Origin of the sequence: Burkholderia sp. BCC1644 (assembly GCF_902833225.1) — a bacterium.
Classification (GTDB): domain Bacteria; phylum Pseudomonadota; class Gammaproteobacteria; order Burkholderiales; family Burkholderiaceae; genus Burkholderia.
Map to the genome: position 1 here is coordinate 173,015 of NZ_CADFEI010000002.1, position 114,614 is coordinate 287,628.

Annotated in this window: 100 protein-coding genes and 1 tRNA gene (2 of these 101 running past the window's edge); 33 read left to right on the forward strand and 68 right to left on the reverse strand. The window is 66.6% G+C overall.

The window, feature by feature from the left end:
* The 11 genes from purF to HWX87_RS04140 all read right to left on the reverse strand — a co-directional run.
* Positions 1-203 carry the 5' end (the start) of an amidophosphoribosyltransferase gene (gene purF / locus HWX87_RS04090; protein WP_166953638.1) on the reverse strand. The gene continues 1,330 nt to the left of window position 1, outside the view, so only the first 203 of its 1,533 coding nucleotides appear in the window; the start codon lies at positions 201-203; its stop codon lies beyond the left edge, outside the window.
* Positions 204-254: 51 nt separating this feature from the next.
* Complete coding sequence (locus tag HWX87_RS04095; protein ID WP_027782633.1) at positions 255-749, reverse strand: CvpA family protein; 495 nt, start codon at positions 747-749, stop codon at positions 255-257.
* 6 nt (positions 750-755) lie between these two features.
* Positions 756-1,583, reverse strand: a complete 828-nt coding sequence (locus HWX87_RS04100; RefSeq protein WP_176045914.1) for an SPOR domain-containing protein — start codon at positions 1,581-1,583, stop codon at positions 756-758.
* 29 nt (positions 1,584-1,612) lie between these two features.
* The gene (gene folC, locus HWX87_RS04105) at positions 1,613-2,923 is read right to left on the reverse strand and encodes a bifunctional tetrahydrofolate synthase/dihydrofolate synthase (RefSeq protein ID WP_176045915.1); all 1,311 of its coding nucleotides are present in this window, start codon (positions 2,921-2,923) and stop codon (positions 1,613-1,615) included.
* 100 nt (positions 2,924-3,023) lie between these two features.
* Positions 3,024-3,896: an acetyl-CoA carboxylase, carboxyltransferase subunit beta gene (gene accD / locus HWX87_RS04110; RefSeq protein ID WP_176045916.1), complete on the reverse strand. Its 873-nt coding sequence runs from the start codon at positions 3,894-3,896 to the stop codon at positions 3,024-3,026.
* Between the two features lie 64 nt (positions 3,897-3,960).
* Positions 3,961-4,770, reverse strand: a complete 810-nt coding sequence (trpA, locus tag HWX87_RS04115; protein WP_176045917.1) for a tryptophan synthase subunit alpha — start codon at positions 4,768-4,770, stop codon at positions 3,961-3,963.
* Between the two features lie 40 nt (positions 4,771-4,810).
* Positions 4,811-5,662: a site-specific DNA-methyltransferase gene (locus HWX87_RS04120; RefSeq protein ID WP_176045918.1), complete on the reverse strand. Its 852-nt coding sequence runs from the start codon at positions 5,660-5,662 to the stop codon at positions 4,811-4,813.
* A 9-nt stretch (positions 5,663-5,671) separates the two neighbouring features.
* Entirely contained in the window at positions 5,672-6,865 is a 1,194-nt protein-coding gene (trpB, locus tag HWX87_RS04125) for a tryptophan synthase subunit beta (protein WP_176045919.1), read from the reverse strand.
* Positions 6,866-6,919: 54 nt separating this feature from the next.
* The gene (locus HWX87_RS04130; RefSeq protein WP_176045920.1) at positions 6,920-7,621 is read right to left on the reverse strand and encodes a phosphoribosylanthranilate isomerase; all 702 of its coding nucleotides are present in this window, start codon (positions 7,619-7,621) and stop codon (positions 6,920-6,922) included.
* Positions 7,618-8,430, reverse strand: coding sequence for a tRNA pseudouridine(38-40) synthase TruA (gene truA, locus HWX87_RS04135; protein ID WP_176045921.1), 813 nt, complete (start codon positions 8,428-8,430; stop codon positions 7,618-7,620). The genes HWX87_RS04130 and truA overlap by 4 nt, the downstream gene beginning before the upstream one ends.
* Entirely contained in the window at positions 8,430-10,511 is a 2,082-nt protein-coding gene (locus HWX87_RS04140) for a FimV/HubP family polar landmark protein (protein ID WP_176046336.1), read from the reverse strand. The genes truA and HWX87_RS04140 overlap by 1 nt, the downstream gene beginning before the upstream one ends.
* 276 nt (positions 10,512-10,787) lie before the next feature.
* Between HWX87_RS04140 and HWX87_RS04145 the strand changes: the two genes are divergently transcribed.
* On the forward strand, positions 10,788-11,012 hold the full coding sequence (locus tag HWX87_RS04145; RefSeq protein ID WP_176045922.1) for a hypothetical protein: 225 nt from the start codon (positions 10,788-10,790) through the stop codon (positions 11,010-11,012).
* 337 nt (positions 11,013-11,349) lie between these two features.
* Entirely contained in the window at positions 11,350-12,594 is a 1,245-nt protein-coding gene (flgE, locus tag HWX87_RS04150) for a flagellar hook protein FlgE (protein ID WP_176045923.1), read from the forward strand.
* A gap of 99 nt (positions 12,595-12,693) precedes the next feature.
* Here flgE and asd read toward each other — a convergent pair whose 3' ends face one another.
* The 8 genes from asd to HWX87_RS04190 all read right to left on the reverse strand — a co-directional run bounded on the left by asd (position 12,694) and on the right by HWX87_RS04190 (position 19,390).
* Entirely contained in the window at positions 12,694-13,815 is a 1,122-nt protein-coding gene (asd, locus tag HWX87_RS04155; protein WP_176045924.1) for an aspartate-semialdehyde dehydrogenase, read from the reverse strand.
* An 85-nt stretch (positions 13,816-13,900) separates the two neighbouring features.
* Positions 13,901-14,020 carry a hypothetical protein gene (locus HWX87_RS04160; RefSeq protein ID WP_006756675.1) on the reverse strand — a complete coding sequence of 40 codons (120 nt, stop codon included), beginning with the start codon at positions 14,018-14,020 and terminating at the stop codon, positions 13,901-13,903.
* A 110-nt stretch (positions 14,021-14,130) separates the two neighbouring features.
* Positions 14,131-15,198, reverse strand: a complete 1,068-nt coding sequence (gene leuB / locus HWX87_RS04165; RefSeq protein WP_176045925.1) for a 3-isopropylmalate dehydrogenase — start codon at positions 15,196-15,198, stop codon at positions 14,131-14,133.
* A 78-nt stretch (positions 15,199-15,276) separates the two neighbouring features.
* The gene (gene leuD / locus HWX87_RS04170; protein WP_176045926.1) at positions 15,277-15,927 is read right to left on the reverse strand and encodes a 3-isopropylmalate dehydratase small subunit; all 651 of its coding nucleotides are present in this window, start codon (positions 15,925-15,927) and stop codon (positions 15,277-15,279) included.
* 68 nt (positions 15,928-15,995) lie between these two features.
* Complete coding sequence (locus tag HWX87_RS04175) at positions 15,996-16,142, reverse strand: entericidin A/B family lipoprotein (RefSeq protein ID WP_166953681.1); 147 nt, start codon at positions 16,140-16,142, stop codon at positions 15,996-15,998.
* A gap of 3 nt (positions 16,143-16,145) precedes the next feature.
* On the reverse strand, positions 16,146-17,555 hold the full coding sequence (gene leuC / locus HWX87_RS04180) for a 3-isopropylmalate dehydratase large subunit (RefSeq protein ID WP_176045927.1): 1,410 nt from the start codon (positions 17,553-17,555) through the stop codon (positions 16,146-16,148).
* A 222-nt stretch (positions 17,556-17,777) separates the two neighbouring features.
* Positions 17,778-18,536 (reverse strand): Tat pathway signal protein, encoded by a 759-nt coding sequence (locus tag HWX87_RS04185; protein ID WP_176045928.1) that lies wholly within the window; start codon positions 18,534-18,536, stop codon positions 17,778-17,780.
* Between the two features lie 32 nt (positions 18,537-18,568).
* Entirely contained in the window at positions 18,569-19,390 is an 822-nt protein-coding gene (locus HWX87_RS04190; RefSeq protein ID WP_176045929.1) for a hypothetical protein, read from the reverse strand.
* A gap of 365 nt (positions 19,391-19,755) precedes the next feature.
* Between HWX87_RS04190 and HWX87_RS04195 the strand changes: the two genes are divergently transcribed.
* On the forward strand, positions 19,756-20,076 hold the full coding sequence (locus HWX87_RS04195) for a cupin domain-containing protein (RefSeq protein ID WP_176045930.1): 321 nt from the start codon (positions 19,756-19,758) through the stop codon (positions 20,074-20,076).
* 128 nt (positions 20,077-20,204) lie between these two features.
* Entirely contained in the window at positions 20,205-20,945 is a 741-nt protein-coding gene (locus HWX87_RS04200; RefSeq protein WP_176045931.1) for a glutathione S-transferase, read from the forward strand.
* Here the strand turns inward: HWX87_RS04200 and HWX87_RS04205 are convergent, their stop codons facing one another.
* Both HWX87_RS04205 and HWX87_RS04210 read right to left on the reverse strand, forming a co-directional pair.
* Complete coding sequence (locus HWX87_RS04205; RefSeq protein WP_176045932.1) at positions 20,946-21,350, reverse strand: DUF4440 domain-containing protein; 405 nt, start codon at positions 21,348-21,350, stop codon at positions 20,946-20,948.
* A 15-nt stretch (positions 21,351-21,365) separates the two neighbouring features.
* Complete coding sequence (locus HWX87_RS04210) at positions 21,366-22,751, reverse strand: MFS transporter (RefSeq protein WP_176045933.1); 1,386 nt, start codon at positions 22,749-22,751, stop codon at positions 21,366-21,368.
* A gap of 214 nt (positions 22,752-22,965) precedes the next feature.
* On the opposite strand from HWX87_RS04210, the gene HWX87_RS04215 reads away from it, so the two are divergent.
* A complete protein-coding gene (locus HWX87_RS04215; protein ID WP_176045934.1) occupies positions 22,966-23,880 on the forward strand; it encodes a LysR family transcriptional regulator in 915 nt (304 codons plus the stop codon).
* 96 nt (positions 23,881-23,976) lie between these two features.
* On the opposite strand, the gene HWX87_RS04220 is transcribed toward HWX87_RS04215, so the two are convergent.
* The 5 genes from HWX87_RS04220 to HWX87_RS04240 all read right to left on the reverse strand — a co-directional run bounded on the left by HWX87_RS04220 (position 23,977) and on the right by HWX87_RS04240 (position 28,893).
* Positions 23,977-25,509, reverse strand: a complete 1,533-nt coding sequence (locus HWX87_RS04220) for an amino acid permease (protein WP_176045935.1) — start codon at positions 25,507-25,509, stop codon at positions 23,977-23,979.
* A gap of 102 nt (positions 25,510-25,611) precedes the next feature.
* Positions 25,612-26,076 carry an Lrp/AsnC family transcriptional regulator gene (locus tag HWX87_RS04225; protein WP_021158710.1) on the reverse strand — a complete coding sequence of 155 codons (465 nt, stop codon included), beginning with the start codon at positions 26,074-26,076 and terminating at the stop codon, positions 25,612-25,614.
* 98 nt (positions 26,077-26,174) lie between these two features.
* Positions 26,175-26,933 carry an arginine deiminase family protein gene (locus HWX87_RS04230; RefSeq protein ID WP_176045936.1) on the reverse strand — a complete coding sequence of 253 codons (759 nt, stop codon included), beginning with the start codon at positions 26,931-26,933 and terminating at the stop codon, positions 26,175-26,177.
* 209 nt (positions 26,934-27,142) lie between these two features.
* On the reverse strand, positions 27,143-28,393 hold the full coding sequence (locus HWX87_RS04235; RefSeq protein ID WP_176045937.1) for a DUF1479 domain-containing protein: 1,251 nt from the start codon (positions 28,391-28,393) through the stop codon (positions 27,143-27,145).
* A gap of 110 nt (positions 28,394-28,503) precedes the next feature.
* Positions 28,504-28,893, reverse strand: coding sequence for a VOC family protein (locus HWX87_RS04240; RefSeq protein ID WP_176045938.1), 390 nt, complete (start codon positions 28,891-28,893; stop codon positions 28,504-28,506).
* 72 nt (positions 28,894-28,965) lie between these two features.
* Between HWX87_RS04240 and HWX87_RS04245 the strand changes: the two genes are divergently transcribed.
* Complete coding sequence (locus HWX87_RS04245; RefSeq protein WP_176045939.1) at positions 28,966-29,931, forward strand: AraC family transcriptional regulator; 966 nt, start codon at positions 28,966-28,968, stop codon at positions 29,929-29,931.
* A gap of 91 nt (positions 29,932-30,022) precedes the next feature.
* Here the strand turns inward: HWX87_RS04245 and gltA are convergent, their stop codons facing one another.
* The 7 genes from gltA to HWX87_RS04280 all read right to left on the reverse strand — a co-directional run bounded on the left by gltA (position 30,023) and on the right by HWX87_RS04280 (position 35,955).
* A complete protein-coding gene (gene gltA / locus HWX87_RS04250) occupies positions 30,023-31,324 on the reverse strand; it encodes a citrate synthase (RefSeq protein ID WP_176045940.1) in 1,302 nt (433 codons plus the stop codon).
* A 66-nt stretch (positions 31,325-31,390) separates the two neighbouring features.
* Complete coding sequence (locus tag HWX87_RS04255; protein ID WP_011355742.1) at positions 31,391-31,663, reverse strand: succinate dehydrogenase assembly factor 2; 273 nt, start codon at positions 31,661-31,663, stop codon at positions 31,391-31,393.
* Positions 31,664-31,670: 7 nt separating this feature from the next.
* On the reverse strand, positions 31,671-32,372 hold the full coding sequence (locus HWX87_RS04260) for a succinate dehydrogenase iron-sulfur subunit (RefSeq protein WP_006479352.1): 702 nt from the start codon (positions 32,370-32,372) through the stop codon (positions 31,671-31,673).
* Between the two features lie 21 nt (positions 32,373-32,393).
* Positions 32,394-34,169 carry a succinate dehydrogenase flavoprotein subunit gene (sdhA, locus tag HWX87_RS04265; protein ID WP_176045941.1) on the reverse strand — a complete coding sequence of 592 codons (1,776 nt, stop codon included), beginning with the start codon at positions 34,167-34,169 and terminating at the stop codon, positions 32,394-32,396.
* Positions 34,170-34,172: 3 nt separating this feature from the next.
* Positions 34,173-34,541 carry a succinate dehydrogenase, hydrophobic membrane anchor protein gene (gene sdhD / locus HWX87_RS04270; RefSeq protein WP_174911332.1) on the reverse strand — a complete coding sequence of 123 codons (369 nt, stop codon included), beginning with the start codon at positions 34,539-34,541 and terminating at the stop codon, positions 34,173-34,175.
* A 4-nt stretch (positions 34,542-34,545) separates the two neighbouring features.
* Entirely contained in the window at positions 34,546-34,962 is a 417-nt protein-coding gene (gene sdhC, locus HWX87_RS04275; RefSeq protein WP_034185792.1) for a succinate dehydrogenase, cytochrome b556 subunit, read from the reverse strand.
* A gap of 168 nt (positions 34,963-35,130) precedes the next feature.
* Positions 35,131-35,955, reverse strand: a complete 825-nt coding sequence (locus HWX87_RS04280; RefSeq protein ID WP_176046337.1) for a GntR family transcriptional regulator — start codon at positions 35,953-35,955, stop codon at positions 35,131-35,133.
* A 288-nt stretch (positions 35,956-36,243) separates the two neighbouring features.
* Between HWX87_RS04280 and HWX87_RS04285 the strand changes: the two genes are divergently transcribed.
* From HWX87_RS04285 to acnA, 5 genes are all read left to right on the forward strand, one after another.
* Complete coding sequence (locus HWX87_RS04285) at positions 36,244-37,230, forward strand: malate dehydrogenase (protein ID WP_175841728.1); 987 nt, start codon at positions 36,244-36,246, stop codon at positions 37,228-37,230.
* Between the two features lie 187 nt (positions 37,231-37,417).
* Complete coding sequence (locus HWX87_RS04290) at positions 37,418-38,425, forward strand: aldolase/citrate lyase family protein (protein ID WP_176046338.1); 1,008 nt, start codon at positions 37,418-37,420, stop codon at positions 38,423-38,425.
* A 239-nt stretch (positions 38,426-38,664) separates the two neighbouring features.
* On the forward strand, positions 38,665-39,180 hold the full coding sequence (locus tag HWX87_RS04295; protein WP_059237259.1) for a hypothetical protein: 516 nt from the start codon (positions 38,665-38,667) through the stop codon (positions 39,178-39,180).
* Between the two features lie 23 nt (positions 39,181-39,203).
* A complete protein-coding gene (locus HWX87_RS04300; protein WP_176045942.1) occupies positions 39,204-40,655 on the forward strand; it encodes a bifunctional 2-methylcitrate dehydratase/aconitate hydratase in 1,452 nt (483 codons plus the stop codon).
* Between the two features lie 52 nt (positions 40,656-40,707).
* Positions 40,708-43,425, forward strand: a complete 2,718-nt coding sequence (gene acnA, locus HWX87_RS04305) for an aconitate hydratase AcnA (RefSeq protein ID WP_176045943.1) — start codon at positions 40,708-40,710, stop codon at positions 43,423-43,425.
* Positions 43,426-43,529: 104 nt separating this feature from the next.
* Here acnA and HWX87_RS04310 read toward each other — a convergent pair whose 3' ends face one another.
* From HWX87_RS04310 to HWX87_RS04320, 3 genes are read right to left on the reverse strand one after another with little or no spacing between them, the layout of a single operon-like run.
* Positions 43,530-43,958, reverse strand: a complete 429-nt coding sequence (locus HWX87_RS04310) for a DUF1801 domain-containing protein (RefSeq protein ID WP_176045944.1) — start codon at positions 43,956-43,958, stop codon at positions 43,530-43,532.
* Complete coding sequence (locus tag HWX87_RS04315; protein ID WP_176045945.1) at positions 43,955-44,386, reverse strand: SRPBCC domain-containing protein; 432 nt, start codon at positions 44,384-44,386, stop codon at positions 43,955-43,957. The genes HWX87_RS04310 and HWX87_RS04315 overlap by 4 nt, the downstream gene beginning before the upstream one ends.
* Entirely contained in the window at positions 44,386-44,709 is a 324-nt protein-coding gene (locus tag HWX87_RS04320; protein WP_176046339.1) for a metalloregulator ArsR/SmtB family transcription factor, read from the reverse strand. Before HWX87_RS04320 ends, HWX87_RS04315 begins: the two co-directional genes overlap by 1 nt.
* A gap of 648 nt (positions 44,710-45,357) precedes the next feature.
* Between HWX87_RS04320 and HWX87_RS04325 the strand changes: the two genes are divergently transcribed.
* Positions 45,358-47,091: a S53 family peptidase gene (locus tag HWX87_RS04325; RefSeq protein ID WP_176045946.1), complete on the forward strand. Its 1,734-nt coding sequence runs from the start codon at positions 45,358-45,360 to the stop codon at positions 47,089-47,091.
* A 55-nt stretch (positions 47,092-47,146) separates the two neighbouring features.
* On the opposite strand, the gene HWX87_RS04330 is transcribed toward HWX87_RS04325, so the two are convergent.
* From HWX87_RS04330 to HWX87_RS04350, 5 genes are all read right to left on the reverse strand, one after another.
* Positions 47,147-48,565, reverse strand: a complete 1,419-nt coding sequence (locus HWX87_RS04330) for an MFS transporter (RefSeq protein WP_176045947.1) — start codon at positions 48,563-48,565, stop codon at positions 47,147-47,149.
* A gap of 215 nt (positions 48,566-48,780) precedes the next feature.
* The gene (locus HWX87_RS04335; RefSeq protein ID WP_176045948.1) at positions 48,781-49,617 is read right to left on the reverse strand and encodes an ABC transporter permease; all 837 of its coding nucleotides are present in this window, start codon (positions 49,615-49,617) and stop codon (positions 48,781-48,783) included.
* 46 nt (positions 49,618-49,663) lie between these two features.
* A complete protein-coding gene (locus HWX87_RS04340) occupies positions 49,664-50,920 on the reverse strand; it encodes an ABC transporter permease (RefSeq protein ID WP_176046340.1) in 1,257 nt (418 codons plus the stop codon).
* A gap of 110 nt (positions 50,921-51,030) precedes the next feature.
* Entirely contained in the window at positions 51,031-52,077 is a 1,047-nt protein-coding gene (locus HWX87_RS04345; protein WP_176045949.1) for an ABC transporter substrate-binding protein, read from the reverse strand.
* A gap of 76 nt (positions 52,078-52,153) precedes the next feature.
* Entirely contained in the window at positions 52,154-53,251 is a 1,098-nt protein-coding gene (locus tag HWX87_RS04350; protein ID WP_176045950.1) for an ABC transporter ATP-binding protein, read from the reverse strand.
* A 108-nt stretch (positions 53,252-53,359) separates the two neighbouring features.
* Here HWX87_RS04350 and HWX87_RS04355 point away from each other — a divergent pair, with 108 nt between their 5' ends.
* Positions 53,360-54,883: a PLP-dependent aminotransferase family protein gene (locus tag HWX87_RS04355; RefSeq protein WP_176045951.1), complete on the forward strand. Its 1,524-nt coding sequence runs from the start codon at positions 53,360-53,362 to the stop codon at positions 54,881-54,883.
* Between the two features lie 37 nt (positions 54,884-54,920).
* Here the strand turns inward: HWX87_RS04355 and HWX87_RS04360 are convergent, their stop codons facing one another.
* The 5 genes from HWX87_RS04360 to HWX87_RS04380 all read right to left on the reverse strand — a co-directional run bounded on the left by HWX87_RS04360 (position 54,921) and on the right by HWX87_RS04380 (position 60,550).
* Positions 54,921-55,955, reverse strand: a complete 1,035-nt coding sequence (locus HWX87_RS04360; protein ID WP_176045952.1) for a lipase secretion chaperone — start codon at positions 55,953-55,955, stop codon at positions 54,921-54,923.
* A gap of 3 nt (positions 55,956-55,958) precedes the next feature.
* Positions 55,959-57,053 (reverse strand): triacylglycerol lipase, encoded by a 1,095-nt coding sequence (locus HWX87_RS04365; protein WP_176045953.1) that lies wholly within the window; start codon positions 57,051-57,053, stop codon positions 55,959-55,961.
* 219 nt (positions 57,054-57,272) lie between these two features.
* A complete protein-coding gene (locus HWX87_RS04370; RefSeq protein WP_176045954.1) occupies positions 57,273-59,405 on the reverse strand; it encodes a TonB-dependent copper receptor in 2,133 nt (710 codons plus the stop codon).
* Between the two features lie 83 nt (positions 59,406-59,488).
* A complete protein-coding gene (locus tag HWX87_RS04375; protein WP_176045955.1) occupies positions 59,489-59,857 on the reverse strand; it encodes a DUF2946 domain-containing protein in 369 nt (122 codons plus the stop codon).
* A 156-nt stretch (positions 59,858-60,013) separates the two neighbouring features.
* On the reverse strand, positions 60,014-60,550 hold the full coding sequence (locus HWX87_RS04380) for a cytochrome b (RefSeq protein WP_176045956.1): 537 nt from the start codon (positions 60,548-60,550) through the stop codon (positions 60,014-60,016).
* 227 nt (positions 60,551-60,777) lie between these two features.
* On the opposite strand from HWX87_RS04380, the gene HWX87_RS04385 reads away from it, so the two are divergent.
* A complete protein-coding gene (locus HWX87_RS04385; RefSeq protein WP_176045957.1) occupies positions 60,778-61,416 on the forward strand; it encodes a Pr6Pr family membrane protein in 639 nt (212 codons plus the stop codon).
* A 48-nt stretch (positions 61,417-61,464) separates the two neighbouring features.
* On the opposite strand, the gene HWX87_RS04390 is transcribed toward HWX87_RS04385, so the two are convergent.
* Complete coding sequence (locus tag HWX87_RS04390) at positions 61,465-62,196, reverse strand: peptidoglycan DD-metalloendopeptidase family protein (protein WP_176045958.1); 732 nt, start codon at positions 62,194-62,196, stop codon at positions 61,465-61,467.
* Positions 62,197-62,631: 435 nt separating this feature from the next.
* Between HWX87_RS04390 and HWX87_RS04395 the strand changes: the two genes are divergently transcribed.
* Positions 62,632-62,952 carry a hypothetical protein gene (locus HWX87_RS04395; RefSeq protein WP_176045959.1) on the forward strand — a complete coding sequence of 107 codons (321 nt, stop codon included), beginning with the start codon at positions 62,632-62,634 and terminating at the stop codon, positions 62,950-62,952.
* Between the two features lie 112 nt (positions 62,953-63,064).
* Here the strand turns inward: HWX87_RS04395 and HWX87_RS04400 are convergent, their stop codons facing one another.
* From HWX87_RS04400 to HWX87_RS04415, 4 genes are all read right to left on the reverse strand, one after another.
* The gene (locus HWX87_RS04400; protein ID WP_176045960.1) at positions 63,065-63,409 is read right to left on the reverse strand and encodes a DUF4148 domain-containing protein; all 345 of its coding nucleotides are present in this window, start codon (positions 63,407-63,409) and stop codon (positions 63,065-63,067) included.
* Positions 63,410-63,609: 200 nt separating this feature from the next.
* On the reverse strand, positions 63,610-65,022 hold the full coding sequence (gene gndA, locus HWX87_RS04405; protein WP_176045961.1) for an NADP-dependent phosphogluconate dehydrogenase: 1,413 nt from the start codon (positions 65,020-65,022) through the stop codon (positions 63,610-63,612).
* A gap of 97 nt (positions 65,023-65,119) precedes the next feature.
* Positions 65,120-65,761, reverse strand: coding sequence for a DUF938 domain-containing protein (locus HWX87_RS04410; RefSeq protein WP_176045962.1), 642 nt, complete (start codon positions 65,759-65,761; stop codon positions 65,120-65,122).
* Entirely contained in the window at positions 65,758-66,654 is an 897-nt protein-coding gene (locus tag HWX87_RS04415; protein WP_244137593.1) for an NAD-dependent protein deacetylase, read from the reverse strand. Before HWX87_RS04415 ends, HWX87_RS04410 begins: the two co-directional genes overlap by 4 nt.
* A gap of 1,219 nt (positions 66,655-67,873) precedes the next feature.
* Between HWX87_RS04415 and HWX87_RS04420 the strand changes: the two genes are divergently transcribed.
* Both HWX87_RS04420 and HWX87_RS04425 read left to right on the forward strand, forming a co-directional pair.
* Entirely contained in the window at positions 67,874-68,833 is a 960-nt protein-coding gene (locus HWX87_RS04420) for an LLM class oxidoreductase (RefSeq protein ID WP_176045964.1), read from the forward strand.
* 327 nt (positions 68,834-69,160) lie between these two features.
* Positions 69,161-71,617, forward strand: a complete 2,457-nt coding sequence (locus tag HWX87_RS04425; RefSeq protein ID WP_176045965.1) for a mechanosensitive ion channel domain-containing protein — start codon at positions 69,161-69,163, stop codon at positions 71,615-71,617.
* A gap of 26 nt (positions 71,618-71,643) precedes the next feature.
* Here the strand turns inward: HWX87_RS04425 and HWX87_RS04430 are convergent, their stop codons facing one another.
* Positions 71,644-72,477 (reverse strand): CerR family C-terminal domain-containing protein, encoded by an 834-nt coding sequence (locus HWX87_RS04430; RefSeq protein ID WP_176045966.1) that lies wholly within the window; start codon positions 72,475-72,477, stop codon positions 71,644-71,646.
* 92 nt (positions 72,478-72,569) lie between these two features.
* On the opposite strand from HWX87_RS04430, the gene HWX87_RS04435 reads away from it, so the two are divergent.
* The 5 genes from HWX87_RS04435 to HWX87_RS04455 all read left to right on the forward strand — a co-directional run bounded on the left by HWX87_RS04435 (position 72,570) and on the right by HWX87_RS04455 (position 79,224).
* Positions 72,570-73,694, forward strand: a complete 1,125-nt coding sequence (locus HWX87_RS04435) for an HlyD family secretion protein (protein ID WP_176045967.1) — start codon at positions 72,570-72,572, stop codon at positions 73,692-73,694.
* On the forward strand, positions 73,687-75,273 hold the full coding sequence (locus HWX87_RS04440; protein ID WP_176045968.1) for an MDR family MFS transporter: 1,587 nt from the start codon (positions 73,687-73,689) through the stop codon (positions 75,271-75,273). The genes HWX87_RS04435 and HWX87_RS04440 overlap by 8 nt, the downstream gene beginning before the upstream one ends.
* Before the next feature lie 13 nt (positions 75,274-75,286).
* Positions 75,287-76,774: an efflux transporter outer membrane subunit gene (locus tag HWX87_RS04445; RefSeq protein WP_176045969.1), complete on the forward strand. Its 1,488-nt coding sequence runs from the start codon at positions 75,287-75,289 to the stop codon at positions 76,772-76,774.
* A gap of 225 nt (positions 76,775-76,999) precedes the next feature.
* Positions 77,000-78,535 (forward strand): catalase, encoded by a 1,536-nt coding sequence (locus HWX87_RS04450; RefSeq protein WP_176045970.1) that lies wholly within the window; start codon positions 77,000-77,002, stop codon positions 78,533-78,535.
* A 77-nt stretch (positions 78,536-78,612) separates the two neighbouring features.
* Positions 78,613-79,224: an ankyrin repeat domain-containing protein gene (locus HWX87_RS04455; protein ID WP_176045971.1), complete on the forward strand. Its 612-nt coding sequence runs from the start codon at positions 78,613-78,615 to the stop codon at positions 79,222-79,224.
* Between the two features lie 113 nt (positions 79,225-79,337).
* On the opposite strand, the gene HWX87_RS04460 is transcribed toward HWX87_RS04455, so the two are convergent.
* On the reverse strand, positions 79,338-80,132 hold the full coding sequence (locus tag HWX87_RS04460) for an APH(3')-II family aminoglycoside O-phosphotransferase (RefSeq protein WP_176045972.1): 795 nt from the start codon (positions 80,130-80,132) through the stop codon (positions 79,338-79,340).
* Between the two features lie 237 nt (positions 80,133-80,369).
* On the opposite strand from HWX87_RS04460, the gene HWX87_RS04465 reads away from it, so the two are divergent.
* The 7 genes from HWX87_RS04465 to HWX87_RS04495 all read left to right on the forward strand — a co-directional run bounded on the left by HWX87_RS04465 (position 80,370) and on the right by HWX87_RS04495 (position 92,552).
* Positions 80,370-81,530, forward strand: a complete 1,161-nt coding sequence (locus HWX87_RS04465; protein WP_176045973.1) for an efflux RND transporter periplasmic adaptor subunit — start codon at positions 80,370-80,372, stop codon at positions 81,528-81,530.
* Between the two features lie 20 nt (positions 81,531-81,550).
* Complete coding sequence (locus HWX87_RS04470) at positions 81,551-84,694, forward strand: multidrug efflux RND transporter permease subunit (RefSeq protein ID WP_176045974.1); 3,144 nt, start codon at positions 81,551-81,553, stop codon at positions 84,692-84,694.
* A gap of 4 nt (positions 84,695-84,698) precedes the next feature.
* Positions 84,699-86,129 carry an efflux transporter outer membrane subunit gene (locus HWX87_RS04475; protein ID WP_176045975.1) on the forward strand — a complete coding sequence of 477 codons (1,431 nt, stop codon included), beginning with the start codon at positions 84,699-84,701 and terminating at the stop codon, positions 86,127-86,129.
* A gap of 101 nt (positions 86,130-86,230) precedes the next feature.
* Positions 86,231-86,923: a response regulator gene (locus tag HWX87_RS04480; protein WP_176045976.1), complete on the forward strand. Its 693-nt coding sequence runs from the start codon at positions 86,231-86,233 to the stop codon at positions 86,921-86,923.
* A 173-nt stretch (positions 86,924-87,096) separates the two neighbouring features.
* Positions 87,097-87,942 carry a HAMP domain-containing sensor histidine kinase gene (locus tag HWX87_RS37925; protein WP_244137594.1) on the forward strand — a complete coding sequence of 282 codons (846 nt, stop codon included), beginning with the start codon at positions 87,097-87,099 and terminating at the stop codon, positions 87,940-87,942.
* Between the two features lie 626 nt (positions 87,943-88,568).
* The gene (locus tag HWX87_RS04490; RefSeq protein WP_176045977.1) at positions 88,569-90,401 is read left to right on the forward strand and encodes a S53 family peptidase; all 1,833 of its coding nucleotides are present in this window, start codon (positions 88,569-88,571) and stop codon (positions 90,399-90,401) included.
* A gap of 450 nt (positions 90,402-90,851) precedes the next feature.
* The gene (locus tag HWX87_RS04495; RefSeq protein ID WP_176045978.1) at positions 90,852-92,552 is read left to right on the forward strand and encodes a DUF3300 domain-containing protein; all 1,701 of its coding nucleotides are present in this window, start codon (positions 90,852-90,854) and stop codon (positions 92,550-92,552) included.
* Between the two features lie 57 nt (positions 92,553-92,609).
* Here HWX87_RS04495 and HWX87_RS04500 read toward each other — a convergent pair whose 3' ends face one another.
* Complete coding sequence (locus tag HWX87_RS04500) at positions 92,610-93,260, reverse strand: pyridoxamine 5'-phosphate oxidase family protein (RefSeq protein ID WP_176045979.1); 651 nt, start codon at positions 93,258-93,260, stop codon at positions 92,610-92,612.
* A 235-nt stretch (positions 93,261-93,495) separates the two neighbouring features.
* Between HWX87_RS04500 and HWX87_RS04505 the strand changes: the two genes are divergently transcribed.
* Positions 93,496-94,962, forward strand: coding sequence for a PLP-dependent aminotransferase family protein (locus tag HWX87_RS04505; protein WP_176045980.1), 1,467 nt, complete (start codon positions 93,496-93,498; stop codon positions 94,960-94,962).
* A gap of 7 nt (positions 94,963-94,969) precedes the next feature.
* Here the strand turns inward: HWX87_RS04505 and HWX87_RS04510 are convergent, their stop codons facing one another.
* The 7 genes from HWX87_RS04510 to HWX87_RS04540 all read right to left on the reverse strand — a co-directional run bounded on the left by HWX87_RS04510 (position 94,970) and on the right by HWX87_RS04540 (position 103,698).
* Complete coding sequence (locus HWX87_RS04510; protein WP_176045981.1) at positions 94,970-96,520, reverse strand: phospholipase D family protein; 1,551 nt, start codon at positions 96,518-96,520, stop codon at positions 94,970-94,972.
* 345 nt (positions 96,521-96,865) lie between these two features.
* Positions 96,866-96,941 (reverse strand) — tRNA-Ile (locus tag HWX87_RS04515).
* A 129-nt stretch (positions 96,942-97,070) separates the two neighbouring features.
* Positions 97,071-99,488, reverse strand: coding sequence for an RNA polymerase sigma factor RpoD (rpoD, locus tag HWX87_RS04520; RefSeq protein WP_176045982.1), 2,418 nt, complete (start codon positions 99,486-99,488; stop codon positions 97,071-97,073).
* Between the two features lie 88 nt (positions 99,489-99,576).
* On the reverse strand, positions 99,577-101,448 hold the full coding sequence (dnaG, locus tag HWX87_RS04525) for a DNA primase (protein WP_176045983.1): 1,872 nt from the start codon (positions 101,446-101,448) through the stop codon (positions 99,577-99,579).
* 70 nt (positions 101,449-101,518) lie between these two features.
* Entirely contained in the window at positions 101,519-101,965 is a 447-nt protein-coding gene (locus HWX87_RS04530) for a GatB/YqeY domain-containing protein (RefSeq protein WP_176045984.1), read from the reverse strand.
* A gap of 194 nt (positions 101,966-102,159) precedes the next feature.
* Positions 102,160-102,372, reverse strand: coding sequence for a 30S ribosomal protein S21 (rpsU, locus tag HWX87_RS04535; protein ID WP_006751743.1), 213 nt, complete (start codon positions 102,370-102,372; stop codon positions 102,160-102,162).
* A 105-nt stretch (positions 102,373-102,477) separates the two neighbouring features.
* The gene (locus HWX87_RS04540) at positions 102,478-103,698 is read right to left on the reverse strand and encodes an NAD(P)/FAD-dependent oxidoreductase (RefSeq protein WP_176045985.1); all 1,221 of its coding nucleotides are present in this window, start codon (positions 103,696-103,698) and stop codon (positions 102,478-102,480) included.
* Positions 103,699-103,828: 130 nt separating this feature from the next.
* Between HWX87_RS04540 and tsaD the strand changes: the two genes are divergently transcribed.
* Positions 103,829-104,869, forward strand: coding sequence for a tRNA (adenosine(37)-N6)-threonylcarbamoyltransferase complex transferase subunit TsaD (tsaD, locus tag HWX87_RS04545; protein ID WP_176045986.1), 1,041 nt, complete (start codon positions 103,829-103,831; stop codon positions 104,867-104,869).
* Positions 104,870-104,941: 72 nt separating this feature from the next.
* Here tsaD and folE2 read toward each other — a convergent pair whose 3' ends face one another.
* The 4 genes from folE2 to HWX87_RS04565 form a co-directional block, all read right to left on the reverse strand.
* Positions 104,942-105,751, reverse strand: coding sequence for a GTP cyclohydrolase FolE2 (gene folE2 / locus HWX87_RS04550; protein ID WP_176045987.1), 810 nt, complete (start codon positions 105,749-105,751; stop codon positions 104,942-104,944).
* 154 nt (positions 105,752-105,905) lie between these two features.
* Positions 105,906-107,810 carry a 1-deoxy-D-xylulose-5-phosphate synthase gene (dxs, locus tag HWX87_RS04555; protein WP_176045988.1) on the reverse strand — a complete coding sequence of 635 codons (1,905 nt, stop codon included), beginning with the start codon at positions 107,808-107,810 and terminating at the stop codon, positions 105,906-105,908.
* An 81-nt stretch (positions 107,811-107,891) separates the two neighbouring features.
* A complete protein-coding gene (locus HWX87_RS04560) occupies positions 107,892-108,776 on the reverse strand; it encodes a polyprenyl synthetase family protein (protein ID WP_176045989.1) in 885 nt (294 codons plus the stop codon).
* Complete coding sequence (locus tag HWX87_RS04565; RefSeq protein WP_011355806.1) at positions 108,773-109,066, reverse strand: exodeoxyribonuclease VII small subunit; 294 nt, start codon at positions 109,064-109,066, stop codon at positions 108,773-108,775. Before HWX87_RS04565 ends, HWX87_RS04560 begins: the two co-directional genes overlap by 4 nt.
* 271 nt (positions 109,067-109,337) lie before the next feature.
* Between HWX87_RS04565 and HWX87_RS04570 the strand changes: the two genes are divergently transcribed.
* Together HWX87_RS04570 and HWX87_RS04575 are read left to right on the forward strand one after the other, a co-directional pair.
* The gene (locus HWX87_RS04570) at positions 109,338-110,444 is read left to right on the forward strand and encodes an aromatic ring-hydroxylating dioxygenase subunit alpha (protein WP_176045990.1); all 1,107 of its coding nucleotides are present in this window, start codon (positions 109,338-109,340) and stop codon (positions 110,442-110,444) included.
* Between the two features lie 117 nt (positions 110,445-110,561).
* A complete protein-coding gene (locus tag HWX87_RS04575) occupies positions 110,562-111,431 on the forward strand; it encodes a sulfurtransferase (protein ID WP_176045991.1) in 870 nt (289 codons plus the stop codon).
* 54 nt (positions 111,432-111,485) lie between these two features.
* Here HWX87_RS04575 and HWX87_RS04580 read toward each other — a convergent pair whose 3' ends face one another.
* From HWX87_RS04580 to polA, 3 genes are all read right to left on the reverse strand, one after another.
* The gene (locus tag HWX87_RS04580) at positions 111,486-112,361 is read right to left on the reverse strand and encodes a dienelactone hydrolase family protein (RefSeq protein ID WP_176045992.1); all 876 of its coding nucleotides are present in this window, start codon (positions 112,359-112,361) and stop codon (positions 111,486-111,488) included.
* Between the two features lie 423 nt (positions 112,362-112,784).
* A complete protein-coding gene (locus tag HWX87_RS04585) occupies positions 112,785-114,119 on the reverse strand; it encodes an NAD(P)/FAD-dependent oxidoreductase (protein ID WP_176045993.1) in 1,335 nt (444 codons plus the stop codon).
* Between the two features lie 279 nt (positions 114,120-114,398).
* Positions 114,399-114,614 carry the final stretch of a DNA polymerase I gene (gene polA / locus HWX87_RS04590; RefSeq protein ID WP_176045994.1) on the reverse strand. 2,538 nt of this gene lie beyond the right edge of the window, so 216 of the gene's 2,754 nt are visible here — the last part of the coding sequence; its start codon lies beyond the right edge, outside the window; it ends in the stop codon at positions 114,399-114,401.

Below are 114,614 nucleotides of genomic sequence, written 5' to 3' on the forward strand. Positions count from 1 at the left end.
CCGTAGGTGCCGGGCAGGCTGCGCATGTTGCGCGTGCGGAACACGTCGCGCACCATGCCGTTCGCCTTGTACATGTGGAAATTGCTGCCGTCCACCGTCGCGATGCCCGCCGCGTCCTGACCGCGATGCTGCAGCAGCAGCAGGCTGTCATAGATCAGCTGATTGACCGGGGATTGGGAGATAACGCCTACGATGCCGCACATGGCATGTCCTTCAGAATGACAAAATCGGTTCCGTCCTGCCCGGCCGCGTCGTCACACGCGTACGTACTGGGCCATGCCGTCGGGCAGGAGCTGCTTCAGCTCGTGCACGCCCTGTTCGGCGAAAGGACGCAATAGCGCATTGCGCCAGAAATCCTGTTTGGGCAGTTCGGTCAGCCCGGCCGCCGCGACCAGCAGCACCACCAGCACACAGCCGCGGACGAGCCCGAACATCATGCCCAGCGAGCGGTCGACGCCGCCCAGGCCACTTGCCTGCGCGATCCGCGACAGCAGCGCGTTGGCGACACCGGCGACCAGCACGACGCCGATCACGAGCAGCGCGAAGGCGATCACCCATTGCGTCAGCGCGCCACCCGGCCAGTTCGCCGGAATGTACGGCACGACCAGCCCGACGTAGCGGCCCGCGATCACGATCGCCGCAATCCAGCCGATCAGCCCGAATATCTCCGACACGAAGCCGCGCCACGCACCGCGCAGCGCCGACAACACGATCACCGCCAATACAGCGTAGTCGAAAGCCGTCAGCATCGTGCGTTATTGCGTCAGACCGGCTTCGCGCACCTTCGCGATCGCGGCGGAGGCCGCCGAGCGATCCGCGAACGGGCCCGCACGCAACAGTGTAGCCGTGCTGCCATCCGACTGCTTGCGATGCTCGACATATGCGGGCACGCCCGCCGATTTCAACTTGGTGGCCCACGAACGGGCCGTCGCGTCGTCCTTGAACGAACCGAGCTGCACCGCGAAGCGCGCACCGGCCGGCGATGCCGGCGACGATGCGTCACCGCTGTCCGGGCTCGCGGCGTCGGCATTCGCGACGGTCGCGGGCGCAGGCTTCGGCGCAGCCGGTTTCGCCACGGGGGCGGCCGGCTTCGGCGGCGTCACGCTCGCCGTGGCCGTCGTATCGGGTTTCGCGGCCGGCTTGGGTGCGGGCGCAGGCACAGGCGCCGGTGCGGCCACAACGGCCGTGTCGGAGGCCGGCGGTTCGTCATGCGCGACGCCTGCCTGCACGTCGGACGCATCGTCATCACGCGGCGCGACCGCCTGGTGCGCGGGCCGGTTCGGGATGTCGATCGCGATGTCGTCCGTGACAGGCTTCGGGTGCGAATCGAGCACCATCGGCAGCACGATCACGGCGGCCACGACGAGCGCGATCGCACCGACGAGGCGACGGCGTGCGCGTTGCTTTTCTGGAAGGGTCGGATCGAGGAGCAGCGCGTCCGATTCCGGACGCTCGGTGCGGCGCGAGCGGCGCTCGACGCGTTCAGTGGTGCGCTCCGTGCGCACGTTCCGGGAGGTCCCGGTGCGACCGCCGCGCCGCGGGGGCGCGTCGTCGTCTTTTTTGCCGAAGGAGAAAATTCCCATGAATGGCTGAGTCCGAAACTGCCCGTCAGTCAGTGTTGCTGCGATTTACGGTAGGCCAGCACGCCGGCAACCGTATGGAAACTGCCGAAAACCACGATTCTATCATTCTCGGATGCTCTTTTTAGTGCATCGCGAAACGCTTCTGCAGGCGACGCGTAGCGCGTCACGCTGGAATCGGGCCCCTCCTCCACGCCGGCCTTGCGCAGCGCGGCTTCGAGCTGCTCCGCGGAGGCCGCGCGCGGCAGCGGCAGGTCGGTCACGCACCAGTGGTCGATCTCGCCCTTCAGGTGCTGCAGCACACCGTCGATGTCCTTGTCGTGCATCGCGCCGAACACCGCATACGTGTACGGGAAGAAGCCCATGTTGCCGAGGTTCTGCTCGAGCACGGCCGACGCATGCGGGTTGTGCGCGACGTCGAGCACGATCGCCGGCTTGCCGGGCAGCACCTGGAAACGCCCCGGCAGCTCGACGTTCGCGAGCCCGAGCCGGATGTCCTGCGCGGACACCGGCAGCACCGGGCGCAGCGCTTCGAGTGCCGCGAGCGCGGCCGATGCATTGATCAGCTGATTCGCACCGCGCAGCGCCGGATACGCGAGCGCCGGATAGCGCTTCTCGCGGCCGAGGTAGCTCCACTGCTGGCGCTCCGAGCCTGCCTGCGCTTCGTAGCGGAAATCGCGGCCGACGAGCCAGAGGTCGGCGCCGATCGCTTCGGCGTGGTCGATCAGCGTTTGCGGCGCGGCCGGATCGCCGCAGATCGCCGGCGTGCCCGCGCGGAAGATCCCGGCCTTCTCGAACGCGATCTTCTCGCGCGTGTCGCCGAGGTATTCGGTGTGGTCGATGTCGATGCTCGTGACGATCGCGCAATCGGTATCGATGATGTTGACCGCATCGAGCCGGCCGCCGAGGCCGACTTCGAGGATCACCGCGTCGAGCCCGCGCGACGCGAACAGGTGCAGGATCGCGAGCGTCGTGAATTCGAAATACGTGAGCGACACGGGCTCGGGCAGCGACGTGCGCGCGGCTTCGACGGCCTCGAAGTGCGGCAGCAGTTCGGCGTCAGTGACGTTCTGCCCGTTCACGCGCGCGCGCTCGTTGAATTCGAGCAGGTGCGGCGACGTGTGGCAGCCGACCTTGTAGCCCGCGCGCACGAGGATCGTCTCGAGGAACGCGCAGGTCGAGCCCTTGCCGTTCGTGCCGCCGACGGTGATGACGGGGCAGGCGAATTCGAGCTGCAGCGCCGCCTTGACCTGCCCGATGCGGGTCAGGCCCATGTCGATGCCGACCGGGTGCGCGCGTTCGAGGTGCGAAAGCCACGCGTCGAGAGTGGGAAAAGTGCTCATCGGATCAAATCTGGATCGGTACCGCCACTACGCCAAAAAACGAAGCGCGCCGCCTGACGCTGAAGCCAGGCGACGCGCAGAGTTCACAACTTTGCGCCGGTCAAGCCAGCGCGTCGGCCGGCTGTCGCTGCAGCAGCGCGAGCAATTGCGCAATCTCGTCGCGCAGCTTGCGACGGTCGACGATCATGTCGATCGCGCCCGTCTTCAGCAGGAATTCGGCGCGCTGGAAGCCTTCCGGCAGCTTCTCGCGGACGGTCTGCTCGATCACCCGCGGGCCGGCGAAGCCGATCAGCGCCTTCGGCTCGGCGATCACGACGTCGCCGAGGAACGCGAAGCTCGCCGACACGCCGCCCATCGTCGGGTCGGTCAGCACCGAAATGAACGGCAGCTTGGCTTCGGCCAGCTTGGTCAGCATCGCGGTGGTTTTCGCCATCTGCATCAGCGACAGCAGGCTTTCCTGCATCCGTGCGCCACCCGACGCCGTGAAGCAGATGAACGGCACGTGTTGTTCCAGCGCGTTCTGCGCGCCGCGCGCGAAGCGCTCGCCGACGACCGACCCCATCGAGCCGCCCATGAACGAGAACTCGAAGCAGGCCGCGACGACGGGCAGCGTGTGGATCGCCCCGCCCATCACGACCATCGCGTCGGTCTCGCCCGTCTCGTCCATCGCTTCCTTCAGACGATCGGGGTACTTGCGGCTGTCCTTGAACTTCAGCGTGTCGACCGGCACGATTTCCTGGCCGATTTCATAGCGGCCTTCCGGATCGAGCAGCCCGTCGAGGCGTTCACGCGCGCCGATGCGCATGTGGTGATCGCACTTCGGGCACACGTGCAGGTTCGCGTCCACGTCGTTGCGGTACAGCACGGCCTCGCAGGACGGGCACTTGACCCACAGGCCTTCCGGAATGCCCTTGCGGCTTTTCGGGTCGGTCTGCTTGATCTTCGGCGGCAACAGTTTGTCGAGCCAGCTCATCGTATGGTTTCCTGTTCCGTGGCGGGCCGGGCCGCATGGCCCGTTCCCGCTTCCTGTGTTGTGTTTATCGCGTGCCCGCACCGTCCAGGGCGGCGCGCAGCTCGGCAATGAAAGTCTTCAGCGCGGCGGCGGCACCCTCCGGCGCAGCGCTTTCGAGCAGCTGCACGAGGCGGCTGCCGATCACGACGGCGTCCGACACTTCGGCCACCGCGCGCGCCGTTTCGGCGTCGCGGATACCGAAGCCGACGCCCACCGGAACCGGCACACGCGACTTGATGGCCGGGATTTTACCCGCAATGCTCGAAACATCCAGATTTCCTGCGCCGGTCACGCCCTTGAGCGACACGTAATACACGTAGCCGCTCGCGATCTTGCCGACGTCGGCGATACGTTCGTCGGTCGACGTGGGCGCGAGCAGGAAGATCGGATCGATCTGCGCGGCGCGCATCTTTTCGGCGAACACACCCGCCTCTTCCGGCGGATAGTCGACGACCAGCACGCCGTCGACACCGGCCGCGTGCGCCTCGGCCGCGAATGCGTCGACGCCCATCCGCTCGATCGGGTTCGCATAGCCCATCAGCACGACGGGCGTTTTGGGGTCGGTTTCGCGAAAACGCTTCACGTCGGCGAGCACGCTCTTCAACGTGACGCCGCGCGCGAGCGCGCGTTCCGACGAGCGCTGGATCACCGGGCCGTCGGCCATCGGGTCCGAGAACGGCACGCCGAGTTCGATCACGTCCGCGCCGCCTGCGGCGAGCGCGTGCATGAATTCGACGGTTTTCGCGGGATCGGGGTCGCCGGCCGTGATGAACGGGATCAGGCCCTTACGGCCTTGTTCGGCGAGTGCGGCGAAGGTTTGCTGAATACGGGACATGGCAATTTTCCTCAATGCTTCGGCGACGCGGCTGCGCGATTCACGCGCACGCCGGCACAGCGAGCGCGTTCACGCGCTCGTGCGCGATCGCACAATAGCTTTCGTTGATCTCGTAGCCGACGAAGTCGCGCCCCTGCCGTGCGCAGGCCACCGCGGTCGTGCCGCTGCCCATGAACGGATCGAGCACGCGGCCGCCCGGCGGGCAGCTTGCGAGCACCATCCGCTCGATGATTTCCAGCGGCTTCTGGGTCGGATGATCGACGCGCTCCGCGTGCTGCCGGTGCAGGCGCGAGACCGACCAGACGTCCTTCGGGTTGTAGCCCATCTCCAGCCACTTGCTGCCTTCGAACAGCTTGCGCGAGCGGGCCTTCTTCGTATCGGCGTCGTACGGGATGCGGACCGGATCGAGATCGAAGTAATACGCCTTGGAAACCGCGAAAAAGCCGATGTTGTCGTGCACCGACGTGAAACGGCGCGTCGTGCCGCCCATGCTCGGCACGCGCCGGTCCCAGATGATCTCGTTGACCATCGTGAGCTTCGTCTTCAGGAAACTGAAGATTTCCGGCGCGTACTGCCACGTGCAGAAGATGTACATCGACCCGCTCGGCTTCAGCTTGGGAATCGCGAGCTCGAGCCACTCGCGCGTCCACGCGAGGAAATCGTCGCCCGAACGCTTGTCCGAGTCGTTGCCGTAGTCCTTGCCGAGCCCGTACGGCGGATCGGCGACGATCAGGTCGATCGACGCATCCGGCAGGTGCGCGGCATCGGTCAGGAAATCGCGGTTATGCAGTTCGATACCGGACGGCAGCGCGCGCGGCACCGCGGCGGCGGGCTGAACCGCCTCCGCCTCGCTCGCGGCACCGCCGCCCGGCTCTTCGATCAGGTCACGCATCGGTCGGGGTCAGAGGTCGATGCCCGATCGCTCGGCGACCGTGTGCATGTCCTTGTCGCCGCGGCCCGACAGGTTGACGAGCAGGATCTTGTCCTTCGGCAACGTCGGCGCGAGCTTCACGCCATACGCGATCGCGTGGCTCGACTCGAGCGCGGGAATGATCCCCTCGATCCGGCAGCAATCGTGGAAGGCCTTCAGCGCCTCGTCGTCGGTGATCGGCACGTACTGCGCGCGGCCGCTGTCCTTCAGCCATGCGTGCTCGGGGCCGACGCCCGGATAGTCGAGGCCGGCCGATACCGAATGCGTCTCGATGATCTGGCCGTCGTCGTCCTGCAGCAGGTACGTGCGGTTGCCGTGCAGCACGCCCGGGCTGCCGGCGATCAGCGACGCCGCGTGATGGCCGGTGTCGAGGCCGTCGCCGGCCGCTTCGACGCCGATCAGCTGCACCGATTTGTCGTCGATGTACGGATAGAAGATGCCCATCGCGTTCGAACCACCGCCGACGCAGGCGATCACCGCGTCGGGCTGGCGGCCCGCGAGTTCGGGCATCTGCACCTTGCACTCGTCGCCGATCACGCGCTGGAAGTCACGCACCATCATCGGGTACGGGTGCGGCCCCGCGACCGTGCCGATGATGTAGAACGTGCTCTCGATGTTCGTGACCCAGTCGCGCATCGCTTCGTTCAGCGCGTCCTTCAGCGTGCGCGAGCCCGATTCGACCGGCACGACCGTAGCTCCTAGCAGCTTCATCCGGTACACGTTCGCGGCCTGCCGGCGCACGTCCTCGGCGCCCATGTAGACGATGCACTCCATCCCGAAGCGCGCGCAGATCGTCGCGGTCGCCACGCCGTGCTGGCCGGCGCCGGTTTCCGCGATCACGCGCTTCTTGCCCATGCGCTTCGCGAGCAGCGCCTGGCCGATCACGTTGTTGATCTTGTGCGCGCCCGTGTGGTTCAGGTCCTCGCGCTTCAGGTAGATCTGCGCGCCGCCGAGCATCTCGCTCCAGCGCTGCGCGTGGTAGATCGGCGACGGGCGGCCGACGAAATACTTCAGTTCGCGCTCGTATTCGGCGACGAAATCGGGATCGGTACGGAATTTTTCATACGCTGCGCGCAGTTCGTCCAGCGCGTGAATCAGCGTCTCGGCGACGAACACGCCGCCATACGGGCCGAAGTGGCCGCGATCATCAGGAAGGTTGTACATGGTGTCTCTCTCGATCGGTCGGCGCGCCCCGCTTTCGGGGCCGCACCGCTTGCATCACCGGGCGTCCGCTTCGCGCACCGCGCGTACGAACGCCGCCATCCGGGCGTGATCCTTCACACCCTTCGCGCCCTCCACTTCGATGCCACTCGAGACATCGACAGCAAACGGACGCAACTGGCGGATCGCATCACCGACGTTTTGCGCGCTCAAGCCACCACTCAAAACGGCCCGATGCGCGAGCTCTGCGGGAATAAGAGACCAATCGAAGACCTTGCCGCTACCGCCATAATCCGGCACCAGGGTGTCGAACAGGAGGCCGCGCGCTTTCGAATAATGAAGGTCCGATTCTACCAAATCGGACGGCTGCGTCGAGGGGCCGACGCGCACCGCGCGCAGCCACGGCAGGCGTGCCGCGCGGCCGAGCGCGTCGCACTGCTCGGGCGTCTCGTCGCCATGGAACTGCAGCACCGTCAGTGGCACGTCGCGCACGACGGCCTCGATCTCTGCTTCGGTCGCATTCACGAACAGCCCGACCACCGACACGAACGGCGGCGCGAGGCTCGCCAGCTCGGCCGCCTGCGCGATGGTCACCGCGCGCGGGCTCTTCGGGTAGAACACGAGGCCGATCGCATCGGCGCCGAGCGCCGCCGCGTGCAGCACGTCCTCGGGGCGCGACAGCCCGCACAGCTTGATGCGCGTGCGCGGCGCCAGGCCGGTGGCGGCGGAAGTCGAGGAAGACACGGCGTGATCCGTCATGATTGAGGGTCCAGATCGGCCCAGACGCTGCTCCACGGCACGCTGCCGAGCTGCGCGGGCGGGACGGCGAATTCCGCCGGGTAGCCGACATGGGCGAGGTACAGCCCGTCGGCCATGAACGTGGGCGCCGCGAGATTGCGGTCGCGCCCGGCCAGCACGTCGGCGAGCCAGTCGGCCGGATAGCGGCCGCGCCCGACCGCGACGAGGCAGCCCATCAGGTTGCGCACCATGTGATGCAGGAACGCGTTCGCACGGAAGCGGAAATGGATGAAATGCCCCGCGCGCCGCACGTCGATCTGATACAGGTGTTTGACCGGCGTCTTCGACTGGCATTCCGACGACCGGAACGACGAGAAATCGTGCTCGCCGATCAGGTGCGCGGCGGCGGCGCGCATCGCGTCGTCGTCGAGCGGCGTGTGGATCCAGCCCGCGCGCCCGGCCAGCATCGGCGACCGCACGGGATGCACGTACAGCGCGTAGTAATAGGTGCGCTCGAACGCCGAGAAGCGCGCGTGGAACGTGTCCGGCATCGGCTTGGCCCATTGCACCGACACGGTCGACGGCAGGAACGCGTTGGTGCCGCGCACCCACGAGAACACCTCGCGATCGAGGTCGGTGTCGAAGTGCACGACCTGCCCGAGCCCATGCACGCCGGTGTCGGTCCGGCCGGCGACCGTCGTATGCAGCGGCGCCCGCGCGAACTCGGCCAGTGCATGCTCGAGCCGGTCCTGCACGGTCTTGCCGTGCGGCTGCGCCTGCCAGCCGCAGAACGCCGCGCCGTCGTACTGGACGCCCAGTGCGATCCGCATCACGCCTCGTCCGCCAGCTTCGCGAGCAGCGCGCGCGCATCGTCGCGCGTCGCGGTGTCGTTCGCGTCGACCACTTCCTGCAGCAGCGTCCGTGCGCCGGACAGGTCGCCCAGTTCGACGTACTCCGATGCGAGATCGAGCTTGTTGCGCGCGATGCGGGCGAGTTCGTCCGCCGTCAGTGCGGGCAGCGTGGCGCCCGGCGCGGACGGCAGGTCGAGATCGAAATCGAGCTTCAGCGCGCCGAACTGCGCGCCACCGAGCGGCGGCAGCGACGACAGCGCAGACGGACTGCCCGCGTGACCGGCGGGCGTCGCCGCGTCCGGATCCCAATCGTACTCGTCGTCCTGGTCGGCCGGATGTCCCTGCGCCGTCACGTTCGCGCCCATCGGGGGGTGCGATGCGGTTTGACCGTTAGTTGCGATTTTATCGGCATCGAACTGCCCTGCCCGCGCGGACAGTTCGTCCGGTGTCAGCGGCGCGCCGTCCGACGTCCGCGGCGGCAACGGCATGTCGAGGCTGCTGAGCGCGCTGATCGCGTTCTGCATCAGCGTCGCGTGTTGCGCGTCGGTCGCCGAAGGCGCGGCAGGCGTGTCGACCGGCTTGGCGGCGGCCTTTTCTGCCGGTTCTGCATCGTGCGGAACTTGCGCCGGTGCTGCGTCGTTCGCGAGCGGCACCGCCGCTTGCGCGGCCGGCAGGCCGGGATGCTCGTCATGCGGTTTCGCGACTTCCGGCGTCGACGCCGCATCAGCGGCGGTCGGCTCGACCGTTTCGGCCGCAGCGGCCGTCGCCGCAGCGAGGTACTGATCGGACGCCGCGTCGCGCGCGACCGGCATCTCGGGCAGGATCGGCAGCTCGCGGTCGATCGACGGCGCGGTTTCGGCTTCCGGGGTCACGGCAGCACCTGCCGCGGTTGCCGCCGCACCCGCATCGCCCGTTCCGCGGCCCTTCCGGCGCTTGCGCCAAGCAAAACCGGCCGCAAGCACGATCACGGCTGCGCCGGCCACGGCGGCAGGACGCCAGTCCATTTGCTCAGTACGGCGCGCCGGCGTCGCGACAGGTGCAACCGGTTGAGCAGTCACCGATGCCGGTTGCGCCGCGCTGGCGGCGACGCCGGACGCCGCTTCGCTTGCTGTCGACGCGGCTGCCGACGCACCGGCGTCGTTCGTGGCCGGACGCGGCGCGGCGGGTGCCGGCGCGGGCACCGGAGCGACGCCGTTCGTCGTGCCCGGCTTGCCGATGCCGTGCTTCTGCAACTCCATCAGCACGCGGTTCTTCAGCGCCAGCAACTGCTGCAGGCTCGACGGCCGCGGCTGCGACGCGCCCGTGGCGGGCGTCGCGCCAGCCGGCTCGTGCGAACCCGAAACCTGGCTGCCCGGCACCGGCTGGACCGCGGTCTCGCTCGCGGACGACGGCGCCGACTGGATCGCACCGCTCCATACGTGCGGGCCGCTTGCGCCTGCGGCAGGTGCCGCCGGCTGCAGGCTGTCGGCCGCCGACGCACCGTGCGCCGCCGAAGCGCCGACCGAAGCCGACGCGCCCGCTGCCGTCGCAACGCTCGCGCCGCTCACCGGAGCCGCGTGGACGGCCGGCGTGACCGGTGCAGACTGCACGGCCGACCCCGGATGCGGCGCGGACGCGCCGTGCTGCGGTTCTACGGCGCTGCTGGATGCAGCGGCAGGCGCGGACGCGGACACCGTACCCGATGCAGCGGTGGCACCGGTCGGCACGAGTGCCGCGCCGGTTGCGTCGAGCGCGGGCACGGTCAGCGTCGCGCCGACTTTCAGGCGGCTCGCGTCGCGCTTCATGAACGCCTGCGGATTGGCGTCGAACAACGCACGGCCCGCGCGCGCGAGCACGCCGGGATCGTGCGATTGCGTGGCCGCTTTCGCGATGTCGTTCAGCGACTGGCCCGGCTGGACCGTCACGGTAAGCGGCGCGGCGGCGCCGGCAGCGGACGCCGGCAGTTCGACGGTGCCGACGGCCCAGGCCGATGCGGCTGCGCCAAGCGCCAGGATCGCCAGCGCGCCACGCACGGCGCGCGACAGACGGGACTGACGCGGAAACAAGGAAATTCGGGACATCGTTGGCTCTATCGCCGCGCGCGGGCGCGGCTCGGATTCGCGGTTGAAGGCGTCAATAAAGTTGCCGCAGAAATGCAAAAGCGTCGCGCGGAACGCGACGCTTTCGGCTGGTCTGTGCGTCGTAACCGCGTAGTTTACTTCACGCGATCGCGTTCGGGCCGAATTCGTCGCCGGCCGGTGCAACCGGGCGCTGCCGCCTCTGGATCGGGGGCCACCATCTCCTCGGGTCCGCACGCGGTCGTCGGCACACCGGATTGATCAAGCAAGCTCGCACCCATGGATGAAAGCCATCGCGACATCATCGCGTCCGGAGCAAATGGCGCGGCTGTCGCATACGCGCCAGGCGGCATTGCCCACCCGGTCGCCCGACACAGGATCCCGACGGCGAAATCACGCATGTCCGCTCAACAAACCGCGCTGCCTGCCGTTAATGAATTAGCCACCGACAATCAAAACAAATCCCGACGAATGGCCAATTCCATTCAAATAAATTTCAATTGATCGATAAGAAGGCAATTCCCCTCTCTTATCGGAGAATTGAACATTTTCCCCGGCAAAGCCAATCCCCACAAGGCTTTCGACTCGCACCCCGCGATCCATTGCTCATACAAAATCGTTCATTTCGACAACAATTCAATTACATTACACAAAATTACACAGACCGAATAATCGCCGTCGCTACGATCGCCTTCAAACAGGAATCGGCGCAATTCGACCCTTGCGTTCACCCACGCCGGAAAGGCGGGAGCGCGATCGACCGGGCTGACGCCGTGCAGTGCCAGAAGTCAGCGCAGTCGCAAGACTGCATTTACTCACCAGCTCGTTACGGGGATCGAACATGGGCTATCAGCAGGGTTTGAGCGGGTTGACCGGCGCGTCGAGCAATCTCGACGTGATCGGCAACAACATCGCGAACGCAAACACGGTTGGCTTCAAGCAGGGGCGCGCGAACTTCGCCGACATGTACGCGAATTCGGTCGCGACGTCGGTCAACACGCAGATCGGTATCGGCACCCAACTCGCGTCGGTGCAGCGGAATTTCGGCCAGGGGACGATCAATACGACGAAATCGTCGCTCGACGTCGCGATCAACGGCAACGGCTTCTTCCAGATGTCGAGCAACGGCGTGACCACGTACTCGCGCGACGGCACGTTCCATCGCGACAAGAACGGCGCCATCGTCGACTCGCAAGGCCGCAACCTGATGGGCTACGCGGCCGGCGTGGGCGGCGTGATCAACACCGCGCAGACCGTGGCGCTGCAGGCGCCGACCAACAACATCGCGCCGCGAGCGACGAACACGATTACCGGCCAGTTCAACCTGAACTCGCAGGACAAGGTGCCGACCAAGACGCCGTTCAACGCGAGCGACAGCACGACCTACAACTACAACTCGTCGATCCAGGTCTACGACACGCTCGGCGGCTCGCAACAGGTCACGATGTATTTCGCGAAGAGCGCGGCCGGTACGTGGCAGGCGTACGCGGGCGTGCAGGGCCAGACGCCGACGAATCTCGGCACCGTCACGTTCGATGCATCGGGCCGGATCAGCTCGACGACGTCGGCCGCGACCGGCCAGCCGACGCCGAGCCTCGGCCAGTTCGCGTTCTCGATTCCCAACACGACGGGCGGCGCCAACCCGCAGAACCTGACGCTCGACCTGGGCGGCACGACGCAGTACGGCGGCAAGGACGGCGTGACCAATCTCGCGCAGGACGGCTTCGCGAGCGGCACGCTGACGACGTTCTCGATCGGCACCGACGGCAAGCTGACCGGCAACTACTCGAACGGCCAGAGCGCGGTGCTCGGCCTGATCGCGCTCGCGAATTTCAACAACCCGAACGGGCTCGTGAACGTCGGCGGGAACCAGTATGTCGAAACCGCCGCGTCGGGCGTGCCGCAGGTCTCCGCGCCGGGCAGCACGAACCACGGCACGCTGCAGGGCAGCGCACTGGAGAACTCGAACGTCGACCTGACGACCGAGCTCGTGAACCTGATCACCGCGCAGCGCAATTACCAGGCGAACGCGCAGACGATCAAGACGCAGCAGGCCGTCGACCAGACGCTGCTGAGCATGCGCTGATCCGCATATGAAAAACGCGCCGCGCCAGCCCTGAACCCAGGGCCGACGCGGCGCGTCTTCGTGTGCAGTCCGGCCCGCGGGCCGGACACGCAAGCGGAGTTACTTGTCGAGCAGGATGCGCAGCATGCGGCGCAGCGGCTCGGCCGCGCCCCACAGCAGCTGGTCGCCGACCGTGAAGGCCGACAGGTATTCGCCGCCCATCGCGAGCTTGCGCAGGCGGCCGACCGGCACCGTCAGCGTACCCGTGACGTTCGCCGGCGACAGGTCGCGCATCGACGCTTCACGCTCGTTCGGCACGACCTTCACCCAATCGTTCGCCGACGCGAGGATGCCGTTGATCTCGTCGAGCGGCACATCCTTGTTCAGCTTGATCGTCAGCGCCTGCGAGTGGCAGCGCATTGCGCCGATCCGCACGCACAGGCCATCGACCGGGATCGAACCCGGCTCGCCCATTGCCGGCTTGCCGAGGATCTTGTTGGTTTCCGCACCGCCCTTCCACTCTTCCTTCGACATCCCGTTGCCGAGATCCTTGTCGATCCACGGAATCAGCGAGCCGGCGAGCGGCACGCCGAAGTTGCTGGTCGGCATCGCGTCGCTGTTCATTGCGGCCAGCACGCGGCGGTCGATGTCGAGGATCGCGGAAGCCGGATCGGCGAGCTGCTCCTTCACCGCACCGTTCAGCGTGCCCATCTGCGCAAGCAGCTCGCGCATGTTCTGCGCGCCCGCGCCCGATGCGGCCTGGTAGGTCATCGCCGTCATCCAGTCGACGAGGTTCTCGCGGAACAGGCCACCGAGCGCCATCAGCATCAGGCTGACCGTGCAGTTGCCGCCGACGAAGTTCTTCGTACCCTTGACGAGCGCATCCTTGATCACGTCGAGGTTGACCGGATCGAGGATGATGACTGCGTCATCCTTCATCCGCAGCGACGAAGCCGCGTCGATCCAGTAGCCGTTCCAGCCGGCCGCGCGCAGCTTCGGGAACACGTCGTTCGTGTAGTCGCCGCCCTGGCACGTGATGATCACGTCGCACTTCTTCAGCTCGTCGACGTTGGTCGCGTCCTTGAGCGTAGTCTCGTTTTTCGCGAACGACGGCGCCTTGCCGCCCGTGTTGCTGGTGCTGAAAAACACCGGTTCGATCAGGTCGAAATCGCCCTCTTCCTGCATGCGCTGCATCAGGACGCTGCCGACCATGCCGCGCCAACCTACGAGACCTACGTTCATGACTAACCCTTTGCTTTGAATGGAGCTTCCCCGCCATTTCCGTCCCCGCGTGACCGCGCGGGGAAACAGGCGGGCACGACGGCGATCAGCGTTTAATGATCGTTTTCGTGGTAATGGTTTTCGTGATGACGATGGCGCGCGCACCCGCACGGGCAGTGTTGCCGTGGAGTTTCAGGACCGGGGAGATCAGGGAAATCAGCGCCATCGTTCGAGTCTACACAAAGCCGGTGGCCCGCACAACGGCCAACCGTGGGCGAACCGGCCGATTTTCGCGGCCCGTTCGCGCCCTTTCTACATTATCGGTGCCGCATCGCGTTACAGCGCCGCGACCACCGCATCACCCATCGCTGCCGTGCCGACCTGCTGGCAGCCCGGCGTGGCGATGTCGCCCGTACGGTAACCCTGCTCGAGCACGGTTTTCACCGCGCGCTCGATGCGATCGGCCTGCTCCGCGCGATTCAACGAGTAGCGCAGCATCATCGCGGCCGACAGGATCGTCGCGAGCGGGTTCGCGATGCCCTTGCCCGCGATGTCCGGCGCCGAACCGTGCGACGGCTCGTACAGGCCCTTGTTGTTCTTGTCGAGCGACGCCGACGGCAGCATGCCGATCGAACCCGTCAGCATCGACGCTTCATCCGACAGGATGTCGCCGAACATGTTGCCCGTCACGATCACGTCGAACTGCTTCGGCGCCTTCGCGAGCTGCATCGCCGCGTTGTCGACGTACATGTGCGACAGCTCGACGTCCGCGTATTCCTTCGACACGTCGATCATGATGTCGCGCCAGAACTGCGACGTCTCGAGCACGTTCGCCTTGTCGACCGACAGCAGCTTCTTCGCGCGCTTGCGGGCGGCCTGGAACGCGACGTGCGCGATGCGGCGCACTTCCGGTTCCGAATAGCGCATCGTGTCGAAGCCTTCGCGCTCGCCGGCGAACGGACCGTCCGGTGCCGCGCGCACGCCGCGCGGCTGGCCGAAATAGATGTCGCCGTTCAGTTCGCGCACGATCAGGATGTCGAGGCCCGCGACGAGCTCGGCTTTAAGCGGCGATGCATCGACGAGCTGCGGATAGCAGATCGCCGGGCGGAAGTTCGCGAACAGCTCGAGATGCTTGCGCAGCCCGAGGATCGCCTGCTCGGGGCGCAGCGCGCGCTCGAGCGAGTCGTACTTCCAGTCGCCGACGGCGCCGAACAGGATCGCGTCGGCTTCCTTCGCGAGCGCAAGCGTCGCGTCGGGCAGCGGATGACCGCTCGCCTCGTAGCCCGCGCCGCCGACCGGCGCCTGTTCGAGTTCGAACTTCTCGTCGAGTGCGTTCAGCACCTTCACCGCTTCATTGACGATTTCCGGACCGATGCCGTCGCCGGGCAGCACTGCAATCTTCATGCGAAATTCCTGACTGGGTAGGTTTTTATGAGGCAGGCCGGCGAACGCGCCGCTGGCGCGCCCGCCCGAAAGGCACGATCAGCCGACCAGCTTGGTGTTGAGCCACGGCTGCTTCACGAGCCGCTCGGCTTCGAACTGGCGGATCTTGTCCGCATGGCGCAGCGTGAGGCCGATGTCGTCGAAGCCGTTCAGCAGGCAGTACTTGCGGAACGCGGTGATCTCGAACGGATACTCGCGGCCGTCGCCCGAACGCACGACCTGGGCGTCGAGGTCGACCGTCAGTTGAAAACCGTTGAACGCCACCGTCTCGTTGAACAGGTGATCGACCTGCTGCTCGGTCAGCACGATCGGCAGCAAACCGTTCTTGTAGCAGTTGTTGAAGAAGATGTCCGCGAAGCTCGGTGCAATGATCGCGCGGAAGCCGTACTGCTGCAGCGCCCACGGTGCGTGCTCGCGCGAGCTGCCGCAGCCGAAGTTCTTGCGTGCGATCAGCACCGACGCGCCCTGGTAGCGCGGCTGGTTCAGCACGAAGTCGGGATTCAGCGGACGCTTCGAGTTGTCCTGGCCCGGCTCGCCGTGATCGAGGTAACGCCATTCGTCGAACGCATTCGGACCGAAGCCGGTGCGCTTGATCGACTTCAGAAACTGCTTCGGGATGATCGCGTCGGTGTCGACGTTCTCGCGATCGAGCGGCGCCACGACGCCGGTATGTACAGTGAATTTTTCCATGATCCGTCTATCCGGTTGAAGGGCCGGCGTTCAGCCGGCGCACATCGACAAATCCTCGGCGGGCCGCGTCATTCCGCGGCGCGCTTGATCGCGCTGCCGGCGGCGTTGACGTCCTGCCCGAAGCCCTGGACGGTATTGCAGCCCGCGAGGCCGAAACCCAGCCCTGCCAGCGCCAGCGCGGCAACCAGCCGCGCAATGACCTTCGATGCCGTCACGCGTTACCCCAGCTGGCGAATGTCGACGAAGTGACCCTCGATCGCCGCGGCTGCCGCCATCGCGGGGCTCACGAGGTGCGTGCGACCGCCCGCGCCCTGCCGGCCCTCGAAGTTGCGGTTCGACGTCGACGCACAGCGCTCGCCCGGATCGAGCCGGTCGGCGTTCATCGCGAGGCACATCGAGCAGCCCGGCTCGCGCCATTCGAAGCCGGCATCCGTGAACACCTTGTCGAGCCCTTCGCGCTCGGCCTGCGCCTTCACGAGGCCCGAACCCGGCACGACCATCGCGAGCCGCACGTTCGACGCGACACGACGGTTCAGTTTCTTCACGACATACGCGGCCGCGCGGATATCTTCGATCCGGGCGTTCGTGCACGAGCCGATGAAGATCTTGTCGACCTTGATCGATTCGATCGGCGTGTTCGGCTCGAGCGCCATGTACGCCAGCGCGCGCTCCATCGCATCGCGCTTGACCGGATCCTTCTCGCGCTCGGGATCGGGCACGCGGCCGTCGATCGACGTGACCATTTCCGGCGACGTGCCCCACGTGACCTGAGGGACGATCTCGGCTGCATTCAGCTCGACCACACGGTCGAACTGCGCGCCGTCGTCCGACTTGAACTGGCGCCAGTATTCGACGGCCTGATCCCATTCCGCGCCGGTCGGCACGAACGGGCGACCCTTCAGGTAATCGACCGTCGTGTCGTCGACGGCGACCATGCCCGCGCGCGCGCCGGCTTCGATCGCCATGTTGCAGACGGTCATGCGGCCTTCCATCGTCAGCGCGCGGATCGTCGAGCCGCCGAATTCGATCGCGTAGCCCGTGCCGCCTGCCGTGCCGATCTTGCCGATGATCGCGAGCACGATGTCCTTCGCGGTACAGCCGCGCGGCAGCGCACCCTCGACCTTCACGAGCATGTTCTTGCTCTTCTTCTGCAGCAGGGTTTGCGTCGCGAGCACGTGCTCGACTTCCGACGTACCGATGCCGTGTGCGAGCGCGCCGAACGCGCCGTGCGTCGACGTGTGCGAATCGCCGCACACGATCGTCATGCCCGGCAGCGTCGCGCCCTGTTCCGGCCCGATGATGTGGACGATGCCCTGGCGCACGTCGTTCATCTTGAACTGCGTGATGCCGAACGCATCGCAGTTCGCGTCGAGCGTGTCGACCTGCAGCTTCGAGACGGGATCGGCGATGCCGTGGCTGCGGTCCGTGGTCGGCACGTTGTGGTCCGACACGGCGAGGTTCGCGCTGATGCGCCACACCGGACGCTGCGCCATCTTCAGCCCTTCGAACGCCTGCGGGCTCGTGACTTCGTGCAGCAGCTGACGGTCGATATAGAGCAGGGTCGTGCCGTCTTCCTCGGCGTGGACCACGTGGGTGTTCCACAGTTTGTCGTAGAGAGTCTGTGCCATGGGTATGCGGGGTCGTTGTGACTACAAGCCTTGCGGATGAGGTCGATTATGCCACGCAGCACGCGTCCCGGCGCAGGCCGGACGCGAAAAAACCCATTAAAAACAGTGGTTTGGCTGGTAGTCGCAATACCTGTATCGGCATTACCCGGCAAAACGGGGCACGCACGATCCGGCGGCAGACGCGTCGCCCGGATCTTGCGCCGCGCCCCGCGGCCGGCGGCGTCAGCCGTTCGGGTACTCGCGGTTGATCAGGTCGAGCCGCAGCATCGCGAGCTGCATGCCGGCGTTGCTCAGCAGGTAGAGGTCGCGCCGCCGCATGGCCGCCATCTGCGCGGACGTGTCGTAGAGCGACGGCAACGTGAAGCTTGCCGGCACCGCCGCCTGCATCCCCGCCGCATTCGACGCGCGCACGGCGAGCGAAGCCTGGTCCGCATGCGTGACGACGCCAACCTTGCCGAGCGCTGCGGCCGAGCCGGCCTGCTTGACGATTGCGGCGGCGACGCCGTCGGGGGTCGGTATCGGGCTGCCGGCCGTCAGGGCGGGGGTCGCAATCGACGTCACGCCGGCCGTCAGACCGTATTTCGACGCGAGCACGCTGGCGATGTCCTGCTGCGCGAAGATCGGCGCCGCGACCTTCTGCCGAAGCTGGAACACGGCGTCGGCAATCGCCTCGTTGACGGGGCCCGGTACGGGCGCAGCGGCCGATGCCCCGGCGCGGTTGCCGAAACTGAACGCGACGATCGTATTGATGGAGGCCGCGGCGACGGTCGGCGGCGTCCACGAGAAAAACGTGTCGAGCAGATAGCCGGTTTCGTCGGTGGCGGTCGTGCGATCGTTCAGTTCGTTCGTCAGCTTGCCGAGCATCTGGCGCTGCAGTTCCGCATCGCTGGCAGGCGCGTCGCTCGCGAACGCGGGCGTGGCGGCCGCGCACGCCGCGGCAAGGGCGGAGGTGGAAGCCAGGAAATGGCGACGGGTATTCATGGTCATGAGAGTCGTATGGGAAGCGGAAGGCGTCAGCCCTTCGGGAACGCCTGCATCGTCGCGGTCACCGCGCGCGTCAGCATCTGCGCATACATGTCGTGCACGAGGTAGAGGCTGCGGTTGCGCGTCCACGGCTGGCCCGACTGCGGGTCGTACGTCGTCGGCAGCGCTACCTCGGCGACGGCGGCCGCCTTCATGCCCGCCTGCTGCGACGTCTGGATGCAGCGCTTCGCGTGATCACGGTGGCCAACCACCGCGACGGCGCCCATCGCCGCCGCCCCGCCCGCCCGCGACACGGCCACGGCCGCGACGCCCGCGGTGCTCAGATACACGATCGAGCCGTCGTTCGCGATCACAGGTTCGACCGACGACAGCACGTCGGCGCCCATTCCGTATTTCGACACGAGGAAACGCGCGATTTCCCACTGCGCATAGACCTTGACGGGCTTCAGCTGACGGATGCGGTATACGGCGTCCGCGAGCGCTTCGTTCACGGGGCCCGGATCGGGCAGCGCCGACTGGTTGCCGCCGGTGCTCGACGTGTTGCCGCTCGCCGCGTTCGGACGGTTGCCGAAGCTGTACGCGACGATCGCGCCGATCTGCGCGGCCGGCACCGTCGGCAGGTCCCACGTGAAGCCGACGTCGGTCATCGCCGGGACGATCGCGTTGACGACCGCCGCATCGCCGAGCTGCGCATTCAGTTTCGCGGACATCTGCGCGGCGAGCGCGCTGTCGGCGACCGGTGCCGACGTGACATCGTCGCCACCGCATGCGCTCAGCAGTGAAGACGCCGCGACGGCTGGCGCGGCGGCGAGGAATTTTCTTCGGGACGAAGCCGGGGAATGCTGACTCATGAGCACGATACGCAATGATGCGAATGACGACCGCGCCTGGCGACCGGCAGGGTCAATGGCATTCGCAGGGTCAAGGGAAAAGGCAATCGGGCGAGTTCGCGCGAACCGGAATCGCGGCGCGCCACCGATCGACGAAGCGCGATCCTAGGCGGCGTTGGTTAAATTGCGGTGAAAACACCGGCCGAATCCGTTCGATCGCCGCGCCGTTTCGCCGGCGGGCGCTCTTGTTTCACATGCGGTGCGCGAATCGCATGTTTGTTTCGCCGGTGGCGCGCCCGCGGCAGGTACGGGGTTTCGACATATCGACACCCGCGCTACGATGGCGCAATACACGTCCCCACGATCCGGACCCGGAGCACGCCACGATGAAGCTCGGCCTGAACGAATCGCTCGCGCGCCTCGACGACGAAGGCACGCTGTTCACGACATTGTTTCGCCACGGCACGCTCGACGTCGAGCTGTACCGGCCGCGCGTCGAGGACATGCAAACGCCGCACACGCGCGACGAGATCTACGTGATTGCCACCGGCACGTCGCGCTTCGTCGTCGACGGGCGCGAATGCGACGTCGCGGCCGGCGACACGCTGTTCGTCCCCGCATTCGCGGTGCATCGCTTCGTCGGCTTCTCCGACGATTTCTCGACCTGGGTGTTCTTCTACGGCCCGGAAGGCGGCGAACGCGCATGACGCACGACGCATGATGCGCGCGGCGCTTTTCCCGCGATCGCCTAGACTGTCTATTCGCAACGGGCGGCGCGCGGCCGCCCGGTCGTCACGATGCCGACGGCATCCGGTTCAACGAACAGGAAGACAGCATGCGATATGAACTCTATTACTGGCCCGAGATCCAGGGCCGCGGCGAGTACGTGCGGCTCGCGCTCGAGGCAGCCGAAGCCGACTATGTCGATGTCGCGCGCGAATCGGGGCGCGGGATGGGCGTGCCGGCGATGATGCGCATGATGGACAGCACGAAGGCCGAATGCGTGCCGTTCGCGCCGCCGTTCCTGAAGGCGGGCGACGTGGTCGTCGGGCAAACGGCGAACATCCTGCTGTTTCTCGGCGCGCGGCTCGGGCTCGCACCCGACGACGAAGCCGGCCGGCTGTGGGTGCACCAGCTTCAGCTGACCGTCGCCGATTTCGTCACCGAGATCCACGACACGCATCACCCGATCGCCAGCGGCCTGTATTACGAGGATCAGAAGGCGGAGGCCGCCGAGCGCGCAGCCGATTTCCTCGAGAACCGGCTGCCGAAATTCCTCGGCTACTTCGATCACGTGCTCGGACAGAATCCGCACGACAGCGGCTACCTCGCGGGCACCGCGCTCAGCTACGCGGACCTGTCGATGTTCCAGTTGATCGAAGGCCTGCGCTATGCGTTTCCGAAGGCGATGAAGCGCGCGGAGCGGAAAGTCGCGGCGCTCGTCGCGCTGCATGATCGCGTCGCGCAGCATCCGCCCGTCGCGCGCTATCTCGTGTCGGCGCGCCGCATCCCGTTCAACGACATGGGGATTTTCCGCCACTATCCGGAGCTGGACACCTGGCGGCGCGGTGACTGATCACGCCTGCGCGGCGACCGCGGTCTCATGCAGATGGCGCCACACGATCAAGCCATCCGCCTCGCGCCGGAACACGACCGTCGAGCGCCGCACCGTGCGCCGCCCTTGCGCGTCGGTCTGCGCCTCGCGATAGCCGATCGTTGCGCCATCGGCCCACACGGCATGCGCGCGCAACTCGTCGATGTCGATCACCAGCCCGGGACGCGCGCCATGCCCGTGTGAAAACAGCGCATCGACGCCCGCGTAATCGAGCACCGCGCCCGACATCGTGATCATCGAAAATCCCGGCGAGAAACGCGCCATCAGCGTCGCGAGCCGCTCGGGGCCGGCGCGGCCGGACAACCAGCACGCGATGTCGGCAACGGTATCGACGACTTCCTTGAAATACGGGTTCGGCAAATTCATAAGGCTCTCAGGTTCTCACGAGTGGGATGAAACGGGTTGCGCGAGCGGCGCATGATGTGCGGGAAGCCGTGCGATCAGGCCGAGCGGCAGCAAGGTCAGCAGGACCGCCAGCCCGAAGCACCAGCGGTACGGCGCGAGCGACGGGCCGCCCGCGTCGAACGCCAGCAACGCATTGAGTACGCTGCCGAGCACGGCCACGCCAACGCAAAAGCTCAACTGGCGGTTGATGTTCCACAGCGCGCTCGCGTCGCCCATCCGGTCGGCGGGCACATCGACGAACGCCGCGCTTTGCGACGTGCTCGTGCACAGGCTCGCGCCGAACCCCATCGCCGCGAATGCCGCGATGCGCACGGCTTCGACGCCGGCCCACGGCGTCGCGAGCAGTGCGATGCCGACGCAATCGATCGCGATGCCATATGCGAACAACGGCTTCGCGCCGTGGCGTGCAAAGCAGCGGCGCGTGGTCGCGATCGCGAAGAACGCCGCGATCGCCCACGGCAGCATCAGCGCACCGGCATGCGCAGCGCTCAATCCGAGTGCGTTCTGCAGGTAGAGCGACGCGACGAGGTTGACGCCCGTAAAAATGCCCGGCACGCACAGATAGACCACCACACCGGTTCGCAGCAACGGTTGTGCGAGCAGGCGCAGGTCGACGACGGGCGACCTGGCACGACGCGCATGCGCCGCATAGCCGGCGCCTGCCACGACCGCGACGGCCAGCATCGCGAGCGGAAAACCCGCGTCGCCGGGCTGCCCCGCGGCGGTCAGCCCGAGCAGCAGCGCGACGAGCGTTGCCGCACTCAGGCCGAGCCCCGGCCAGTCGAGCCGCGGCGGCCGGTCGAGCGCACCGTCGCGCGGCAGCCAGGCGAACGCGAGCGCGCAGGTCGCGGCCGCGATCGGCAACATCGCGAAGAAGATCGCGCGCCACGACCCGCGATCGACGATTGCCCCGCCGATCGCAGGCGAGACCGCGGGCACGAGCAGCGCGACCATCATCACGACCGACGTGAGCCGCGCCCGCGCCTGCGGCGGATACGCGCGATAGGCCATCGTCTGCCCGACCGGAATCAGCAGCCCGCCGCCGAGCCCCTGGACCAGCCGCCACGCGAGCAGCGCGCCGATCGACGGCGACGCGCCGACGCCGGCACTGCCGAACCCGAACAGCAGCAACGATGCGGCGAACACGCGCCGCTCGCCGCAGCGGCGCGCGAGCCACGTGCCGAACGGAATCACGACGGTCAGGCCGAGCACATACATGTTGCCGACCCACGCAAGCTGCGCGACCGACGCGTGCAGTTCGCGCTGCAGCGCCGGATATGCGGCGTTCAGCATGAACATGTTCGCGAGATCGATCGCGAAGCCGAGCAGGTAGACGGCGGCGATTCTGGAACGGTCTGGCATGGCGGCGGGAACATCACGAAACGCCGCAGTGTAGAAGCCGGCGCGCACATCGGTAAGCGGCCGGATTCGACGGCTCCCGTCGAAATTTTTTGACAATCGGATCACGCGGCGGCGACGCCGCGCATCCGCCGCACCGCAGCGCATGCCGCACGCGGACGCACATTCGGGTACCCTTCGAGCGATCCAACGCATAGACAGGACCCACGCCCCAACCATGGTGAGCCTCGATCGTTTCGCCGTATTCCGTGCCGTGGTCGAAGCCGGTTCGTTCACGGCCGCCGCAACCGCGCTGAACCAGGCGCGGGCGGCCGTCAGCTTCAACGTGAAGCAGCTCGAAACCGAGCTCGGCGTCACGCTGCTCACGCGGACGACCCGGCGTGTCGAGCTGACCGATGCTGGCGAGCGCTTCTACCAGCGCTGCCTGCACGTGCTCGAAGCAGCCGAGGGCGCGATCGACGAGGTGCGCGGCGAGCATGGCGGAATGCAGGGCATCCTGCGCCTGACGTCGACGGTCGAGTATGCGGCGCGCGTCCTGGCACCAATGCTGCATGCGTTCACCGCGCGGCATCCCGCGTTACGCGTGCGGCTCGAAACGCATACGTCGCAGGCCGATCTCGTGCGCGACCGCTTCGACGTCGCGATCCGGCTCGGACGCCACGAGCACTTTCGCGACCTGCCCTATCGCGGCGCCTGCCTTGCCACCTACGACGTGCTCGCCGTGATGGCGCCCGACCTGCCGGCGAAGGCCGGACTCCCGCAACCGGCGTCGCCCGGCGACCTCGCCCGCCTGCCGCAACTCGGCCACAGCCGGCTCGAGCGGATCGCCAAATGGACGCTCACCGATCGCGCGGGCAACCAACATGCGTTTCGACCGGCCACGAAGCCTCGCGTCGTCGTCGACAATGCATCGGTGTTGCGTGAACTCGCGCGCCAGGGCAGCGGCGTTGCGCTGCTGCCCGAATGGCTCGTGCGCGACGATCTCGACAGCGGCGCACTGGTCGATGCGCTGCCCGCCTTCCGGTTTCCGCAGCAGAACGTCTACGCGCTGTACGTCGCGACGCGGCACGTGCCGCAGAAAGTGCGTGCGTGGGTGGACTTCATGAAGGAGCAATTGCAGCACGTGCATTGAGCGCGGTTTGCGCGCGTCGCCGCGCGCTGGCCGCCGCGGCGAAGCCGGCCGTACGACACGACCGGCTTCCGTTGCCGCGCTTTCAGTGCCGGACAGTCAGTGCGGGTGCCCGTGCTGCGAGGCCGTCGCATCGACGGCCTCGACCGAACGCGTCAGCCACGGCCCGATGTCCATCTCCTCGTAGCGCACGAGCCGGCTCTTGCGCGCACGACGGTACGCCCACCAGATCGCGACGAACAGCGGAATCCACACGTAGATCGACAGCACTTCCATCCAGTCGATGCGCGCCGCGAAGAACGCCTGGTAATCCTGCCCGAGCGAGATCACGATGCAGATCGCGATCGCGAACAGCGGCCCGAACGGGAACCATTTCGCGCGGTACGGCAGTTGGTCGAGCCGGTAGCCCTGCTTCAGGAACCCCTTGCGGAACCGGTAATGGCACACCGCGATGCCGAGCCACGCGATGAAGCCCGTGATGCCGACCGTGTTCAGCAGCCACAGATAGATGCCCTGGTTGTTGGTCAGCGACGTAAGGAAGCACAGCCCGCCGACGGCCATCGTCGCATACAGCGCGTTGCGCGGCACGCCGCCCGGCGACAGCGTCGCGAACATCGCCGGCGCGCGCCCTTCCGCCGCAAGGTTGTACAGCATTCGCGTCGCCGCGTAGGTGCCGGAGTTGCCGGCCGACAGCACGGCCGTCAGGATCACGAGATTCATCGCGCCGGCTGCAAGCCGGAAACCCGCATGGCTGAACACCAGCGTGAACGGGCTTACGCCGATGTCGGTCACGTCGCTCTTCAGCAGGTTCGGGTCGGTGTACGGCACCAGCAGGCCGATCACGAAGATCGCGAACACGTAGAACAGCATGATCCGCCAGAAGATCTGCTTCACCGCGCGCGGGATCGTCTTGCGCGGATTTTCCGATTCGCCGGCCGTGATCCCGACCAGCTCGGTGCCGAGAAACGAGAAACCCGCGATCAGCGCGACGCTCATCATCGCGTGCACGCCGCCGACGAACGGCGCATCGCCCGTCGTGAAGTTACGCAAGCCGACCGGATGCCCGTTCCCGATCAGGCCGGCGGCGATCAGCAGCCCGGCCGCGATGAACGCGACCACGGTGACGACCTTGATCAGCGAGAACCAGTATTCCGATTCACCGAAGCCACGCACCGACAGCGTATTCAGCAGGAAAATCAGCACGAGGAAGCCCGCGCCCCACCAGATGCCGGGTATGGCCGGAAACCAGTAGCGCATCACGATCTGCGCGGCGACCAGCTCGATCGCGATCGTCACGGCCCAGCTGTACCAGTAGGTCCAGCCGAGCGCGACGCCGAAGCCTTCGTCGACGTACTTCTCGCCGTAGATCGCAAACGAACCCGATACCGGCATCAGTGCGGCCATCTCGCCGAGGCCCGTGACGACGAAGTACACCATCAGCCCGATCGCGATATACGCGGCGATCGCACCGCCCGGCCCCGCCTGCGCGACCGACGCGCCCGACGCGACGAACAGCCCCGTGCCGATCGATCCGCCGATCGCGATCATCGCGATGTGACGGCCCTGCAGACGGCGCTTGAGCGTCGTCCCGGACGGCGCCGCCGTCTCCGCTGCCGCTTGCATAGCATCCATAGTGTTCACCCTGATTGGATTCGAGCCAGCCGATTTGATTCGGATTCCAAATCGACTGGCCCGGTCATTCGCCTCGAAACCGGCCCTGCCCGGCCGGCCGCATCACACGACGCTGCGCTTGATCGCCTGCAGTTCGGCTGTTGTCACGATCTTCTCGATCCGGAACCGCGGGCTTTCCAGCCACACGTTCGCGATCCGCCGGTACTCGTCGAGATCCTCGCACGCGAGCCGCACGAGAAAATCGAACGTGCCGCTGACGAGCCAGCAATCGAGCACCGCCGGATTCGCGCGCATTTCGTCCTCGAACGGCGCCTGCGACCGTCCGTGGTCGGCCAGCACGATCTGCGCGATCACGACGATCGGCTTGGTCGCGCGCGGCGCCTTGATCACCGCGCGGTAGCCCTCGATCACGCCGAGCGCCTCGAGCCGCTCCACGCGCGCCTGGCAGGGCCGCGGCGTGAGGTTCACGAGCTCGGACAGCTTCCGGTAGGAAATCCGCCCGTCGGTACGCAGGATATCGAGGATCCGGAGATCGATCTTGTCGAGCTGCATCTTCTTGTCGGTCATCCGCGTTCGCTCCGGTCGGATCGTGGCTGGTGCGCGGAACGTCTCCTTGTCCGCGCGGGGGCCACATTATCCGGCCGAAGCGGCCGCGCGCCAATCGGCTAGAACCGCAGCGACAGGCAGGTCAGGCCGCCGTCCATCTTGCGGAACTCGCTGGTGTCGATCACGTGCAGCGGCATGCCGAGCGACGCGATCGCGTCATGGACGCGCGGATAGCCGGCCGGCGTGATCAGCGTGCCGTTCACGCGCAGCGTGTTGCCCGCGTACTCGTCGGCGGCCGAGATCGCGATCCGGCGATAGTCGGCGAACGCCGGATGCGCGGCCAGCGCTTCGGTCACGAGCAGCGTGTCGTCGCCGAGCGCGTTGACGACCGACTTCAGGTGCAGGCCGGCGCCGACCGGCACCGCGACGACCGAGTAGCCGTAGCGCGACACCAGCGATTCGAACGCGGCAATGCCGTCGGCATCGGTGCGGCCCGTCAGGCCGATGTAGAAGCGCTTGCCGACCTGCATCACGTCACCGCCGTCGAGACGGCCGTCCTGCATCGGCAGCAGGTCGCGATGTGCGGCGAGCGCCGCTTCGATGTGCGCCGTCTCGCCACGCCGCGCGGGCGCACCCGGTCGCGTGATCACCGCGAATTCCGGCGTCACGACCGCGGTGTCCTCGACGAAGTGCGAATCGGGGAACGCGTCCAGCGGCGGCAGTTCGGTCAGTTCGACGCCGAGCGTGCGCAGCGCTTCGCAGTAGGCGTGGAACTGGGTGAGCGTCTTGTCGTAATCGGGCGCGCCGAGTTCGGCGGTGGTCAGGCCCGCACCACAGGACGGCGCGGGACGGCGAACGATCGCTTGCGTGAATTGCATCGACTCCTCCATGATCTGCGCCGCACCCTTGCGGCGCAAGGGCCAGCGGCGTTGTGTCCGGACCATTATCGGAAGCCAAATTGCGCAATTCGTGTCGATTTCGGCTCCGCCGACAGCCGATTGCGTCGAATTGCGCGCGGCACGCAGCGGATTCGGCAGACGGCCGTTCGCCGCGTCGCGAACGGCCGTCTGCTCACGCGGCGCGGCCGTTACGCGCCGGGCCCGAACCCCATCTGCGCACGGCCCAGCGCCGTCAGATCGCCCTCCCCGCCGCGCCCGTCGAATTCGACCTCGAAATGATCGGCCGGGAAATCGGGCGGGCTTTCGCCGCGCAGGAACGCGGACCGCTGGCGCTGAAGGTACGCGTCGTTCTTCGCGCAGCCCGGCGCGGCGGCGATGTACATCACGTTGCTGTCGCCGCTGCCGCGGTGTGCATCCTCGACCGCGTGCACGACGTCGCCGTGCCAGAACACCGCGTCGCCGGGCTCCATGTGCGGGATCGGCACCAGCGCGTCGAGCAGCAGTGCGTGCCATTCGGGCCGGATCGACAGCGCGCGGCCCGGACGCGCGCCGCACAGATCGTCGTCGGCGACATCGTCCTGCAACGCGCGCAGCACGACATAGGCCATCGCGTTCGCGACCGGGATCAATTGCAGCGTGCCGTCGCCGGGCCCCTGCGGCGTGAGTGCGGTCCAGCCCTGGAACGTGCGGAACATCGAGCACACGGCCGGCGACGGAATCTCCTCCACGTCGGGACGGAACGCGGCATCGAACGGATCGTAATCGCGCCAGCGGCCGGCCAGCACGTGACGATAGACCTGCCGGAAGTTCGCGCCGAGCCAGCGCTCGACGGAGCCGCCGTCCACGTGCGGCGACAGCCCGAGCGACGACGAACCGGGCGGCCGGCGGCGAATCCGGTCCGCATAGGCCGGTATCTGGTCGGGATCGAAATGCATGCGTGCGGCATCCGCGTGCCGCCACAGGCGATTCAGGAACATGCGCGCCTGCGTCAGCGCCGGCGACTGGCGCGCGGCCACCTGCGGCTTCGACCAGTAGACGCCGTAGATCTGCGGCTTGCCCGATGCGAGATTGCCGAAATAGCGGTCTTCCGCGCGCGCATTCAACCGGTCGGCGAAGCGGTTCGTGTCCAGATACGCGCCGATCTCGTCGTTCCAGTCGCTCGCCTGCCGTGCATCGAATACACCACGGATCACGACCGCGCCATGCGTACGGATCGCGGCAATCGCGCGGGGATCGACGGTTCCGCCCGCGATATCCGCGAACGGCACGACCGGAATCACGTCATCGCCGTACGCGTGCCCACGGCGGATCGCATCGACCTGCCGCGCGATGTCGCCCTCCAGCTCACGGAACGACGCCGCATAACCGGGCAGGCCGGCGCGCAGCGCCCGTTTCGCCGCGCGGATCGCGGCCGGCAGATCGTCAATCGTCAGTTGCATCGGGGTCTCCTCGCTGAAGCGTGTCGTGATGTGCTGTCAGCGTACGGCCGGCATCGGGCCGCCATCACCCCTATTCGGCCAACTATCGATACAATCCGGACAAATGCGCGTTACTCCGGGCGATGACAGACCACGCAGAGCTTGTTGCCGTCCGGATCGCGAAAATAGGCGCCGTAGTAGTCGCGGTGATAGTCCGGCCGCAGGCCCGGCGGCCCTTCGCAGGTGCCGCCATGCCGCAGCGCGAGCGCGTGGCAGCGATCGACGTGCGCACGGGTCTGCGCAGCGAACGCGATCGTGTGGCCATTGCCGGGTTCGGGCGCGCGGCCGTCTAACGGCTGGCCGAAGAAGAACAGCGGCCGATCCGTGTCGGCCGGCATCCAGCCCGACCAGCCGTCCGGCTCGCGGAATTTCAGGCGCAGCCCGAGTTCCGCAAACAGCGGCGCGTAGAAATCGTAGGCGCGCGCGGTGTCGCTGACGCCCACGCAGACATGTGAAAACATCGCATCGCTCCGTCGTGACGAATGCTCTCGATCATGCCACGGCGCGGTGCCCGCCCTCACCCGGAGGCCGCGATGAAACCGCAGTACGAGCACGTGACGTTCGCGCCCGGCTGTTCGATCCGCGTGTATCACCGCCAGCTCGCGCGCATCCCGTTCGAATGGCATCGCCATCCCGAGTACGAACTGACGCTGACGCTCAACAGCTGCGGCCAGCGCTTCATCGGCGATCACGTCGCGCGCTACGCGGACGATGACCTCGTGCTCGTGCCGCCCAACCTGCCGCATACGTGGTCGTCGAACGCGCGAATCGATCGCGAGGCGCCCGAAGTCGCGCTCGTCGTCTGGTTCGACGGAGACTGGGTACGGCGGCTGGCAGATTGCTGCCCCGAATACGCGCCGCTACGCTCGCTGCTGCGACGCGCGGCGCCGGGCCTGCGTTTCGACGTGGAAGCCGCCCGTGCGATGCGCGCACGACTGCCGCAGCTGCTCGATCCGTCGCCGCGCACACGGCTCGCGGCCACGCTCGACACGCTCGCCGATCTCGCGCAAGCCGGTGGCGAGCCGCTCGCCACCGCGCATGCGTACGACCGGCCAGACGGCACCGCACCGTCCGTCGACGCAGCCGCGCCCGAAGCCGAACGCCTCGACCGCGTGCTCGACGCGATCGACCGGCACTTTCACGAACCGCTGCGCATCGACGCGCTCGCCGCTGCCGCGCACCTGTCCGAGCGCACGCTGCAGCGCCTGTTCGTCCGGCATCTCGGCGAAAGCGTCGGCCGCTACGTGCAGCGGCTGCGGCTTGCGCACGCGTGCCGTCATCTCGTCGGCACCGACTGGCCGATCGCAACGGTGGCCGCGCGCTGCGGCATTCCGAATACCGCGAACTTCAACCGCCAATTCCTCGCCGCGCGCGGGATGACGCCCAGCGCATACCGGCAGTTCTTTCTGCGGCACGGCCACGCGCCCGACAACGAAGCGCCGGCGCTCGACGCACGCCCGCCGTCGCTGGAGCGCCGCACCGATCCGGCGCACCAATGAAAACACCCCGACGGGCGGACCCGTCGGGGTGTCGTGGCGTTGCGTTTTGCCCGACGCGAGCGGCCTGCCGGCCGATCGCGCGGCACACGACTTAACGTGCGCTGATCGGCTTCGCTTCGCGCGGCGTATCGCCGATGAACAGCTGACGCGGACGGCCGATCTTCTGCTCCGGATCGCCGATCATTTCGTTCCACTGTGCGATCCAGCCGACCGTACGTGCCATCGCGAAGATACACGTGAACATCGACGTCGGGATGCCCAGCGCGCGCTGGACGATGCCCGAGTAGAAGTCGACGTTCGGGTACAGCTTGCGCGACACGAAGTATTCGTCTTCCAGTGCGATCTTCTCGAGCTGCATCGCGAGCTTGAACAGCGGGTCGTCGTGCAGGCCCAGTTCGTTCAGCACTTCGTAGCACGTTTCGCGCATCAGCTTCGCACGCGGATCGTAGTTCTTGTACACGCGGTGGCCGAAGCCCATCAGCTTCACGCCCGAATTCTTGTCCTTCACCTGCTTGATGAATTCGGGGATGTTGTCCGGCGAACCGATCTGCTCGAGCATGTTCAGCGCGGCTTCGTTCGCACCACCGTGCGCCGGGCCCCACAGACACGCGATACCGGCCGCGATACATGCGAACGGGTTCGCGCCCGACGAACCGGCCAGGCGGACCGTCGACGTCGATGCGTTCTGCTCGTGGTCGGCGTGCAGGATCAGGATGCGGTCGAGTGCGCGGACGAGCACGTCGTTGACCTTGTACTCTTCGCACGGGTTCGAGAACATCATGTGCATGAAGTTCGCGCTGTACGACAGCGAGTTCTTCGGATACACGAACGGCTGGCCGATGCTGTACTTGTACGCCATCGCGACGAGCGTCGGCAGCTTCGCGATCATGCGGATCGCCGACACTTCACGATGACGCGGATCGTTGATGTCGAGCGAGTCGTGGTAGAACGCGGACAGCGCGCCGACTGCGGCGACCAGGATCGCCATCGGGTGCGCGTCGCGGCGGAAGCCACGGAAGAAGAAGTGCATCTGCTCGTGCACCATCGTGTGCTTCGTGACGGTGTCGACGAATTCCTTCTTCTGCGCTTCGTTCGGCAGCTCGCCCTTCAGCAGCAGGTAGCAGCTCTCGAGGAAGTCCGCGTTTTGCGCGAGGTTGTCGATCGGGTAGCCGCGGTACAGCAGCTCGCCCTTGTCGCCGTCGATGTACGTGATCGCCGAATTACAAGCTGCCGTCGACATGAAGCCCGGGTCGTACGTGAACTTGCCGGTCTGGCCGTACAGCTTGCGGATGTCGATTACGTCCGGGCCCATCGTGCCCTTGTAAATCGGCAGTTCGACGCTCGGCGAGTTGTCGCTGAACGATAGCGTGGCTTTAACATCAGACGGAGTCATGGCACATCCTCAATCGAAATAAAGAAACGGGATTCGATAACGGGCACAACGTGTCACACCTTGGCGTTACACGTTGCGCAGCATCTCCAACAGCCGGTGAATATCCGGGCTGTCTAGGTCGCCTTCTGGTTCCTTGCGCGCGAGGAGCAAGTCCATCAGGTCGTTGTCGCTCAGATCGAGCAGGCGCGACAACGCGCCTACGTCTGCATCGGTGAGGTCATGCTCGTATCTGCTGAAGAAACGCTCGAAGATGATGTCGTTTTCCAGCAGACCCCGCCGCGCGCGCCAGCGAAGGCGCGCGCGGCGGTGCGGGTCGGATTGATGCGAATCGTCGCTCATCTCGACCTTAAACCGCGCGGCGAACCATCAGTTCCTTGATCTTGCCGATCGCCTTCGTCGGGTTCAGGCCCTTCGGGCAAACGTCGACGCAGTTCATGATCGTGTGGCAACGGAACAGACGGTACGGGTCTTCCAGGTTGTCGAGGCGCTCGCCGGTAGCCGTGTCGCGGCTGTCCGCGATGAAGCGGTAAGCCTGCAGCAGGCCGGCCGGGCCGACGAACTTGTCCGGGTTCCACCAGAAGCTCGGGCACGACGTCGAGCAGCTCGCGCACAGAATGCACTCGTACACGCCGTCGAGCTCGTCGCGCTCTTCCGGCGACTGGAGGCGTTCCTTCTCCGGCGGCGGCGCGTCGTTGATCAGGTACGGCTTGATCGAGTGGTACTGGTTGAAGAAGTGCGTCATGTCGACGATCAGGTCGCGCACGACGGGCAGGCCCGGCAGCGGACGCAGCACGATCTTCTGCGGCAGGTCGTTCAGGTTCGTCAGGCACGCGAGACCGTTCTTGCCGTTGATGTTCATCGCGTCCGAACCGCACACGCCTTCACGGCACGAACGGCGGAACGACAGCGTCTCGTCCAGTGCCTTCAGCTTCACCAGTGCGTCGAGCAGCATGCGCTCATGCTGGATCTCGAGCTCGTACGTCTGCATGCGCGGCGCTGCGTCCTTGTCCGGATCGTAGCGGTAGACTTCAAAAATGCGTTTTGCCATTTCGGATTCCTTTGACTCGGCTTAGAACGTGCGCGGCTTCGGCGGCACGGATTCGACCGTCAGCGGCTTCATTTGAACCGGCTTGTAGTCGAGGCGATCGCCCTCGCTGTACCACAGCGTGTGGCGCAGCCAGTTTTCGTCGTCGCGGTGTTCGTAGTCGCTGTGAGCGTGCGCGCCACGGCTTTCCTTGCGTGCTTCCGCCGACACCATCGTGGCGCGAGCCACTTCGATCAGGTTCTCCAGCTCGAGCGCTTCGACGCGCGCGGTGTTGAACACCTTCGACTTGTCCTTCAGGTGGATGTTTTCCACGCGCGCTGCCAGGCCGGCCATCTGGTCGACGCCTTCCTTCAGCAGTGCCGACGTGCGGAACACGCCTGCGTGCTTCTGCATCGTCGCGCGGATGTCGTTCGCGACGTCCTGCGTGTATTCGCCCGAGGTCGACTTGTCGAGCTTCGCCAGGCGCGCCAGCGAGTATTCGCCTGCATCGGCCGGCAGCGGCTTGTGTTCCTTCTGGTTCTTCACGTGCTCAACGATGTGGTTGCCGGCCGCACGGCCGAACACCACGAGGTCCAGCAGCGAGTTCGTGCCGAGGCGGTTCGCGCCGTGCACGGACACGCACGAGCATTCGCCCACTGCGTAGAAACCGTTGACCGGCTCCTTGTGATCGCGCGACGTGCCGACGACCTGACCATGGATGTTGGTCGGGATGCCGCCCATCTGGTAATGGATCGTCGGAACGACCGGGATCGGTTCCTTGATCGCGTCGACGTTCGCGAACTTCAGCGCGATTTCGCGGATCGACGGCAGACGCTTCATGATCGTCTCGGCGCCGATGTGCGACAGGTCGAGCAGCACGTGATCCTTGTTCGGACCGACGCCGCGACCTTCCTTGATTTCCTGGTCCATCGAACGCGACACGAAGTCACGCGGCGCCAGATCCTTCAGCGTCGGCGCGTAGCGCTCCATGAAACGCTCGCCGTTCGCGTTGCGCAGGATACCGCCTTCGCCGCGCACGCCTTCGGTGATCAGCACGCCCGCGCCGGCCACGCCGGTCGGGTGGAACTGCCAGAACTCCATGTCCTGCAGCGCGATGCCCGAACGCGCAGCCATGCCGAGGCCGTCGCCGGTGTTGATGAACGCGTTGGTCGATGCCGCGAAGATCCGGCCTGCGCCGCCCGTCGCGAACAGCGTCGTCTTGCCTTCCATGATGTAGACGTCGCCCGTCTCCATCTCGAGGGCCGTCACGCCGAGCACGTCGCCTTCCGCGTCGCGGATCAGGTCGAGCGCCATCCATTCGACGAAGAACTGCGTCTTCGCTTCGACGTTCTGCTGGTACAGCGTGTGCAGCAGCGCGTGACCGGTACGGTCGGCGGCCGCGCAAGCGCGCTGGACCGGCTTCTCGCCGTAGTTCGCGGTGTGGCCGCCGAACGGGCGCTGGTAGATCGTGCCGTCCGCGTTGCGGTCGAACGGCATGCCGAAGTGCTCGAGTTCGTACACGACGTTCGGCGCTTCACGGCACATGAATTCGATCGCGTCCTGGTCGCCGAGCCAGTCGGAGCCCTTGATCGTGTCGTAGAAGTGGAAGTGCCAGTTGTCTTCGCTCATGTTGCCGAGCGATGCACCGATACCGCCCTGCGCGGCCACCGTGTGCGAACGCGTCGGGAACACCTTCGACAACACGCCGACCGACAGGCCCGCGCGCGACAGTTGCAGCGCTGCGCGCAAGCCGGAGCCGCCCGCGCCGACGATCACCACGTCGAACTTGCGGCGCGGGAGGTTGGATTTGATTGCAGCCATTCTTTACACTCTCCAGAGAATCTGCGCGGCGTAGCCCGCACATGCGAGCAGCCAGACGATGGTCAGCGATTGCAGCAGCAGGCGCACACCGACGGGCTTCACGTAGTCCATCCAGATGTCGCGCACGCCGACCCATGCGTGGTAGAAGAGGGAAAGCAGCATCACGAAGGTGGCGAGCTTCATCCATTGCGCGGCGAAGATCGATGCCCAGCCTTCGTACGAGAAATCGTGCGCGCCGAAGAACAGGGCGAGCAGAATGACCGTGTAGACTGCCATGATCGTGGCGGTGATGCGCTGCGCAAGCCAGTCGCGCAGGCCGTAGTGAGCGCCGACGACGAGGCGCTTCGAGCCGATTCGGTTATTGGCTGCCATTTTCTTAGAATGCTCCGAACAGTTTGAGTGCCATGGCGATCGTCAGGGCGATCGAGACGACAAAGACGACGACTGCCGTCCGCTTGCCGCCTTCCTTCGTGACGGCGTCGTGGTTGACGTCCATCAGCAGGTGGCGAATGCCGGCGCAGAAATGGTGGAAGAAGGCCCACGACAGTGCGAGGACGATCAGCTTGACGATGATGTTGGAGAGGAAAGCCTTGAAGACTTCGAAGCTGAGCTCGGACGTCAGGCTCTGGTCGAAGAGGAACAGCAGGAACGGCAGGAACAAGAACAGCAGCGCGCCGCTGACTCGATGGAGAATCGACAATATCGCTGCCAGCGGCATGCGATATTTCATCGTGATATCGCCGAATCCGATGTTCCGGTATTCCGGCCTCGGCTTTCTTACTGCATCAGTCATGCTAGACCCCTACTATGTTGTCACACTAATCCGCGATTTTAGCGCCTTTTTATATCGCGCTGCAGCGAAAGTCTGCTCTGGATAGTTGCGCGAACAAGAACAAAGGCGGCCCGAAACGTGCTTCGCGAGCGTGGGAATCGCGAAGCACTCGGCTTGAGCCGAAGCTACTCAACTCAAGTCATTCTGATAGTAGTACCCGGTTGTGACATACCAGCCGCGACGCACTTCCACCGGCCGGTCTCCGTATGTATAGGACACGCGCTCGACCGACAGCAACGGAAAACCCGCAGGCACATGCAGCAGGTCGGCCACCGAAGGCTCGGCCGCGACCGCGCGAATCTTCTCCGTCGCGCGGATCATCCGCGTGCCGAACTCCGTCTCGAACATCGCGTAGAGCGGCCCCTTGTACTCGCTCAGCCGCTCGAACGTCAGCCCGCGGAACATCGCGCCCGGCAGCCAGATCTCGTCGAGCACCGTCACTTCGTTCTCGAACTCCAGCAGGCGGCGCACCTGCACGACCGGATCGGCGGGCTTCAGGTCGAGCTGCCGCGCGATCTCGGCCGGCGCACGCAGGCGGCGGCATTCGAGCAGGCGGCTCACGTGCGGGTGTTCGGCACCATCGTCGGCCAGCAGACGCAGGAAGCGGAATTGCGCGCGATCCTCGTTGTGCGTTGCAACAAAAGTGCCCTTGCCCTGCCGCCGGACCACGAGGTTTTCGGCGGCCAGTTCGTCGATCGCCTTGCGAACGGTGCCCTGGCTGACCTTGTAGCGGGCCGCGAGCTCCACTTCGCTCGGGATGATCTCGCCCGGCTTCCATTCACCGGTTTCGAGACTTTGCGTGATCAATGACTTAATCTGCTGGTATAACGGGCTGAACGTCGGCGACGGCGGCGCCGCAGGCGAAGGTGCGGGATCGCCCGCGCCCGGCTGCCCTGGGCCGCCTGCGCCGGTCTGATTCGCGGTATTCGCCTGGTTCGATGTCATGGCGCGCATTTCATCACAAACCGCACTTTTTCGTCCACTCAATTTCCGCAAAACATCTGTCTTATATAAGACATATGATACCGTTTGACTTTGCGCGTGACGGCTCCTACACTCCCGGTCGAGCAAGGGTTCGCGGGTGCAACAGCGCGTCCCCGGCTACGTGCCACGGCCGTCTCCAGGTTCACCGCGTCTGCCATCGCGAGTCCTCCGCCCTGCTTCAATGCAACGTTACGCACAACGCGCATAGAATGGCGTTTTCGCTAGCGTCCAACGCTTCAACCGTCCTGGAGATTTTCAATGGCTAAGCCCGCAAAGCGCGTTGCCGTCACCGGCGCCGCAGGTCAAATCGCTTACTCCCTGCTGTTCCGCATCGCGAACGGCGACCTGCTCGGCAAGGACCAGCCGGTCATCCTGCAACTGCTCGACCTCCCGCAAGCCCAAGGCGCCGTCAAAGGCGTCGTGATGGAACTCGACGATTGCGCGTTCCCGCTGCTCGCGGGCGTCGTGATCACCGACGATCCCAAGGTTGCATTCAAGGATGCAGACGTCGCGCTGCTGGTCGGTGCACGTCCGCGCTCGAAGGGCATGGAGCGCAAGGACCTGCTGTCGGCAAACGCTGAAATCTTCACGGTTCAGGGCGCTGCACTGAACGAAGTCGCCAGCCGCGACGTGAAGGTGCTGGTCGTCGGCAACCCGGCGAACACGAACGCCTACATCGCGATGAAGTCGGCGCCGGATCTGCCGAAGAAGAACTTCACGGCGATGCTGCGCCTCGACCACAACCGCGCGCTGTCGCAGCTCGCCGCGAAGTCGGGCAAGCCGGTCGCGTCGATCGAGAAGCTCGCCGTGTGGGGCAACCACTCGCCGACGATGTACCCGGACTTCCGCTTCGCGACCGCCGAAGGCGAATCGATGCTGAAGCTGATCAACGACGACGTGTGGAACCGCGACACGTTCATCCCGACCGTCGGCAAGCGCGGCGCGGCGATCATCGAAGCGCGCGGCCTGTCGTCGGCAGCGTCGGCAGCCAACGCGGCGATCGACCACGTCCGTGACTGGGTCCTCGGCACGAACGGCAAGTGGGTCACGATGGGCATCCCGTCGGACGGCTCGTACGGCATCCCCGAAGACATCATCTACGGTGTGCCGGTCGTTTGCGAAAACGGCGAGTACAAGCGCATCGAAGGCCTGGAAATCGACGCGTTCTCGCGCGAGAAGATGGACGGCACGCTGGCCGAGCTGCTCGAAGAGCGCGATGGCGTCGCCCACCTGCTGAAGAACTAAGCATCACGCGCCCTTGCCGGGCGGCCCTCGGGCCACCCGGTTCCGGCCCGGGCCGGCGCCAGCCGCCGGCCCTGCCGCACAATCCGATTCGCGCACGTTTTGCCGCCCCGCGCCCACCGCGCACCGGCCCAGAACCTGCCCGAATCCGATTTTCTCCACGTTGACACGCTCCCCTGACGTCGAAGAGATGGCCGCGCTCACTCCTGCACAAGTGCTGTACGACGGGGCGTCCCCGCCCGCGATCCTGCCCTGCTGCGATCATTACGCGGGCAGCGAAAAGCTGATGCGCAAGTCGCTCGCGCTGCAAGCCGAACTGGGTCCCGTATTCGACATCACGTTCGACTGCGAGGACGGCGCGGCCGTCGGCCAGGAAGCCGCGCATGCGGCCCTCGTCGCCGACCTGCTCGGCAGCGACGAGAACCGCTTCGGCCGCATCGGCGTCCGGATCCACGACTTTTCCCACCCGCACTGGCGCGACGACGTCCGCATCGTGCTGCGCGCCGCGCGCGCACCGGCTTATATCACGCTCCCGAAGATCGCGAACGCGGCCGATGCCGCCGAAATGACCGCGTTCATCGAAGGCGCGCGCCGCGAGCTCGGCATCGCGCAGCCGATCCCGGTCGACGTGCTGGTCGAGACGCACGGCGCGCTTGCGCAGGCCTTTGCCCTCGCCGCGCTGCCGACGGTCGGCACGCTGAGCTTCGGGCTGATGGACTTCGTTTCCGCGCACCATGGCGCGATTCCCGATTCCGCGATGCGCTCGCCCGGCCAGTTCGAACACCCGCTCGTGCGCCGCGCGAAGCTGGAAATCGCCGCGGCCTGCCACGCACACGGCAAGACGCCGTCGCACAACGTGACGACCGAAGTGCGCGACATGAGCGTCGTGGCCGGCGATGCGCGCCGCGCGCGCGACGAATTCGCGTTCACGCGCATGTGGAGCATCCATCCCGCGCAGATCCGCCCGATCGTCGACGCGTTCGCACCGCGCACCGACGAAGTCGCGCTGGCCGCCGAGATCCTGCTGGCCGCGCAGGCCGCCGACTGGGGCCCGACGCGCCACGGTGATACGCTGCACGATCGCGCGAGTTATCGCTATTACTGGTCGGTGCTGCGCCGCGCGCGCGCCACCGGCCAGCCCGTACCGGCCGAGGCCGCGCCGCTGTTCGGCCCGGCCGCCGCGGGCGCCGCGCCGTAAGCGCGCGCCGCCGGCCGAAACGCCAGATACACGAATTTCATGCATTCGCCGATGCGCAAACCGGACAGAGGTTTGCGAAACGACAAAAAACGTAACGGAGCCCGAAAACCTGATATGTACGCGGCCAAATAGGTGAAAATAGCGGCCGCTGCGCGCTTTCGGGGCGCGTGCAGTTTCAAACCGGCCGGCAGTTTCGATTGCCGGCCCTTGTCAACTGATTATCGAAAGGTTCTGACTCCATGAAGAAACTCCTGATCGCTACCGCCATCGGCGCCTTGTCCGCCACGATGCTGGTGTCGGCTCCGAGCGCGTTTGCCCAGGGTACGGCCACGACGACCGCGAAGAAGGCAACCGCCAAGCGCCCGGCGCCGGCCAAGCGCATCATCCCGCGCAGCAAGAAGGCGCAGGCACGCGCAGCTGCCAAGGTCGATCCGGTACCGGACGGCGCGGTCAAGTGGGCCTGTAAGGAAGGCCTGTCGTTCGACCTCGCCGGCGACATGAAGCGCGACCAGGTCGTCACGGTTCACTGGGCGAAGAAGAACTACAAGCTGCCGCGTCAAGCCACGACGACGGGCGCCGACACGTTCTACGATCCGGCAGCAGGCTTCAAGCTGGTCGTGATCCCGACCAAGGCCATGCTGTTCTCGGACGCAAACGGCGGCGAGCGCCTCGCGGACGAATGCGTGACGCCGGAAATGGCACAAGGCACGGCAGCGCCGACGCAATCGAACGAGCTGAAGCCGGCAACGAACTAAGCGCGTTCCCCCTCGGCCCCTCGATGTCCGCCCCGGTCTCCAACGTCCGCCCTGCTCCGGATACGGTACTCGTCGATATCGTCGACTACGTGCTGAACGCCGGCATCGACAGCGCGCTCGCGCTGGAGACGGCGCGTCATTGCCTGATCGACACGCTCGGATGTGGACTCGAGGCGCTGTCCTACCCTGCCTGCACCAAGCTGCTCGGCCCCGTCGTGCCCGGCACGATCGTGCCGAACGGCGCGAAGGTGCCCGGCACGTCCTTCCAGCTCGATCCCGTGCAGGCCGCGTTCGGCATCGGCGCGATGATCCGCTGGCTGGACTTCAACGACACCTGGCTCGCCGCCGAATGGGGTCATCCGTCCGATAATCTCGGCGGGATCCTGGCGACGGCCGACTGGCTCTCCCGCACGGCCGTCGCGGCCGGCCGGAAGCCGCTCCCGATGCGCGACGTGCTGGTCGCGATGATCCAGGCCCATGAGATCCAGGGCTGCCTCGCACTCGAGAATTCATTCAACGCGGTCGGGCTCGACCACGTGCTGCTCGTGAAGGTCGCGTCGACGGCCGTCGTCGGCCGGCTGCTCGGGCTCACGCGCGACGAGCTGATCAACGCGGTATCCAACGCGTTCGTCGACGGCCAGGCGCTGCGCACCTACCGCCACGCGCCCAACACGGGTTCGCGCAAGTCGTGGGCGGCCGGCGATGCAACTTCCCGCGCGGTGCGCCTCGCGCTGATCGCGAAAACGGGTGAAATGGGCTACCCGTCGGCGCTCACCGCGAAGACCTGGGGCTTCTACGACGTGCTGTTCGACGGCAAGCCGTTCCGCTTCCAGCGCCCGTACGGCACGTACGTGATGGAAAACGTGCTGTTCAAGATCGCGTTCCCCGCCGAATTCCATGCGCAGACGGCCGCCGAGGCCGCGCTGCAGCTGCACGCGCAGCTCGCCGCCGCCGGCCGCACGACCGACGACATCAGCAAGATCACGATCCGCACGCATGCGGCCGCGATCCGCATCATCGACAAGCAGGGCCCGCTCGCCAATCCGGCCGACCGCGACCACTGCATCCAGTACATGGTCGCCGTGCCGCTGCTGTTCGGCCGGCTGACCGCGGCCGACTACGAAGATTCGGCCGCCGCCGATCCCCGCATCGACGCGCTGCGCGCGAAGACCGCATGCGTCGAGGATCCGCAGTTCACGAAGGATTACCACGACCCGGACAAGCGCTCGATCGCGAATGCACTGACGATCGAGTTCACGGACGGATCGAAGCTTGCCGAAGTGGCGGTCGAATACCCGCTCGGCCATCGGCGGCGCCGCACCGACGGCATCCCGCTCCTGGTCGAGAAGTTCCGGACCAACCTCGCCCGCCGCTTCCCGGCAAAGCAGCAACAAGCGATTCTCGACGTGTCGCTGGACCAGGCAAAGCTCGAAGCGATGCCGGTCGATGAGTACGTCGACTTGTATGTGATATAGCCGTCATCTACAGGACTCTTTGTTTCCTAGCCTTAAACCCAGGAAAATCACCATGGCCCACAATCTCCACAAGACCCTCAAGGAATTCGACAGCGGTTCCGGCAAAGGCAAGTTCTACTCGCTGCCGCAGCTCGGCAAGGAACTGAAGACGAAGATCGAACGCCTGCCGGTGTCGATCCGTATCGTGCTCGAGTCCGTGCTGCGCAACTACGACGGCAAGAAAATCACCGAAGAGCACATCGAGCAGCTCGCGAACTGGAAGCCGACGGCGAAGCGCGTCGACGAGATTCCGTTCGTCGTGTCGCGCGTCGTGCTGCAGGACTTCACGGGCGTGCCGCTGCTCGCCGACATCGCGGCCATGCGCGGCGTTGCCGAGCGCACGGGCAAGAACCCGAAGAAGATCGAGCCGCTGGTCCCGGTCGATCTCGTCGTCGATCACTCGGTCCAGATCGACTACTTCCGCCAGAAGGACGCGCTCGACCTGAACATGAAACTGGAATTCCAGCGCAACAACGAGCGCTACCAGTTCATGAAGTGGGGCATGCAGGCCTTCGACACGTTCAAGGTCGTGCCGCCGGGCGTCGGCATCGTCCACCAGGTGAACCTCGAATACCTCGCGCGCGGCGTCCACAAGAAGGCGGACGGCGGCGACACCGTGTACTACCCGGACACCCTCGTCGGCACGGACAGCCACACGACGATGATCAACGGCATCGGCGTGGTCGGCTGGGGCGTGGGCGGCATCGAGGCGGAAGCCGGCATGCTCGGCCAGCCGGTGTACTTCCTGACGCCGGACGTCGTCGGCGTCGAGCTGAAGGGCAAGCTGCGCGAAGGCGTGACGGCTACCGACCTGGTGCTGACGATCACCGAAATGCTGCGCAAGGAGAAGGTCGTCGGCAAGTTCGTCGAGTTCTTTGGCGTTGGCACGAAGTCGCTGTCGCTGCCGGACCGCGCGACGATCGGCAACATGGCGCCGGAATACGGCGCGACGATGGGCTTCTTCCCGGTCGACGAAAAGACGATCGACTACTTCGAAGGCACGGGCCGCACGAAGGCGGAAATCGCCGCGTTCGAAAATTACTTCAAGGCACAGAAGCTGTTCGGCATCCCGAAGGCCGGCGACATCGACTACACGAAGGTCGTGACGCTGGATCTCGCGACGGTCGCCCCGTCGCTGGCCGGCCCGAAGCGCCCGCAGGACCGCATCGAGATCGGCAACGTCAAGTCGACGTTCACCGACCTGTTCTCGAAGCCGGTCGCGGAAAACGGCTTCGCGAAGAAGGCGGACGACCTGAACACGCAGTACACGACGAGCAACAACGTCGACGTGAAGAACGGCGACGTGCTGATCGCCGCGATCACGTCGTGCACGAACACGTCGAACCCGAGCGTGCTGCTGGCCGCCGGCCTGCTCGCGAAGAAGGCCGTCGAAGCCGGCCTCACGGTCGATCCGAAGATCAAGACCTCGCTCGCGCCGGGATCGCGCATCGTCACCGAGTACCTGACGAAGACGGGCCTGCTGCCCTACCTGTCGAAGCTCGGCTTCGAAGTCGCGGCCTACGGCTGCACGACCTGTATCGGCAACGCGGGCGACCTCACGCCGGAACTGAACGAAGCGATCACGAAGAACGACATCGTCGCGGCAGCCGTGCTGTCGGGCAACCGTAACTTCGAAGCGCGTATCCACCCGAACATCCGCGCGAACTTCCTCGCGTCGCCGCCGCTGGTCGTCGCGTACGCGATCGCCGGCAACATCACGCGCGACCTGATGACGGAACCGGTCGGCAAGGGCAAGGGCGGCCGCGACATCTACCTCGGCGACATCTGGCCGACGAGCGACGAAATCCACGCGCTGCTCAAGTTCGCGCTCGATCCGAAGAAGTTCGAGGACAACTACTCGAAGCTGACCAAGAAGGGCGACCTCTGGAGCAAGATCGAGGGCGAATCGGGCCAGGTCTACGACTGGCCGAAGTCGACGTACATCGCCGAGCCGCCGTTCTTCGGCAACGACTTCTCGATGGAGCCGGCTGCGTCGATCCCGACGGTCAAGGGCGCGCGCGCACTGGGCATCTTCGGTGACTCGGTCACGACCGACCACATCAGCCCGGCAGGCTCGATCAAGGAAGACTCGCCGGCAGGCAAGTGGCTGAAGGAAAACGGCGTGCAGAAGGCCGACTTCAACAGCTACGGCTCGCGCCGCGGCAACCACGACGTGATGATGCGCGGCACGTTCGCGAACGTCCGGATCAAGAACCTGATGATCCCGGCGAAGGCAGACGGCTCGCGCGTCGAAGGCGGCCTGACGATCCACCAGCCGAGCGGCGAACAGCAATCGATCTACGACGCGGCGATGCAGTACGTCGGCGCCGATACGCCGACCGTCGTGTTCGCGGGTGAAGAGTACGGCACGGGTTCGTCGCGCGACTGGGCCGCGAAGGGCACGCAACTGCTCGGCGTGAAGGCCGTGATCGCACGCAGCTTCGAGCGGATCCACCGCTCGAACCTGGTCGGCATGGGCGTGCTGCCGCTGCAGTTCAAGGGCTCGGACAGCATCCAGTCGCTCGGCATCACCGGTGAAGAGACGTACGACATCGAAGGCCTCGGCGACGACTTCAAGCCGCAGCAGGACGTCACGCTCGTGATCAACCGCAAGAACGGCGAAACGCAGCGCGTGCAGGTGCTGCTGCGCATCGACACGCCGATCGAAGTCGACTACTACAAGCACGGCGGTATCCTGCCGTTCGTGCTGCGCTCGCTGCTCGCAGCGTAAGCGCGCGGCTTTTGCAGGTGCCGCAGCCGCCTCGCGGGCGGTTGCGGCCGATTTGGATGCCCGACCTCGTGTCGGGCTTTTTTTTGCCTGCGCGTTACGTCGCCCTACGCCGCCTTCTCGCCGCGCGCCTTCGCCGCCCCTCGCGCGTTCTTCTTCAGATGCGTGCGGTTGTATTCGATCGCCGCGCGCACGAGCGCCTTCAGCGCCCGCTTGTCGATCCGGTCGCCTTCGAAGAAATCGATCGCGCGTCGCGCATTGCCGTCGAGGCCGTCGTTGAACAGCTTGTCGGGATCGGGAAGCTGCGCGCCGTGCATGAAGGTCACTTTCACCTTGCCCTTGTGCGCGTTCGCCACCGCGATCATCCCGTCGCATGACCAGACGGGGCTGCCCATCCATTTCCATTCCTCGACGATGCCCGCTTGCGCAGCGAGGATCGTCTGGCGCAGGTCGTCGAACGTCTTGCCGCGCCAGTCGGCAATACCTGCAATCAGCGCATCGATGCGCTCCGACGGCGTGAGGTCCGTTGTGCTCATGCGCGGGCCTCCGTGCCTTCATCGGGGCGCGCCAGCACCTGCTCGAGCGACTCGAAGAACCGTACCCAGCCATGCTGCGCACCGCGGTACGCCTGTTCCTGATCCGCGCGGAAGCCAACCTGCTCCATCCGCAGGTGCGTGCCGGCCGGCGTCGGCGTGAGCGTCCACGTGACGACGCTCTCCAGGCCATACGCGGCCCACGTGTACGACAGCGTGCGCGGCGGCTCGATCGCCAGCACCGTGCAGTCGACCGAGCCCCAGTCCGCGCGGAAGCTGAAGGCACGGCCCGCGACGGGCTCGAAGTCGCTCTTCATCAGCCATGCCTCGATCAGGTGCGGTTGCGTGAGCGCGCGCCAGATCTTCTCCGGCGGATGGGACAGGTCCCGTTCGACGACGACGGAGCGCGTTTCGTTAGTGGCTTGGTTCATCACTGATCCATCCTTTTGAGCAGATCTTCGAGGGCATCGAACCGGTTCTGCCAGAAGCCTGCCATCTGGCTCGTCCAGTCGATCAGCGGGGCCAGCGCTTGCGGCTGTGCGCTGTAGTGCGTCTGCCGGCCTTCGTGACGGTCATTCACGAGCCCGGCCTGCTTCAGTACGCCGAGATGCTTCGACACGGCCGGCTGCGAGACGCCCGCATGGGCCGTCAGCGCGGCAACCGTCAGCTCGCCGTCCGCGCACAGCCGCTCGAAGAGCGCGCGGCGCGTCGGATCGGCAAGCGTCCTGAAAAGCATGTCGTGAGCGTTCTGCATGTCGTCCAAAATCCATAACCCGTTGGTTATGGATTGAAGGATATCTCCTGAACGGCGCGCGTCAAGGCGGAATTTCATGGACGGTATCGTCCGATCCTGAGCGGTAAAGGTGTGCGTCGCGCCGGCTCGCGCCCGCCACGGAATTCGAGCATTCCCTCTAATCCACAATCGCGACACGCGATCCGAAAGCCGCCTGCAAGACTGCCCGGTGGGCCGTTCCACAGTTCGGGAAACGCTTGCGTTTGACCGGCCCCTTTTTTGTGCACGCGCGGATCCGTTCCTGCCGCATCGCTTCGTTTGACCACATAGTGCGACTCGGTGCGCGGCAACGGACACGCAAACGCCACGCATTCGCGCGTCCTTCCGCTCCGCGATCGCGCGCGTTTCGACGTCGCGACGATCAACTCGTGCGTACCAACGTCACGCGTTGCCACGCCGTCGTGCCACGAACCGGTTCCGTTCGCCGCGCGCGACATCGCAGGCGTGTCCGGCACCACGCCTGCATCGGCACGCGTCGATGTCAGAACTGACAGCTGTGGAAACTGGCAGCTACCCGAACGACATCGACGCCCTACGCTCGTCACCGCTCGCGGCCCCACAAGGGCCGGGGGTTCCAGTAACGTCGCCTCTCCTAAAAAAGGACTCCCGATGAAAAGGAATGCCTGGTTCGCCCTGCCCCTTCCGTCGCCCCGCCGCCTGGCGTGCGTGGCACCGTTCGTGTTCGCTGCCGCTGCGGCGAATGCGACGACGGATTGGGTCGATACCCATACGAAGGCCTTTCTGACCGGCCCGCAGTTGATGGCACGCAGTGCGGCGCCATCGCTCGAACTGGCAGCCGGTGAAACGACCAACGTCGTCGTCAGCCTGAAGCTGCGCAATGCGGCGCAACTCAAGCAACTGGCGCGCGACGTGAACCGGCCCGGCAGCGCGCATTACCGTCATTACCTGACGCACGAGCAGTTCCTCGCCAACTACGCACCGACCGATGCGCAGGTGAAGTCGGTCGTCGACTATCTGCACAAGAGCGGCTTCGTGAACGTCGAAGTCGCGCCGAACCGCCTGCTGGTCTCTGCAAGCGGCACGGCCGGCACCGTGAAGACCGCGTTCAACACGTCGCTCGTGCATTTCGAATACGCGGGCCGCTCGGGCTTCGCGAACGCATCGACTGCACAGGTCCCGAGCGCGCTCGGCAACGTCGTCGGCTCGGTGCTCGGGCTGCAGAGCGTCGCGCGTGCGCATCCGATGCTGCGCATCGGCAACGTGGCGAAGCCGCAGGCGCTCGCGGCCGGCACGGCGACGGGCCACTATCCGAAGGAATTCCCGGGCCTCTACAACGCGACCGGCGTGCCGACCGCGGCCGGCGTGACCGTCGGCATCATCACGATCGGCGGCGTGTCGCAGACGCTGCAGGACCTGAAGCAGTTCACGTCGAGCAACGGTTACGGCACGGTCTCGACGCAAACCGTCAAGACCAACGGTTCGGGCGGCAGCTACACCGACGACCAGGACGGCCAGGGCGAATGGGATCTCGACAGCCAGTCGATCGTCGGCTCGGCCGGCGGCCAGGTCGGCAAGCTCGTGTTCTACATGGCCGACCTCAACGCAAGCGGCAACACGGGCCTCACGCAGGCGTTCAACCGCGCGGTGTCGGACAACACCGCGAAGGTGATCAACGTGTCGCTCGGCTGGTGCGAAACCGACGCGAACGCGGACGGCACGATCGACGCCGAGGAGCAGATCTTCACGACGGCAGCCGCCCAGGGCCAGACGTTCTCGGTATCGTCGGGCGACGAAGGCGTGTACGAGTGCAACAACCGCGGCTATCCGGACGGCGCGAACTACACGGTGTCGTGGCCGGCCGCGTCGCCGCACGTGCTCGCGATCGGCGGCACGACGCTCTACACGACGTCGGCAGGCGCGTTCTCGAACGAAACGGTATGGAACGAAGGCCTCGACGGCAACGGCAAGCTGTGGGCGACGGGCGGCGGCGTCAGCACGATCCTGCCGGCGCCGTCGTGGCAATCGGGCAGCAACCGCCAGTTGCCGGACGTGTCGTTCGACGCCGCGCAAAGCACCGGCGCGTACATCTACAACTACGGCCAGTTGCAGCAGATCGGCGGCACCAGCCTCGCCGCGCCGATCTTCACGGGCTTCTGGGCGCGCCTGCTCGCGGCGAACGGCACGGGCCTCGGCTTCCCGGCCGGCAACTTCTATGCGGACATTCCGTCGAACCCGTCGCTCGTGCGCTATGACGTCGTGTCGGGCAACAACGGATATCAGGGGTATGGCTATACCGCCGGCACCGGCTGGGACCTGACGACGGGCTTCGGTAGCCTGAACATCGCGAACCTCAACCAGCTGATCAAGTCGGGCGGGTTCTGAGCGATGCATGAAGGCCGGCGCGCGGCGGCGTTTGCCGCGCGCCGGTTTATAACGCCTACTCCACCGCCCGCTCCTTCGCGCGTTCCGGCGCGGCCGGCACACCCGCGCGATGCGACGGCGCGAACAGCCGCAGCCCGCTCGCGACGCTCGCGGCCCCGGCGAACCCTGCGCCGAGCATCAAGGCAAGCGTCGGCCCGTGGCGCCCCGCGATCCCGAACGACAGCGCGACCAGCGCCGCGCCCGTCGCCTGCCCGATCAGCCGCGCGGTCGCGATGATCCCGCTCGCACCGCCGCTGCGCTCGGGCGGCGCACTCGACATCAGCGCCTTCAGGTTCGGCGACTGGAAGAAACCGAAGCCCGCGCCGCACAGCATCATCCGCCAGCCGATGTCGACGACGCTCGGCGACACCGGCAGCGCGGCGAGCGACACCATGCCCGCGCTCAGCAACGCGAGCCCGATCGCGCCGAGCAGGCCCGGCGGATAACGATCCGACAACCGGCCCGCGATCGGCGCGGCGAACGCGACGATCGCCGACCACGGCGTCATCAGGAAGCCCGTTTCGACCGCGCTGCGATGCAGGACGGTTTCGAAATAGAACGGCAGCGACACGAACGCGAGCCCCTGCGCGGCGAACGCGCACACGGCCGTCAGCGCGGACAGCGTGAATACGGGCCGGCGAAACAGGTCGACCGGCAGCATCGGCGCCGGGTGCCCGGCCTGGCGGCGGATCAGCAGCCAGCCGAATGCGAGCGCAACCGCGGCCGATGCGAACACGATCGAAAGCGGCCCGCGCTGCGCGAATTCGCCGAGCGCGAAGATCAGCGACGCGAACGTGATCACGTTGAACAGCGCGGCGACCGGATCGAACGCATGCTTGCCGCGCGCCGTCTGCGGTAGCGACGGAATCGCCACGGCGAGCGCAATCACGCCGAGCGGCACGTTCACCGCGAACAGCCACGGCCATGCGGCGACCGACAGGATCAGCGACGCGATCGTCGGCCCCACCGCGAACGACACGCCGACGACGAGCGCATTGAAGCCGACGCCGCGTCCGAGCCGGTGCGCGGGAAACAGGCCGCGGATCAGCGCGACGTTGACGCTCATGATCGCGCTCGCGCCGAAGCCCTGCACGATCCGTGCGGCCGTCAGCATCGGCAGCGTCGACGCGAGCGAACAGCCGAGCGAGGCGAGCGTGAACACCGCAAGCCCGGCGATATACACGCGCTTGTGGCCGACGATGTCGCCGAGCGAGGCGAACGGCAGCAGCGTCGCGACCATCGCGAGCTGGTACGCGTTGATGATCCACACGGAAGCGGCCGGCGACGCATGCAGGTCGGCGGCGATCGCGGGCAGCGCGGTGTTCGCGATCGCGGTGTCGAGCGTCGCGAGCGCGACGGCCAGCAGCACGGCGGACATCGCGCGCCAGTTGACGGCCGGCTCATGGGCGCCGGCGGGGGAAGCGAATTCGGACAAGATGAGGCTCGGCTGACGAGCGACGCGTTGCGCCACGTCGCGGATTGGACTCGCGGCGGCGTTCCGGTCGCACCGCACGGAACGCGCGCCGCCGCGCCCCGTATTGTTGCAGAGCCGCATCGAACGTGCAGGCGACCGCGTCGTCAGTCAGCAGAATGAAAGAAAATGCGCCGCGTGCCCCATGCGCGGCGGCGCATCGTGCCGGACGTGACGGGTCAGCTCACCGCGCGCCGCGCATTGCGCCCGCGCAGCCATTCGAGCGCCAGCAGCAGGCTCGTCGAGAAGATGATCAGGATCGTTGCGAGCGCAGCGATCGTCGGGCTGATGTTCTCGCGGATACCCGTGAACATCTGGCGCGGCAGCGTCGTCTGGTCCGCGCCCGCGAGGAACAGCGTGACGACCACTTCGTCGAACGACGTCGCGAACGCAAACAGCGCGCCCGACATCACGCCCGGCGCGATCACCGGCAGCGTCACGCGGAAGAAGGTCGACACCGGGTTCGCGCCGAGCGACAGGCTCGCACGCACGAGGTTCTGGTTGAAGCCCTGCAGCGTCGCGGCGACCGTCGTCACGACGAACGGCACGCCGAGCGCCGCGTGCGCGGCGATCAGCCCGGTGTAGGTGTTCGCGAGCCCGAGCGGCGCGAAGAACAGGTACATGCCGACGCCGACGACGACAACCGGCACGATCATCGGCGACAGCAGCACGGCCATCAGCAACCCCTTGCCGCGGAAGTCGGCTTTCGTGAGACCGATCGCGGCGAGCGTGCCGAGCACGGTCGCGACGATGGTCGCCGACGGCGCGACGATGAAGCTGTTCTTCGCGGCCATCCGCCACTCGTCCGACGCGATCAGGTTCTCGTACCAGCGTGTCGAGAAACCCGGAATCGGATAGACGAGGAAGGTGCTCGACGAAAACGACAGCGGCACGATCGCGAGCACCGGCAGGATCAGGTACAGCAGCGTCAGCACGACGAGCACGCGCAACGCGACGTACCACGCGCGCTCGACGAACGACATGTGCGGCGCGAACATCGGCCTGGCGAGTTTCATGGTCCGAATCCCCTTCCCGTTTCGTGACGTATTTCTGCCCCGGCGCTCAGCCGAGGCTCACGTTGGTGCGCGTGAAGCGCCCATACACCGCGTACAGCACGAGCGTCGCCGCGAGCAGCAGCCCGCCGAGCGCACACGCCATGCCCCAGTTGATCGTCACGTTCGTGAAGTACGCGACGTAGTAGCTGACCATCTGGTCGTTCGGCCCGCCGAGCAGCGCGGGCGTGATGTAGTAGCCGATCGCGAGAATGAACACGAGCAGCGCGCCCGCGCCGACGCCCGGATAGGTCTGCGGCACGTACACGCGCCAGAACGCGGAGAACGGATGGCTGCCGAGCGACACGGCCGCACGCTGATAGGTCGGCGGGATCGACTTCATCACGCTGTACAGCGGCAGGATCATGAACGGCAGGAGGATGTGCGTCATCGAGATGTACACGCCGACGCGGTTGAACAGCAGCGTCAGCGGATGCGAGATCAGCCCGCTGCCGATCAACGCCTTGTTGATCAGCCCTTCGCTCTGCAGCAGCACGATCCACGCGGCGACGCGCACGAGCACCGACGTCCAGAACGGAATCAGCACGAGGATCATCACGAGGTTCGCGCGCCGTTCCGACAGCGTCGAGATCCAGTACGCGAGCGGATAGCCGAGCAGCAGCGCGAACAGCGTGACGGCGATGCCGATCACGAACGTGCGGCCGAAGATCGCGAGATAGATCGACTGATCGGGATCGGCCTGCACGATGTGGCCGAAGCCGTCCTGCTTGTGGTCGAGCGCGGCAAGCAGGTAGAACGGCGATACCTGGCTGCCGTTCTTCGCGATCGCCTGCCAGTACGCGGCGTCGCCCCAGCGCGAATCGAGATCGATGATTTTCTCGCGCGTCTGCGCGGGCGTCAGCGCCGCGTCGTTGTCGCCCTTCAGCGGCATCGCGCGCGCCGTCTTCGCGACCAGCGAGCGATAGCCGGGAATCTCGGTGTTCAGCCGCCGCGCGAGCGCACCCATCGCCTCGCTGTCGGCCACCTTCGTCATGTCCGCCGCGAGCGCGACATACGCGGCGTCGGCCGGCGGCGCCTTGCGGTCCCAGCCCGACAGCGCGGCGACCGTATTCGGCAACGCGGTTGCGATCTCGGGGTTCTGCACTGCGCGCGTGAGCAGCGTGCCGATCGGCACGACGAAGATCAGCAGCAGGAAAATCGCGAGCGGCGCGACCAGCAGCAGCGCCATCGTGCGCTTGCGGGCCTCGGCAGCCTTCAGCTCGCGCTTGAGCGCGGCGGTCGACGGCGAGGAAGGCGCGATCGTCATCGTATTCAACGGTTCTCTCCGGCCGGGCACGTTCCGGCGGAATGCCGCGCGACACGATCGACGCGTCGCGCGGCCGGTTGCATCAGGACACCTTCAGGATGCCTGACCGGTTACTTCGTCGCCCATGCGGTGAAGCGCTGCTCGAGCTCGTCGCTGTGGTCGGTCCAGAAGCCGATGTCTTCCAGCACCGCGTTCTTGCCGTTGGCCGGCGAGTTCGGCAGGTTCGCGAGCGTCTTCGCGTCGAGCGACTTGATCGCCGCGATGTTCGCGGGGCCGTACGCGATGTGCTGCGCATAGGCCTGCTGCGGCTTCGGCGTCAGCGAATACGCGATGTACTGCTCGGCCAGCGCCTTGTTCGGCGAGCCCTTCGGAATCGCCCAGTAGTCGAGGTCGTAGATGCTGCCGTTCCACACGACCTTCAGGTTCTTGCCTTCCTTCTGCGCGGCATCGATGCGGCCGTTGTACGCGGTCGACATCACGACGTCGCCGGCGACGAGGAACTGCGGCGGCTGCGCGCCCGCTTCCCACCACTGGATGTACGGCTTCAATTCGTCGAGCTTCTTGAACGCGCGGTCCTGGCCGGCCTTCGTGCCGAGCACCTTGTAGACGTCCTTCGTCGCGACGCCGTCGGCCATCAGCGCGAATTCGAGGTTATAGCGCGCGCCCTTGCGCATCCCGCGCTTGCCGGGGAATTTCTTCACGTTCCAGAAATCGGCCCAGCCGGTCGGTGCCGACTTCAGCTTGTCCGCGTTGTACGACAGCGCGGTCGACCACACGAAGAAGCCGACGCCGCACACCTGCGGCGATTCCGGAATCAGGTCGGACTTCTTCGCGATCTTCGACCAGTCGAGCTTCTCGTACAGCCCTTCGTCGCAGCCGCGGTTCAGGTCGCCCGATTCGACTTCGACCACGTCCCAGTTGACGTGCTTCGCCTCGACCATCGCCTTCACCTTCGCCTGCTCGCCGTTGTACTCGACGGCCGTGACCTTGTTGCCGGTTGCCTTTTCGAACGGCTGGTTGAACGCGGCCTTCTGTGCGTCGCCGTTCGCGCCGCCGAAGTTGACGACCGTGAGTTCCGCAGCCGATGCCGATGCACCGAACGCGATCAGTGCCAGCGCGAGTGCCGTGCGGCGCGCAGTAAAGCTTGCTCGTTTCATGATGGTTCCTCTCCTCTCGTGGTGGAAGTGGGCTTTGTTGTTGACGACGTGCTGCGGAAAAACGGTGAAACCGGGGTCACGCGAACACGCGCAGGTGTTCGGGTGCGAATGCAAGCGAGACCGGCGCGCCGGGCGAGAACGCGTCGAGCGCGCCGGTGCCGAGCGGCACCTTCACGAAGCATTCGTCCTGGCCGGGCAGCGCGCAGCGCATGCGCACGTGATCGCCGAAATAGATGAGGCTGCGCGCCTCGCCGCTCAGGCGGTTCGCGGCGGCGCCGTTCGCGTGGCCGTTGGCCGCGAGGCTCATGCGTTCGGGGCGGATGCACGCGACCGCCGATGCGCCCTCGGCGGCTTCGCCGATGTGGCGGCCGACGAGCTTCGTGCCGTCGTCGAGCCGGAACTCGCAGAATTCGCCGTCGACCCGCGCGATGGTGCCGCGCAGCCGGTTGCTGTCGCCGATGAAGTTGGCAACGAATTCGTTGCACGGCGACTCGTACAGGCGGTCCACGGTGTCGAGCTGCTGCACGATGCCCTTGTCGAACACCGCGACGCGGTCGGACATCGTCAGCGCCTCGCCCTGGTCGTGCGTCACGTAGACGAAGGTCACGCCGAGCTTCTCGTGCAGCGCCTTCAGTTCGTATTGCATGTGTTCGCGCAGCTGCTTGTCGAGCGCGCCGAGCGGCTCGTCCATCAGCACCAGCTTCGGCTCGAACACGAGTGCGCGCGCCAGCGCAATGCGCTGCTGCTGGCCGCCCGACAACTGCGCCGGATAGCGTTTCGCGAAGCGCTCCATCTGCACCATCTTCAGCGCATGCGCGACGCGCTCCGCGCGCTCGCCGGCCGGCAGCTTGCGCACGGTCAGCGGATACGCGACGTTCTGCTCGACCGTCAGGTGCGGAAACAGCGCGTAGTTCTGGAACACCATGCCGATGTTGCGCTTGTGCGGCGGCACGTTGTTCAGCAGCTCGCCGTCGAGGCGGATCTCGCCGCCGGTCGGGAATTCGAAACCGGCGAGCATCATCAGGCACGTGGTCTTGCCCGAACCCGACGGCCCGAGCAGCGTCAGGAATTCCCCGCGGTGGATGTCGAGGTCGAGCGATTTGACGACCAGCGTTTCGCCGTCGTAGGTCTTCCGCACGCCGCGAAAGCTGACGATCACATCATCGGACTTCATCGTGGCTGTCCCCTTGCTTCGCGACAATTGATTTTGAGATGCGAGCCACTATACGGCGCGCACGGTTCTATACTAGGGAACCATTTCAATATTCCAAGTAGGACCACTTTGGATACCGTGATCGTCGCCGACTGGCTCTCCGCCCGTCTCGACCGCAGCTCGCCGGAGCCGATGTACCGGCAGTTGCTGCAGCTGATGCAGCAAGCCATCCTGACCGGGGAATTGGGGCCAGGGACGAAACTGCCGAGCTCGCGTACGCTAGCGGGCGACCTGTCGATCGCGCGCAATACCGTGCTGCATGTGTACGACCAGTTGACGGCGGAAGGCTACGTGCTGACGACGACCGGCAGCGGCACCTACGTGGCCGATACGCGGCCGGACGCCGCGGCGATCCACGCACCGGGCACCGCGCCGGCGCCATCAGCCGCCGACGAACTGCCGCCGCCGGATGCGCAGGGCAGCCTGTCGACGCGCGGCCGGCAGCTGATCGAGCACGCCGGTGTATCGCGCCGCCAGTGGGGTGCGTTCATGCCGGGCGTGCCGGACGTGTCGGAATTTCCGAGCCGCACATGGAGCCGCCTGCAGGCGCGGCTGTGGAAGGAAGCCAATCCCGAACTGCTGACCTACGCGCCGGGCGGCGGCTACCGGCCGTTGCGGCGCGCGCTTGCCGATTACCTGCGCGTCGCGCGCTCGGTCAAATGCTCGCCGGACCAGGTGATCATCACGACGGGCATCCACCAGTCGATCGATCTCGCGGTGCGGCTGCTGTCCGACATCGGCGATCGCGCGTGGGTCGAGGAGCCGTGCTACTGGGGCGTGCGCAGCGTCCTGCAGGCGGCCGGCCTCACGCTCGCACCGGTGCCGGTCGACCAGGAAGGGCTCGACCCGCGCGCGAGCGACATGCAGCATCCGCCGCGGCTCGTGCTCGTCACGCCATCGCATCAGTACCCGCTCGGCATGGTGATGAGTCTCGCGCGGCGCCGGATGCTGCTCGAATACGCGCGCCAGCACCGCTGCTGGATCATCGAAGACGACTACGACAGCGAATTCCGCTACGGCAGCCGGCCGCTCGCGTCGCTGCAGGGGCTCGACGACGGCGGCCGCGTGATCTACGTCGGCAGCCTCGGCAAGATGCTGTTCCCGGGGCTGCGGATGGGCTACATGGTCGTGCCCGAGCATCTGGTCGATACGTTCCGCACCGGATTGTCGGAGCTGTACCGTGAAGGCCAGCTGATGCAGCAGGCCGTGCTCGCCGAATTCATCATGGACGGCCACCTTACTTCACATGTCAGACGAATGCGCACGCTGTACGGCGAGCGCCGGCAACTGATGATCGACGCGATCCGCGCGCGCTTCGGCGATGCGCTCCCGGTGATGGGCGACGAGGCCGGCCTGCATCTGGTGCTCGGCCTGCCCGACGCGTGCGACGATCGCGCGGTCACGCAGAGCGCGTTCGATGCGGGCGTGATCGTCCGCCCGCTGACCAGCTACTACAGCAGCCTCGACACCGCGCGACAGGGCCTGCTGCTCGGCTATGCGTGCGTCGCGCACGAAGGCATCGGGCCCGCGTTCGACACGCTCGCCGATACCATCGAGCAGCATCTGCCGCGCGACATCACGCGCGCCGCGTGAGGCCGCACGAGACCGGCCACACGCGGCGACGCCCGCGTCATTGCGTGCCGCCGGCCGCGCGATCGAGCGATGCCGCGCGCACGGCTTCGCCGGGCTTCGTGAACACACGCTGCCGCAACCCGGCGATCTGCGCGTCGCGGTCCTGCTGAGACAGGCCGGCCGATTCGATCTGCGCACGCTGCGCTGCGTAGTCCGCATAGCGGCGCTGCCACGACGCGTCGTCCTGCTGCATCTGCGCAACACGCGCGGCGGCGTCGGGGCCGAGCGTCTGCGTCAGCTGCGCGCGCATCGCATCGGGTGTCGCCCCGCTCTTCTGCAATTGCGCGATCTGGTCGATCGCGGCACGCTGCTGGTCGATGCGCTGCTGCGCCGCCCGCTCGTCGGCCGGCATCTGCTGCTCCAGCGCCGCGAGCCGCTCGGCCTTCTGTGCATCGGTCAATGAGCGATCCTGAGTGATCTTCAGCCGTGCGAGATCGTAGCGCTGCCGCCACTGCTCCGCACCGAAGAACGGTTGGCTCCAGTCGCCGAGCGTGCGGTACGCGATCGACGCGCGCTGATCGAGTGCGAGCTGCAACGCGCCCAGATCGGACTTGTCGACCGCGCCGGCATCGCGCAGTTTCGCGAGCGCGTCGAGATACGCGCGATACCGGTGCCACACGTCGAGCGCCTCGCCCTGCGCAGCCGTGCCATCGAGCTGCGCGGCGATCTCGCGCACGACGAACGCATCGAGCGCGGCCGCGCTCAGGTCGCTCTGCGCAGTCAGGCAATAGTCGAAGAAATCGCGTACCGCGCGCGACTTCGCGAGATGGCCGCCGGCATCGAGCGGCAACCGCGGCGCGCTGGAACCGGCCAGCGACGGCGGCAAGCCCGTGCTCGCCGGCACGGCGGCCTGCGGTGCGGCAGCCGTGACGCCGCCCGCCGCTGCCGCGTCCGGTGCGTCACCGGCGGCGCCCGACCCGCGATGCCACCCCGCCCCGCTCCACATCGCGACGCCGGCGATCGCCGCCAGCCCCACGACACCATAGACTGCTGCGCGCCGCGCCAGCGGCGCGCGCCCTTCACGTGCCGTCATCGATTACACGCCCGCGAGCTGCAACCGGTTCGCATGCGTGCGGATCACCGCGACCGGATCTTCCGCATACGCGCCGCGCACACCGAGCAGCTGGTTGATCTCGTCGATGTGGTTCCACTTGTAGCTCGTGCTCAGCACCTTGCCGTACAGCGCGCTGCACTTCGACACGAGCCCGTCGTTCTGGCCCGAGCCACGGTTGATCATCACCGTGCCGGTGCCGAACAGCGCGAGCGTCGACGGATCGAGCGCGTTTGCGGGATCGACGAGCGGAATGGTGCTCGTATCCTGCGCACCCGTCACGCCGAACAGCGAAAGCGTCGGCTGGATCGCCGTGCCGGCCCATGAATAGAGCAGATGCGTGTTGCCACCGACCGTTTCCGTCGGTGCGCCGGTCTGGCAGCTGCCCGGTGCACCAAGGCCCGCGCTCGGATAGTTCTGGTTGTAGGTCGCCGCCTGCGCGGTCGTCAGCGTCTGCAGCGATGCGAGCGCATCCTGATTCGTGTTGTGAGTGCTGCTCGTCAGGATTCCGAACACATTGACGAACGCCGCGATCACCGTCGACGACAGCCCGGTCGGATCGTACGCGAGCACGCTCTGCACGAAGTCCGCGAACTCGGAGCCGCGATGCGGCGTGCCGATCGTCGTCACCGACGCGACGAGATCGGGTGCGACGGCCGCGACATAGCGCGACGTCAGCCCGCCCTGGCTGTGACCGACGAGATTGACCTTGGTCGCCCCCGTTGCGGCGAGTACCGTCTTCACGTAGGCGAGCAGCTGTTCGCCGCGCCCGTTCGGGCCGTCGTCGCTCTGGAAGCCCGACAGGTTCGCGACATAGACGGTCGCGCCATGCTGCTGCAGATCCTCCTGGATACCGTACCAGTACTCGAGCACGCCGGCGTACTTGTCGGTGCCGGTGAGCCCGTGCACGAGGATGATCGGATAACGCGTCGCCGCGTAGTTGTCGGCGGGCGCGGTCGCCGCCATCGCCGAGGGTGTCGTCGCGAGCGTCATCAGCGCGGTCGTCCCCGCGAACGGTGCGACGCTCATCGCACATGCCACTGCCCCTGCCATTACCCTGGAACGCATCGATCTGGCCATGCATGTTCTCCTGATTATTGTGCTGCCGGTGCGAATGACACCGGATCGACGCGCACGCTGCATCGCGCGCACCGTGTGCGTCGAATGCGGGAGTGAATCACGAGTCGCGAACGTTTGCGCCCTGACTAGACACGGTTCTCTAATCGGTTGACGCGCCCCGCCCATTCGGGCGGGGCCGCATTCGCGCGCGTGCATGCTGCAATGCACACGCGCCGCGCGCTACAGCTTCGCGCTCACGCGCACCCATGCGGTCCGGCCCGGCTCCATCACCGGCGCGTTCGCCGGATAGCCGAAGCCCGCGTTGCCGGCGAGGTTCAGGTGCTCGGTGTAGGCCTTGTTCAGCACGTTGTCGACGCCGACCGAGATCTGCACGGTCTTGCTGACGTTGTATTGCGTATGCAGCGACAGCACGCCGAATCCGGCGCTCGGGCCGAAGTCCTTGCCGACCACGTTGCCCTCGTTCAGTGCATAACGATGCTGCGGCGCAACGATCCGCCACAGGCCGCCGGCCGACCATGCGCCGCGCGTGTATTCGAGCCCGATGCGTGCCTCGAGCGGCGGCATCTGCGGCAGCGGATCGCCGCTTGCCACGTTGCGCCCCCATGCATACGCGAGCGACGTCTCGACGCGCAGCGGCGCAACCGGCCGCCACGACACGCCCGCTTCGCCGCCCATGATCTGCGCGTTGACGTTGGTCGCCTGCGTGGTCGGGCCCATCATGCCGGCCGCGTAGTTGAACAGGATGAAGTCCTGTACATAGCCGGCATACGCCGACACCCACGCATCGAAACGGTCGCTCTTGTACTGCGCGCCGATGTCGATCTGCGTGGTCTTCTCCGGCTGCACCGCCGAGAATGCGTTGAGCGAACCGGCCGGCCCGCGCGTCGCGGAGAACAGTTCCCAGTAGTCGGGATAGCGTTCCGCATGACCGATCCCCGCGTACCACGTGACGGGCAGCGCCGCGAGATCGCGCTCGTAGCGCACGAAGCCGCTCGGCAACACGCGCGAGCGATCGTCGTCGAAGGTCGGGTTCGGCTTGCTCATCATCATCCCGCTCTTCATCGCGCGCTTGTCGCGAGCGCTCGCATAGTCGACGCGCGCGCCGCCGATCACGCGCGACACTTCGCTCGCATACCATGTCAGCTCGCCGAACGCGCCCGCGTTCCACATCGTCGCCTGCGCATCCCACGGTTGGTCGCGGTAGTTCTGCTGCCCCATCGACGAGCGCGAATCGAGCCGGTTCGATTGCGCGTCGATACCCGTCACGAGCTTGAAGTCGTCGCCGAAACGGAACGTCGCGGCCGCGCGCGCACCGACCGTGCGGCGCCGCACGTCGGCCGCCATCCGCATCGGCATGCTGCTGGTCGGGTCGGGCTGCCGCAACGTGTAGTTGTCCATCACGTGATCGGCCTCGTTGTAGTACACGCGCGCCTCGATCCGGTCGAGCACGTCGCCGAGGTGCCGCTTGTCGAACGACAGCCCGACCGTCTCGCGGCGGAAATGCGCACCGTCCATCCCGCGGCCCGCGTAGCGCGCATAACCGTCGCCGGTGCCGGCGGTCAGCTCGACGCGCGTGTGGTCGTCGGGGGTCCAGCCGAGCGCCGCGTCGGCGTTCCACTTGTCCCACTGCGACGGCACCGTGTTGCCGTTGCCGTCCCGGTAGTCCTGCGAATGCGCGTGGTTCGCGGTCACGCGGCCGTAGACGTCGGGCGTGCCGGCCGTCAGGTCGATGTTCTGGTCGTTGCGGCCGAACGATCCACCGACCAGGCTGCCGTCGAAACGCATGCCCGGACGCTCGAATCGCGGCGTCACGCGCTCGAACAGCACGGTGCCGGCCGACGCGCCGGGACCGTACAGCACGGACTGCGGCCCCTTCACGACGGTGACCTTGTCATAGCTTTCCGGCGCGATGTACGACGTCGGCGCATCCATCCGGTTCGGGCATGCGCCGAGCGTCGGCATTCCGTTCGCCAGGATGTTCAACCGCGAACCGAACATCCCGCGCAGCACGGGGTCGCCGTTCGTGCCGCCGCTGCGGATCGACGTGAAGCCGGGGATCGTCTTCAGGTAATCCGCACCGTCGCTGGCAGGCAGCGGCTGGCGCGGCGCCTTCGGATCCGTGACGACGACGAGCGGCGTCGACAGCGGCGCCGCGACGACCTCGACGGGCGGCAGCAGCGCGGCCGACTCGTTCACGGGCACGACGTCCGCACGCGCCGTTTCGGCCGCCGCAGCACTCGCTGCCAGCGCGCCGGCAGCGAGCGCGGGAACGGTAAGTTTCAACATTCGCGGCACGCGCCGCGCACAGGCATTGCGCGACGCCCGCGGCGCACGCAACTGGAAATTGGTCATGATCGAAAGCCCGAGTGACGCCCTCCACGCGGCCGCGACGGGCCGCACGGATATCGGCGGTAGTAAGAACGGATAACAGCGCGTCAGGCGCGCTCGGGCGGTGCGCGTGGATACGCGCGCGGATAGCGGTCGGCGCGCGCCGCGACGACAGGCGGCGCGGCAGCGGACACGGAAACGGCGGGGATGGAATCGAACGGCGCAGCAGCAGGCGCACCGATCGCGGGGCTATGGGCGAAGAAGCCGCAGTAGCCGCATGCGTCGAGATGCGACGCGTGATCGTGCATGCTGCCCGCATCGGCCGACCGGTGCGCGCCATGTTCTGCACTGCAGACGATGGCGTCCGGCGTGGCCGCCTGCGCGACGCGCCACTGCGACACCAGCGGCGCCGCGATCGCGATCCAGATCGCGAGCACGCCAAGCCAGGCGGTCAGGTGACGATGTCGGTGCAGCATGCGCGGCGGCGAGTAAGCGGAATGTAAAAACAGCCGAGATGTTACAGAATGTTCAACGTGCTGAACAGTCATCCATGCCGGTAAACGGACCGGGGGCGCATGGTTGTCAGCACAACCATGCGCCCCCGCCTGCGAGGCATGCCACGCAGTTGGCGATCAGGGCGCCATGCGCCGCAGCACGTCGTCGCGCCGAATGAAGTGGTGGTACAGCGCGGCCAGCGCATGCAGGCCGATCACGAAGTAGAACGCGTTGCCGATCAGTTCGTGCGCTTCCTTGATCGTCGGCCGCAGCGCCTTGTCAGGGCCGAACAGCGTGAACGACACGCCGAGCCAGTCGAGCGACACCGGCTTGCCGCCCAGGTTGATCATCATGATGCCGAGCAGCGGCTGCGCGATGATGAACACGTAGAGCGCGACATGCGCGAGCCTCGACAGCCAGCGCAGCAGCACCGCCTGCGGAATGGCTTCCGGCACGCGGCTGACGATGCGCCACAGCACGCGCAACACCGACAGCACCAGCACGAACGTGCCTGCGGTGAGGTGCACGTTCATCCAGAACACGCGGCTGTCGCTGCCCTTCGGGCCGCGAATCTCGATGGCCAGGTAGGCCAGCGCCACCAGCACGAAGATGGCCCAGTGGAAGAAGATCGCGGGCGAGCTGTAGCGCGTCTGTTTCGCGAGGATGTTTCTCATGCTTCGTCTCGTGTGGTATGCGGGGTGGCGCACGGGCGGCAACCGGTTCTGCGCCCGGCCAGGCTTTCACGATTGTAGCCGCACGGGCGTCCGGTTTTACGCGACACGGTCAAATATCCGACGAATCGTCGACGCGCACCGCGCGCGTCCCTCATATGGAAAGTCCGCATCGCGCGCGCAAACGGCTGTGGCACGATGAAGCTTTGGTGCGACGGCGCGCGGGCATCATGAGCAAAGCGTTCTTCGTTGCGGCCTATCGGCTGACCGCCGCGTTGCTCGCGGTGTCCACCACGCTGCACAGCGTCGCCGACTACTGGCGCCTGCCGAGCTTCCATCTCGGCAACTATCTCAGCTACTTCACGCAACTGAGCAGCCTCTACGCGGCCGCGATGCTGGCCGCGGGGCTCTGGCGCATCGCGCGCCCCGGGTCGGCCCGCTACGAATCGATGCGCGGCGCGGCCGTGCTGTACGTGCTGATCACCGCGATCGTCTACGAACTCCTGCTGGCGCGGCTCGATGCGCTGCGCCATGTCACGCCGGCGTTCAACAACTGGGTGCTGCACCGGATCGTGCCGCTCGTGATGCTGTGCGACTGGCTGTACGTGGAGCCGCGCCGGCCGATCGCGCGAAGCAGCGCGTTCGCCTGGCTCGGTTTTCCGGTCGTCTATCTCGGCTATACACTCGTGCGCGGTGCGCTCGAGAACTGGTATCCCTACCCGTTCGTCGATCCGCGCCCGCACGGCTACCTGCCGGTCGCGATCCAGTGTTCGCTGATCGCGCTTGGCGCGGCGGCGCTCGCATTGGGCATCCGCTGGCTCGGCAATCACGCGAGACAGTCCGGTACCGCGACACTCAAGGGGGGATGAAGGCGGGAGCGTGTGCGCCGCCCGGCGCACACGGAATACTGCGGGCCGTCAGCCGCCGTTGCGCGGCAGGAAGTTCATCGGATCGACGACCTTGCCGTTCTGGCGGACTTCGAACTCGAACGTCGAGCGGCCGTTCGCGTCGGTGCCCATTTCGGCGACCGGCTGGCCCTGGCGCACCGCGTCGCCTTCGTTGACGAGCAGCTTGCCGTTGTGCCCGTAGGCCGTGATGAGGCCGTTGTCGTGCTTCAGGATCACGAGCGGACCGTACGCCTTGACGCCGGACCCGGCGTAGACCACGCGCCCGTTCGCCGCGGCCCGCACCGAGTGGTCGGGCCCGGATGCGGCGATCACGATGCCGCGCGTCTTGCCAGTCGCGAACGGCGTCGCGACGATACCCGTTGCCGGCCACGCGAGCGAGCCCGGCGCGGCCGCGGCGGACGGCTGCCCGGGCGACGGCGCGGCGGACGGCGGCGCCACGCGCAGCACCTGGCCGGGCGATACGGCGTCGGTCGGTGCCATGTGGTTCCAGCTGGCCACGTCCTGCACGCGTTGCCCGTAGGCACTCGCGACGCCCGCGAGCGTATCGCCCGGGTTCACGCGGTAATAGCCGGCGATCACGCCCGGCGTCGCAGCCGACATCGAGGTCGGCTGGCGCGCCGGTTGCCAGCTGTCAGTCCACGGTGTCAGCGTACAGCCCGACAGCGCGACGGCTGCGGCGATGAGCGCCGCCTGCGGCAACCAGCGCGTCAGCGCATCGTGGATGGGAATAGTTTCTCTCAAGGGTCCTCCCGGATTTGCGTCGTGGCGCCGCCCACCGCCCCCCGGTGCGCGCCGCACGATGTCCGGCCGAACGGCCGGACCAACCAGTATCCGACCGCTCTCGCGGCCGTCAGTTTCCACAGCGGAACGTCGTTGCGAATGGGCTCACCGGCCCCTTCTTCGCACTTTTCAGTGTCGTCCCGACCGGCAAAGATACCATTTGTCGCGGTCGGGACTGCGTCAGCTGCCTGTTCCGGCAACAATCTTGCACCGCCGCACGGGTGTGGCGACGGCCCGCAAGCCGCGCCGTGCGGGCCGTCCGGCGGGCCTGGCGCGGGTTTTCCACCCGCGCCGCCGCGCGCGCCGGCCATCTCGTCCCCGTCACATTCCCCTCTTCGATCGCCGCCTATACTCGGGGATGCAGCGCGCGATCCAATGACAACGAGGAGCATGACAATGAACAACGCGACGTTTCTTTCCGTGCAGCTCGACGCCGACGATTTCGCCGGCTCCAGCAGCCTGGTCGAATTGCTCAACCGGCACCTGCTGTTCGCGACCGATGTCGCTGAAGCGGCCGACGCGCTCGTCCAGCTGGCGAGCGTCGCGCACATGACGGGCGCCACGCGCCACAGCGTCGAGCTGCCGGTCCTCGCGATCGAACGGCTGCGCGACGCGCTCGACACGCTGAGCGGCTACGACGAAACGTGGCTGCAGGTGCTGGAACCGGCCGAAGCGCTGTTCCGCGATATCGCGCGCGGCCGCCGCCCGCTGCATTGAGCGCCGGCGCATCCCGCGCCGCCAATGAAAACAGCCCGTCGTTCCGCATAACGGAACGACGGGCTGTTTGTACTGCAGGGGGTCGGATCCGGCCGCCGAAGCGGCCGCACCATTAACGACCCTTGTAGATCGGGGCGTCGTCAGCGATACGCTTGACTTGCCAGCCGGTCTTGGCCTTGGCCGGTGCGCCGGATTCTTGCGCGGCGGCCGGTTGTGCGCCGTAGCCGGTCGTGTCGGCCGCGGCGACGTTTTGTTGCGGGTTCAGACGGGCTTCAGCAGCCTGGATGCCTTCCGGGTAGTTCGTGCGGTCGCTGCCCAGCTTGTAGCCGGCCTGCTGGACGGCGGCGAGTTCGGCCTTCACCTGTGCACGGGTGACGGGCGCGTTCTGTTGGGCGAACGAGACGGCGGGAACGGCGAGGACGGCAGCTGCAGCGAACGTTGCGATCAGCGATTTCATGATTACCTCCGGGATTTTTTTGCTCCGCCGCACACACCATGTCTGCAGCGATGGAACAGAGTTTAGTCCCGGCAGCACCTAGGGAAAACCATGAAAGAACGAAAACACTGTTTCCCCGGAGCCAACAATGTCGGCATCCGGGATAGAAAAACCCTATTCAGAGTATAGATTTTCGCAACAATGCCGCCCCCGCGGGCCGGTTACGACCAGTTCGCGTGGAAGCTGCCCGGCTTGTCGGTGCGCTCGAACGTGTGCGCGCCGAAGAAGTCGCGCTGCGCCTGCACGAGGTTCGCCGGCAGCCGCTCGGAACGGTAGCTGTCGAAGTACGCGATCGCCGACGCGAACGCCGGTACCGGCACGCCGGCCTTCACGGCGGCGACCACGACGTCGCGCAGCGATGCCTGGTAGTTCGCGGCGATGTCCTTGAAGTACGGATCGAGCAACAGGTTCGCGAGCGCCGGATCCTTCGCATAGGCGTCCGTGATCTTCTGCAGGAAGCGCGCGCGGATGATGCAGCCCGCGCGGAAGATCTTCGCGATCGTCCCGAGATCGAGGTTCCAGCCGTACTCTTCGGATGCCGTGCGCAGTTGCGCGAAGCCCTGTGCGTACGAGATCACCTTGCTCAGGTACAGCGCGCGACGCACGGCTTCGACGAACGCGGCACGATCGCCGTCGAACGGCGCGGCGGCCGGGCCCGACAGGATCTTGCTGGCCGCGACGCGCTCGGTCTTCAGCGACGACAGCACGCGCGCGAACACCGATTCGGTGATGAGCGGCAGCGGCACGCCGAGATCCAGCGCGTTCTGGCTCGTCCACTTGCCGGTGCCCTTCTGCGCGGCGCGATCGAGGATCACGTCGACGAGGTGCTTGCCGGTTTCTTCGTCCTTCTTGCCGAAGATCTTCGACGTGATCTCGATCAGGTAGCTGTCGAGTTCGCCCTGGTTCCATTCGGTGTACACCGCGCCGAGCTCGTCGTTGGTCAGGCCCGCGACGTCCTTCAGCACCGAGTAGCTTTCGGCGATCAGCTGCATGTCGCCGTATTCGATCCCGTTGTGGACCATCTTCACGTAGTGGCCCGCACCGTCCGGTCCCATGTACGCGACGCACGGCTCGCCGTCCGACGGCGCCTTCGCGGCGATCTGCTTGAGGATCGGCTCGACGAGGTCGTACGCGTCGCGCTGGCCGCCGGGCATGATCGACGGGCCACGCAGTGCGCCCTCTTCGCCGCCCGACACGCCGGTGCCGATGAAGTGCAGGCCCGATTGCGCGAGTTCCTGGTTGCGGCGGATCGTGTCGGTGAAATGCGTATTGCCGCCGTCGATCAGCACGTCGCCCTTCTCGAGCAGCGGCTTGAGCGATGCGATCGTCGCATCGGTCGCTTCGCCGGCCTTCACCATCATCAGGATCCGGCGCGGCGTTTCGAGCGACGCGACGAACTCCTCGAGCGTATAGGTCGGCACCAGGTTGCGGCCGGGGAATTCGGCGATCAGTTCGTCGGTTTTCTCGCGGCTGCGGTTGAACACCGACACCGCGTAACCGCGGCTCTCGATATTGAGTGCGAGATTGCGGCCCATCACCGCGAGCCCGATCACACCGATTGCTTGTTTGCCCATTAGTCAATTCTCCGGAAAAAACGGGGCGCGACCCGACCCGGGCCGCGCGCACAGGCGAAAGGATAGTGGAAACCCGGCGTCGATGCGCGCTTGCGTGTCATTGCTCCGCGTGCGGCAGCAGCCGGAACACGACGCTCAGGTTGTTCGCCGGCATCTCGACGACCTCGATGCAGTCGAGCCCGCGATCGAGGCCGAGCGCGACGACGGTCTCGAGATCGCGCACGCCCCACGACGGGTCGCGGCTGCGCAGTTGCAGGTCGAATGCCTCGTTCGACGGCGCCGTGTGCCGGCCTTCGCGACGATAGGGGCCGTACAGGAACAGCACGCCGCCCGGCCGCAGCAACCGCGCCGCGCCCGCGAACAGCGCTTCCGTGCAGGCCCACGGCGAGATATGAATCATGTTGATGCAGACGATCGCATCGAGTGCCGCGACCGGCCACGATGCATCGCGCACATCGAACGCCAGCGGCCCGGCGACGTTCGCGAGGCCCGCATGCGCGATCCACGCGGCGACCGAGTGCCGCGCCTGTTCGTCGGGATCGCTCGGCTGCCAGCGCAGGCCCGGCAATGCCTGCGCGAAATGAACGACGTGCTGGCCGGTGCCGCTCGCGATCTCGAGCACGCTGCCGCTCGCCGGCAGCACGCGGCGCAACACGTCGAGGATCGGCCCGCGGTTGCGTTCGGCCGCGGGCGCCAGCAGCCGCGCGGAAGGATCGGGTGAAGAGGTAGCGCCGGTCACGATGCATGCTCCATGGTGTTGCCGCCCAGACCCAGACGGGCCGTCAGTGCGTCGAGCGCCGGGGCGCAATGCGCCTCGACCTTCAGCGTCAGTATCGGATCGGCGCGCGTATGGCCGAGGTTGAGCGCGGCGACCGGCTTCTGCTGCGCCTGCGCCCACACGCAGAAGCGGTAGCCGGAATACACCATCAGCGACGAACCGACGACGAGCAGCGCATCGGCCGCGTCGAGCGCCTGCGACGCCAGCGCCACGCGTTCGCGCGGCACGTTCTCGCCGAAGAACACGACCGCCGGCTTCAGCAGGCCGCCGCATGCGGGGCACGCCGGGATCCGGAACGTGTCGAGCGCGGCCCATTCGAGGTGCGCGTCGCCGTCCGCGGCCGGCTCGGCCTGTGCGCCCAGCAATTCCGGATTGTCGGCTTCGAGCACGTCCTGGATCGTCGCGCGTGCATGGTGCGCGCCGCATTCGAGGCAGGTCACGCCGTTGATCCCGCCGTGCAGTTCGATCACGTCGTCGCTGCCCGCGCGCTGGTGCAGGCCGTCGACGTTCTGCGTGACGAGGCGCTCGATCCGGCCCGCGCCGCCGAGCCGCGCCAGCGCGACGTGCGACCCGTTCGGCTGCGCGCGGCCGACGACGGGCCAGCCGATCATGCTGCGCGCCCAGTAGCGTCGCCGCGCGGCATCGGAGCCGAGGAATTCGTGAAGCTGGATCGGCGGCGAGCGCATCCACTGACCGTTGCGGTCGCGATAGCCCGGAATGCCGGAATCGGTACTGATGCCCGCGCCGGTCAGCACGAGCAGGCGCGGATGACGCTCGACGAACGCATGCAGCGCATCGAGCGCGGCCGGGTCGACGCCAGCGGTTGAGGGGTCGTGCAAGGCTTTGTCGTTCATGTTGGCAATGCGTGATCGGGCGCGCCGGCAGGCCGTGCGACCGCACGAGCGGCCCGCGCGCCAACACATGATACAGAACGCCGCACGATCCGGCCGGCGGCCCCCGCGCAAAACCGGCGCACAAAAAAAGACGCCCATTCGCCACTCGGCGATGGGCGCTTCAACAATTGATCCATCGGGGTAGTGGATCAACTGACAGCACAAAGTTGCGACGTCCACCATGCGGCCACCGGTGAACGCTTCCCCTGGACTACGTGTGTTCCACGATGCTGCGCGCTGCGTTGCGCCGCCGGCGCTTCCGTGCAATCCCGATCAGGTCCGCCACGCCGCAACGCGCGGCGCGCGAACGCATCCGCTGCGCGACGACTCGCGTTGCGCTACGGCATGACGATCCGGGATCCAGGCCGGAGCCATCCGCATGCATTCGGGGCTCATCCCCGACGGCCGACCGTCACCGGTCGGCCTCGTGCGTCAAACATGCACGTTGTCGTTCAGAACGAACCCGATTGCTCGGATGGAACGGAAAGCCGCGCGCTCACGTCGCCGCAATCAACGGCGACGCGAATACCCTGGCAGGTCGGCGATTCATGTTTGCAACACGCCACGTTGCGATTCGGTCTCTTTTCATTCTCTTGTCCCCGTCTCCGATACGTCCGACCCACTGAAGCGATCGTCGGGCCGACTGCGCCCTGCGATCGCACTCACGGCCCATACAGATATGCAAGGAGCGCACCATGCTTCGCGCCGCAAGGCCCCGCGGGCACCGGCAAGGTCGCCGGAAGGGATCGCGCACCGTCAGAAAGCGCGAACGTTTCGAAACTGAAACGCCCGTCGGCACGACGATGGCCAGCCATGCGCGGCGTCGGGCTGGAGTGGCCCGTTCCGGGCGGAGGCCGACGCGTTGCGTCTGCGCGCCACGGACAATCGTCTTACAATCGCCCCACCGTGACAGCCCGCCGCGACCGGATCTACCGGCATCGGGCAGCTCGCCGCCGCCTGACCGGAACCCGCCCCCGACGCACGTGCGACACACGACAGCGACAATCGCGCGTCGCAACGCGTGGCATCACGCCTCGGCCTCGTACCGCGCGGCGTGACGCCGCGGGTCGCGTAGCGCCGGGGACGGCGCATGCCGCGCGGCTCTCGCCTTGCTCAAACACGCTAGCATTCGGACACGGAACACCGCGCATCCGCTTTGCATCGTCTCCAAGGATCCGACATGACCACGCCCGCCCCTGCCCGCCCTGACGCCGCCCATCGCGTCTTTTCGGACGGACAGCTGTCGATCGGCCTCACGCTGCCGCTGCTTCGCGGCGGCCATATCGTCGCCGACTTCAACGAGCAGCTCGAACTCGCCGAACTGGCCGATACGCTCGGCTTTCGCGCGCTGTGGATTCGCGACGTGCCGTTGAACAGCGCCGACTACCCCGACCCGGTCGGCCATCTCGACCCGTGGGTGCTGCTCGGTGCACTGGCGGCGCGCACGCGCCGGATCGCGCTGGCCAGCGGCGCGATCGTGCTGCCGCTGCGTCATCCGCTGCACATCGCAAAAGGCGCGCTGTCGGTCGCGACGCTGTCCGGCGGACGCTTCATCCTCGGGCTCGGCTCCGGCGACCGGCCGCCCGAATATGCGGCGTTCGGTGTCGATGCGGAAACGCGTCGCGACCGCTATCGCGCGCACTGGGACGTCGTCGCGGCCGCACTGGGTGCGCCGTCCCGCGTGCTGCCCGACGAAGCACCGGCCGACGCGCCCGAATTCATGCTGCTGCCGCGCGCCGACGACGTCGTGCCGATGCTCGCGGTCGGCTCGGGCGGACAGAGCGTCGACTGGATCGCGCGGCACTCGATCGGCTGGATGACGTACCACCGCGATCCGGACACGCAGCGCGCACGCCATTCGATGTGGCGCGCGGCGGTCGATCGGCTCGCGTCGCCCGAATTCCGCGCGTTCGGCGTATCGATGCGACTCGACCTCGCCACGGGCCCCGACGCACCGGCCACCGCGCTCTCGCTCGGCTACGCAAGCGGGCGCCGCGCGTTGATCGACATCCTGCAGGACATGCGTGCGGCCGGCACGCATCATGTCACGCTGAACCCGGGATCCGACCGGCCCGTGCGCGACATCATCGAGGAAATCGCCGAACACGTGCTGCCGGTCTTTCACGGCGAACATTCGTGACTCTTCAGGAATCCGAATTCATCTGATGCGTCGTACCCGCTCGGGCGAATGCTGACGTTGCAACGCACTGCTCGCCTCCTGCTGCAAACGAACGTTACAAAGACCTTACGCTTCCGCGAGCGGGGCTCCCCCGGCTGCCGGACGAGCCGGAACCTGAGTCAGACATTTGCCTGCGCGAGCGCGCCGCAAACGCCCGCGCCGCCTCGCGCATGCCCGATTCGAATAGTCGTCGACGGAACTATTCGGCTCCGAGCGCGATCATGTTAACTTCCGTCCATCGTTCAGCCTGGCGGGCCGCGCGCCGATGCGCCCCCGCATGCCTACTCCATGCGACATTTCCTCCTCGGCTGGCTGCTTGCCGCCGTCGTGTCGGCCGCCCATGCGGCCGCCCCCGTTCCGGCCGCTGCATCGGCCGCCACCGGCACCAAGCCTGCGCTGACGCCGCAACAGGCCCAGCAGGCACTCGATGTGCTCGAAAATCCGCGCGAGCGCGCGCAGGTTGAAACAACGCTGCGCGCGATCGCGGCCGTCGGCGCATTGAGTGCGCCCGCGGTCGCCGCCAGCGAAGCGGCCGCGGCCAGCAGCGCATCGGCCGTCTCGGCCCCGACCGCGCTCACGTCGAACGGGCTCGCGTCGATGCTCGTCCGCCAGGGGTCGCGCTGGAGCACCGAAATCGGCGGCGCGCTGAAGGAATCGCTGCGCTCGCTGCTCGATGTCGGTTCGGTCGGCAGCTGGTGGCATGACAGGCTGGTGCGCGCCGACGAGCGCGCCGATCTCGCCCACGCGATCTGGATCATGCTCGCCGTGCTCGCGCCCGCGCTCTTCGTCGAATGGTTCGCGAAGCGGCTGTTGCGACGTGCGCTGGCCGCAGTGGCCGCGCGGCGCGCCGGCACCTCGCGCCCCACCGTACCCGACTCCGTCATCCCCGACGACGACGCGCCGCCGGACACATCCGCACCGCCCGACGCCACCGATGCCGCCGAAGCCGCGCCGGCCTCATCCCAAGGTCAAGGCCACGCGCGGCGTCACACCACGCTGCTGCACCGGATGCCGCGCGCGCTCGTCAGCCTCGCGCTGCGCGTGGTGCCGCTGCTCGTGTTCGTCGGCGTCGCGAGCCTGACGATGTCGTTGATCGGCGATGCTGGCACGCCGATCGAATCCGCGCTCGAAGCGCTGATCGACATCTACGTGATCTGCCGGCTCGTCACGATCGTCAGCCGGCTGTTCTTCCAGCCCGACGCACGGCAGTTGCGGCTGCTGCATATCAGCGACGCATGGGCCGATTTCGCGCAGCGCTCGATCGCGCGAATCGTGATCGTGGTCGGCGCGTGCACGGCCGCGGTCGAGATCGCCGCCAGCTTCGGCCTCAGCGAAGCCGGGCACGTCGCGCTGCTGAAAGCCGTCGCGCTCGTCGGGCACGTGATGATCTCGGTGCTGATCCTGCAGTGCCGCCAGCCAGTCGCCGCGCGGATTCGCGCGGCCGGTGCGGACCGTCCGAGCTTCGCCGTGATCGGCAACGCGCTCGCGGATGCCTGGGCCCCCGTGTCGGTCTTCGTCGTGATGGCGCTGTGGTTCGTGTGGGCGCTCGACGTCCACAACGGCTATCGCGTGCTGATCACGCTCGGCGGTCGCTCGATCGCCGTGATGATCGGCATGCGGATGGTGTCGATCGTCGTGTTCGGCGCGCTCGCGCGCCTGTTCCAGGGCCGCGACGAAGACCGCACGCTCGTCCACCTGCACGCGTACCGCTACTACCCGCTGCTGCGCCAGATCGTCTCGGGCGCGATCGGCATCGTGACGCTCGCGCTGCTGCTGCAGACCTGGGGCGTGCCGGTCTTCCGCGCGTTCGAGACCGGCACGATCGGCCACCGGCTCGCATCGGCGCTGGTGACGATCGCGATCGCGGCGATCGTCGCGCTCGTCGTATGGGAAGCCGCGAACATCGCGATCGAGCGCCGCCTGCAGCGCTGGACGCGCGAAGGCAACCTGGTGCGCGCGGCGCGGTTGCGCACGCTGCTGCCGATGCTGCGCTCGCTGCTGTTCGTGATGATCGCGCTCGTCGTCGTGCTGACGGGTCTCAGCCAGCTCGGCGTGAACGTCGGCCCGCTGCTGGCCGGCGCGAGCATCTTCGGCGTCGCGCTCGGTTTCGGCTCGCAGAAGCTCGTGCAGGATTTCATCACCGGGATCTTCCTGCTGATGGAAAACGCGATGCAGGTCGGCGACTGGGTCACGCTCGCCGGCGTGTCGGGCACGGTCGAATACCTGTCGATCCGCACCGTGCGGCTGCGCGCGGGTGACGGGTCGCTGTATACGATCCCGTTCAGCTCGGTGACCACCGTCAACAATACGAATCGCGGGCTCGGCAACGCAGCCGTCAAGGTCAGCATTGCGTACGGCGAGGACATCGATCGCGCGATCGCGACGCTGAAAGAAATCGGCGCCGCGTTGCGCGACGATCCGAAATATCGCGACGGCATCCTGTCGGACTTCAGCTACTGGGGTATCGACCAGGTCGACGGCGCAGCGCTCGCACTGGCCGGACAGATGCAGTGCACGGACTCGACGCGCTGGAGCGTGCAGCGCGAATTCAACCGGCGGATCGCGGAAACGTTCCGCGAACGCGGGATCCGGATCGCCAATCCGCAGCGCAGCGTCGTCGCGTATGCGGATGGATCGCGGCCGGTCGGCAACGGCGAGAACGGCAGCCATGACGGCAACGGCGTTGCCGCCGAAACGGCGCCCCGGCCGCCGTCAAACGACGAGCCGGCGCGCAAGCCGAACTGACTTGAGGGGTTGGCGGCCCGTCGCGCTCAACGTGCGGCGGGCTTGGTCACGCGCCGCGTGTTTTTCGGTGCGGAGGTTGATGCGCCCGGCTTCGCCGCGCGTTTCGCCGCAGCACGCGGCCTCCGCTGCGCGGCGGCCTCGGGACCGGCGGCAAATGCATCGCACTGCGCGTGCCATTGTTCGAGCAGCACGCGCGTCTGGTCGGCGATCGTCTCGATCAGCAGCGCCGCGCGCTCGCCATTGAACGCATCCCATTCGAGCACCTGCAGCGCAGAACGCTCCGCGATGTGGAACACCGTGATCTGTCCGAACAGGCTCATCGCGCGCAAGCGCGTGACGGGATCGTCGGCCGGCCGCCCCGAGATGCGGCCGATCAGCTCGGCACTCACGTCGTTCAGCGGCTTGCGCATGCGCTTCATCAGGATTTCGCTCGCGCTCGCCGGCTCCTGGCCGACCTGCTCGCGCGCGAAGAACAACCGCTGGTTCATCGTCTTCGGCGCCGTGAACATCCGGTCCGACAACGCGCGCAGCAGCCCGACGAATGCGTCGATCAGCACGTCGACGTCCGCGTCCGCGTCGAGCATCGCCCACGCATGGCCGACCGACGGCGCGAACACCTCCCAGCCGTTCTCGGCGATCGTCTCCACGCACGCGCGGTAAACGCCCTCCTTGTTCTCGAAGTAGTACTGGAGCGCCGGTGCGTTCACGCCGGCCATCGCGGCAATCTCGCGCGTCGATGCGCCCGCGAACCCGCGTTCGCCGAACAGTTCGATCGCCGCTTCGATGATCCGCTGGCGCGTTTCGTCGCCGCGCGCGTAGCCGCTCGCCGACGTGCGACGCAGCTTCTTCGCTTCGTTCATGCCTTCCTCGTCATTCGATCGATCGACATTCTACTTGACACAATTCTAGCAACTGGAATAATTCTTCCACTCGGAATAAATTGGATGCCAGCATGTCGACGCTGCAAGACCCGCCACAGAAAGCAAATCGTCAGGAAACCGGAACAACGCCGCGCAACGAAAAGGTCGGATCGAAGCGGCGCATCCTGCTCGTGGTCGCCGTGCTCGCGGTCATCGGCGGCGCCGTCTGGCTCGGCCGCTGGTGGACGGTCGGCCGCTTCATCGAAAGCACCAACGATGCTTACCTGCAGGCGGACAGCATGACCGCCGCGCCGAAGGTCGCCGGCTACGTGACCGACGTGTATGTGCGCGACAATCAGGCCGTGAAGGCCGGCGATCCGCTCGTGCGGCTCGACGTCCGCCAGTACCAGGTCGCGCTCGCGCAATCGCTCGCGACCGTCGACGCCCGCCGCGCGGATATCGCGCGCGCCGAAGCCGACATCAGCCAGCAGCACGCGAATCTCGAACAGGCCGACGCGCAGGCGAAGGTGTCGCAGATCAACGCACGCCACGCGAACGACGAATACGCACGGTATGCGCCGCTCGCTGCGACCGGCGCCGAAACGCACGAACGCGTGGCCGACCTGAAGAGCACGCGCGACCAGGCGGCCGCGACACTCGCCGCGAACAACGCATCGATCGCCGCCGCCCGCACGCAGATCGCATCGTTTACCGCGCAGCTCCAGCAGGCGCGCGCGCAGCTCGAGGCCGCCCAGGCCAGCGCCGCGCAGGCGCAGCTCGACCTCGACAACACGGTCGTGCGCAGCACGCTCGCCGGCCGCGTCGGCGATCGCACGGTGCGCGTCGGTCAATATGTGCAGCCCGGCACGCGCCTGCTGACCGTCGTGCCGGTCGACGCGATCTACCTCGTCGCGAATTTCAAGGAAACGCAGATCGGCCAGATGCGCATCGGCCAGCCCGTCGAACTGCACGTCGACGCGCTGCCGGACGGCGCGCTGTCCGGCGTCGTCGACAGCTTCGCGCCGGGCACGGGCGCGCAGTTCGCGCTACTGCCGCCCGAGAACGCGACCGGCAACTTCACGAAGATCGTCCAGCGCGTGCCGGTACGCATCCGCCTCGCCGCGGACGCGCGTGCGCAGCGCATGCTGCTGCCGGGCCTGTCGGTGACGGTCGACGTCGATACGCGTTCGGCCCGCGACGAGCAGCGCCATGGCTGATACGCCCGCCACGATGCCCGCGCCGCCGCACGAAGGCCGCGCGAGCGTGACCGACTGGATCGCGGTCGCGGCCGGCGCGCTCGGCGCGCTGATGGCGACGCTCGACATCTCGATCACGAACTCCGCGCTGCCGCAGATCCAGGGCGAAATCGGCGCCACCGGCACCGAAGGCACGTGGATCTCGACCGGCTACCTGATGTCGGAAATCGTGATGATCCCGCTCGCCGCGTGGCTCACGCGCGTGTTCGGACTGCGCAACTTCCTGCTGACGAACTCCGCGCTGTTCATCGCGTTCTCGATGATGTGCGGCTGGTCGCATTCGCTGCCGATGATGATCGCCGGCCGGATCGGCCAGGGCTTCACCGGCGGTGCGCTGATCCCGACCGCGCAGACCATCATCCGCACGCGGCTGCCGTTGTCGCAGTTGCCGGTCGGGATGACGCTGTTCGGCCTGATCGTGCTGCTCGGGCCGCTGTTCGGCCCCGTGCTCGGCGGCTGGCTTGCGGAGAACGTGAACTGGAGCTGGTGCTTTTTCCTGAACCTGCCCGTGTGCCTGCTGCTGATGGCGCTGCTGGTGTTCGGGCTGCCGTCGGACCGCCCGCAATGGGGTTCGTTCTTCAACGCGGACTGGCTCGGGATCGCCGGCCTCGCGATCGGGCTGAGCTCGCTCACCGTCGTGCTCGAGGAAGGTCAGCGCGAACGCTGGTTCGAATCGCAGATGATCGTCACGTTGAGCCTCGTGTCGCTCGCAGGGATGATCCTGATCGCGCTGTCGCAGCGCTTCGCGAAGCGGCCGATCATGCGGCTGTCGCTCATGCGCAACCCGCGCTACGCGAGCGTGATCGTGATCGTGTCGGCCGTAGGCGCCGGCCTGTACGGCGTGTCCTACCTGCTGCCGCAGTTCCTCGCGATCGTCGCCGGCTACAACGCCGAGCAGGCCGGCGCGATCATGCTGCTGTCGGGGCTGCCAGCCTTTCTCGTGATGCCGATCCTGCCGCGCCTGCTCGGCAAGGTCGATTTCCGCATCCTCGTGATCTCGGGGCTGCTGCTGTTCTGCCTGAGCTGCATGCTCGACATCAGCCTGACCGCGCAGAGCGTCGGCCACGATTTCGTGTGGTCGCAACTGATCCGCGGCGTCGCGCAGATGCTCGCGATGATGCCGCTCAACCAGGCGTCGATGGCGGCCGTCGCGCGCGAAGACTCGGGCGATGCGGCCGGGCTCTACAACATGGCACGCAACCTCGGCGGCTCGATCGGGCTCGCGATCATCGGCACCGTGATCGACCGGCGCACGACCTTCCATACGGCAGCGCTCCGCGAATCGGTGACCGCGAATTCGCTGATCGGACAGGACCGGCTATCGGCCTATGCGGCCAACTGGTTTTCACACACGGGCGACCTCGCGTATTCGAACATGCGTGCACTTGGACAGCTTGCGCAGCAGATCCAGATCCAGGCCGTCGTGATGACCTACTCCGAAACCTTTTATCTGCTGGGCCTCGCACTGCTCGCCTGCGTACCGCTCGCGTTGCTGCTGAGAACGCCGCGCGGGCCGCAACCGATGTCGTCCGGCCATTGAACCGTCTTACGCGATGAAACCCTTCTCCCTGCCCCGCCGCCCTGCGCTCACGCTGTGCGCGGCCGCGTGCCTGCTCGCCGGCTGCACGGTCGGCCCCGACTATCGCGGCGCGCCCGCCGCCCCCGATGCGCCGACCTTCGTGCGCGCGCCTGCCTCCGGCATCGACACCACCGCGCCCGCACCGAGCGCGTGGTGGCACGCGCTGAACGATCGCCAGCTCGACGACCTGATCACCGCCGCGCTCGTCTACAACCCCGATCTGCACGCGGCACAGGCACGCTTGCGCGCATCGCGCGCGCAGCTCTCGCAACAGCGCGCGGCCCAGTTGCCGAAAGCGTCGGCCACCGCCGCGGCCATCCGCATGCGCGAACCGGACGTCAGCGCGCTCGGCTCGCTGCTGCCGTCGAACGGGTCGAATCAGTCGGGCGGCACGTCGCCGTCGCTGGGCGGCTCGGGGCCGCTGCAACTCTATTCGGCGGGCTTCGATGCGACCTGGGAAGTCGACCTGTTCGGCGGCACGCGTCGCGCGGTCGAAGCGGCATCCGCGCAGGCCGAAGCCGTCGACGCCGATCTCGCCGATACGCAGGTGTCGATCGCAGCCGAAGTCGCGAACGCGTATGTCGACCTGCGCGACCAGCAGCAGCGGCTTGCGCTGTCGCAGCGCACGGCCGAGCTGCAGCAGACGATGCTCGAACTCACGCAGCAGCGCCGCGCGCGCGGCATCGCGGCCGATGTAGACATCGAACGCCTGACGACGCAGGTCGAGACCACGCGCGCGTCGCTGATCCCGCTCGATGCGCAGGTGACGGAATCGCTCGACCGGCTCGCGATCCTGACGGGCCGCGCGCCGGGTGCGCTCGACGCCGCGCTGTCGGCAACGGACGCCCCGCTGCCGACATTGCCCGGCAGCGTCGCGATCGGCGATCCGGCCGCGCTGCTGAAGCAGCGCCCCGACATTCGCGCGGCCGAACGCCGGCTCGCGTCGAGCAATGCGCAGATCGGCGAGCATGTGGCCGACTATTTCCCGAAGGTGACGCTGCTCGGCGATCTCGGCTTCAGCGCGACGGACCCCGGCCACCTGTTCCGCAAGCAGAATTTCACGTGGGTCGGCGCGCCGTACCTGCAATGGAACATTCTCGACTTCGGGCGCACGCGCGGCGCGGTACGAGCAGCCGAAGCGTCGCGCGACGAAGCGGAAGCGAATTACCAGAAGGCCGTGCTCGGCGCATTACAGGATGCCAACACGGCATTGCAGCGCTACGGGCATCAGCGCGAGCACGTCGTCGCATTGACGAAGGTGCAGACGTCGGCCGTGCATTCGCGCTCGCTGATGGACGAGCGCTATCGTGCGGGCGTCGCGTCGATGATCGACCTGCTCGATACGCAACGCGAAGCGCTGTCCGCCCAGCAGAACGTGATCGCCGGGCAAGCCGAGCTGATCAAGGATTACGTGTCGGTGCAGAAGAGCCTCGGGCTCGGCTGGCAGGCGAACGCGGGGTGACGGTGCCGGCGCGCATGATGCACGATCGCCGCATCACGCGCGCCGCAACAACTCATTGCGTGCGCAACAATACCGATTCGTTTCGTCCGCAACGAGCGGGCCCGCACCGCTTCGACACCTCGGCTATCGAAAACATATCGAATATCAATTAGCCAATCATCTGACGATCTCTTCTAATTCAGTCGGCTTCCCCACCACCGATCGGATTCAAGGAGTTCCATCGTCATGTCCCCATCCTCCCATCGCGTGCTGCGGCACGCAGTCGCCGCGATCTGCGTTGCCTTCTCCGCTTCCCCTTACGCCGCCGAGCTCACGCGCGACACCGGCGCCCCCGTCGGCGACAACCAGAATTCGCAGACGGCCGGCCCTGCCGGCCCCGTGCTGCTGCAGGACTCCGCGCTCATCGAGAAACTGCAGCGCTTCGATCGCGAGCGCATTCCGGAACGCGTCGTGCATGCGCGCGGCACCGGCGCCTTCGGCGAGTTCGTGCCGAGCGCCGACATCTCCGACCTGACGAAAGCGAAGGTCTTCACGCCGGGCACCCGCACGCCGGTGTTCGTGCGCTTCTCGACCGTGATGGGCTATCGCGGCTCGCCCGAACAGGCGCGCGATCCGCGCGGCTTCGCGGTGAAGTTCTATACGCAGCAGGGCAACTGGGACATGGTCGGCATCAACTGGCCCGTGTTCTTCATTCGCGACGGCATCAAGTTCCCCGACTTCGTTCACGCGAACAAGCCGAGCGCCGTGACCGGCGTGCAGGACTCGAACCTCGCATTCGACTTCTTCGCGCACACGCCCGAAGCGACCCACATGCTGACGATGCTGTACACGAACGCGGGCATGCCCGATTCGTATCGCCGCATGGACGGCTTCGCGGTGCATGCGTTCAAGTTCGTCAATGCGCAAGGCGACGTGCACTACGTGAAGTTCCACTGGAAGAGCCAGCAAGGCGTGCATGGCCTGCGCCCGCAAGAGATCGCCGCATCGATCGGGCGCGACTGGAACATGATGACGAACGACCTGTACGGCGCGCTGAAACAAGGCGATTTCCCGAAATGGGATCTGTACGTGCAGGTGCTCACACCGAAGGAGCTGAATCGCTTCGACTTCGATGCGCTGGACGATACGAAGGTGTGGACCGGCGTACCTGAACGCAAGATCGGCACGATGACGCTCGATCGCGTGCCCGACAACTACTTCCAGTCGACCGAGGAATCGGCGTTCGCGCCGTCGCGGCTCGTACCGGGCATCGAACCGTCAGAAGACCGGATGCTGCAGGATCGCCTGTTCGCGTATGCCGACACGCAGATGTACCGCCTCGGCGCGAACTACATGGACCTGCCGATCAACCGCCCTGTCGTGCCGGTGGTCAACAACAACCAGGATGGCAAGATGAATGCGGGCGACCGCAAGGGCGAGGTGAACTACGAACCGTCGACGCAGCATGAGCTCGCGCAGGATCCGCAGTACAAGTCCGTGCGCATGGCGCTCAGCGGCACGACGCAGCAGGAAGCGATCCGCAAGAAGCTGCTGTTCCGTCAGGCCGGCGAGTACTATCGCAGCCTGTCGCAGCAGGACAAGGACGACCTCGTCACCGCGCTGTCCGGCGATCTCGGCCAGGTGAAGAACGCGCAAAACCAGTACGCGATGCTGTCGTACTTCTACAAGGCCGATGCCGACTACGGCACGCGGCTCGCGCAGGCCGTTCACGCGAACGTTCAGCAAGTGCAGTCGCTCGCGGCGAAGCTGAGCGAGAACTGATCCCGCGACACCGGTCGCCGCCGACGTGCACGGTCGTACCGCACACGTCGGCGCGACCTCTTCATCAGGACATTCCCATGCGATCAGAACGCTTCACGCGCGCGATCCGCGCGGCCGCCATGACCGTGGCGCTCGCCGCGATCGCCGGCTGCGCGCACCTGCCCGACCAGCCTGCCTACGGCCAGGCCGATCCCGCCGCGCTGCGCCGCTACGACAGCGACTGGTTCGACGCCGCACGCGTCGGCCGCGTCGACATTCTGCGCGCGTTGCACGACGCCGGGTATCCCGTCGATACCACCGACGGCCGCGGCTATACGGCCGTGATACTCGCGTCGTACGACGGCCAGCCCGCCGCGCTCGACTACCTGTTGTCGGCCGGCGCCGATGCGTGCATTGGCGATCGTCACGGCAATACGGCGCTGATGGGTGCGCTCTTCAGGAACGAACCCGACATCGCACGTCGCCTGATCGACACGCACTGCCCGATCGACCAGACGAACGGCGCGGGCGAAACCGCGCTGGGGTTCGCGACGCTGTTCAATCGTTTCGAGCTGATTCCGCTGCTCGTCGCGCACGGCGCGAACCCGAACCATGTCGATCGGCGCGGGCAGTCGCTGCTGCAGCTTGCGCTGACGCACGACAACGCCTACGCAGCGGATGCGCTGCGGCAAGCCGGCGCCAGGCAGTAGCGCGGCTACGCGTCAACCGCCTGAACAATGCGAATGCACCGTGCTATCGTGCCGCTGGTTTCATCGCACGGAGACAGGAAAATGCTGAATCGCTTCGCCGTTGTTCTTGTTGCTCAGAAAAACTCGTCGAGCAGCCGGTAGAAGGTGATCCGTTCCGGATCGGGGTGTGCGATTCCATACCGCGTGAAGAACGGCGCGACCCATTCGCTACCCAGATCCGCTTCGATATCGCGCGCAGCCAGCGCCAGGTCCTGATAGCGATCGGCGACACCGAGTCGACCGCAGTCGATGAAGCCGGAGAAGCGGCCGTCGTCGACCATGATGTTCGGCAGGCACGCGTCGCCGTGCGTGACGACGCGGTCTTCAGTTGACGGCCGGTGCGCGAGCAGCCTCGCGAACAGTTTGTCGAGCGGCACGCCCGTATTCGCGTCGTCGAGGTTGCCCTCGTCGACGCGCCCCGCGTCGATCCGCGCACGAGCGCGCCCAATGCGAAGCGCGGCGCGGTGATCGAACGGGCACGTGGCCGGATCGAGTCGATGCAGCGCACGCAGCGCATCGGCGACGATCGTCACCTTCGACGCCGGTGCGAGCCGCGCCAGTTCGAGGTTGTCGCCGCGCACCGCGCTCAGCAGCATCCACTCGCGCCCCGCCGCCGACGCCACGTCGAGCACCTGCGCACCCGGCACGCCCGTCGTCGCCAGCCAGCGCAACCGCGCCGCCTCGTCGCGCAGTTCGCCCAGCGGCCCCGCCGGCTCGGTCTTCACGAACCGGCACGAGCCGTCGCGCGCATCGAGCCGGAACACCGCAGCGTCCGACTGTCCGTCCGTCTGTCGCGTCCATCGGCAGCCGGCCAGCGAGGCCTGCCACGCCGCGGGCACTTCCTTGCCGAGCGGGTCGTTATCGATCACGTCGCGGTCGATCCTCGTTGGCCGGGCCGACTGGCGGAATGCCGGCGACACCGCGCGGATGATACCGCGCCGCCCCCATTCGCCCGACCATTGCGACGCCCGCTGACACCTTCTTTTCGGTTCCTTTCGCCGGCTCCATCGAATCTCCATCTTCCCGCATAAAAGACGCCAACTAATCCACGCAAACTCCGCCCCGTCAAAGCAGGCAGTGGGCTGCCTGCGTTTCCTGGAGTCGCTATGAAGAATCAGAAACGATGCTGCTACGGCGCCGTATGCGCGCTGGTGGCGGCGATGCTGGCGGGTTGCGGGCCCTCCGAACAGCAGGCCGCCGCACCGGCCACGCCGGTCGCGGCCATGACCGTGACCGCCACGCGCCTCGACGTGACCGAGGACCTGCCGGGCCGCGTCGCCGCCGTGCGGGTCGCCGAGATCCGCCCGCAGGTGAGCGGCATCGTGCAGCGCCGGCTGTTCGAGCAAGGCACCGAAGTACGCCCGGGCCAGCCGCTGTTCCAGATCAATCCCGCGCCGTTCAAGGCCGAGATGGACACGGCCGCCGCATCGCTGCAGCGTACGCAGGCCGCGCTCGAACGCGCGAAGGTACAGACGGCGCGCTTCAAGCCGCTCGTCGAAGCCGACGCGATCAGCCGCCAAGTGTACGACGACGCCGTCTCGCAACGCGACCAGGCCGCCGCCGATGTCGCGCAGGCCCGCGCGACGCTCGCGCGCCGCCAGCTCGACCTGAAATTCGCGACCGTGGAAGCGCCGATCGCCGGCCGCATCGACCAGGCGCTCGTGACCGAAGGCGCGCTGGTGTCGAGCGGCGACAGCCAGCCGATGGCGCGCATCCAGCAGATCGACCAGGTCTACGTCGACGTACGCCAGCCGGCCGCGTCGCTCGAATCGCTGCGCGGCGCCCTCGCGGCGCAACCGCAAGCGTCGGACAGCAACGGCCTGCCGGTCGACGTGCTGCGCGACGACGACACGCGTTACGACGCGCGCGGCCGCATGCTGTTCTCGGGCGTCAACGTCGATCCGGGCACCGGCGACGTGCTGCTGCGCGTGCTGGTCGACAACCCGAAACGCCAGTTGCTGCCGGGCATGTACGTGCGTGCCCGCGTTCCGCGCGCGCACTACGCCAACGCGGTGATGGTGCCGCAACAGGCCGTCGTGCGCGCCGGCGGCAAGCCGCAGGTGTGGGTGCTCGACGCGAAGGGTACCGCGCATCTGAAGGCGGTCGAGGTCGGCGAACTGACGAACCGCAGCTACCGCATCAAGTCGGGCCTGCAGGCCGGCCAGAAGATCGTCGTCGAAGGCATGGAACGCCTGGTCGACGGCGCGCCGGCCGCCGCGACCGACTGGAAGTCGCCTGACGCGGCCGCCACCGCGTCCGCGCACTGAGTCACGAGGAGCCTCCAGTCATGGCTGAATTCTTTATCCGCCGCCCGGTGTTTGCGTGGGTGATCGCACTCTTCATCATCCTGACCGGGCTGATCGCGATCCCGCAACTGCCGGTCGCGCGCTACCCGTCGGTCGCGCCGCCGTCCGTCACGATCACCGCGAGCTACCCGGGCGCCACGCCGCAGACGATGAACGACGGCGTGCTGAGTCTCATCGAGCGCGAACTGTCCGGCGTCAAGAACCTGTTGTACTTCGAATCGTCGGCCGATACGTCCGGCTCCGCGCAGATCACCGTGACGTTCAAGCCCGGCACCAATCCGGAGATGGCGCAGGTCGACGTGCAGAACAAGATCAAGTCGGTCGAGCCGCGCCTGCCGGCAGCCGTGCGCCAGAACGGGCTGATCGTCGAATCCGCGTCGTCCGGCTTCCTGATGCTGATCGGCCTGCGCTCCGACAACGGCCGCTTCGACGAAGGCGCGCTCGCCGACTACATGGCGCGCAGCGTGTCCGAGGAGCTGCGGCGAATCGACGGCGTCGGGCGTGTGCTGCAGTTCGGCTCCGAACGCGCGATGCGCATCTGGGTCGATCCGCAGAAGCTGATCAATTTCGGCTTGTCGATGAGCGACCTGACGACCGCGATCGGCCAGCAGAACGTGCAGATCGCGCCGGGCAGCCTCGGTGCGCTGCCTGCGCTGCAGGGCCAGCGCGTGACCGTGCCGCTTACCGCGCAGGGCCAGCTCACGACGCCGGAAGAGTTCGCGAAGGTCGTGCTGCGTGCGAACGCGGACGGCTCGAAGGTCGTGCTCGGCGATGTCGCGCGCGTCGAACTCGGCTCGCAGAACTACACGTTCGTGAGCCGCGAGAACAACAAGCCGGCCACCCTCGCCGGCGTGCAGCTCGCGCCGGGCGCCAACGCGGTGAAGACCGCGGACGCGATCCGTGCGCGCATGGCCGAACTGAGCAAGTCGATGCCGTCGGGCATGACCTACTCGATCCCGCTCGACACGTCGCCGTTCGTGAAGATCTCGATCGAGAAAGTGCTGCACACGCTGCTCGAAGCGATGGTGCTCGTGTTCCTCGTGATGTACCTGTTCCTGCAGAACGTGCGCTATACGCTGATCCCGGCCATCGTCGCGCCGGTCGCGATGCTCGGCACGTTCACGGTGATGCTGATGACCGGCTTCTCGATCAACGTGCTGACGATGTTCGGCATGGTGCTCGCGATCGGCATCATCGTCGACGATGCGATCGTCGTCGTCGAGAACGTCGAACGCCTGATGGCCGAGGAAGGACTGTCGCCGAAGGACGCAACCTCGAAGGCGATGAAGGAAATCACCGGCGCGATCGTCGGCGTCACGCTGGTGCTGACCGCGGTGTTCCTGCCGATGGCGATGGCGAGCGGCTCGGTCGGCGTGATCTACAAGCAGTTCACGATGTCGATGGCCGTATCGATCCTCTTCTCCGCGCTGCTGGCGCTGACGCTCACGCCGGCCCTGTGCGCGACGATGCTCAAGCCGCTCGAACCGGGCCACCACGAGAAGCGCGGCTTCTTCGGCTGGTTCAACCGGCGCTTCGATCGCCTGACGAAATGGTACGAGACGCGCGTCGGCCGCCTGGTCGGCCGCACGGGCCGCGTGATGCTGGTGTTCGTCGCGATCTCGGGTGCGCTCGTGTTCGGCTTCCGCAGCCTGCCGTCGTCGTTCCTGCCGGACGAGGACCAGGGCTATTTCATCACCAGCTTTCTGCTGCCCGCGGACGCTACCGCCGAGCGCACGCATGACGTGGTCAAGACGCTCGAGAAGCATCTTGCTTCGCGTCCGGCAATCCAGTCGAGCATTTCCGTGATCGGCTACGGCTTCTCGGGCCAGGGTTCGAACGCAGCGATCAACTGGTCCGTGATGAAGGACTGGAAGAACCGCGGCGGCTCGTCGACGATCGAGGAAGGCATGCTCGCGCAGCAGGCGATGGCCGGCGTGACCGAAGGCACGGTGATGAGCCTGCTGCCGCCGGCGATCGACGAACTCGGTAACAGCTCGGGCTTCTCGATGCGTCTGGAAGACCGCGCCAACCAGGGCACGGCGGCGCTCAAGGCGGCGGAAGCGAAGCTGCTCGAACTCGCCGCGCAAAGCAAGGTCGTGACCGGCGTGTACCCGGACAGCCTCCCTGCCGGCACGAGCATCCGCCTCGAGATCGACCGCGCGAAGGCGCAGGCGCTCGGCGTGTCGTTCACGACGCTCAGCGACACGCTGTCGACCGCGATGGGTTCGACCTACGTGAACGACTTCCCGAACGCGGGCCGCATGCAGCAGGTGATCATCCAGGCCGATGCGCCGGCACGTATGCAGATCGACAACGTGATGAAGCTGTACGTGCGCAACGCGGCCGGCGGCATGGTGCCGCTGTCTGAAGTGGTTCGCCCGGTATGGGCCGACACGCCGCTGCAGATGGTGCGCTTCAAGGGCTACCCGTCCGCGCGTATCTCGGGCACGGCCGCCCCCGGCCAGTCGAGCGGCGCCGCCATGGCCGAGATGGAGCGTCTCGCCGCGCAACTGCCGCCGGGCTTCGCGGTCGAGTGGACCGGCCAGTCGCTGCAGGAACGCCAATCGGCGTCGCAGGCGCCGATGCTGATGGCGCTGTCGATGATCGTCGTGTTCCTGGTGCTCGCCGCGTTGTACGAAAGCTGGTCGATCCCGCTGTCGGTGATGCTGGTGGTGCCGCTCGGCCTGATCGGCGCGATCGGTGCGGTGCTGCTGCGCGGCATGCCGAACGACGTGTTCTTCAAGGTCGGGATGATCACCGTGATCGGCTTGTCCGCGAAGAACGCGATCCTGATCGTCGAGTTCGCGAAGCAGCTGCGCGAGGAAGGCAAGGGGCTGATCGAGGCGGCCGTGCAGGCATCGAAGCTGCGCCTGCGCCCGATCCTGATGACCTCGCTCGCATTCGGCCTCGGTGTCGTGCCGCTGATGATCGCGACCGGCGCCAGCGCCGAAACGCAGCACGCGATCGGTACCGGCGTGTTCGGCGGCATGGTGACCGCCACGGTACTGGCCATTTTCTTCGTCCCCGTTTTCTTTGTGTTCGTGATGAGTATCCAGGAGCGTATCGGCGCATGGCGGGCTTCCCGCAAGCAGCCGGCTGCCCCGGCTCACGGACAGGAAGGTTGATGCCATGCGATTGCTTATTCTTCCCCTCGTCCTCGCCCTGTCGGCCTGCTCGCTCGCGCCGACGCTGGTCAAGCCCTCGATGCCGGTGCCGACGGCCTACACGGCCGCCGCGGCCGCCGACCTCAAGGCCAACGCCGCCGATCTCGGCTGGCGCACGATGTTCGGCGATCGCCGCCTGCAGCGCCTGATCGAGATTGCGCTCGAGCACAACCGCGACCTGCGCCTCGCAGCGCTGAACGTCGAGGCTGCCGAAGCGCAGTACGGCATCCAGCGCTCCGCGCGCCTGCCGTCGATCGGCGCCGGCGCGAACTTCACGCGCCAGCGCACGTCGGACGACACGCAGTCGAGTCCGCCGCTGTTCGGCACGACGCAGAACCAGTACGGCGTGAACGTCGGCATCAGCGCATTCGAGATCGACCTGTTCGGCCGCGTGAAGTCGCAGTCGGATGCGGCCTTCGCGCGCTACCTCGCGACCGATCATGGCCGCCGCGCGGTGCAGATTTCGCTGGTCGGCGGCGTCGCCGACGCGTACTTCGCGGAACGCCTCGCGCTGGAGCAGCGCCAGTTGTCCGAGCGCACGCTCGCCGACTGGCAGCAGTCACTCGATCTCGCGCGCCGCCTGAAGGAAGCACATCAGGCGAGCGGCGTCGACATCGCGCAAGCCGAAGGCCAGGTCGCAAGCGCCACCGCCGATCTCGAGGCGCGCACGCGCGCCGTCGAGCAGGCACGCAATGCGTTGCGCCTGCTGGTCGGCACCGAGCTGCCGAAGGACCTGCCCGATCCGGTGCCGCTTCGGCAGCAACCGGTGATGACGCAACTGCCGGCCGGCCTGCCGTCCGAACTGTTGTTCCGTCGCCCCGATATCCAGCAGGCCGAACAGAATCTCGTCGCCGCGAATGCCGATATCGGCGCCGCGCGCGCCGCGTTCTTCCCGCGCCTGTCGCTGACGTCGTCGATCGGCTTCCTCAGCCCGGCGATGGGCAGCCTGTTCGACGGCGGCCAGCGCACGTGGAGCTTCGCGCCGCAGGTCACGGTGCCGATCTTCCAGGGCGGCCGGCTGCGTTCCGAGCTGCGTCTCGCGGAAGTGCGCAAGTCGAGCGCGGTCGCCGAGTACGAACGCTCGATCCAGACTGCGTTCCGTGAAGTGGCCGACGGTCTCGCCGGACGCGAAACCTTCGGCCGCCAGATCGAAGCGCAGACACGCGTGGTCGGCTCGGCCGAACGCCGCACCGACCTGTCGAACCTGCGCTATCGCGCGGGTATCGAGGGGCGGCTGGAACTGCTCGATTCGCAGCGGCAGCTCTACTCGGCACGGCAGGCGCTGCTCGACCTGCGTCGCAGCGAGCTCGGCAACGCCGTTGCGCTGTACAAGGCGCTCGGTGGCGGCCTGACGGACAAAGACGTCGCGCCGTCGCAGGGCGTGGTGCAGAACTGAACGAACGGCGCCGTTCCGCCCCGCGCAGCAGCGGGACGGAACGGCGCGATTCAGCCCGGCAACGGGCTGCCCCGATTGTTCGACATCGCACGGCAAACTCCATGACGAATTCCCTGATACTGATTGCAGAAGACGAGCCCGACATCTCCGAGATCCTCGATGCGTACCTGACGCACGACGGCTTTCGCACCTACCGCGTCGCCGACGGGCAAGCGGTGCTCGACGTGCAACCGCACCTGAAGCCCGACCTGATCCTGCTCGACGTGAAGATGCCGCAGAAGAACGGCTGGGAGGTGCTCACCGAGCTGCGGCGGCGCGGCAATACGCCCGTCGTCGTGCTCACCGCGTTCGACCGCGACCTCGACCGGCTGCAGGCACTGCATGCCGGTGCGGACGACTACATCGTCAAGCCGTTCAACCCGGCCGAAGTCGTCGCGCGGTTGCGCGCGATCCTGCGCCGCTCGGCCGCGCCGCCGGCCACGCGCATGCTGCGCGTCGGTGCCCTGGAGATCGATACCGACAGCTATCTCGCCCGCGTGCGGACCGACTCCGCCGAGATACCGATCACGCTGACGCTGACCGAATTCCGGCTGCTCGCACACATGGCGCGAGCGCCGAGCCGCGTGTTCACGCGCGGCGAACTGCTCGATGCGTGCATGGCCGACGTGAGCGCGCTGGAGCGCACGGTCGACAGCCACATCTGCAGGCTGCGCAGGAAGCTCGAGCAGGCCGGCGCGCCGGGCATGCCCGAAGTGATGCGCGGTGTCGGCTACCGGCTGCGGGGCCTGCAATGACGCTGCCGGCGAGACCCGGCCGGCACATCGGGCAGGCGATCTGCCTGGGCGCGATCGTCGCCGTGCTGACCGCCTGTACCGTTGCCTTCCTCCTTGACGTGTTGCGTCACCCGGTCGTGTTGCCGCACGACGCAACGGCCGGCGCAATGATCCGCAATGCGTCCACTTACCTGGTGCTCGCGACGGTGCTGTTCGCGTGCCTGCTGGCAGCCGCGTTCGACCTGCTCCGGCAGATGTGCCGCACGCTCGCGGCGCTCGACGCGGTTGCCGACAACACCGGCCGCATCGTCGCCGGCGACATGTCGGTGCGCGCGGTTTCCCGCGAGGGCTGCACGGCCGACCTGTCGCGCTTCATCGAGGACTTCAATGCGATGACCTTTCAACTGAAACACAGGACTCCCTCCCGTCCGGCAACCACCGCCGGAAGCAGCAGTCGCTCGATGCGCACGCCACTCGCGGAACTCGAAACCCGGCTCGAAATCATCAAGGCGCTCGCCAACGAAGCCGGCACTTCGTCACGCGATGCGCTGCTTCACCAGGTCGACGGCCTGTTCCGGTTCGTCGATGACCTTCAGGTTGCCGAACAACCCGAGGCGCTGACACTCGACCTGCGCTCGACGGCCCTCGACCGCGAAATCGCCAGCGCCATCGATTCGGTTCGCGAAGCGTTTCGTGAAGCGGGGTTCGCCATCGACCTGACGACCGACGCGACCGTCGTGACTTGCGACGGCGCGCGCATCCGCCAGGCCGTTCTCGCGCTGCTCGACGACATGCGGCGCCATTCCGCGCCGGCCAGGCTGAAGCTCTTCGTCGAGGACCGCCCTGCGGGCGCCGTCGTCCGAATCGAAGACGAAGGTTCGCGGCGATTCGTTGAAACCGGGCTCGGCCTGGCCGTCGTGCGCGCGGTCGTCCAGGCCCACGGCGGGCAGATCCGCCAGCTCGCATCGCTTGGCGGCGATGCCGTCCTCGAATTCGACATCCCGCGGCACGCGCCGGCGATTCGAGCATTTCCTCGATAGCAACCGGCCCATTACAAAACGAATCGGAAAGGATCGACGAATCGATTCCGGCATTACCCTTCTTGCCGGTTTCGATAATTACAAAATGCCGTCGATCTTTTCAAAATCATTGCGCTTTATTCGATTTAATTTTGTTTCATATAATCAAAAAAAGTTTGACACTTCGCTTTCGTTCTTGATACCGTCCGATGCAAGCAATCTGACGGATTGCCCACCACGCAATCGATTCCGCTCTACGTTTTTTCGCTTCCGCCGCACCGCAGTGCTCGCCGCCGGTCGATTCTTTCGCGCGCCGGCGCATGCAATATCCCGATGCATATCACTGGACGGCTGTCATCCGGCAGCGGGCCGAAGGACCGAAACAAATGAGCAGGACAACGAAACTGTTGCTCTAGCAATCCCGCCCGCGTCCAGTCCGGCGCGACTGCCTCGCAGCGCAGCCTTCCCGTTATCACGTTTTCCGTATTTCGCCCCCGGAGCAAACCCATCTCTCCGGATCGGGTGAAAGGCCCTGTCGCGTCCGTGCCATCCGCATGCATGCGACAGAACACGGCGGTGCATGACCCGCATCGCTGTCGACCGTTGTTGTTCGTGCCGTTCGATGTTCAACCGGAGGGGTAATTCAAATGAATCAGGTTGCAGACAAGAAACAAAAGCACATTCGCATCGTCAAGCTCGCATCCGCCGCCGCAGCCGTCGCGTCGTTCGGCATCGCGACCGCCCATGCCGCGCCAGCGGCCGGCTGGACGGAAACGCGCACCAAGGGATTCCTGCCGCTCGTGCAGCAGAGCGAAGCCGGTACCGCCAGCGCGCCCGCCGCGAGCACGGCGGCAGCTGCAACGGCCGCCGTCGAACTGGCGCCCGGCGAATCGGTTGACATCGTGCTCGGGCTGAACCTGCGCAACGAGACGCAACTCGATCAGTACCTGCGCGACCTGCATACGCCCGGCTCGCCGCACTACAAGCAGTTCCTCACGCCCGCGCAGTTCGCCGCGCAATATGCGCCGACCGACCAGCAGGTCGCGTCCGTCGTCTCGCACCTGCGCAAGGAAGGTTTCGTGAACATCGTGGTCGCACCGAACCGCCTGCTGGTATCCGCGTCCGGCACCGCGGCGACCGTCAAGTCCGCGTTCCGCACGACGCTCAAGCGTTTCACGCGCAACGGCCGCAGCGTCTATGCGAATACCGACGCCGCGCAAGTGCCGAACGCGATCGGCAACATCGTGGGCGCGGTGCTCGGGCTGCAGAACGTCGAGTTGATGCATACCGGCGCCGGCAGCAAGCCGCAAGGCAACACCAGCAACCTGACGATCCCGGCCGGCGCGTCGGCGGTGCCGCACAACCCGACCGAGTTCTCGTCGATCTACGGCGGCGACGGCACGCCGACGGCCTCGCAGACCACGGTCGGCATCATCTCCGAAGGCGACCTGTCGCAGACCGTGAGCGACCTCAATACGTTTGCCGCGAACAACGGCCTCGGCTCGATCAGCAGCACCATCGTGCAGACCGGCCCGGCAGGCAGTTCGTACACCGATACGTCGGGCACCGTCGAGTGGAATCTCGACAGCCAGTCGATCGTCGGCACGGCCGGCGGCAGCGTGAAGCAGGTCGTGTTCTATGCCGCGCCGTCGATGACGCTCACCGCGATCACGGCCGCGTACAACAGGGTCGTGACCGACAACGTCGCGAAGGTGATCAACGTGTCGCTCGGCGTGTGCGAATCGTCGGCGTACAGCACCGGCTCGCAGGCGACCGACGACACCATCTTCAAGCAGGCGGTCGCGCAGGGGCAGACCTTCTCCGTGTCGGCCGGCGACCACGGCGCGTACGAATGCGCAAGCGGCACGCCGTCGCGCTCGACCTACACGGTGAGCGAACCGGCCACGTCGCCGTACGTGATCGCGGTAGGCGGCACGACGCTGTTCACGAATACGTCGACCAACGCGTACAACAGCGAGATCGTCTGGAACGATCCGAGCTGGCAACCGGGCACCGTGTGGTCGACGGGCGGCGGGTACAGCAAGTACGAGGCCGCGCCGACTTGGCAGTCGTCGACCCTGACCGGATCGACCAAGCGCGCACTGCCCGACGTCGGCTTCGACGCCGACCTGCGCACCGGCGCGATTCTGGTGGTGAACGGCCAGACGTCCGACACGCTGTGGGGCTCGGGTTACCTGAACAACGAAGGCGGCACGAGCCTCGCCGCGCCGATCTTCACGGGCATCTGGGCGCGGCTGCAGTCGGCCAACAACAATGCGCTGGGTTTCCCCGCGTCGAGCATCTACAAGTACTTCCCGTCGAACGCGGCGCTGCTGCACGACGTCACGTCCGGCAACAACGGCAGCGGCACCTACGGCTACAAGGCGAAGGCCGGCTGGGACGCGACGACGGGCTTCGGCAGCGTGAACATCTCGAAGCTGAACGCGTTCATCCAGAGCACGTCGGATTTCGCGCGCTGATGAGCCGATGACCGACCCGGTCCCGGGTGCGCGCGAATGCGTGCACCCGGAACCGCACGCAACCGCGTAAAAGCCCGCGACAGGTGCAAGCCGTCGCGGGCTTTCTGCATTCCGCGCCATCTCGCGAAGCGAGCATCCGGCGAGACGATACGCGCGCCGACCTTGCAATCGTTGCGTCAGCAACTTTCAGATCGATTACCCGTCGGGCGTCCGCCCGCTTACGGACTGCAAGGTACACACACTGTTACATAACACCCCGACACTTCCGCGCGTGTCGTGCGTTTAACTGAATATGACGATTCGTCGCGGGACTTCCACCATGCGAACACGATCTTGCCGCGCGCGCCGGCCGATGCCGTCGGCGCATGCGCGCACGGTCGAGGCACAGTGCCCACGCCGATCGCGCAGCCCGCGTGCCTGCCAACGCTGCCACCACATCGAACGAACCTCATGAACAACAACCGTGCCCACCGCCCCGTCAGGACGCTGATCGCGTCGTCCCTCATCGTGTCGCTGCTCGGCCTGTCGGCGTGCAACAAGAACGGCGACAGCAGCCCCGCCGCACCGGCGAGCGATGCGAGCGCGGCCGCCGCGGCGCAGCCGGCCTCGACGCCCGTCGCCTACACGCCGCCGAGCGCCGACCAGCTCTACCAGATGGTCGCGCCGATCGCGCTGTTCCCCGACAAGCTCGTCGCACTGGTGCTTGCAGGTGCAACGTATCCGGACCAGGCGACGGCCGCCAACAACTGGGTCGCGCAGAATCCGGCATTGAAGGGGCAGGCACTCGCGAGCGCCGCCGATGCACAGCCGTGGGACCCGTCCGTCAAGGCGCTGACCGCCTTCCCCGCGGTCCTGGCGCAAATGGCGTCGAACCCGGCCTGGACCACGTCGCTCGGCCAGGCGTACTACAACGATCCGACCGACGTGATGAACGCGATCCAGGTGATGCGCCAGCGCGCGCAGACGTCCGGTCATCTGCGCTCGGGCGGCCAGATGCGCGTCACGCAAGTCGCGCAGGCCGCGCCGACCGGCTACACGCCGGCCGCCGACGCGCCCGTGGTGTACGCCGGGCCGGCGATCGTGCCGCCGCCCGTGCAGGCGATCGAGATCGAATCCGCGCAGCCGGATGTCGTGTACGTGCCGTCGTACAACCCGACTGTCGTCTACGGCGAGCCGGTGTCGGCCTACCCGGGCTACGTGTACCGTCCGCCCGCATACAGCACCGGCGAAGTCGTTGCGGCCAGCGTGATCACGTTCGGCGTCGGCATCGCCGTCGGCGCCGCGATCTTCGGGCACCACGACTGGGGCTGGCATGCATGGGGCATGAACTGGGGTGCGCCGCGTCCGGAAGGCCCGAGGTGGAACGGCGGCTGGCAGCGCCCGGCCGTGGTGTACAACCACACCACGTACGTGACGAAGTCGACCACCGTGATCAACAACATCACCAACATCCGCAACACGCGCATCACGAACAACTACGGCGGCAACGTCACCACCAACAACAACACGACGATCGAGCGCAACAGCGTACAGCCGGGCGCCGAACCGATGCGCGGACAGGCCATGGAGCAGCGCGCAGGCGCCGCGCCGATGACGATGCCGCACTTCGGCGCAAACGACGCGCGCCCCGGTACACGCCCCACGCCTGAAGCATTCGCGCAAAACCGCGCGAACGTGCCGCATGCCGAGGCACCGGCGCAGCATCCGCCCGGCGCGATGCACGACGAGCGGCAGCAGGCGATGCAGCAGGAGCGCACCGCGCAGGAAAATCGCATGGCGGCACAGCAACAGCAGCAACAACGCGAGGAAACGCAGCAGCACAACGCCGCGCAGCAACAGCAACGCGAAGCGATGCAGCAACGCAATGCGGTGCAACAACAGCAGGAGCGCGCGGCGGCCGAGCAGCGCAACGAAGCCCAGCAGCAGCAACGCGTGGAAGCGCAGCAGCGCAGCGAGGCCCAACAGCAACAGCAGCGCGAAGAGGCACAGCAGCAACAACGCAAGGAGATGCAGCCACACGCCGAAGCGCCGCCGCAGGAACACACGGCACCGCAGCCCCGGCAGCCGGCACCCGAGCATGCGGCAGCTGCGCATCCGCACCCTGCCCAGTCTCACCCGGAGCACGAATCGCGCGAACATCGTCCGGAGTAGCCATCACCCCGCGGCACGGCAGCGCCGCATGCGCGCTGCCGGCCGTCGATGCACGACTCAATCGGCCCAGTTCCGCACGTAGTCCGGCACGGGCACGTTGCCGTCGGCATGCACCGGCGCGCCGCGTGTCATCTTCAGCGGCAGGACTCCGGCCCAGGCGGCGAGTTCCAGATCCTCCTCCTTGTCGGACGGCAGCGAATCGCTGACTTTCACGGCCGCTTCGTCCATCGAAATCCGCAGCACGCTGGTCGCATTGATTTCCTTCGAATTGCCCGGCCGCGCTTCATGCCGGCGGCCCGGTGCGATCTTGTCCATCAACGCATCGAGCGCCGCGAGCTTTTCCGCACTGCCCTCCACTCCATCGAACTGCCCGTAGATCACCGCGGATCGATAATTCATCGAATGGTTGAAGGCCGACCTGGCCAGCACGAGACCGTCCAGCAACGTGATCGCGATGGAAGCCTGCGCGCCCGCCGACAGCGCCTTGATCATCCGGCTGCCGTTGGATCCGTGGATATAGAGAAAGTCGCCACGCCGCCAGTGCGCGGTCGGGATGCAGTGCGTGTTCTGTCCGTCGCCGAACGCGATGTGGCAGACGTAGGCCTCGTCCACGATGCGGTGGAGCATCGCGCGATCATGACTGGCCAGCTCGGGTAGCCGGCGAATGGTCGTACGTGGTGTCGGCGAAATTTCAGTCTGGTCTTTCATATATAGGTACTGCGAAATGAATTGAATCGATATCGCGTTGCATTCGTGGCCGAACGCGCCGTCGCCGGGCTTGTCGACAGTCGCGCGTCAAATCGATCAAAATACGCGCGTGCAACGCGCCGCGACGATCGCCGGAATGCCTTGCGCTCCAGCCTGTACCGCGAGCACGTGAACGATACGATGCGCGTGGCATCTTCAAAAGAACCAGCACAACGGAAATTTCTGGAACCAGCCCATGGATCTCGCGCTGCTCATCTCGTCGCTTTCCCGACAGGACGGCACGACCCGACACAGCCAGCAGGAAGCGCTGTACCGCAGCCTGCGCACCCTGCTGCTCGACGGGCACCTTCCGCCCGGCACGCGGCTCGTGTCGACGCGCGTACTCGCGGCCGAGCTGGGCATTGCACGCAATTCGGCGGTCTATGCATACGAGCGCCTGGCGGAAGAAGGCTTCGTGGCCGCCACGCGCAACGGCACGATCACGCGATGGGACGGATCCAGCCGCGCGGGCACCACGAATGAAGACGGCCCGCCCGCGGTTCAGCTGTCGGCGCGCGTGCACGGGCTGGAGAACGCCGATCCCGAGCCCGAACGCATGCTGCCGTTCGTCCCCGGCCTGCCCTCGCTCGACGAATTCCCCGTTGCACAGTGGCGTCGTTGCATCGAGCACGCGTGGAAAACCATCAAGCCCGCCCACCTCGCGTATGGCCCGGCCGAAGGGCTGCCCGAACTCAGGCGCGCGGTGGCCGCCTACATCCGCGTGTCGCGAGGCGTGCGCTGCGACACGGATCAGGTATTCATCACCGACGGCACGCAAGGCAGCCTCGAGTTGTGCGCGCGCATGCTGGCGAATCCCGGCGAAAACGGCTGGCTCGAGAATCCCTGCTACAACGGCGCCCGGACGGCCTTCCAGTCGACCGGCCTGAATCTCGTGCCGATCGAGGTCGATCACGAAGGGATGGCGCCCACCGGCGAACAGTGGCGCAACCAGCCGCCCCGGCTGATCTATACGACGCCATCGCATCAATACCCGCTCGGCGCGCTGATGAGCCCCCGGCGGCGAGCGGCGCTCGTCGAGCATGCGATCGCGTGCGGCGCATGGATCATCGAGGACGATTACGACAGCGAGTTCCGTCACGGCGGCCAGCCGTTGCCCGCGATCCAGGGCCTGCATCCCGACGCGCCGGTCTGCTATCTCGGCACGTTCAGCAAGACGATGTTTCCCGCCCTTCGGCTCGGCTTCATGGTGGTGCCGCCTGCCCTGGTCGAACGCTTCACGCGAACGCTGCGCGAACTCGTCCATCGCGGACATTCCGCCGACCAGCTCGCGATGGCCGAATTCATCGACACCGGTCTCTTTGCGCGGCACCTGCGCAAGATGAGGTCACGCTACGCCGACCGGCGCAGCAGCCTCGAAGCGGCCCTCGCCCGCCATCTCGGCACCGCGTTGAGCGTGCGTGACAGCCCGGGCGGCATGCATCTGTCGGCGGATCTGGCGCCGCCGCTGCACGACACCGACGTCGCGCGCGCCGCGTCCGCGCATGGCCTGCTGCTGCAGCCGCTGAGCACCTGTCGCGTCGGCGACGGCCGCCCGTACAACGGCTTCGTGCTCGGCTATTCCGGGCTGGACGATGCGAGGATCGAGACGGCAACGACGCAGTTCGCGGCCGTCATCGAACGGCTCGGCCGCACGCGCCGCTGAGCGTCGCTCACAGTTGCGATTCGATCGGAAACAGCCCCAGAAACCAGACTTCCATCCGCCGCGCCGCCGACACTTCCGGCTCGTGATCGATTTCGGTGACCTTTCCGTCCGCATCGGTCTGAATCCACTTGAGCCGCCCTTTCCCGGCCGTATCGGTCCTCGGCTCGACACGCCACGCGATCCGGTCGAGTCGCGATTCCAGATCGTTGGCAACCTGCGACGCGATCGCCGGACTCTCGCAGAACACACCGATCTCGGTATTGAGGTTCAGCGAGCGCGGATCGAAATTCATCGACCCGATGAAAATGCGCTGGTGGTCGAACACGTAGGTTTTCGCATGCAGCGACGCACGCGACGAGCCGATGATGACGTCCTTCGAAATGCTCTTGTCGCCCGATGGCCGCCGCTCGTAGAGCTGCACGCCGGCTGCGACGAGGTCGCTCCGGTAGCGGCGATAGCCGGCATGCACGGCCGCCACGTCGGTCGACGCGAGCGAATTGGTGAGCACCGTCACACGCACGCCGCGCGCCGAATACGCGCGCAGCCGCTCGACGAAGTCCTTGCCCGGCACGAAATACGGCGACACGATCAGCAGGTCATGCTGAGGCTGCAACGCAAGTGCTCGCAACTTCGGCAACAGGTGCCCGTCGCTGTCCTTCGGCGCATGCGCGATCTTCGACGGATCGTCGTACAGCACCGTCGCGTGCCCCCACGACAATTCGGTACCCTGCCCGTGCACGATCCGGTCGAGCCGCTGCCGTGCTTCGAGCACGTACGGATTGTCCTCCATGGCCCTCAGGTAGTCGCGCAGCCGCTCGCGCTCGCGATCGAGCCCGCCCGGCGCAGCGTCGTGCCCGACCAGCGTATCGATCGGATACGCGTACGGCGAATTCCAGAACGTATCGAATTCGGTCGAGATGTCCTTCACCGCCGGGCCATGGACGACGACATCGAGATCGCCGAACTCCAGCATCGACGAGGCGCCGAAGTACTCGTCGCCGATATTGCGGCCGCCGACGATCGCCACCTGGTTGTCCGCGATCAGCGCCTTGTTGTGCATGCGCCGGTTGACGCGCGCGAACTCGAACACCGTGCCGATCTTCTTGAACCGGCGCGTCGCCACCGGATTGAACAAACGGATCTCGATGTTCGGATGCGAGCTGATCTCGAGCAGCTTGCGGTCGTCCGCGTTCGTGCCGAGATCGTCGAGCAGCGCACGCACGCGCACGCCGCGATCGGCCGCGCGAATGACGGCATCGGCCAGTTCATGCCCGGTCAGGTCGTCGTGCCAGATGTAGTACTGAAGATCCAGCGACCGGTCTGCCCGGTCGGCCAGCAGCACACGTGCGTCCAGCGCGTCGACCGGATCGGTCAGCAAGTGAAACGCATCCTGCCCGGGATGCTCGGCGGCCTGCTGCCGGAACGCGGCGCCCAGCCGCGTGTGTTCCGTATCGGTGAACGCATGCGTCGGCGCGCGATCGGCCTGCGGCGGAAGGCTGGCGCACGCAACGAGCGCCAGCAACGAGAGAATCGCACCCCACGAACGCAGCATGGTCATGATGACCGCCCCCACTCCCGGCGAAGTCTGTTTATTCTGGGCGCCGGATCGAGCGCGGCGCGGATCGGCAGTCCGGGCGCGCGACGCGTATCGCGCTCGGGCCGTGCCGCGCCACAGCATACTTCGATTGCAATCGGCACTGCACCGTTTCCGCGTTTTCCCGGTGGCGGTGCTGCAACACGCCCGGCCGGCGCGCGACATACCGCTGTCACACGCGGTGGAAGCGCTCGCAGCGGGATGTCAGCGGGGAGATCGATGCGGGCACATGCAAAGAAAAACCCGCGACGCATGCAGCCATCGCGGGTTTTCGGCATGCCACGGCACAGCGTGGCGCGGCATGAAATCTGGTGGGCCCGGCGGGGTTCGAACCCGCGACCAATCGATTATGAGTCGACTGCTCTAACCGCTGAGCTACAAGCCCTGATGAGATACGACGCGTGCTACACGCCGCCCTGGCAATGCAGCCGGGCCGGCATTGTAACAACAAAGGGGACAAACGCCACCGGCATCATGCAGATACCGGCGGCGTTCGCAGGAGAGACGCTCGAAATCAGTTCCCTTCGAGGAACGACTTCAGCTTGTCGGAACGGCTCGGGTGACGCAGCTTGCGCAGCGCCTTGGCCTCGATCTGACGGATCCGCTCGCGCGTGACGTCGAACTGCTTGCCGACTTCCTCGAGCGTGTGGTCGGTGCTCATCTCGATACCGAAACGCATCCGCAGCACCTTCGCCTCACGCGGCGTCAGCGAATCGAGCACGTCCTTCACGACGTCGCGCATGCTGGCATGCAGCGCTGCATCCGCCGGCGCGACCGTGTTGTTGTCCTCGATGAAGTCGCCAAGATGGGAATCGTCGTCGTCACCGATCGGCGTTTCCATCGAGATCGGCTCCTTCGCGATCTTCATGATCTTGCGGATCTTGTCTTCCGGCATCTCCATCTTCTCGGCGAGCGTTGCCGGATCCGGCTCGAGACCGGTTTCCTGCAGGATCTGCCGCGAGATGCGGTTCATCTTGTTGATCGTTTCGATCATGTGAACCGGAATACGGATCGTGCGCGCCTGGTCCGCGATCGAACGCGTGATGGCCTGACGGATCCACCACGTCGCGTAGGTCGAGAACTTGTAGCCACGACGGTATTCGAACTTGTCCACCGCCTTCATCAGGCCGATGTTGCCTTCCTGGATCAGGTCGAGGAACTGCAGGCCGCGGTTCGTGTACTTCTTCGCGATCGAGATCACGAGACGCAGGTTGGCCTCGGTCATTTCGCGCTTCGCCTGGCGTGCCTTCAGTTCGCCGGCCGCCATCTGGCGGTTGGTTTCCTTCAGGTCCTTCAGCGGCAGCACGACGCGCGCCTGCAGGTCGAGCAGGCGCTGCTGCTGTTCGCGGATCGCCGGGATGTTACGCGACAGGACCGCGCTGTACGAATGGCCTTCGGCCGTGATCTTCTCGGACCAGTCGAGATCCGTCTCGCTGCCCGGGAAGCGCGCGATGAATTCCGAACGCGGCATGCCGCACTTGTCGACGACGGTGTGCAGGATCTGGCGTTCGACCTGACGCACTTCATCCACTTGCGCACGCAGCGTGTCGCACAGGCGCTCGACGGTACGCGCGGTGAAGCGGATCGTCATCAGTTCGGTCTGGATCGTTTCCTGCGCCTTCAGGTAGGCCTTCGACTTGTAGCCTTCCTTTTCGAACGCGCGGCGCATCTTGTCGAACCACTCGCTGATCTGCGAGAACTTGTCGAGCGAGGCGCGCTTGAGGGCTTCGAGCTGGGCGGCGTTCGCCGATGCCTGCGCGGCGCCGTCGTCTTCCTCCTCTTCCTCTTCTTCCTCTTCCTCTTCGGCTTCCTCGTCCTCGTTCTCGATGGCTTCCGCTTCCTTCGCGGAGAAGCCGTCGGTATCGGCGGAGTCCGAAGCATTCGGATCGAGCAGGCCGTCGACGAGCTCGTCGACGCGGATCTCTTCGTTCGCGACGCGTTCGGCCATCGCGAGGATGTCGGCGATCGTCGTCGGGCACGCGGAGATGGCCATCACCATGTGGCGCAGGCCGTCCTCGATCCGCTTCGCGATCTCGATTTCGCCTTCGCGCGTGAGCAGCTCGACCGTGCCCATTTCGCGCATGTACATCCGGACCGGATCGGTCGTGCGGCCGAATTCCGAATCGACGGTGGACAGCGCGACTTCCGCTTCCTCTTCGACTTCATCGTCCGACGACGCGGCCGGCGCGTTGTCGTTCAGGAGCAGCGTTTCCGCGTCCGGCGCCTGCTCGTAGACCGCCACGCCCATGTCGTTGAACGTGCCGATGATGCCTTCGAGGGCTTCGGTCTCGGTGAAGTTGTCCGGCAGGTGGTCGTTGATTTCGGCGTACGTCAGGAAGCCGCGCTCCTTGCCGAGCTTGATCAGCGCGCGCAGTTTCACGCGGCGCTCTTCGAGCTCCTCGGCCGTGCCCGGCGTGCTCGTCGCGAACGCTTCCTTCAGCAGCGCCTTTTCCTTGGCGCGACGATCGCGCACCTTGGATTTGCCCGGTGCAGCCGCGGCTGCGGGCTGCTCGTCGCTCTGATTTGCGTCGTCAACGACGGATACTTCGTTCAGCTTTTTGGTCATGGAGTTCGCCGTACCGGCTATATCGACTCGCGGCTGCTGGACGACAGCCGGTTGAACCGTGGGTGCATGAGTAGTACGTACTGCCGTTTCGTCCGCGTCGGCAGTCGTGTCCCTTGCGCTTTTCGCACTTGCCCGCTTCGCCGCCGGCTTGGCCGGCCCGGAGTCGGGTCTCGCGGCAGCCCGTGTTCTGGCTGCCGGTGCCGGCGCAGCCTGAGCAGTGCCGGCCGCGGTTTTCTTTCCCGCTGAGGCTGACGTGGCTGAAGACGTTGTCCTGGTGGAAGAAGCAGACTTGGCCGCTGTGACCTTCTTGGTCGGCTCCGTCGAGCCCTTGCCTGTTGCTTTCTTTCCGCCTGTCGTCTTTGCCATCGCGATTCTCGCCTCTGCTTGGAAAACAAACCGCTGGAAACCTTATATTATAGCACGCTGGGGAGCCCTCTCTAAGCGCCCCGGCCGCCTACAGCCCGAGCCGACGTTTCATGTCGGTTCGCTGCTGGTTCAATTCCGTCAATTCGGCCAATTCCTCGGGTGTGAAGGTGGATTGCCGCGCCAGCCGGTCAAGCCGGTCACAGCAAGCGTCATAGCGCATCTTGAGCACCGCCGCCTGCAGTTCCTCCCCCGCGATCCGTTCCTGCTCACGCTGCCGCTCGGGCACCGTCTCGTCTTCCGGATTCTGTAACAGCAAATCGCGGACGTTTTCATCATAGTCCAGAATTTCGCGGAAGATTTCCTCGTAAGTCGCCCCGTTCGAGGACGTCCGCAGGACATCCGACAGCAGCCGGAACTCCGCGCCGTCGCCCAGCGCGCGCGCATGATCGACGACTTCCGCGAACAACTCGCCGATGCGCGGCAACGCGCGCAGGGTCGCAATCTGCTCGTCGTCGAGCTGCGACGCGATGCGCGGATGCATCACCAGCGTGCGCAGTGCGCGCTTTTCGCTGTCCGTCACGCGGCGGCGCTCGCTGCGCGCGGGCGCCTGGCGCGGCGGCGCCGCGATCCGCGTATCGACGTCGGACAGCCCCGCGACCTCTTCGAACGGGATATCGAGGCGGTCAGCGAACATGTGCATGATCTGCGCGCGCAACGCGTTCGCGGGCAGCGCCTGCAGCAGCGGCTTCGCATCGAACAACGCCTTCGCGCGCCCTTCCGGCTGATCGAGCGCCTTGCCCGCAATTGCTTCGTTCAGCAGAAATTGCGACAGCGGCATCGCGCGCTCGACCTGCTCGGAGAACGCGTCCGCACCGAACTCGCGTACATAGCTGTCCGGATCATGTTCGGTCGGCAAAAAAAGGAACCGGATCGTGCGATTGTCGCCCGCATGCGGCAGGCAGGCCTCGAGCGCGCGCCGCGCCGCCCGCCGTCCGGCCGAATCGCCGTCGAAACTGAAAATGACCGTGTCGGTCTGGCGCAACAGCTTCTGCACGTGAATCGGCGTGCACGCGGTGCCGAGCGTCGCGACCGCGTTCGGAAACCCGAGCTGCGCGAGCGCGACGACGTCCATGTAGCCTTCGACGACCAGCATGTACTTGCGCTCGCGAATCGCGAGCCGCGCCTCGAACAGCCCGTACAGCTCGCTACCCTTGTTGAACAGCGGCGTTTCGGGCGAGTTCAGGTACTTCGGTTCGCCACTGCCGAGCACGCGGCCGCCAAAGCCGATCACCTGCCCCTTCACGTTGCGGATCGGGAACATGATCCGCTCACGGAACCGGTCGTAGCGGCGCGCGACGCCCTGCGCGTCGGTCTTCTCGCTGACGATCACGAGCCCCGACTCGACGAGCGATTCGTCGCGATAGTCCGGGAACGCGGTTTCGAGGTTCTGCCAGCCGTCCGGCGCGTAGCCGAGACCGAAACGCGCGGCGATCTCGCCGGTCAGGCCCCGGTTCTTCAGGTACTGGATCGCGACGGTCGCACCGCGCAACTGCTTGCGGTAGTAGTCGCACGCGGCCGTCATCGCATCGGACAGCGCGGTCGCGACCGATTTCGACACCGGCGCCGGATAGTCGCCGCCACCGCCCCCACCGCCACCGCGCATCGACGGTTCGTGCGGCACGGTCAGCCCGACGGACTGCGCGAGTTCCTGCACGGCTTCCGGGAACGTGAGCCCCGCGTGCTCCATCAGGAAGCCGATCGCCGTGCCGTGCGCGCCGCAACCGAAGCAGTGATAGAACTGCTTGGTCGGACTGACGGTAAACGACGGGCTCTTCTCGTTATGGAACGGGCACAACCCCATGAAGTTGGCGCCGCCCTTCTTGAGCTGCACGTACCGGCCCACCACGTCGACGATATCGACGCGGTTCAGCAAGTCCTGCAGGAACGAATGCGGAATCACCGTGGGATCGAGCGAAAAAAGACAATACGACGCCCGGCGCACGCATCGCTGGGCGCGCCGGGAACGGGTTTTACTTCGTGAGCGCGGCCTTGACCTGCGCGGAAACGGCCGTCATGTCGGCACGGCCGGCGAGCTTGCCCTTCAGCACGCCCATCACCTTGCCCATGTCCTGCGGGCCGGCTGCGCCGGTTTGCGCGACCGCCGCCTGGACTTCGGCCGCCACTTCGGCGTCCGACAGTTGCGCGGGCATGTAGCCGCCCAGCACGACCAGCTCGGCCTGCTCCTTCGCGACGAGGTCGTCGCGGCCTGCGGCCTGGAACTGGCTGATCGAATCCTTGCGCTGCTTGATCATCTTGTCGATCACGGCCGTGATGTCCGCGTCGTCGAGCGTGACGCGATCATCGACCTCACGCTGCTTGATCGCGGCCATCAGCAGGCGAATCGTCGCCAGGCGCTCGCTTTCCTTCGCGCGCATTGCGGCCTTCATGTCTTCGCTGATCTGCTCTTTCAAACTCATCTTTCACCCGGAATGGAAACGTGAATCCGACGCCCGCGAATGGGCGTCAACACAAAAACCCGCTTGGGACAGTGTCTCAAGCGGGTTGCTCGAATCCGGCATCGGCGACTCGCCGCCTGATCGGCTGCGCGATCGTACCGAATCGCGCGGAGTCGCCGGTGCGCCGCTCAGCGAACCGCGCGGCGCCCAATCCTTCAGTACAGCTTCTTCGGCAACGTCTGGCTGCGAATTCGCTTGTAATGACGCTTCACTGCAGCGGCCTTCTTGCGCTTGCGCTCCGCGGTCGGCTTCTCGAAAAACTCGCGCGCGCGAAGTTCGGTCAGCAGACCGTTCTTCTCGATCGTGCGCTTGAAGCGACGCATTGCAACTTCGAACGGCTCGTTCTCTTTAACGCGAATGATCGTCATGATCCGACACGAATAAAGGTTTGCAGGGAAAGACTACCGAGTATAGCAGAGCGATTGGATTGTCCAAAGGCACGGGGCCTGGTCCCGCCAAGAGGCGCCGGCCCGTCAGGCGCCGCGCGAATACTCCGCCGCGGCTTGCCCGGCCGCCGTGCCGGACGCCCATGCCCACTGGAAGTTGTAGCCGCCGAGCCAGCCCGTCACGTCCATCGCTTCGCCGACGAAGAACAACCCCGGCACGCGCGCGCTCATCATCGTCGACGACGACAGCTCCCGCGTATCGACCCCGCCCTTCGTCACTTCGGCCTTCTTGTAGCCCTCGGTGCCGTTCGGCGTCAGCGTCCAGCCGGACAGCGCCTCGCCGATCTGGCGCAGCGTCTTGTCGGGCAGGTCCGCGAGCCGCGCGTCGGCCGCGACGCGATGCGTGTCGAGCCACGCATGCGCGAGGCGCGACGGCACCCAATCGGCGAGCAGCGAACCGATCTGGCGCTTCGACGAGTGCTTCGCGTCGAGCAGGTCGGCCACCGTGTCACGCTGCGGCAGCAGGTCGACGCGGATCGGGTCGCCGGGCTGCCAGTAGCTCGAGATCTGCAGGATGCCGGGCCCCGACAGGCCACGATGGGTCAGCAGCAGATCCTCGACGAATTCGCCGCCGCGCTTCTTGTCGCCAGTCGACACGCGCACTTCGAGCGACACGCCCGACAGGGCCGCGAACGGCGCCCAGTCCTGCTGCGCGAACGTCAGCGGCACGAGCGCGGGCCGCGTATCGACGAGCTTGTGGCCGAACTGCTTCGCCAGCCGGTAGCCGAAGTCGGTCGCACCGATCTTCGGGATCGACAGGCCGCCCGTCGCGACGATCAGCGCGCGCGCGCCGATCGCCCCCGCCTGCTGCGTGTCGAGCACGAACCCATCGGCCGGCGCGTGGCGCACCGCGTCGACGACCACGGGCCGGCGCCACGCAATGCCACCTGCGTCGCACTCGTGCTTCAGCACGTCGATGACCGCGTCGCTGCCGTGGTCGCAAAAAAGCTGGCCCTTGTGCTTTTCGTGCCAGGTCACGTGATGGCGCTTGAGCAGCCCGAGGAAGTCGCGCGGCGTATAGCGCGCCAGCGCCGAACGCGCGAAATGCGGATTCGACGACAGATAGTTGTCGGGCCCGGCGTACAGGTTCGTGAAGTTGCAGCGGCCGCCGCCCGAGATGCGGATCTTCTCGGCGAGCCGTGGCGCGTGATCGATCAGCACGACGCGGCGGCCGAGCTGCCCGGCAACCGCGGCGCTCATCATCCCGGCGGCGCCCGCGCCGATCACGGCGATGTCAAAAGTTTCCATGGCGCGGATTGTACCTGCCCGGCATCGGGCCCGGGCCGCCGCCAGCGGCGGCAGGCCCTCGCCTGCTATACTTTCCGGTTACGTTGACCTTCCTGCGGCGCGCTCGATACGGCGCGCCCTGCCCGCACCCATGCTCGTTCTCGGCATCGAAAGCTCCTGTGACGAAACCGGCCTCGCGCTCTACGACACGCAGCGCGGCCTGCTCGCGCACGCGCTCCATTCGCAGATCGCGATGCACCGCGAGTACGGCGGCGTCGTGCCCGAACTCGCGTCGCGCGACCATATCCGCCGCGCATTGCCGCTGCTCGAGGAAGTGATGGCGCAAAGCGGCACACGCCGCGACGACATCGACGCGATCGCGTTCACCCAGGGCCCCGGCCTGGCCGGCGCGCTGCTGGTCGGTGCGAGCATCGCCAATGCGCTCGCCCTCGCCTGGAACAAGCCGACCGTCGGCATCCATCACCTCGAAGGCCATCTGCTGTCGCCGCTGCTCGTCGACGAACCGCCGCCGTTCCCGTTCATCGCACTGCTGGTGTCCGGCGGCCATACGCAACTGATGCGCGTGACCGACGTCGGCGTGTACGAAACGCTCGGCGAAACGCTCGACGACGCGGCCGGCGAAGCGTTCGACAAGACGGCGAAGCTGATCGGCCTCGGCTACCCGGGTGGCCCGGAAGTGTCGAAGCTCGCCGAGACGGGCACGCCGGGCGCGGTCGTGCTACCGCGCCCGATGTTGCATTCGGGCGATCTCGACTTCAGCTTCAGCGGCTTGAAGACCGCCGTGCTCACGCAGATGAAGAAGTTCGAAGCGGCGAAGCTGGAGGGCGCTGCGCTCGACCGCGCGAAGGCCGACCTTGCGCGCGGCTTCGTCGACGCGGCCGTCGACGTGCTCGTTGCGAAGTCGCTCGCCGCGCTGAAAAAGACGAAGCTCAAGCGCCTCGTGGTCGCGGGCGGCGTCGGCGCGAACCGCCAGTTGCGCGCGGCGCTGTCGGCCGCCGCGGCCAAGCGCGGCTTCGACGTGCACTATCCCGATCTCGCGCTCTGCACCGACAACGGCGCGATGATCGCGCTGGCGGGCGCACTGCGGCTCGGCCGCTGGCCCGAGCAGGCGAATGCCGACTACGCATTCACCGTGAAGCCGCGCTGGGACCTCGCGTCGCTCGCACGCTGAACCGCGCAACCCACGCAAAAAAGGCCGCTCGGTGAGCGGCCTTTCTCATTGGCGCGACAAAAAGACGCAGCGTTATGCGGCCTGACGCTTGTCGCGCTCGATCAGCGCATACGCACTGTGATTGTGGATCGACTCGAAGTTCTCTGCTTCGAGCACATACGCAACCACGCGCTCGTCCGCGTCGAGACGCTGCGCGACGTCGCGCACGAGATCCTCGACGAACTTCGGATTCTCGTATGCGCGCTCGGTGACGAACTTCTCGTCGGGACGCTTCAGCAGGCCCCACAGTTCGCACGACGCCTCTTCTTCCGCGATGCGAATCAGCGCCTCGACCGGCAGGTCGGCCGCGAGCTCCGCGTCGATCGTCACGTGCGAGCGCTGGTTGTGCGCGCCGTACTGCGAGATCTTCTTCGAGCACGGGCACAGGCTCGTCACCGGCACGAGCACCTTCAGGAACAGGCGCGTGTCGCCGTGGCGGCTTTCGCCCGCGAGCGTCACTTCATAGTCGAGCAGGCTCTGCACACCCGACACCGGCGCCGTCTTGTTCACGAAATACGGAAACGTGACCTCGATACGGCCGGCTTCGGCTTCGAGCTTCTCGAGCATCGACGCGAGCATCGCGCGGAACCGCTCGACCGTCAGCGGCGCGCGATTCTCCTCGAGCAGCGCGACGAAGCGCGACATGTGCGTGCCCTTCTGGTCGGCAGGCAGGCGGACGTCGAGGTTCCAGACACCGACGGTCGGCTGCACGTCGCCGCTTTCGGTACACACCGTCAACGGATGCCGGACCGCCTTCACGCCCACGCGCTGAATCGGAATCTGACGGGTATCCACCGTGCTCTGCACGTCGGGCATCACGAAGGCGGGATTCATCTGGTTCATCTTGTTCAATCCTTGTAAGCCGCGCGTTCGACGACGCGCACGCCGCGTCATGCGGCAGCCGGAAAAGCAACATGGGCCCGCAGGCCCATGTTTTCCGCATCAATGAAGACCGGTTGCGCCAGTCGCACCGGCACCGCCCGCAGGCGGCGCCAGCTTATGCGACGCGCTTCGCCTGACCGGCGACATCGGCCGCCGGGTTCAGAAAGCGTTCGCGAATCGATTTCGCGATGCCCGCGCCGTCGAGGCCGCATTGCGACAGCAGCTTCGCGGGATCGCCGTGATCGATGAACAGGTCAGGGAGGCCCAATTGTAGTACGGGTCGGATAACCCCACTCTCCATCAGGGCTTCCACGCAGGCCGAACCCGCGCCACCCATCACGCAGCCTTCCTCGACCGTGACGAGGTAGTCGTGCGTTTCGGCGAGTTCGCGCACGAGCGCAGCGTCGACCGGCTTCACGAAACGCATGTTCGCGACGGTTGCGTCGAGCTCTTCGCCCGCAGCGAGCGACGGTGCGACCATCGTGCCGAATGCGAGGATCGCGACGCGCTTGCCTTCCGGCTGCGACGTCTGGCGACGCACTTCACCCTTGCCGAGCGGGATCTCGGTGAATTCCTTCACCGTCGCCACGCCCGTGCCCGCGCCGCGCGGATAGCGCACCGCGGTCGGGTTCGGCTGCTGCAGCGCCGTGTGCAGCATCTGGCGGCATTCGTTCTCGTCGGATGCGGCCATGATCGTCATGTTCGGGATGCAGCGCATGAACGCGAGATCGTATGCACCCGCGTGCGTTGCACCGTCCGCGCCGACGAGGCCCGCGCGGTCGATCGCGAACACGACCGGCAGGTTCTGCAGCGCGACGTCGTGGATCAACTGATCGTAAGCACGCTGCAGGAACGTCGAGTAGATCGCGACGACCGGCTTGAGGCCTTCGGTTGCCATGCCGCCCGCGAACGTCACCGCGTGCTGCTCGGCGATGCCGACGTCGTAGTAGCGGTCCTTGAAGCGCTTCTCGAACTCGACCATGCCCGAGCCTTCGCGCATCGCGGGCGTGATGCCGACGACGCGCGTATCGCGCTCGGCTTCATCGCACAGCCATTCGCCGAACACCTGCGTGTAAGTCTTCTTGGCGGGCGTGGTCGACGGCTTGATGCCTTCGGCCGGATTGAACTTGCCGGGGCCGTGGTAGAGCACGGGATCGGCTTCGGCGAGCTTGTAGCCCTGGCCTTTCTTCGTCACCACGTGCAGGAACTGCGGACCGCGCAGTTCGCGGATGTTCTGCAGCGTCGGGATCAGCGAATCGAGATCGTGACCGTCGATCGGGCCGATGTAGTTGAAGCCGAACTCTTCGAACAGCGTAGCCGGCACGACCATGCCCTTCGCGTGCTCCTCGAGCTTGCGCGCGAGTTCGAGCACCGGCGGCGCAACGCTCAGCACGCGCTCGACGCCCGCGCGCGCAGCCGCATAGAAGCGGCCCGACATCAGGCGTGCGAGATGGCGATTCAGCGCGCCGACCGGCGGCGAGATCGACATGTCGTTGTCGTTCAGGATGACGAGCACTTTCGCATCTTCCGACACGCCCGCGTTGTTCATCGCTTCGAACGCCATGCCGGCCGTCATCGCGCCGTCGCCGATCACGGCGATCGAGAAGCGGTCGTCGCCGTTCAGCTGGCTGCCGATCGCCATGCCGAGCGCGGCCGAGATCGACGTGCTCGAGTGTGCGGTGCCGAACGTGTCGTATTCGGATTCGCTGCGACGCGGGAAGCCCGAGATGCCGTCCTGCTGACGCAGCGAATGCATCTGGTCGCGACGGCCCGTCAGGATCTTGTGCGGATAGGTCTGGTGGCCCACGTCCCAGACGATGCGATCGTTCGGCGTGTTGAACACGTAGTGCAACGCGATCGTCAGCTCGACCGTCCCGAGGTTGGACGACAAATGGCCGCCCGTCTTCGACACGCTGTCGAGCACAAACGCGCGCAGTTCATCCGCGAGCGGTTGCAGTTGGCGACGATCGAGGCGGCGCAAATCCGCCGGGTCGTCGATGGTTTTCAGCAAGTCGTACATCGTCGTTCCATTGTAGGAAATCAAACGCGCCCGCATTCTGTTGCACGCATCGTAGCGTATGCGCGGCGGCGGGCTTTCGCGTCAGCTGACCCGGTTCACTACCAGGTCGGCAAGTTCGGCGAGACGCTGTGCGCGTGCGCCGAACGGTTTCAGCGCGTCGTGCGCTTCGGCGCGCAATTGCGCTGCCAGCTCGCGCGACGCCTCGAGGCCGAGGATCGATACGTAGGTCGGCTTGTCGTTCGCCGCATCCTTGCCGGCCGTCTTGCCGAGCGTCGCCGAATCGGTCGTGACGTCGAGAATGTCGTCGACGACCTGGAAGGCCAGACCCACGGCCCCCGCATAGACGTCGAGCGCAGCCATCGTTTCCGCCGAAGGCGTCTCGCCAGCCAGCGCGCCCATCCGCACGGCTGCACGCAGCAGTGCGCCGGTCTTCATCCGGTGCATCGTCTCGAGCTGCTCGCGCGTCAGCTTGAGGCCGACGCTCGCCAGGTCGATCGCCTGCCCGCCGGCCATGCCGATCGAGCCGCTCGCGAGCGCCAGTTCGCGCACGAGCGCAGCCTGCTGCACCGGCGACAGCGCATCGGCGTCGGTCAGCGCAACGAACGCCTGCGACTGCAGCGCATCGCCAACCAGCAGTGCCGTCGGCTCGTCGTACTGCACGTGCACGGTCGGCTTGCCGCGGCGCAATGCGTCGTCGTCCATGCACGGCATGTCGTCATGCACGAGCGAGTAGACGTGGATCATCTCCAGCGCCGCTGCCGCCGCATTGCGTGCCGCTTCCGTCGCGCCGCTCAGTTCGCCTGCTGCATGGCACAGCAGCGGGCGAACCCGCTTGCCGCCACCGAGGACCGCGTAGCGCATCGCCTCGTGGAGTTTCGCGGGCATCGCGGTTTCAGCGGGCAGATAGTGGCCGAGTGCGTTCTCGACACGGTCTAGCACAGACCGCATCCATTGTTCGAATGTCATAGATCGTCGTCTTCGCCGTCCGTGGCGGCCGTTCCGGACGAAAGCGGCTTCAGCGTCGCGCCGTCGAGCACACGAACCTGTTGCTCCACTTTCTCGAGCTGCTGTTGGCAAAACGCAACGAGGGTCGCACCGCGGCGGTATGCCGTCAGTGAATCCTCGAGGCTCAACGCGCCGCCTTCCATCCGGGCAACCAGCGTCTCGAGTTCCGCGAGCGCCATCTCGTAATTGTCCGGCAACGGTTCGGTGCCATTGCCGGGCGGCGTGGCGCCAGGGGATGCGGTTTTCGCCATGGACGAGGGTGTCAAATTTCAAAACAAGTCGGACATTCTACGGCAAAAGAGAATTCTCCGACCTGCCGTCGTGGGCACCCCGGAACATATTCCGGCCCCATCTCCGACACACATTGTGCGCCTTCCGATGGTCACCCGACAAAAAATTGACACAAATCAGGCACTTAATCCTAGCCTTGCGAGGCGAACCGGGTATAATTCCCCGTTTCCCTAAATCGATTTTTCGATGGTTGGGTTGTTCACTGCTTTCACGCTAACACCGGGAGTGGGAATGTCCAATCTGAGCGATGCGCTTCAGTTGAAGTCGGCTCACAGCCAGCTTCCAGTCACTGCATATTTCGATGAGGCGCTACTCGAGCGCGAGATCGAAACCCTCTTCAAGAAAGGACCTCGTTACGTCGGGCACGAGTTGATGGTGCCCGAGGCGGGGGATTATTTTGCGCTGCCGTCCGAGAAGGAAGGCCGCGTGCTGGTCCGCAACCAGACGAACCAGATCGAACTGCTGTCGAACGTCTGCCGTCACCGCCAGGCGATCATGCTCAACGGGCGCGGCCACACGCAGAACATCGTGTGCCCGCTGCACCGCTGGACGTACGACCTGGAAGGCGAGTTGCTCGGCGCGCCGCACTTCCCCGACAAGCCGTGCCTGAACCTCGGCAAGAGCCCGCTGCAAAACTGGCAGGGGCTGCTGTTCGAGGCCGAAGGCCGGAATGTCGCGCGCGATCTCGCCAACCTCGGCACGAAGCATCATTTCGACTTCTCCGAGTACCACTTCGATCACGTCGAAGTGCACGAGTGCGATTACAACTGGAAGACGTTCATCGAGGTCTACCTCGAGGATTACCACGTCGTCCCGTTCCACCCGGGCCTCGGCAGCTTCGTGTCGTGCGACGACCTCAAATGGGAGTTCGGCGACTGGTACAGCGTGCAGACGGTCGGCGTGCACAACGCCCTCGCGAAACCGGGCAGCGCGACCTACCAGAAGTGGCACGAGCAGGTGCTGAAGTTCCGCAACGGCGTGCCGCCGGAGTTCGGTGCGATCTGGATGGTCTACTACCCGGGCCTGATGATCGAGTGGTATCCGCACGTGCTCGTCGTGTCGTGGCTGATTCCGCAAGGCCCACAGAAGACGACCAACATCGTCGAGTTCTATTACCCCGAGGAAATCGCGCTGTTTGAACGCGAATTCGTCGAGGCCGAGCGCGCCGCCTATATGGAAACGGCGGTCGAGGACGACGAGATCGCAATGCGGATGGACGCAGGCCGCCGTGCACTGATGGCACGCGGCGAGTCGCAGGTCGGCCCGTACCAGAGCCCGATGGAAGACGGCATGCAGCACTTCCACGAGTTCCTGCGCCGCCACCTCGGCGACCTCTGACGGCCGGTGCGGCACTTTGACGCCGCACCGCATATGCCATACGAAAAGACGGGCTTCGGCCCGTCTTTTTTTGTTTAGACTTGGAGTGTCAGGCCAATTGCACTCCAGGGAGTCGTCATGCCACACACTCACTACACCACGCTCATCTCCGCCGCCAATCTCGCCGAGCGCCTGGCCGCGGCGCCCGGCAGCGTCGTCCTGTTCGACTGCCGCTTCGATCTCGCCGATCCCGGCGCGGGTGAAGCGGCCTATGCGGCCGGCCACCTCCCCGGCGCGCACTACCTTCATCTCGACCGCGACCTGTCGGGCCGCAAGACCGGCACCAACGGCCGCCATCCGTTGCCGACCCGCGACGCACTCGCCACGCTGCTCGCCAGCCGCGGCCTCAAGCAGGGCCAGCAGGTCGTGGCATACGACGCACAAGGCGGCGCGTATGCGGCGCGCCTGTGGTGGCTGCTGCGCTGGCTCGGCCACGATTCGGTCGCCGTGCTCGACGGCGGCCTGCAGGCCTGGGAAGCAGCCGGTCAGCCGCTGACGGCCGACGTGCCGCAACCGGCCGCCGGCGATTTCCGCGCGGCAGCGCCGCTCGAATCGACGGTCGACGCGGCGGCCGTGCTCGCGAACGTGACGTCGCCCGCGCGCGTCGTGATCGATGCACGCGCACCGGACCGCTACCGCGGCGAAAACGAAACGATCGATCGTGTCGGCGGTCACATCCCCGGTGCGCGCAACCGCTTCTTCAAGGACAACCTGAACGCCGACGGCCGCTTCAAGACCGGCCATGAACTGCGCGAGGCGTTCTCGACCGTGCTGGCAGGCACCGAGCCGAACCGCGTGATCCTGCAATGCGGCTCCGGCGTGACGGCGTGCCACAATGCGCTGGCAATGGAAGTGGCCGGCCTGCACGGCGCATCGCTGTACCCGGGCTCGTGGAGCGAATGGAGCGCCGATCCGTCGCGGCCGATCGCAACCGGCCCGACGCCGTAAGCGCGGGCGCCACGCAGCAGTGATAAAGCGGCGGCATGGGCCGCCGCTTGTCGTTTACATCACGCCGTACTTGTGGAGCCACGCGATCGCGCGCTTCCAGCTCTCCTCCGCATCGGCCTTCACATAGCTCGGCCGATAATCGGCAAAGAACGCGTGGCCGGCATCCGGATACACGACGATCTCCGATTCGCGCGCGAGCTTCGAATCGCTCGTCTGGATCGCCTTGCGCATGTCGGCGAGCGATGCCTGCGTGATGTTCGCGTCCTTCTCGCCGTAGAGCCCGAGCACGGGCACCTTCAGCAACGATGCATGATCGACCGGGTTGAACGGCGTCATCTCGTCGGTCTTGCCTTCGACGAACCCGTACCATGCAACGGCCGCACGCACGTGCGGATTGTGCTCGGCATACAGCCAGCTCTGACGGCCGCCCCAGCAGAACCCGACCACGCCGAGACGCGCCAGGTCGCCGCCGTTCTTGCCGGCCCACGCGACGGTCGCATCGAGATCCTCGGTCACCTGGCGGTCCGGCACCTTGCTGACGATGTGCTCGGACAGCTCCTTGATCGTCGGATACTTCGCCGCATTGCCCTGCCGTGCGTACAGGTCGGGCGCGATGGCGAGATAACCGAGCTTCGCGAAGCGGCGGCAGACATCGGCGATGTGCGCGTGCACGCCGAAGATCTCGTGAATCACGATGACGACCGGCAGGTTCGTCTTGTCCTTCGGCTGCGCGCGATACGCGGGCACGCTCGCGTCGCCCGAGCGGATCTCGATGGTGTCGACGTCCAGCCCTTCGCTGTCGGTCGTGACCGTCTGCGCCGACACGGGCAGCACGGCCGCCGCGAAGGCACCGCCCAGCGCGGCCTGCATGAACTTGCGGCGCGAGAACGGAACGTGGGGGACCAGGCTGTCGACTTCGGGTTTCAACATGAATGCACTCCTCGATTGGGCGCCGCCGTCACGATCGCGGATACGGCATGACGGGACATCGCACCGGCGCGCGGCGCGGATGTCGCGGCGGTTGGCACCCCGCCGCAAACGGAAACCCGGACAAGATGCCCAATATTCCGTTGTCACGTCAACTGTCGGATATGTAAGACTCGATTACGACGCGTTGCTTCGACGCGGCGCTCGTCGCGCAAAGAACCGCAGGCGGCCCGTCGAATCGCAATGCAACAAGCCGCATGTCGATCGTCGTTCACGATGTGATGCTTGCGAATTGAAACGAAAAGCACGCGGTCAATCTCGCCCGTCAAGCGCACGCACCGCCACCCGGCTTGCCCGCAAAAGGCAACGGGCAGAGACCACGCACGACGTGCGCGCTCCCCGCCCGCTTCCCCCGCGAACACGCGCTCAGTGCAACTTGACGCGCGGCAGCGTCGTGCGCCGCAGCCAATGCGCGACCGTGTCGAGCATCATGCGCGGATAGCCGTGCAGCGCGGCGATGTGCATCCGGTACAGCGACATGTACATGAAGCGCGCGAACAGCCCTTCGATCAGCATGTTGCCGCCGATCAGCCCGCCCATCAGGTTGCCAACCGCGCTGAAATGGCCGAGCGACACGAGCGAGCCCAGGTCGCGATACGTGAATTCGGGCAGCGGGCGCCCGTCGAGCCGGCAGCCGATTGCCTTCAGCAGGAAGGTCGCCTGCTGGTGCGCAGCCTGCGCGCGCGGCGGCACGTTGCGCTCGTTGCCGGGCCATGCGCATGCCGCGCAATCGCCGAGCGCGAACACGTTGTCGTCGGTAAAGGTCTGCAGCGTGCGGCGCACGTCGAGCTGGCCGAGCTTGTTGACCTGGAGGCCATCAAGATTGGCGAGCACGGATGGCGCCTTGATGCCTGCGGCCCAGACCGTCAGGTCGGCACGCACCGTCTTGCCGCTCGCCGTATGGACGGCCCCGGGCGCCACCTCGGTCACGCGCTCGGCGAGCATCAGCCGCACACCGATCTTTTCGAGCAGTTCGGCCGTCGCCGACGACACGCGCTCCGGCAACGCCGGGAGAATCCGCGGCCCCGATTCGATCAGCACGATGCCGACGTCGTGCCGGGGGTCGAGCTTGTGCAGCCCGTAGGCCGACAACACCTGCGCGGTGTTGCGCAGTTCGGCGGACAGCTCGACGCCGGTCGCGCCGCCGCCAACGATCGCGACCTGGATGCGCGGCTCGGCCGCTTCACCCGGCGCCGTGGGCGCCGGCGCCTGATGCTCGGCGCGCATGCACGCGGCGATCAGCCGCTTGCGGAAACGCTCGGCCTCGCCGACGGTATCGAGCGCGATCGCGTTTTCCGCCGCGCCCTGCACGCCGAAGAAGTGGGTCGTGCTGCCGATCGCGATCACGAGCGTGTCGTATTCCAGCTCGCGCGCCGGCAGCAGTTCCTCGCCGTCGCTGTCGTTGACCGGCGAGAGCGTGATGCGCTTCGCCGCGCGGTCGAGCCCGGTCAGCCCGCCCTGCTGGAACTCGAAGCCATGCCAGCGGGCCTGCGCCGCATATTCGAGCTCCTGCGTGAACGGGTCCATGCTGCCGGCCGCGACCTCGTGCAGCAGCGGTTTCCAGATGTGGGTCGGATTGCGGTCGACGAGCGTGACAAGCGCACGCGCGGAGCGATTGCCGCGCGCGCCGTAACGATCGCCGAGCCGCGTCGCCAGTTCCAGGCCGCCCGCGCCTCCGCCTACGATGATGATCCGATGCATCTGTTCCCCCCTTTGCGATTCGAAACTGCTGCCGCCGGACGAAGCAAACGCGATGCATCCGCACTGCCCGGTGGATTAACCGGTTCGGACATCATCGTTGTGCAGTTCGAAGCACTTCGATGCGTCCGGTCCCGGAACGCGGGGCGCGCCGCCCCGCGTCAATGACATGACTGACATGCATTGTCCGGGAGCTTGCGCGTTGACCACAAGCAAACCATCTCGATATTCAGCATCCCTGCAACAATATGCCGCGGGAAACGCGAACCGCACGGGGGTGCGTCAGTGTGCCTCTTCCCAGTTCGCGCCGGCGCCCACTTCTGCGACGAGCGGCACCTTCAGCTTCGCGACGCCGCACATCATTTCCGGCAGTTTCTCGCGCACCAGCGACAGCTCTTCGTCGGGCACCTCGAGCACCAGTTCATCGTGCACCTGCATGATCATGCGCGACGCGAGCTTGTCGCGCGTGAGCCAGTCGTCCACCGCGATCATCGACAG

What these genes read in the sequence shown, in the direction of transcription:
- HWX87_RS04350 (WP_176045950.1), bottom strand. Translation starts at nt 53,251, where the DNA reads ATGAAGTCCGATGATGTGATCGTCAGCTTTCGCGGCGTGCGGAAGACC.
- folC (WP_176045915.1), bottom strand. Translation starts at nt 2,923, where the DNA reads ATGAGCACTTTTCCCACTCTCGACGCGTGGCTTTCGCACCTCGAACGC.
- HWX87_RS04370 (WP_176045954.1), bottom strand. Translation starts at nt 59,405, where the DNA reads ATGACCAATTTCCAGTTGCGTGCGCCGCGGGCGTCGCGCAATGCCTGT.
- HWX87_RS04430 (WP_176045966.1), bottom strand. Translation starts at nt 72,477, where the DNA reads ATGAACGAAGCGAAGAAGCTGCGTCGCACGTCGGCGAGCGGCTACGCG.
- HWX87_RS04145 (WP_176045922.1), top strand. Translation starts at nt 10,788, where the DNA reads ATGGATGAAAGCCATCGCGACATCATCGCGTCCGGAGCAAATGGCGCG.
- HWX87_RS04185 (WP_176045928.1), bottom strand. Translation starts at nt 18,536, where the DNA reads ATGAATACCCGTCGCCATTTCCTGGCTTCCACCTCCGCCCTTGCCGCG.
- HWX87_RS04445 (WP_176045969.1), top strand. Translation starts at nt 75,287, where the DNA reads ATGAAACCCTTCTCCCTGCCCCGCCGCCCTGCGCTCACGCTGTGCGCG.
- HWX87_RS04505 (WP_176045980.1), top strand. Translation starts at nt 93,496, where the DNA reads ATGGATCTCGCGCTGCTCATCTCGTCGCTTTCCCGACAGGACGGCACG.
- HWX87_RS04510 (WP_176045981.1), bottom strand. Translation starts at nt 96,520, where the DNA reads ATGACCATGCTGCGTTCGTGGGGTGCGATTCTCTCGTTGCTGGCGCTC.
- HWX87_RS04575 (WP_176045991.1), top strand. Translation starts at nt 110,562, where the DNA reads ATGCCACACACTCACTACACCACGCTCATCTCCGCCGCCAATCTCGCC.
- HWX87_RS04500 (WP_176045979.1), bottom strand. Translation starts at nt 93,260, where the DNA reads ATGAAAGACCAGACTGAAATTTCGCCGACACCACGTACGACCATTCGC.
- HWX87_RS04290 (WP_176046338.1), top strand. Translation starts at nt 37,418, where the DNA reads ATGGCCGCGCTCACTCCTGCACAAGTGCTGTACGACGGGGCGTCCCCG.
- HWX87_RS04160 (WP_006756675.1), bottom strand. Translation starts at nt 14,020, where the DNA reads ATGGCGCTGATTTCCCTGATCTCCCCGGTCCTGAAACTCCACGGCAAC.
- truA (WP_176045921.1), bottom strand. Translation starts at nt 8,430, where the DNA reads ATGCGGATCGCACTGGGCGTCCAGTACGACGGCGCGGCGTTCTGCGGC.
- HWX87_RS04400 (WP_176045960.1), bottom strand. Translation starts at nt 63,409, where the DNA reads ATGAAATCGCTGATCGCAACGTTCGCTGCAGCTGCCGTCCTCGCCGTT.
- HWX87_RS04435 (WP_176045967.1), top strand. Translation starts at nt 72,570, where the DNA reads ATGTCGACGCTGCAAGACCCGCCACAGAAAGCAAATCGTCAGGAAACC.
- leuD (WP_176045926.1), bottom strand. Translation starts at nt 15,927, where the DNA reads ATGGAAAAATTCACTGTACATACCGGCGTCGTGGCGCCGCTCGATCGC.
- HWX87_RS04200 (WP_176045931.1), top strand. Translation starts at nt 20,205, where the DNA reads ATGCGATATGAACTCTATTACTGGCCCGAGATCCAGGGCCGCGGCGAG.
- HWX87_RS04325 (WP_176045946.1), top strand. Translation starts at nt 45,358, where the DNA reads ATGAAAAGGAATGCCTGGTTCGCCCTGCCCCTTCCGTCGCCCCGCCGC.
- HWX87_RS04365 (WP_176045953.1), bottom strand. Translation starts at nt 57,053, where the DNA reads ATGGCCAGATCGATGCGTTCCAGGGTAATGGCAGGGGCAGTGGCATGT.
- folE2 (WP_176045987.1), bottom strand. Translation starts at nt 105,751, where the DNA reads ATGAACCAGATGAATCCCGCCTTCGTGATGCCCGACGTGCAGAGCACG.
- HWX87_RS04490 (WP_176045977.1), top strand. Translation starts at nt 88,569, where the DNA reads ATGAATCAGGTTGCAGACAAGAAACAAAAGCACATTCGCATCGTCAAG.
- HWX87_RS04360 (WP_176045952.1), bottom strand. Translation starts at nt 55,955, where the DNA reads ATGACGGCACGTGAAGGGCGCGCGCCGCTGGCGCGGCGCGCAGCAGTC.
- HWX87_RS04585 (WP_176045993.1), bottom strand. Translation starts at nt 114,119, where the DNA reads ATGCATCGGATCATCATCGTAGGCGGAGGCGCGGGCGGCCTGGAACTG.
- HWX87_RS04455 (WP_176045971.1), top strand. Translation starts at nt 78,613, where the DNA reads ATGCGATCAGAACGCTTCACGCGCGCGATCCGCGCGGCCGCCATGACC.
- rpsU (WP_006751743.1), bottom strand. Translation starts at nt 102,372, where the DNA reads ATGACGATCATTCGCGTTAAAGAGAACGAGCCGTTCGAAGTTGCAATG.
- HWX87_RS04425 (WP_176045965.1), top strand. Translation starts at nt 69,161, where the DNA reads ATGCGACATTTCCTCCTCGGCTGGCTGCTTGCCGCCGTCGTGTCGGCC.
- leuC (WP_176045927.1), bottom strand. Translation starts at nt 17,555, where the DNA reads ATGGCACAGACTCTCTACGACAAACTGTGGAACACCCACGTGGTCCAC.
- HWX87_RS04295 (WP_059237259.1), top strand. Translation starts at nt 38,665, where the DNA reads ATGAAGAAACTCCTGATCGCTACCGCCATCGGCGCCTTGTCCGCCACG.
- dxs (WP_176045988.1), bottom strand. Translation starts at nt 107,810, where the DNA reads ATGTACGACTTGCTGAAAACCATCGACGACCCGGCGGATTTGCGCCGC.
- HWX87_RS04120 (WP_176045918.1), bottom strand. Translation starts at nt 5,662, where the DNA reads ATGCGTGACCTGATCGAAGAGCCGGGCGGCGGTGCCGCGAGCGAGGCG.
- HWX87_RS04255 (WP_011355742.1), bottom strand. Translation starts at nt 31,663, where the DNA reads ATGAGCGACGATTCGCATCAATCCGACCCGCACCGCCGCGCGCGCCTT.
- HWX87_RS04540 (WP_176045985.1), bottom strand. Translation starts at nt 103,698, where the DNA reads ATGGAAACTTTTGACATCGCCGTGATCGGCGCGGGCGCCGCCGGGATG.
- HWX87_RS04285 (WP_175841728.1), top strand. Translation starts at nt 36,244, where the DNA reads ATGGCTAAGCCCGCAAAGCGCGTTGCCGTCACCGGCGCCGCAGGTCAA.
- trpB (WP_176045919.1), bottom strand. Translation starts at nt 6,865, where the DNA reads ATGTACAACCTTCCTGATGATCGCGGCCACTTCGGCCCGTATGGCGGC.
- HWX87_RS04495 (WP_176045978.1), top strand. Translation starts at nt 90,852, where the DNA reads ATGAACAACAACCGTGCCCACCGCCCCGTCAGGACGCTGATCGCGTCG.
- HWX87_RS04100 (WP_176045914.1), bottom strand. Translation starts at nt 1,583, where the DNA reads ATGGGAATTTTCTCCTTCGGCAAAAAAGACGACGACGCGCCCCCGCGG.
- HWX87_RS04395 (WP_176045959.1), top strand. Translation starts at nt 62,632, where the DNA reads ATGAACAACGCGACGTTTCTTTCCGTGCAGCTCGACGCCGACGATTTC.
- HWX87_RS04315 (WP_176045945.1), bottom strand. Translation starts at nt 44,386, where the DNA reads ATGAACCAAGCCACTAACGAAACGCGCTCCGTCGTCGTCGAACGGGAC.
- HWX87_RS04095 (WP_027782633.1), bottom strand. Translation starts at nt 749, where the DNA reads ATGCTGACGGCTTTCGACTACGCTGTATTGGCGGTGATCGTGTTGTCG.
- HWX87_RS04130 (WP_176045920.1), bottom strand. Translation starts at nt 7,621, where the DNA reads ATGACGGATCACGCCGTGTCTTCCTCGACTTCCGCCGCCACCGGCCTG.
- gltA (WP_176045940.1), bottom strand. Translation starts at nt 31,324, where the DNA reads ATGACTCCGTCTGATGTTAAAGCCACGCTATCGTTCAGCGACAACTCG.
- HWX87_RS04420 (WP_176045964.1), top strand. Translation starts at nt 67,874, where the DNA reads ATGACCACGCCCGCCCCTGCCCGCCCTGACGCCGCCCATCGCGTCTTT.
- accD (WP_176045916.1), bottom strand. Translation starts at nt 3,896, where the DNA reads ATGAGCTGGCTCGACAAACTGTTGCCGCCGAAGATCAAGCAGACCGAC.
- HWX87_RS04280 (WP_176046337.1), bottom strand. Translation starts at nt 35,955, where the DNA reads ATGCGCGCCATGACATCGAACCAGGCGAATACCGCGAATCAGACCGGC.
- HWX87_RS04210 (WP_176045933.1), bottom strand. Translation starts at nt 22,751, where the DNA reads ATGCCAGACCGTTCCAGAATCGCCGCCGTCTACCTGCTCGGCTTCGCG.
- HWX87_RS04475 (WP_176045975.1), top strand. Translation starts at nt 84,699, where the DNA reads ATGCGATTGCTTATTCTTCCCCTCGTCCTCGCCCTGTCGGCCTGCTCG.
- acnA (WP_176045943.1), top strand. Translation starts at nt 40,708, where the DNA reads ATGGCCCACAATCTCCACAAGACCCTCAAGGAATTCGACAGCGGTTCC.
- HWX87_RS04375 (WP_176045955.1), bottom strand. Translation starts at nt 59,857, where the DNA reads ATGCTGCACCGACATCGTCACCTGACCGCCTGGCTTGGCGTGCTCGCG.
- HWX87_RS04205 (WP_176045932.1), bottom strand. Translation starts at nt 21,350, where the DNA reads ATGAATTTGCCGAACCCGTATTTCAAGGAAGTCGTCGATACCGTTGCC.
- HWX87_RS04245 (WP_176045939.1), top strand. Translation starts at nt 28,966, where the DNA reads ATGAAACCGCAGTACGAGCACGTGACGTTCGCGCCCGGCTGTTCGATC.
- trpA (WP_176045917.1), bottom strand. Translation starts at nt 4,770, where the DNA reads ATGTCCCGTATTCAGCAAACCTTCGCCGCACTCGCCGAACAAGGCCGT.
- asd (WP_176045924.1), bottom strand. Translation starts at nt 13,815, where the DNA reads ATGAACGTAGGTCTCGTAGGTTGGCGCGGCATGGTCGGCAGCGTCCTG.
- rpoD (WP_176045982.1), bottom strand. Translation starts at nt 99,488, where the DNA reads ATGGCAAAGACGACAGGCGGAAAGAAAGCAACAGGCAAGGGCTCGACG.
- HWX87_RS04140 (WP_176046336.1), bottom strand. Translation starts at nt 10,511, where the DNA reads ATGTCCCGAATTTCCTTGTTTCCGCGTCAGTCCCGTCTGTCGCGCGCC.
- HWX87_RS04480 (WP_176045976.1), top strand. Translation starts at nt 86,231, where the DNA reads ATGACGAATTCCCTGATACTGATTGCAGAAGACGAGCCCGACATCTCC.
- sdhD (WP_174911332.1), bottom strand. Translation starts at nt 34,541, where the DNA reads ATGGCAGCCAATAACCGAATCGGCTCGAAGCGCCTCGTCGTCGGCGCT.
- leuB (WP_176045925.1), bottom strand. Translation starts at nt 15,198, where the DNA reads ATGAAGATTGCAGTGCTGCCCGGCGACGGCATCGGTCCGGAAATCGTC.
- HWX87_RS04335 (WP_176045948.1), bottom strand. Translation starts at nt 49,617, where the DNA reads ATGAAACTCGCCAGGCCGATGTTCGCGCCGCACATGTCGTTCGTCGAG.
- sdhC (WP_034185792.1), bottom strand. Translation starts at nt 34,962, where the DNA reads ATGACTGATGCAGTAAGAAAGCCGAGGCCGGAATACCGGAACATCGGA.
- HWX87_RS04240 (WP_176045938.1), bottom strand. Translation starts at nt 28,893, where the DNA reads ATGTTTTCACATGTCTGCGTGGGCGTCAGCGACACCGCGCGCGCCTAC.
- HWX87_RS04530 (WP_176045984.1), bottom strand. Translation starts at nt 101,965, where the DNA reads ATGAGTTTGAAAGAGCAGATCAGCGAAGACATGAAGGCCGCAATGCGC.
- HWX87_RS04225 (WP_021158710.1), bottom strand. Translation starts at nt 26,076, where the DNA reads ATGACCGACAAGAAGATGCAGCTCGACAAGATCGATCTCCGGATCCTC.
- HWX87_RS04260 (WP_006479352.1), bottom strand. Translation starts at nt 32,372, where the DNA reads ATGGCAAAACGCATTTTTGAAGTCTACCGCTACGATCCGGACAAGGAC.
- HWX87_RS04190 (WP_176045929.1), bottom strand. Translation starts at nt 19,390, where the DNA reads ATGAGTCAGCATTCCCCGGCTTCGTCCCGAAGAAAATTCCTCGCCGCC.
- HWX87_RS04310 (WP_176045944.1), bottom strand. Translation starts at nt 43,958, where the DNA reads ATGAGCACAACGGACCTCACGCCGTCGGAGCGCATCGATGCGCTGATT.
- HWX87_RS04320 (WP_176046339.1), bottom strand. Translation starts at nt 44,709, where the DNA reads ATGCAGAACGCTCACGACATGCTTTTCAGGACGCTTGCCGATCCGACG.
- flgE (WP_176045923.1), top strand. Translation starts at nt 11,350, where the DNA reads ATGGGCTATCAGCAGGGTTTGAGCGGGTTGACCGGCGCGTCGAGCAAT.
- HWX87_RS04215 (WP_176045934.1), top strand. Translation starts at nt 22,966, where the DNA reads ATGGTGAGCCTCGATCGTTTCGCCGTATTCCGTGCCGTGGTCGAAGCC.
- HWX87_RS04560 (WP_176045989.1), bottom strand. Translation starts at nt 108,776, where the DNA reads ATGACATTCGAACAATGGATGCGGTCTGTGCTAGACCGTGTCGAGAAC.
- HWX87_RS04340 (WP_176046340.1), bottom strand. Translation starts at nt 50,920, where the DNA reads ATGACGATCGCGCCTTCCTCGCCGTCGACCGCCGCGCTCAAGCGCGAG.
- HWX87_RS04235 (WP_176045937.1), bottom strand. Translation starts at nt 28,393, where the DNA reads ATGCAACTGACGATTGACGATCTGCCGGCCGCGATCCGCGCGGCGAAA.
- HWX87_RS04440 (WP_176045968.1), top strand. Translation starts at nt 73,687, where the DNA reads ATGGCTGATACGCCCGCCACGATGCCCGCGCCGCCGCACGAAGGCCGC.
- HWX87_RS04345 (WP_176045949.1), bottom strand. Translation starts at nt 52,077, where the DNA reads ATGAAACGAGCAAGCTTTACTGCGCGCCGCACGGCACTCGCGCTGGCA.
- tsaD (WP_176045986.1), top strand. Translation starts at nt 103,829, where the DNA reads ATGCTCGTTCTCGGCATCGAAAGCTCCTGTGACGAAACCGGCCTCGCG.
- sdhA (WP_176045941.1), bottom strand. Translation starts at nt 34,169, where the DNA reads ATGGCTGCAATCAAATCCAACCTCCCGCGCCGCAAGTTCGACGTGGTG.
- HWX87_RS04470 (WP_176045974.1), top strand. Translation starts at nt 81,551, where the DNA reads ATGGCTGAATTCTTTATCCGCCGCCCGGTGTTTGCGTGGGTGATCGCA.
- HWX87_RS04195 (WP_176045930.1), top strand. Translation starts at nt 19,756, where the DNA reads ATGAAGCTCGGCCTGAACGAATCGCTCGCGCGCCTCGACGACGAAGGC.
- HWX87_RS04465 (WP_176045973.1), top strand. Translation starts at nt 80,370, where the DNA reads ATGAAGAATCAGAAACGATGCTGCTACGGCGCCGTATGCGCGCTGGTG.
- HWX87_RS04230 (WP_176045936.1), bottom strand. Translation starts at nt 26,933, where the DNA reads ATGCAATTCACGCAAGCGATCGTTCGCCGTCCCGCGCCGTCCTGTGGT.
- HWX87_RS04300 (WP_176045942.1), top strand. Translation starts at nt 39,204, where the DNA reads ATGTCCGCCCCGGTCTCCAACGTCCGCCCTGCTCCGGATACGGTACTC.
- HWX87_RS04385 (WP_176045957.1), top strand. Translation starts at nt 60,778, where the DNA reads ATGAGCAAAGCGTTCTTCGTTGCGGCCTATCGGCTGACCGCCGCGTTG.
- HWX87_RS04580 (WP_176045992.1), bottom strand. Translation starts at nt 112,361, where the DNA reads ATGTTGAAACCCGAAGTCGACAGCCTGGTCCCCCACGTTCCGTTCTCG.
- HWX87_RS04450 (WP_176045970.1), top strand. Translation starts at nt 77,000, where the DNA reads ATGTCCCCATCCTCCCATCGCGTGCTGCGGCACGCAGTCGCCGCGATC.
- HWX87_RS04570 (WP_176045990.1), top strand. Translation starts at nt 109,338, where the DNA reads ATGTCCAATCTGAGCGATGCGCTTCAGTTGAAGTCGGCTCACAGCCAG.
- gndA (WP_176045961.1), bottom strand. Translation starts at nt 65,022, where the DNA reads ATGGGCAAACAAGCAATCGGTGTGATCGGGCTCGCGGTGATGGGCCGC.
- HWX87_RS04415 (WP_244137593.1), bottom strand. Translation starts at nt 66,654, where the DNA reads ATGAACGACAAAGCCTTGCACGACCCCTCAACCGCTGGCGTCGACCCG.
- HWX87_RS04220 (WP_176045935.1), bottom strand. Translation starts at nt 25,509, where the DNA reads ATGGATGCTATGCAAGCGGCAGCGGAGACGGCGGCGCCGTCCGGGACG.
- HWX87_RS04380 (WP_176045956.1), bottom strand. Translation starts at nt 60,550, where the DNA reads ATGAGAAACATCCTCGCGAAACAGACGCGCTACAGCTCGCCCGCGATC.
- HWX87_RS04565 (WP_011355806.1), bottom strand. Translation starts at nt 109,066, where the DNA reads ATGGCGAAAACCGCATCCCCTGGCGCCACGCCGCCCGGCAATGGCACC.